At 65.3% G+C, this 111,962-nt stretch carries 102 protein-coding genes, 1 tRNA gene, 1 other RNA gene, 7 pseudogenes and 1 other annotated feature (1 of these 112 running past the window's edge); of the genes and pseudogenes, 65 read left to right on the forward strand and 46 right to left on the reverse strand.

The window, feature by feature from the left end:
- The first annotated feature begins 473 nt into the window (after window positions 1-473).
- From LRS09_RS22820 to LRS09_RS22860, 9 genes are all read left to right on the forward strand, one after another.
- On the forward strand, window positions 474-2,057 hold the full coding sequence (locus LRS09_RS22820) for an ABC transporter substrate-binding protein (RefSeq protein ID WP_257809269.1): 1,584 nt from the start codon (window positions 474-476) through the stop codon (window positions 2,055-2,057).
- A 119-nt stretch (window positions 2,058-2,176) separates the two neighbouring features.
- Window positions 2,177-3,157: an ABC transporter permease gene (locus LRS09_RS22825; protein WP_257809270.1), complete on the forward strand. Its 981-nt coding sequence runs from the start codon at window positions 2,177-2,179 to the stop codon at window positions 3,155-3,157.
- On the forward strand, window positions 3,157-4,083 hold the full coding sequence (locus tag LRS09_RS22830) for an ABC transporter permease (RefSeq protein ID WP_257809271.1): 927 nt from the start codon (window positions 3,157-3,159) through the stop codon (window positions 4,081-4,083). The genes LRS09_RS22825 and LRS09_RS22830 overlap by 1 nt, the downstream gene beginning before the upstream one ends.
- Entirely contained in the window at window positions 4,083-5,912 is a 1,830-nt protein-coding gene (locus LRS09_RS22835) for an ABC transporter ATP-binding protein (protein WP_257809272.1), read from the forward strand. The genes LRS09_RS22830 and LRS09_RS22835 overlap by 1 nt, the downstream gene beginning before the upstream one ends.
- Window positions 5,913-6,047: 135 nt before the next feature.
- Window positions 6,048-6,809: a DeoR/GlpR family DNA-binding transcription regulator gene (locus LRS09_RS22840; protein ID WP_257809273.1), complete on the forward strand. Its 762-nt coding sequence runs from the start codon at window positions 6,048-6,050 to the stop codon at window positions 6,807-6,809.
- On the forward strand, window positions 6,802-8,082 hold the full coding sequence (locus tag LRS09_RS22845; RefSeq protein WP_257809274.1) for a Zn-dependent hydrolase: 1,281 nt from the start codon (window positions 6,802-6,804) through the stop codon (window positions 8,080-8,082). The genes LRS09_RS22840 and LRS09_RS22845 overlap by 8 nt, the downstream gene beginning before the upstream one ends.
- Window positions 8,083-8,091: 9 nt before the next feature.
- The gene (locus LRS09_RS22850; RefSeq protein ID WP_257809275.1) at window positions 8,092-8,397 is read left to right on the forward strand and encodes a hypothetical protein; all 306 of its coding nucleotides are present in this window, start codon (window positions 8,092-8,094) and stop codon (window positions 8,395-8,397) included.
- A gap of 2 nt (window positions 8,398-8,399) precedes the next feature.
- On the forward strand, window positions 8,400-9,041 hold the full coding sequence (locus tag LRS09_RS22855; RefSeq protein ID WP_257809276.1) for a phosphotransferase family protein: 642 nt from the start codon (window positions 8,400-8,402) through the stop codon (window positions 9,039-9,041).
- 10 nt (window positions 9,042-9,051) lie between these two features.
- Window positions 9,052-9,993 (forward strand): choline kinase family protein, encoded by a 942-nt coding sequence (locus tag LRS09_RS22860; protein ID WP_257809277.1) that lies wholly within the window; start codon window positions 9,052-9,054, stop codon window positions 9,991-9,993.
- A 4-nt stretch (window positions 9,994-9,997) separates the two neighbouring features.
- Here the strand turns inward: LRS09_RS22860 and LRS09_RS22865 are convergent, their stop codons facing one another.
- The gene (locus LRS09_RS22865) at window positions 9,998-11,368 is read right to left on the reverse strand and encodes an amidase (RefSeq protein ID WP_257809278.1); all 1,371 of its coding nucleotides are present in this window, start codon (window positions 11,366-11,368) and stop codon (window positions 9,998-10,000) included.
- A 229-nt stretch (window positions 11,369-11,597) separates the two neighbouring features.
- Here LRS09_RS22865 and LRS09_RS22870 point away from each other — a divergent pair, with 229 nt between their 5' ends.
- Together LRS09_RS22870 and LRS09_RS22875 are read left to right on the forward strand one after the other, a co-directional pair.
- Window positions 11,598-12,581 carry a phosphotransferase family protein gene (locus tag LRS09_RS22870; protein ID WP_257809279.1) on the forward strand — a complete coding sequence of 328 codons (984 nt, stop codon included), beginning with the start codon at window positions 11,598-11,600 and terminating at the stop codon, window positions 12,579-12,581.
- Window positions 12,582-12,599: 18 nt separating this feature from the next.
- On the forward strand, window positions 12,600-13,511 hold the full coding sequence (locus LRS09_RS22875) for a choline kinase family protein (protein WP_257809280.1): 912 nt from the start codon (window positions 12,600-12,602) through the stop codon (window positions 13,509-13,511).
- A gap of 58 nt (window positions 13,512-13,569) precedes the next feature.
- Here LRS09_RS22875 and LRS09_RS22880 read toward each other — a convergent pair whose 3' ends face one another.
- Complete coding sequence (locus LRS09_RS22880) at window positions 13,570-13,854, reverse strand: helix-turn-helix transcriptional regulator (RefSeq protein ID WP_257809282.1); 285 nt, start codon at window positions 13,852-13,854, stop codon at window positions 13,570-13,572.
- Window positions 13,855-14,015: 161 nt separating this feature from the next.
- Here LRS09_RS22880 and LRS09_RS22885 point away from each other — a divergent pair, with 161 nt between their 5' ends.
- Together LRS09_RS22885 and LRS09_RS22890 are read left to right on the forward strand one after the other, a co-directional pair.
- The gene (locus LRS09_RS22885; RefSeq protein WP_257809283.1) at window positions 14,016-15,308 is read left to right on the forward strand and encodes an NAD(P)/FAD-dependent oxidoreductase; all 1,293 of its coding nucleotides are present in this window, start codon (window positions 14,016-14,018) and stop codon (window positions 15,306-15,308) included.
- 167 nt (window positions 15,309-15,475) lie between these two features.
- On the forward strand, window positions 15,476-16,177 hold the full coding sequence (locus tag LRS09_RS22890; RefSeq protein WP_257809284.1) for a response regulator transcription factor: 702 nt from the start codon (window positions 15,476-15,478) through the stop codon (window positions 16,175-16,177).
- A gap of 3 nt (window positions 16,178-16,180) precedes the next feature.
- On the opposite strand, the gene LRS09_RS22895 is transcribed toward LRS09_RS22890, so the two are convergent.
- Window positions 16,181-17,521 carry a hybrid sensor histidine kinase/response regulator gene (locus LRS09_RS22895; protein WP_257809285.1) on the reverse strand — a complete coding sequence of 447 codons (1,341 nt, stop codon included), beginning with the start codon at window positions 17,519-17,521 and terminating at the stop codon, window positions 16,181-16,183.
- On the reverse strand, window positions 17,521-18,648 hold the full coding sequence (locus tag LRS09_RS22900) for an FIST N-terminal domain-containing protein (protein WP_308240335.1): 1,128 nt from the start codon (window positions 18,646-18,648) through the stop codon (window positions 17,521-17,523). The genes LRS09_RS22895 and LRS09_RS22900 overlap by 1 nt, the downstream gene beginning before the upstream one ends.
- A gap of 301 nt (window positions 18,649-18,949) precedes the next feature.
- Between LRS09_RS22900 and LRS09_RS22905 the strand changes: the two genes are divergently transcribed.
- The 7 genes from LRS09_RS22905 (at window position 18,950) to LRS09_RS22935 (ending at window position 26,722) form a co-directional block, all read left to right on the forward strand.
- Window positions 18,950-19,444 (forward strand): (2Fe-2S)-binding protein, encoded by a 495-nt coding sequence (locus LRS09_RS22905; protein WP_257809286.1) that lies wholly within the window; start codon window positions 18,950-18,952, stop codon window positions 19,442-19,444.
- A gap of 103 nt (window positions 19,445-19,547) precedes the next feature.
- Window positions 19,548-21,902, forward strand: a complete 2,355-nt coding sequence (locus LRS09_RS22910; RefSeq protein ID WP_257809287.1) for a xanthine dehydrogenase family protein molybdopterin-binding subunit — start codon at window positions 19,548-19,550, stop codon at window positions 21,900-21,902.
- 10 nt (window positions 21,903-21,912) lie between these two features.
- Window positions 21,913-22,713, forward strand: coding sequence for a xanthine dehydrogenase family protein subunit M (locus LRS09_RS22915; protein ID WP_257809288.1), 801 nt, complete (start codon window positions 21,913-21,915; stop codon window positions 22,711-22,713).
- Window positions 22,714-22,985: 272 nt separating this feature from the next.
- Window positions 22,986-24,368: an MFS transporter gene (locus LRS09_RS22920; RefSeq protein ID WP_257809289.1), complete on the forward strand. Its 1,383-nt coding sequence runs from the start codon at window positions 22,986-22,988 to the stop codon at window positions 24,366-24,368.
- A 212-nt stretch (window positions 24,369-24,580) separates the two neighbouring features.
- Window positions 24,581-25,369 carry a L,D-transpeptidase gene (locus tag LRS09_RS22925; RefSeq protein ID WP_257809290.1) on the forward strand — a complete coding sequence of 263 codons (789 nt, stop codon included), beginning with the start codon at window positions 24,581-24,583 and terminating at the stop codon, window positions 25,367-25,369.
- A gap of 349 nt (window positions 25,370-25,718) precedes the next feature.
- Window positions 25,719-26,342, forward strand: coding sequence for a glycoside hydrolase family 19 protein (locus LRS09_RS22930; protein ID WP_257809291.1), 624 nt, complete (start codon window positions 25,719-25,721; stop codon window positions 26,340-26,342).
- A 14-nt stretch (window positions 26,343-26,356) separates the two neighbouring features.
- Window positions 26,357-26,722 (forward strand): hypothetical protein, encoded by a 366-nt coding sequence (locus tag LRS09_RS22935; RefSeq protein WP_257809293.1) that lies wholly within the window; start codon window positions 26,357-26,359, stop codon window positions 26,720-26,722.
- A gap of 216 nt (window positions 26,723-26,938) precedes the next feature.
- Here LRS09_RS22935 and LRS09_RS22940 read toward each other — a convergent pair whose 3' ends face one another.
- Window positions 26,939-27,787 carry an SDR family NAD(P)-dependent oxidoreductase gene (locus LRS09_RS22940; protein WP_257809294.1) on the reverse strand — a complete coding sequence of 283 codons (849 nt, stop codon included), beginning with the start codon at window positions 27,785-27,787 and terminating at the stop codon, window positions 26,939-26,941.
- 238 nt (window positions 27,788-28,025) lie between these two features.
- On the opposite strand from LRS09_RS22940, the gene LRS09_RS22945 reads away from it, so the two are divergent.
- Window positions 28,026-28,448, forward strand: coding sequence for a hypothetical protein (locus tag LRS09_RS22945; RefSeq protein ID WP_257809295.1), 423 nt, complete (start codon window positions 28,026-28,028; stop codon window positions 28,446-28,448).
- A 100-nt stretch (window positions 28,449-28,548) separates the two neighbouring features.
- Here LRS09_RS22945 and arr read toward each other — a convergent pair whose 3' ends face one another.
- The gene (arr, locus tag LRS09_RS22950) at window positions 28,549-28,965 is read right to left on the reverse strand and encodes an NAD(+)--rifampin ADP-ribosyltransferase (protein ID WP_257809296.1); all 417 of its coding nucleotides are present in this window, start codon (window positions 28,963-28,965) and stop codon (window positions 28,549-28,551) included.
- Between the two features lie 632 nt (window positions 28,966-29,597).
- Here arr and LRS09_RS22955 point away from each other — a divergent pair.
- A complete protein-coding gene (locus tag LRS09_RS22955) occupies window positions 29,598-29,960 on the forward strand; it encodes an endonuclease domain-containing protein (RefSeq protein ID WP_257809297.1) in 363 nt (120 codons plus the stop codon).
- Between the two features lie 192 nt (window positions 29,961-30,152).
- On the opposite strand, the pseudogene LRS09_RS22960 reads toward LRS09_RS22955, so the two are convergent.
- Window positions 30,153-30,455, reverse strand: a pseudogene (locus LRS09_RS22960) (transposase); the annotation flags it as partial.
- A gap of 137 nt (window positions 30,456-30,592) precedes the next feature.
- On the opposite strand from LRS09_RS22960, the pseudogene LRS09_RS22965 reads away from it, so the two are divergent.
- Window positions 30,593-31,877: pseudogene (locus tag LRS09_RS22965) on the forward strand (IS110 family transposase).
- Window positions 31,878-32,069: 192 nt separating this feature from the next.
- On the opposite strand, the pseudogene LRS09_RS22970 reads toward LRS09_RS22965, so the two are convergent.
- Window positions 32,070-32,893 (reverse strand): annotated as a pseudogene (locus LRS09_RS22970) (IS3 family transposase); the annotation flags it as partial.
- Between the two features lie 240 nt (window positions 32,894-33,133).
- Between LRS09_RS22970 and LRS09_RS22975 the strand changes: the two are divergent.
- A protein-coding gene (locus LRS09_RS22975) for an IS3 family transposase (protein WP_257804818.1) occupies window positions 33,134-34,365 on the forward strand; the annotation gives its coding sequence in 2 pieces (ribosomal slippage) (window positions 33,134-33,425 and window positions 33,425-34,365; 1,233 coding nt in all).
- Window positions 33,418-33,534: a sequence feature (AL1L pseudoknot), on the forward strand. (Overlaps the previous gene by 117 nt.)
- A gap of 196 nt (window positions 34,366-34,561) precedes the next feature.
- Here the strand turns inward: LRS09_RS22975 and LRS09_RS22980 are convergent.
- Both LRS09_RS22980 and LRS09_RS22985 read right to left on the reverse strand, forming a co-directional pair.
- Window positions 34,562-35,203, reverse strand: a complete 642-nt coding sequence (locus LRS09_RS22980; protein WP_257809298.1) for a pentapeptide repeat-containing protein — start codon at window positions 35,201-35,203, stop codon at window positions 34,562-34,564.
- 662 nt (window positions 35,204-35,865) lie between these two features.
- The gene (locus tag LRS09_RS22985) at window positions 35,866-38,604 is read right to left on the reverse strand and encodes an ATP-dependent helicase (protein ID WP_257809299.1); all 2,739 of its coding nucleotides are present in this window, start codon (window positions 38,602-38,604) and stop codon (window positions 35,866-35,868) included.
- Window positions 38,605-38,785: 181 nt separating this feature from the next.
- Here LRS09_RS22985 and LRS09_RS22990 point away from each other — a divergent pair, with 181 nt between their 5' ends.
- Genes LRS09_RS22990 through LRS09_RS23000 form a run of 3 tightly spaced genes read left to right on the forward strand, consistent with a single transcriptional unit; the run spans window position 38,786 to window position 41,378 of the window.
- Window positions 38,786-39,334 carry a Spy/CpxP family protein refolding chaperone gene (locus LRS09_RS22990; protein ID WP_257809300.1) on the forward strand — a complete coding sequence of 183 codons (549 nt, stop codon included), beginning with the start codon at window positions 38,786-38,788 and terminating at the stop codon, window positions 39,332-39,334.
- Between the two features lie 24 nt (window positions 39,335-39,358).
- Window positions 39,359-40,051: a response regulator gene (locus LRS09_RS22995; RefSeq protein ID WP_257809301.1), complete on the forward strand. Its 693-nt coding sequence runs from the start codon at window positions 39,359-39,361 to the stop codon at window positions 40,049-40,051.
- A gap of 1 nt (window position 40,052) precedes the next feature.
- On the forward strand, window positions 40,053-41,378 hold the full coding sequence (locus LRS09_RS23000) for a HAMP domain-containing sensor histidine kinase (RefSeq protein ID WP_257809302.1): 1,326 nt from the start codon (window positions 40,053-40,055) through the stop codon (window positions 41,376-41,378).
- A 42-nt stretch (window positions 41,379-41,420) separates the two neighbouring features.
- Here LRS09_RS23000 and LRS09_RS23005 read toward each other — a convergent pair whose 3' ends face one another.
- The gene (locus LRS09_RS23005) at window positions 41,421-41,738 is read right to left on the reverse strand and encodes a hypothetical protein (protein ID WP_257809303.1); all 318 of its coding nucleotides are present in this window, start codon (window positions 41,736-41,738) and stop codon (window positions 41,421-41,423) included.
- An 11-nt stretch (window positions 41,739-41,749) separates the two neighbouring features.
- Complete coding sequence (locus tag LRS09_RS23010; RefSeq protein ID WP_257809305.1) at window positions 41,750-42,136, reverse strand: hypothetical protein; 387 nt, start codon at window positions 42,134-42,136, stop codon at window positions 41,750-41,752.
- A 189-nt stretch (window positions 42,137-42,325) separates the two neighbouring features.
- Between LRS09_RS23010 and LRS09_RS23015 the strand changes: the two genes are divergently transcribed.
- Entirely contained in the window at window positions 42,326-42,613 is a 288-nt protein-coding gene (locus LRS09_RS23015; RefSeq protein ID WP_257809306.1) for a DUF2218 domain-containing protein, read from the forward strand.
- A gap of 84 nt (window positions 42,614-42,697) precedes the next feature.
- Here LRS09_RS23015 and LRS09_RS23020 read toward each other — a convergent pair whose 3' ends face one another.
- From LRS09_RS23020 to LRS09_RS23030, 3 genes are all read right to left on the reverse strand, one after another.
- Window positions 42,698-43,144, reverse strand: a complete 447-nt coding sequence (locus LRS09_RS23020) for a response regulator (protein ID WP_257809307.1) — start codon at window positions 43,142-43,144, stop codon at window positions 42,698-42,700.
- A gap of 7 nt (window positions 43,145-43,151) precedes the next feature.
- Window positions 43,152-44,276 carry a PAS domain-containing protein gene (locus LRS09_RS23025; protein ID WP_257809308.1) on the reverse strand — a complete coding sequence of 375 codons (1,125 nt, stop codon included), beginning with the start codon at window positions 44,274-44,276 and terminating at the stop codon, window positions 43,152-43,154.
- A 168-nt stretch (window positions 44,277-44,444) separates the two neighbouring features.
- Window positions 44,445-44,921 (reverse strand): thioesterase family protein, encoded by a 477-nt coding sequence (locus tag LRS09_RS23030; protein ID WP_257809309.1) that lies wholly within the window; start codon window positions 44,919-44,921, stop codon window positions 44,445-44,447.
- 116 nt (window positions 44,922-45,037) lie between these two features.
- Between LRS09_RS23030 and LRS09_RS23035 the strand changes: the two are divergent.
- Window positions 45,038-46,451: pseudogene (locus LRS09_RS23035) on the forward strand (FAD-binding oxidoreductase).
- A gap of 48 nt (window positions 46,452-46,499) precedes the next feature.
- A complete protein-coding gene (locus tag LRS09_RS23040) occupies window positions 46,500-50,543 on the forward strand; it encodes an AsmA family protein (protein WP_257809311.1) in 4,044 nt (1,347 codons plus the stop codon).
- Here the strand turns inward: LRS09_RS23040 and LRS09_RS23045 are convergent.
- The 8 genes from LRS09_RS23045 to ssrA form a co-directional block, all read right to left on the reverse strand.
- The gene (locus tag LRS09_RS23045) at window positions 50,518-51,636 is read right to left on the reverse strand and encodes an AI-2E family transporter (RefSeq protein ID WP_257809313.1); all 1,119 of its coding nucleotides are present in this window, start codon (window positions 51,634-51,636) and stop codon (window positions 50,518-50,520) included. The genes LRS09_RS23040 and LRS09_RS23045 overlap by 26 nt on opposite strands.
- Before the next feature lie 116 nt (window positions 51,637-51,752).
- Complete coding sequence (locus tag LRS09_RS23050; protein WP_257809314.1) at window positions 51,753-52,139, reverse strand: DUF302 domain-containing protein; 387 nt, start codon at window positions 52,137-52,139, stop codon at window positions 51,753-51,755.
- Between the two features lie 32 nt (window positions 52,140-52,171).
- Window positions 52,172-52,702: a Spy/CpxP family protein refolding chaperone gene (locus LRS09_RS23055; protein WP_257809317.1), complete on the reverse strand. Its 531-nt coding sequence runs from the start codon at window positions 52,700-52,702 to the stop codon at window positions 52,172-52,174.
- A 79-nt stretch (window positions 52,703-52,781) separates the two neighbouring features.
- A complete protein-coding gene (locus LRS09_RS23060) occupies window positions 52,782-53,024 on the reverse strand; it encodes a ribbon-helix-helix domain-containing protein (protein ID WP_257809320.1) in 243 nt (80 codons plus the stop codon).
- Window positions 53,021-53,218, reverse strand: a complete 198-nt coding sequence (locus LRS09_RS23065; RefSeq protein WP_257809322.1) for a DUF4169 family protein — start codon at window positions 53,216-53,218, stop codon at window positions 53,021-53,023. The genes LRS09_RS23060 and LRS09_RS23065 overlap by 4 nt, the downstream gene beginning before the upstream one ends.
- A gap of 8 nt (window positions 53,219-53,226) precedes the next feature.
- Window positions 53,227-53,793, reverse strand: a complete 567-nt coding sequence (locus LRS09_RS23070) for an SspB family protein (protein ID WP_257809323.1) — start codon at window positions 53,791-53,793, stop codon at window positions 53,227-53,229.
- 101 nt (window positions 53,794-53,894) lie between these two features.
- Complete coding sequence (locus LRS09_RS23075) at window positions 53,895-54,437, reverse strand: AAA family ATPase (RefSeq protein WP_257809324.1); 543 nt, start codon at window positions 54,435-54,437, stop codon at window positions 53,895-53,897.
- A 63-nt stretch (window positions 54,438-54,500) separates the two neighbouring features.
- Window positions 54,501-54,855: a transfer-messenger RNA gene (ssrA, locus tag LRS09_RS23080) on the reverse strand.
- A 92-nt stretch (window positions 54,856-54,947) separates the two neighbouring features.
- On the opposite strand from ssrA, the gene LRS09_RS23085 reads away from it, so the two are divergent.
- The 8 genes from LRS09_RS23085 (at window position 54,948) to LRS09_RS23120 (ending at window position 62,689) form a co-directional block, all read left to right on the forward strand.
- A complete protein-coding gene (locus LRS09_RS23085) occupies window positions 54,948-55,913 on the forward strand; it encodes a glycerophosphodiester phosphodiesterase family protein (RefSeq protein WP_257809325.1) in 966 nt (321 codons plus the stop codon).
- An 84-nt stretch (window positions 55,914-55,997) separates the two neighbouring features.
- Window positions 55,998-56,792 carry a thymidylate synthase gene (locus LRS09_RS23090; protein ID WP_257809326.1) on the forward strand — a complete coding sequence of 265 codons (795 nt, stop codon included), beginning with the start codon at window positions 55,998-56,000 and terminating at the stop codon, window positions 56,790-56,792.
- A 121-nt stretch (window positions 56,793-56,913) separates the two neighbouring features.
- A complete protein-coding gene (locus tag LRS09_RS23095) occupies window positions 56,914-57,918 on the forward strand; it encodes a DUF4424 domain-containing protein (protein ID WP_257809328.1) in 1,005 nt (334 codons plus the stop codon).
- A gap of 2 nt (window positions 57,919-57,920) precedes the next feature.
- Entirely contained in the window at window positions 57,921-58,433 is a 513-nt protein-coding gene (locus tag LRS09_RS23100; RefSeq protein WP_257809329.1) for a dihydrofolate reductase, read from the forward strand.
- A gap of 192 nt (window positions 58,434-58,625) precedes the next feature.
- Complete coding sequence (gene hflK, locus LRS09_RS23105) at window positions 58,626-59,717, forward strand: FtsH protease activity modulator HflK (RefSeq protein WP_257809331.1); 1,092 nt, start codon at window positions 58,626-58,628, stop codon at window positions 59,715-59,717.
- Window positions 59,717-60,658 (forward strand): protease modulator HflC, encoded by a 942-nt coding sequence (gene hflC / locus LRS09_RS23110; protein WP_257809332.1) that lies wholly within the window; start codon window positions 59,717-59,719, stop codon window positions 60,656-60,658. The genes hflK and hflC overlap by 1 nt, the downstream gene beginning before the upstream one ends.
- Window positions 60,659-60,667: 9 nt before the next feature.
- Window positions 60,668-60,853 (forward strand): DUF2065 domain-containing protein, encoded by a 186-nt coding sequence (locus tag LRS09_RS23115; RefSeq protein WP_257809333.1) that lies wholly within the window; start codon window positions 60,668-60,670, stop codon window positions 60,851-60,853.
- Between the two features lie 312 nt (window positions 60,854-61,165).
- Window positions 61,166-62,689, forward strand: a complete 1,524-nt coding sequence (locus LRS09_RS23120) for a DegQ family serine endoprotease (RefSeq protein WP_257809335.1) — start codon at window positions 61,166-61,168, stop codon at window positions 62,687-62,689.
- Between the two features lie 51 nt (window positions 62,690-62,740).
- Here the strand turns inward: LRS09_RS23120 and serB are convergent, their stop codons facing one another.
- Complete coding sequence (gene serB / locus LRS09_RS23125; RefSeq protein WP_257809336.1) at window positions 62,741-63,631, reverse strand: phosphoserine phosphatase SerB; 891 nt, start codon at window positions 63,629-63,631, stop codon at window positions 62,741-62,743.
- Here serB and miaA point away from each other — a divergent pair.
- Together miaA and LRS09_RS23135 are read left to right on the forward strand one after the other, a co-directional pair.
- Window positions 63,630-64,580, forward strand: coding sequence for a tRNA (adenosine(37)-N6)-dimethylallyltransferase MiaA (gene miaA / locus LRS09_RS23130; RefSeq protein ID WP_257810294.1), 951 nt, complete (start codon window positions 63,630-63,632; stop codon window positions 64,578-64,580). The two genes, serB and miaA, sit on opposite strands and share 2 nt — an antisense overlap.
- A 100-nt stretch (window positions 64,581-64,680) precedes the next feature.
- On the forward strand, window positions 64,681-65,472 hold the full coding sequence (locus tag LRS09_RS23135; RefSeq protein WP_257809337.1) for a GGDEF domain-containing protein: 792 nt from the start codon (window positions 64,681-64,683) through the stop codon (window positions 65,470-65,472).
- Between the two features lie 163 nt (window positions 65,473-65,635).
- Here the strand turns inward: LRS09_RS23135 and LRS09_RS23140 are convergent, their stop codons facing one another.
- Window positions 65,636-67,450, reverse strand: coding sequence for an ATP-binding protein (locus LRS09_RS23140; RefSeq protein WP_257809338.1), 1,815 nt, complete (start codon window positions 67,448-67,450; stop codon window positions 65,636-65,638).
- Window positions 67,451-67,621: 171 nt separating this feature from the next.
- Between LRS09_RS23140 and LRS09_RS23145 the strand changes: the two genes are divergently transcribed.
- Window positions 67,622-68,050 (forward strand): DUF1236 domain-containing protein, encoded by a 429-nt coding sequence (locus LRS09_RS23145; RefSeq protein ID WP_257809339.1) that lies wholly within the window; start codon window positions 67,622-67,624, stop codon window positions 68,048-68,050.
- Window positions 68,051-68,114: 64 nt separating this feature from the next.
- Here the strand turns inward: LRS09_RS23145 and LRS09_RS23150 are convergent, their stop codons facing one another.
- Window positions 68,115-69,914: an NAD(P)/FAD-dependent oxidoreductase gene (locus tag LRS09_RS23150; protein ID WP_257809340.1), complete on the reverse strand. Its 1,800-nt coding sequence runs from the start codon at window positions 69,912-69,914 to the stop codon at window positions 68,115-68,117.
- 381 nt (window positions 69,915-70,295) lie between these two features.
- On the opposite strand from LRS09_RS23150, the gene LRS09_RS23155 reads away from it, so the two are divergent.
- The 3 genes from LRS09_RS23155 to LRS09_RS23165 all read left to right on the forward strand — a co-directional run bounded on the left by LRS09_RS23155 (window position 70,296) and on the right by LRS09_RS23165 (window position 73,406).
- Window positions 70,296-72,083 (forward strand): acetolactate synthase 3 large subunit, encoded by a 1,788-nt coding sequence (locus LRS09_RS23155; protein ID WP_257809341.1) that lies wholly within the window; start codon window positions 70,296-70,298, stop codon window positions 72,081-72,083.
- A 55-nt stretch (window positions 72,084-72,138) separates the two neighbouring features.
- Window positions 72,139-72,711, forward strand: coding sequence for an acetolactate synthase small subunit (gene ilvN / locus LRS09_RS23160; RefSeq protein ID WP_257809342.1), 573 nt, complete (start codon window positions 72,139-72,141; stop codon window positions 72,709-72,711).
- A 101-nt stretch (window positions 72,712-72,812) separates the two neighbouring features.
- Window positions 72,813-73,406: a LysE family translocator gene (locus LRS09_RS23165; RefSeq protein WP_257809343.1), complete on the forward strand. Its 594-nt coding sequence runs from the start codon at window positions 72,813-72,815 to the stop codon at window positions 73,404-73,406.
- Window positions 73,407-73,409: 3 nt separating this feature from the next.
- On the opposite strand, the gene LRS09_RS23170 is transcribed toward LRS09_RS23165, so the two are convergent.
- From LRS09_RS23170 to LRS09_RS23180, 3 genes are read right to left on the reverse strand one after another with little or no spacing between them, the layout of a single operon-like run.
- On the reverse strand, window positions 73,410-73,805 hold the full coding sequence (locus LRS09_RS23170; RefSeq protein ID WP_257809344.1) for a hypothetical protein: 396 nt from the start codon (window positions 73,803-73,805) through the stop codon (window positions 73,410-73,412).
- Complete coding sequence (locus tag LRS09_RS23175) at window positions 73,802-74,107, reverse strand: hypothetical protein (protein WP_257809345.1); 306 nt, start codon at window positions 74,105-74,107, stop codon at window positions 73,802-73,804. The genes LRS09_RS23170 and LRS09_RS23175 overlap by 4 nt, the downstream gene beginning before the upstream one ends.
- Complete coding sequence (locus LRS09_RS23180; RefSeq protein WP_257809346.1) at window positions 74,064-74,693, reverse strand: hypothetical protein; 630 nt, start codon at window positions 74,691-74,693, stop codon at window positions 74,064-74,066. Before LRS09_RS23180 ends, LRS09_RS23175 begins: the two co-directional genes overlap by 44 nt.
- Window positions 74,694-74,857: 164 nt before the next feature.
- Here LRS09_RS23180 and LRS09_RS23185 point away from each other — a divergent pair, with 164 nt between their 5' ends.
- Both LRS09_RS23185 and LRS09_RS23190 read left to right on the forward strand, forming a co-directional pair.
- Window positions 74,858-75,985 carry an ATP-dependent RecD-like DNA helicase gene (locus tag LRS09_RS23185; protein ID WP_257809347.1) on the forward strand — a complete coding sequence of 376 codons (1,128 nt, stop codon included), beginning with the start codon at window positions 74,858-74,860 and terminating at the stop codon, window positions 75,983-75,985.
- An 83-nt stretch (window positions 75,986-76,068) separates the two neighbouring features.
- The gene (locus LRS09_RS23190) at window positions 76,069-76,944 is read left to right on the forward strand and encodes a S9 family peptidase (protein ID WP_257809348.1); all 876 of its coding nucleotides are present in this window, start codon (window positions 76,069-76,071) and stop codon (window positions 76,942-76,944) included.
- Between the two features lie 6 nt (window positions 76,945-76,950).
- Here the strand turns inward: LRS09_RS23190 and LRS09_RS23195 are convergent, their stop codons facing one another.
- Window positions 76,951-77,358, reverse strand: coding sequence for an STAS/SEC14 domain-containing protein (locus LRS09_RS23195; RefSeq protein WP_257809350.1), 408 nt, complete (start codon window positions 77,356-77,358; stop codon window positions 76,951-76,953).
- A 106-nt stretch (window positions 77,359-77,464) separates the two neighbouring features.
- Here LRS09_RS23195 and LRS09_RS23200 point away from each other — a divergent pair, with 106 nt between their 5' ends.
- Complete coding sequence (locus LRS09_RS23200) at window positions 77,465-78,205, forward strand: pyridoxine 5'-phosphate synthase (protein WP_257809351.1); 741 nt, start codon at window positions 77,465-77,467, stop codon at window positions 78,203-78,205.
- A 191-nt stretch (window positions 78,206-78,396) separates the two neighbouring features.
- Complete coding sequence (locus LRS09_RS23205) at window positions 78,397-80,241, forward strand: potassium transporter Kup (RefSeq protein WP_257810295.1); 1,845 nt, start codon at window positions 78,397-78,399, stop codon at window positions 80,239-80,241.
- Window positions 80,242-80,283: 42 nt separating this feature from the next.
- Here LRS09_RS23205 and LRS09_RS23210 read toward each other — a convergent pair whose 3' ends face one another.
- The gene (locus LRS09_RS23210; RefSeq protein ID WP_257809352.1) at window positions 80,284-81,171 is read right to left on the reverse strand and encodes an NmrA family NAD(P)-binding protein; all 888 of its coding nucleotides are present in this window, start codon (window positions 81,169-81,171) and stop codon (window positions 80,284-80,286) included.
- 113 nt (window positions 81,172-81,284) lie between these two features.
- On the opposite strand from LRS09_RS23210, the gene LRS09_RS23215 reads away from it, so the two are divergent.
- The 5 genes from LRS09_RS23215 to ilvC all read left to right on the forward strand — a co-directional run bounded on the left by LRS09_RS23215 (window position 81,285) and on the right by ilvC (window position 86,035).
- The gene (locus LRS09_RS23215; RefSeq protein ID WP_257809353.1) at window positions 81,285-81,695 is read left to right on the forward strand and encodes a helix-turn-helix domain-containing protein; all 411 of its coding nucleotides are present in this window, start codon (window positions 81,285-81,287) and stop codon (window positions 81,693-81,695) included.
- 6 nt (window positions 81,696-81,701) lie between these two features.
- Window positions 81,702-82,733: an aldehyde reductase gene (locus tag LRS09_RS23220; RefSeq protein WP_257809355.1), complete on the forward strand. Its 1,032-nt coding sequence runs from the start codon at window positions 81,702-81,704 to the stop codon at window positions 82,731-82,733.
- Between the two features lie 230 nt (window positions 82,734-82,963).
- Window positions 82,964-84,226, forward strand: a complete 1,263-nt coding sequence (locus LRS09_RS23225; RefSeq protein WP_257809356.1) for an NAD(P)/FAD-dependent oxidoreductase — start codon at window positions 82,964-82,966, stop codon at window positions 84,224-84,226.
- A gap of 103 nt (window positions 84,227-84,329) precedes the next feature.
- Complete coding sequence (locus LRS09_RS23230) at window positions 84,330-84,986, forward strand: TetR/AcrR family transcriptional regulator C-terminal domain-containing protein (RefSeq protein WP_257809357.1); 657 nt, start codon at window positions 84,330-84,332, stop codon at window positions 84,984-84,986.
- 29 nt (window positions 84,987-85,015) lie between these two features.
- Window positions 85,016-86,035 carry a ketol-acid reductoisomerase gene (gene ilvC, locus LRS09_RS23235; RefSeq protein WP_085465202.1) on the forward strand — a complete coding sequence of 340 codons (1,020 nt, stop codon included), beginning with the start codon at window positions 85,016-85,018 and terminating at the stop codon, window positions 86,033-86,035.
- A 96-nt stretch (window positions 86,036-86,131) separates the two neighbouring features.
- On the opposite strand, the gene LRS09_RS23240 is transcribed toward ilvC, so the two are convergent.
- Window positions 86,132-86,590: a hypothetical protein gene (locus tag LRS09_RS23240; RefSeq protein WP_257809360.1), complete on the reverse strand. Its 459-nt coding sequence runs from the start codon at window positions 86,588-86,590 to the stop codon at window positions 86,132-86,134.
- Window positions 86,591-86,770: 180 nt separating this feature from the next.
- Between LRS09_RS23240 and LRS09_RS23245 the strand changes: the two genes are divergently transcribed.
- Window positions 86,771-87,055 carry a PilZ domain-containing protein gene (locus tag LRS09_RS23245; RefSeq protein ID WP_257809362.1) on the forward strand — a complete coding sequence of 95 codons (285 nt, stop codon included), beginning with the start codon at window positions 86,771-86,773 and terminating at the stop codon, window positions 87,053-87,055.
- A gap of 45 nt (window positions 87,056-87,100) precedes the next feature.
- Here the strand turns inward: LRS09_RS23245 and LRS09_RS23250 are convergent, their stop codons facing one another.
- Together LRS09_RS23250 and LRS09_RS23255 are read right to left on the reverse strand one after the other, a co-directional pair.
- Window positions 87,101-87,394, reverse strand: coding sequence for a PilZ domain-containing protein (locus tag LRS09_RS23250; protein ID WP_257809364.1), 294 nt, complete (start codon window positions 87,392-87,394; stop codon window positions 87,101-87,103).
- Between the two features lie 99 nt (window positions 87,395-87,493).
- Entirely contained in the window at window positions 87,494-87,913 is a 420-nt protein-coding gene (locus LRS09_RS23255) for a BA14K family protein (RefSeq protein ID WP_257809365.1), read from the reverse strand.
- Between the two features lie 147 nt (window positions 87,914-88,060).
- Here LRS09_RS23255 and LRS09_RS23260 point away from each other — a divergent pair.
- Together LRS09_RS23260 and LRS09_RS23265 are read left to right on the forward strand one after the other, a co-directional pair.
- Window positions 88,061-89,178 (forward strand): annotated as a pseudogene (locus LRS09_RS23260) (endonuclease/exonuclease/phosphatase family protein).
- Window positions 89,175-89,888 (forward strand): NUDIX hydrolase, encoded by a 714-nt coding sequence (locus tag LRS09_RS23265; protein WP_257809366.1) that lies wholly within the window; start codon window positions 89,175-89,177, stop codon window positions 89,886-89,888. Before LRS09_RS23260 ends, LRS09_RS23265 begins: the two are co-directional and overlap by 4 nt.
- Window positions 89,889-89,896: 8 nt before the next feature.
- On the opposite strand, the gene LRS09_RS23270 is transcribed toward LRS09_RS23265, so the two are convergent.
- Genes LRS09_RS23270 through LRS09_RS23280 form a run of 3 tightly spaced genes read right to left on the reverse strand, consistent with a single transcriptional unit; the run spans window position 89,897 to window position 93,092 of the window.
- Entirely contained in the window at window positions 89,897-91,105 is a 1,209-nt protein-coding gene (locus LRS09_RS23270; protein ID WP_257809367.1) for an ABC transporter permease, read from the reverse strand.
- Between the two features lie 2 nt (window positions 91,106-91,107).
- The gene (locus LRS09_RS23275; protein WP_374684876.1) at window positions 91,108-91,809 is read right to left on the reverse strand and encodes an ABC transporter ATP-binding protein; all 702 of its coding nucleotides are present in this window, start codon (window positions 91,807-91,809) and stop codon (window positions 91,108-91,110) included.
- Window positions 91,810-91,811: 2 nt separating this feature from the next.
- On the reverse strand, window positions 91,812-93,092 hold the full coding sequence (locus LRS09_RS23280) for an efflux RND transporter periplasmic adaptor subunit (RefSeq protein ID WP_257809368.1): 1,281 nt from the start codon (window positions 93,090-93,092) through the stop codon (window positions 91,812-91,814).
- A 213-nt stretch (window positions 93,093-93,305) separates the two neighbouring features.
- On the opposite strand from LRS09_RS23280, the gene LRS09_RS23285 reads away from it, so the two are divergent.
- The 3 genes from LRS09_RS23285 to LRS09_RS23295 all read left to right on the forward strand — a co-directional run bounded on the left by LRS09_RS23285 (window position 93,306) and on the right by LRS09_RS23295 (window position 96,164).
- Complete coding sequence (locus tag LRS09_RS23285) at window positions 93,306-94,214, forward strand: PhzF family phenazine biosynthesis protein (protein WP_257809370.1); 909 nt, start codon at window positions 93,306-93,308, stop codon at window positions 94,212-94,214.
- A gap of 466 nt (window positions 94,215-94,680) precedes the next feature.
- A tRNA-Lys gene (locus LRS09_RS23290) sits at window positions 94,681-94,756 on the forward strand.
- Between the two features lie 181 nt (window positions 94,757-94,937).
- Window positions 94,938-96,164 (forward strand): MFS transporter, encoded by a 1,227-nt coding sequence (locus LRS09_RS23295; RefSeq protein WP_257809372.1) that lies wholly within the window; start codon window positions 94,938-94,940, stop codon window positions 96,162-96,164.
- Here the strand turns inward: LRS09_RS23295 and araD1 are convergent.
- The 4 genes and pseudogenes from araD1 to chvE form a co-directional block, all read right to left on the reverse strand.
- Window positions 96,161-97,151, reverse strand: a pseudogene (gene araD1, locus LRS09_RS23300) (AraD1 family protein). The gene LRS09_RS23295 and the pseudogene araD1 sit on opposite strands and share 4 nt — an antisense overlap.
- A 124-nt stretch (window positions 97,152-97,275) precedes the next feature.
- Window positions 97,276-98,532: a multiple monosaccharide ABC transporter permease gene (mmsB, locus tag LRS09_RS23305; RefSeq protein ID WP_257809373.1), complete on the reverse strand. Its 1,257-nt coding sequence runs from the start codon at window positions 98,530-98,532 to the stop codon at window positions 97,276-97,278.
- A complete protein-coding gene (gene mmsA / locus LRS09_RS23310; RefSeq protein WP_257809375.1) occupies window positions 98,532-100,064 on the reverse strand; it encodes a multiple monosaccharide ABC transporter ATP-binding protein in 1,533 nt (510 codons plus the stop codon). The genes mmsB and mmsA overlap by 1 nt, the downstream gene beginning before the upstream one ends.
- 156 nt (window positions 100,065-100,220) lie before the next feature.
- Window positions 100,221-101,288: a multiple monosaccharide ABC transporter substrate-binding protein gene (chvE, locus tag LRS09_RS23315; RefSeq protein ID WP_257809378.1), complete on the reverse strand. Its 1,068-nt coding sequence runs from the start codon at window positions 101,286-101,288 to the stop codon at window positions 100,221-100,223.
- 263 nt (window positions 101,289-101,551) lie between these two features.
- Here chvE and LRS09_RS23320 point away from each other — a divergent pair, with 263 nt between their 5' ends.
- The 3 genes from LRS09_RS23320 to LRS09_RS23330 all read left to right on the forward strand — a co-directional run bounded on the left by LRS09_RS23320 (window position 101,552) and on the right by LRS09_RS23330 (window position 103,267).
- On the forward strand, window positions 101,552-102,538 hold the full coding sequence (locus LRS09_RS23320; protein WP_257809379.1) for a LysR family transcriptional regulator: 987 nt from the start codon (window positions 101,552-101,554) through the stop codon (window positions 102,536-102,538).
- 154 nt (window positions 102,539-102,692) lie between these two features.
- A complete protein-coding gene (locus LRS09_RS23325) occupies window positions 102,693-103,061 on the forward strand; it encodes a hypothetical protein (protein ID WP_257809380.1) in 369 nt (122 codons plus the stop codon).
- A gap of 23 nt (window positions 103,062-103,084) precedes the next feature.
- Window positions 103,085-103,267 carry a hypothetical protein gene (locus LRS09_RS23330; RefSeq protein WP_257809389.1) on the forward strand — a complete coding sequence of 61 codons (183 nt, stop codon included), beginning with the start codon at window positions 103,085-103,087 and terminating at the stop codon, window positions 103,265-103,267.
- Window positions 103,268-103,313: 46 nt separating this feature from the next.
- Here the strand turns inward: LRS09_RS23330 and LRS09_RS23335 are convergent, their stop codons facing one another.
- A complete protein-coding gene (locus LRS09_RS23335) occupies window positions 103,314-105,338 on the reverse strand; it encodes a hybrid sensor histidine kinase/response regulator (protein WP_257810297.1) in 2,025 nt (674 codons plus the stop codon).
- Window positions 105,339-105,440: 102 nt separating this feature from the next.
- Window positions 105,441-106,178 carry a response regulator gene (locus LRS09_RS23340; protein ID WP_257809391.1) on the reverse strand — a complete coding sequence of 246 codons (738 nt, stop codon included), beginning with the start codon at window positions 106,176-106,178 and terminating at the stop codon, window positions 105,441-105,443.
- Window positions 106,179-106,267: 89 nt separating this feature from the next.
- Between LRS09_RS23340 and LRS09_RS23345 the strand changes: the two genes are divergently transcribed.
- On the forward strand, window positions 106,268-106,945 hold the full coding sequence (locus LRS09_RS23345; RefSeq protein ID WP_257809393.1) for a response regulator transcription factor: 678 nt from the start codon (window positions 106,268-106,270) through the stop codon (window positions 106,943-106,945).
- Between the two features lie 63 nt (window positions 106,946-107,008).
- On the opposite strand, the gene LRS09_RS23350 is transcribed toward LRS09_RS23345, so the two are convergent.
- The gene (locus tag LRS09_RS23350; protein WP_257809395.1) at window positions 107,009-107,176 is read right to left on the reverse strand and encodes a hypothetical protein; all 168 of its coding nucleotides are present in this window, start codon (window positions 107,174-107,176) and stop codon (window positions 107,009-107,011) included.
- A gap of 318 nt (window positions 107,177-107,494) precedes the next feature.
- Between LRS09_RS23350 and LRS09_RS23355 the strand changes: the two are divergent.
- A pseudogene (locus LRS09_RS23355) lies at window positions 107,495-107,958 on the forward strand (L,D-transpeptidase).
- Window positions 107,959-108,051: 93 nt separating this feature from the next.
- On the opposite strand, the gene LRS09_RS23360 reads toward LRS09_RS23355, so the two are convergent.
- Window positions 108,052-108,987, reverse strand: coding sequence for a helix-turn-helix domain-containing protein (locus LRS09_RS23360; RefSeq protein ID WP_257809396.1), 936 nt, complete (start codon window positions 108,985-108,987; stop codon window positions 108,052-108,054).
- Between the two features lie 149 nt (window positions 108,988-109,136).
- On the opposite strand from LRS09_RS23360, the gene LRS09_RS23365 reads away from it, so the two are divergent.
- Window positions 109,137-110,030, forward strand: coding sequence for an alpha/beta hydrolase (locus tag LRS09_RS23365; protein ID WP_257809398.1), 894 nt, complete (start codon window positions 109,137-109,139; stop codon window positions 110,028-110,030).
- A 23-nt stretch (window positions 110,031-110,053) separates the two neighbouring features.
- Here the strand turns inward: LRS09_RS23365 and LRS09_RS23370 are convergent, their stop codons facing one another.
- Window positions 110,054-111,962, reverse strand: the 3' portion of a protein-coding gene (locus LRS09_RS23370) for an FAD-dependent oxidoreductase (RefSeq protein ID WP_257809400.1). Its footprint extends 542 nt past the window's final position; 1,909 of the gene's 2,451 nt are visible here — the last part of the coding sequence; its start codon lies off the right edge, out of view; it ends in the stop codon at window positions 110,054-110,056.

Genomic DNA, 111,962 nt, shown 5'->3' on the forward strand with positions numbered 1-111,962 from the left:
ATGTCGAAAAGTCCACCATTCTCTCACGTTCGGCACAGATCGAAGCGCCATCGGGCCAAGCGCCGAAGGCGCAAGTGAACCATGCGGCAAGCGGGCCGCACGGATGTGGCGATCAGCGTCGCAAGATGTGGTTTGTTGGTTTTCAAAACTACAGCGCCGGGTTGTGAATTCGCCAGAAACGATCTCGGCGCACGTCATTATCACGAAAACGTGAAGAGAAAAGATTTGTGCCTAAATGTGGTGCAGAAGGCCGAAATAGCGCAGATATCTTGGGTTTTCGTTCTAAGACGCGTTCTTCAGGCTTTGCGTGGAGACCATAGAGGTCATTTCCTGGGCAGAATTATCTGCCAGTCCGAAGGTAAGACGGCCCAACGTGCCTTTCCCTTGCGGATTTGGGATTGTCAACATTGTGCTTCTCATTAAGCTCCTCATCCGCGTGAGCCGCATGGCCATTAAAAACAATGGGGAACAGCATGAGCGAAGCATCGAGACGCGATTTCCTGAAAGGGGCGGCGGCGCTCGGCGCCGGCGCCGGGCTGATGTCAATCAATCCCAACTTCTTCGTGTCGCCAGCAGCGGCGCAAGAAGGAAAGACCCTGGTCTTCCTGTCTGCCGAGAACATCACCGGCAACTGGGACACGACCGCCCACACGACGTTGTCGCAGGGCAACATCCAGGGATTTGTGATGGGCTATCTCACGCGCACGCCGATGCGGGTCGAGAACCCCGACGAAGTGATCTACGAACTTGCGACCAGCCTGAAGCTCATCGATCCGAACACGCTCGAGATCAAGCTGCGTGAGGGCATCAAGTTCCACGACGGCAAGCCGTTCAAGGCCGAGGACGTCAAGGCGACGTTCGAATACGGTTCGCGTCCTGATCGTCCGGCGCAGTGGTATCCTGGCCCGACCGAGACGCTGACGATCACAACGCCCGACGACTACACGGTGATTGTGGACACCTCAAAGGGTGGCTATCCGGCGCACCTCTTCATGTTCCTTGCCGCCTACCTTCCGATCCTTTCCGCGAACGACGTCGCTGGCGGCCCGACCGGCCCGCTGTCGCAGCGCCTCAACGGCACGGGCCCGTTCAAGTTCGTCGGCCAAAAGGGCAACAGCACCGTCATGGAGGCCAATCCGGACTATTTCCTCGGTGCGCCGAAGATCCCGGGCATCAACTTCAACTTCGTCGGCGACTCCACGACCCGCATGCTGTCGCTCATGAACGGTCAGGCGACCATCGTCGAGCGCCTCGAGCCGGAGCAGGTGGCGACCGTCCAGGCGAATGAGAAGATCGCGATCAGCAGCGTTGTGTCTGTCGAGAACAAGTATCTCTGGTTCCGCTGCTCCAAGCCGCCCTTCGACAACCCGCTGGTTCGCATGGCCGCTTGCCATGCCATCGATCGCGAGCAGATCCTCGCCGTCCTTGGCGATGCCGGCTATCCGTCGAACAACTACGTGTCGCCAGTGAAGTTCGCCTATGTCGACCTGGAGAACTACCCGAAATACGATCCTGAAAAGTGCCAGGCGCTCCTGGCGGAGGCCGGTTTCCCGAAGGGCGAGGGGCTGCCGGAACTCGAATACATCACCTCGACCGGCTTCTATCCGAAGACGAAGGAATATGGCGAGGTGCTCACCGCCATGTTGCAGGAGCAGGGCTTCCCCGTGACGCTCTCCGTCCTGGAGGTGGCTGCGTGGAACGAGCGCCTCTACGATCGTCCGGGCGGTGGTCCCGGCCATATGGTCGATTGCGGCTGGTCGACCGGTTCGCCGGAGCCGGACCTTGTCCTGCGCACACATTTCCACTCTTCGTCGAAGCGTATCACCGGCGTCGTCGATGCCGAGATCGACGCCTCGCTCGACAAGGAGCGCAGTGCGCCGACGCTGGAGGAGCGCAAGGCGATCCTGCAGACCGAGACGATGCCGTTGCTCGCCTCGAAGGTGCCGGCGCTGTCCCTGTTCACCTCGGTGATGATCCACGCGATGGATAAGTCGCTGACAGGCATGTTCATCTATCCCGACGGATCGATGGACGCGTCAAAGGGCGTCTTCGCCTGACCTTAATCGGCCGGGTTCGTTTGAATCCGGCCCCGACTGGGCAGGGCATCACCTTGCCCGTCCGCCTGTAAGGCTGCGGCGCCGCTTCTGGCGCCGCTACCGACGCGGAAGGAAATGGCATGTTCATCCTGAGTTTCCTCGTTCGACGTCTGCTCCAGGGCGCGTTGATCATCTTCCTGGTGACGCTGCTCATCTTCACGCTGTTGCGCGTGGTCCCGGGCGATCCGGTGCGCATGATGGCCGGCGGCATGGCGCCCGAGGCGCTGATTGAGCAGATCGCCACCGAGATGGGCCTGCGCGATCCGATCCTCGTGCAGTTCGGCCGCTACATGGGCAACGTGATCCAGGGCGATCTCGGCCAGTCCTTCGTCCGACCGGCAAGCGGCGCGGCAACGGGCGGCTCGGGCTTTGCCGATGCCTCGCGAAGCGACCGTGCCGAGGTATTGACGCTGATCGGCGACACCCTGCCGATGACGCTGCAACTGGCGGCGCTGTCCGTGTTCTTCGCGCTGGTGTTTTCACTGCTGGTCGGGATACCGGGGGGACTGGCGCCCAACCGATGGCCCGACCGCGTCGCGTTCTACATCTCGTCGATCTTCATCTCGCTGCCCAATTTCTGGCTGGGCATCGTGCTGGCGCTGCTGTTCTCGGTGAAGCTCGGCTGGCTCCCGGCGATCGGCTATCAGGGCTTCGCCTATACGATCCTGCCCGCGCTCGTGTTGGCGGTCGAACTGGCCCCGGTGCTCATCCGCAACCTGACCGGATCGCTAGCCGCAGTCATGCAGAGCCCCTTCATTTCGGTCGGCCGCGTGAGAGGGCTGGGGCGCCAGCGCATCATCTACGGCCACGCCCTTCGGAATGCCTCCGTGCCGCTGCTCAATCTGCTGGGCATCCAGATCAGCGGCCTGCTCGGCGGCGTGCTGATCGTCGAGTTCATTTTCGACTATCCCGGCCTTGGCCTGCTCACGGTCAACGCCGTCATGCAGCGCGACTTTCCGCTCATCCAGGGGATCGCGATCGTGACCAGCGCCATCTTCGTCATCATCAATATCGTGGTCGATCTCCTCGCCACCATGATCGATCCGAGACTGGAATACTGATGAGCGTTGCAGAGACTGAAATCCCGATTGCCGCGCCCAGCCAGGCCGCACAGGGCCGGGCCACGTCCGTGTCGCGCCGCATTTGGCGCGCTGCCTTCGCCTCGATCGAGTTCCGCATCGGCCTCGTCCTGTTTGTCATCCTGGTTGCCGCCGCACTCTTCTATCCGACGCTTTCGGGCATCGATCCGACCAAGATGAACGTCGCCGGCCGGCTTCAGGCGCCCTGGTTCGCTGGAGACAAATGGAACTGGGCCGCCCCGTTGGGCACCGATCAGATCGGCCGCGACATGCTGGTGCGCAGTCTCGTCGGCCTGCGCTACTCGCTGCTGATAGGCTTCTCGACCGTTGTGCTGATGCTTGCGGTCGGCTGCTCGATCGGCATTGTCGCCGGCTACTACGGCGGCAAGATCGATCTGGTCCTGATGCGCATCACCGACGCCCAGCTGTCGATCCCGATGATCATCCTTGCCATCACCGTGCTCGGCGTGTCGCGGCCGACCATTCCGGCGATCATCCTGGTGCTCGGCCTGTCGAGTTGGCCCGTCTATGCCCGCGTCACCCGCAGCGTGGTGCTGACCGAGCGCAAGCAGGAATATGTGCGGGCCGCACAGGTCAGCGGCGCCTCCGATTTCCGCATCATGGCACTGCTTCTTGCGCCGCTCATCCTGCCGCCGGTCATCTTCATCTCGGTGCTCGACGTGGCGCGCATGATGATCTTCGAGTCCATCCTTGGCTTCATCGGGCTCGGTGTGCAGCCCCCCACGCCGACATTCGGCAACATCATCGCCGACGGGCGAAAATACCTGCTCAACGCGTGGTGGATCGCCACCATGCCCGGCGTCTTCCTGTGCCTGACGCTGACCAGCGTGAACCTTATGGGTGCTTCGCTGGAGCGTGCCCGAAATCGCGTCTACGGAGGCGTCTGATGAATGCCACTCCCGTACTGTCCGTCCGCGATCTTGGTGTTCAGCTGCGAACCGAAGACGGTAGCCGCTCGGTCATCTCCGACGTGAGTTTCGATCTCGCGCCGCGTCAGATCGTCGGCATCATCGGCGCCAGCGGCTCAGGCAAGACCGTTCTGTCGAAGGCGCTGGTCAACTGGATCGACCCGCCTCTAGCCATCACCTCCGGTTCGGTGACCTTCCGCAACCAGAACATCCTTGAACTGCCAGCGGGGCGCATGCGCGCGCTGCGAAGAGAGATAGCCTATGTTGGCGCCAACCCGATGGGCGCCCTGGATCCGACGCTGCCGGTCGGGGCGCAGATCGTCGAGAAAATCCGCGCAACCGTGCCCGAGCTTGGCGTTGCCGAGGCGCGGCAACGCGTCATCGACCTGCTTGGTGCAGTGCGCATTCCCTCGCCCGGGCAGCGTTTCCATGAATATCCGTCGCAGTTCAGCGGCGGCATGATGCAACGCGCGCTGATCGTCGATGCGCTTGCCACCAACCCTGCCTTCCTGGTCGCCGACAATGTCACACAGCCCCTGGACGTGACGGTCGCCGCGCAGGTTATGCGCCTGATGCGCGAACTGACCGAGCGCTTCGACACGGCGGTCGTCTTCGTGTCTTCGTCGCTGCCGATCCTCAGCGAATCCGCGGACCAGATCCTGGTCCTGGCCGACGGACGCATCGTCGAGCATCAGGAGCCGAAGCAGCTCGCGGCGGCGCCGCAGCATCGCTACACGGCGCAGCTGATTTCCGAGATACCGCAGATCTGGACGGACAAGGCGCCCAGGGTCGAGAGTACGCCGCGAAACGGCGATCCCGTGATCAGTATTCAGGACGCGACACGGACCTACCGCGTGCGCAAGCGCGGCACCTTTGCCAGCTACAGCGACGTGCGCGCGGTGCGTAACGTCACCTTCGACGTATTCCCGGGCGAGAGCTTCGGCATCGTCGGCGAATCCGGATGCGGAAAGTCCACGCTGATGCGCCTGCTCAGCCGGCTGGAGTCGCCGGACAGCGGCAAGGTGATCTGCGACGGGCAGGATATCGGGCGCCTCGGGCGTGCCGAGATGCTGAAGTTCCGCCGCAACTTCCAGCTTGTCCTCCAGGACCCGTTCAACTCGCTGCCGCCGCGCACCGCGATCGGCGCGATCATCGAAGGGCCGCTGAAGGTGCATGGGATGCGCGATGCGAAGAAGCGGCGCGAAAGGGTGTTGAGCGTCATGGCCGAAGTCGGCCTGCCGGCCTCGCTTTACGATGAGTTGCCGCTGGGTCTGAGCGCCGGCCAGCGCCAGCGCGTCAATGTCGCCCGCGCGATGGTGCTGGAACCGAAGGTCCTCGTCATGGACGAAACCCTTTCGGCTCTCGATCAGACGGAGCAGTTCAAGCTGCTCAAGCTGTTTTCCGAGCTGCAGGCCAGACACGGCCTTACCTACATCTTCATCTCTCACGACATGGCCATGGTGCGCCGGGTCTGCAACCGCGTTGCGGTCATGTATCTCGGCGAGGTGGTCGAGATAGCCGACAACACCAAGCTGTTCTTCGACCCGGGTCATCCCTACACGAAGGCGCTCCTGAGCGCGATCCCGACGCTGGAGGAGCGCCGCTACAAGCCCGAGGACTGCCTGCTTGAGGGCGAGCCGCCAAGCCCGATCGACCTGCCGCCGGGCTGCAGCTTTGCCAGCCGGTGCCCAAAGGCGTTCGAACGCTGCCAGGCCGAGAGCCCGCAATTGACGGCCGACGGCAAGGCCGGACTGGCCGCGTGCTTTCTCGTGCCCAGCTATCCCGCCAAGGCAAGAGCAGCCGCTTGAGCCCATGCCTGCCGTTGTCGCGACCATGCCTGTATACGTCGGCCATCGACCGGAAGACGGAGACTCGACTGTGCATCTGGAGGGCGCAAGGACGGCGCTTCGGGGGGTAATCATAGCCGGGATTGGAGTGTTGGCATGATCGAGGCGGAGGAACGTCTAGACCATATGCGCGCGCTGCTGGACCGGCATGGCCGTGTGCATGTAAGCGATCTGGCGACCCACTTCCATGTGAGCAAGGAAACGGTTCGGCGCGACTTGAAGCAACTCGAACTCGCCGGCGAGGCGCGCTGCGTCTACGGCGGTGCGGTGAAGCCGACGCGCGACGGTGACGAGCCGATCGCCGACCGGATGCGCGTCAACGGGCGGGAAAAGGCCCGGATCGGTGCCGAGGCTGCCAAGCTTCTGCGGCGTGACATCAAGATATTCGTCGATGCCGGCACGACGACGCTGGCATTCGCCCGTCATTTGAAGGACTGGCCCGACATTGCCGTCTACACCAACTCGCTCGATATCGTGGAACTGCTCTGCGGCTTCGGGGCGCGGAACGTCACGGCGGTCGGCGGTCAGGTGTCGCCGCGTTACAGGGCGTTCATGGGGTCCGACCCACTGCTTTTCGTGGCGAACCATCTCTTCGACATCGCCTTCGTCAGCATCGTCGCGGTCGACTACGAACTCGGCTTCATGGACCTCGGCGCCGATGAAGCCCACCTGCGGCGCCAGCTGCGCAAGCATTCGCGCCAGTGCGTCATGCTGGCGGACAGCAGCAAGTTCGGACGGCAGGGTTCGATCCGAACCTACGACCTCGCCGATGTCGACGTGCTGGTCACCGATGCGCCGGTCCGACCCGACTTCGCCGCCAAACTCGATAAGGCCAACGTGAAGGTGCATTATGCTTGAATCCGTGCGGAAAACCGCTGCTCGTCCCGTGGTGGATGGCGAAGCGCATAACAGGCTTATGCAGGAGGTGTCGGCCTTCGGTGGCGGGCCGGACGGCGCGATGACCCGCCTGACGCTGTCGAAGGAAGATGGACAGGCGCGCGACTGGCTTGCCGAGTGGATGCGAAAGGCTGGCCTTCGCGTCGAGGTCGACGCAATCGGCAACATGTATGGCTTCCTCGATTGGGCAGGGCCCGATGCGCCTGCGATCATGACCGGCTCCCACATCGACAGTCAGCCGAACGGCGGTCGCTTCGACGGCGCCTATGGCGTGATCGCTGCCTGCAGTGCGGTGGAGGCGATCCAGAAGGCTGTGGCGGAGACCGGGGTTCGGCCGAAGGCAAACTTCATCATCGTCAACTGGACCAACGAGGAAGGCGCGCGCTTCCAGCCCAGCTTGTTGGGCAGCGGCGTCAATTCGGGCGAACACACGCTCGAATTCGCGTTGAGCCGTAAGGATGGCAATGGCGTCAGCGTTGCCGAGGCCCTAAGGGCGATCGGCTATGACGGCAGCTATGGCAAGGTCATTCCCGATGCGCTGATCGAACTGCATATCGAGGGCGGCCCAACTCTTGAGAAATCGGGAAAGCGATTTGCCGCCATCGACCGGTACTGGGGGGCCACCAAATATCGCGTCGCCTTCGTCGGGCGTCAGGCCCATACCGGGCCGACTCCCATGGCGGAGCGCCGCGACGCGTTGCTGGGCGCGGCTTACCTCATCGCCGACATTCGGGCGATTGCCGACGAGGCCGGCGTCGAGCTGCACACATCTGTTGGCCGGCTGGAAGTCTATCCGAATTCACCCAACGTGGTCCCGGCGGAGGCGGTGCTCTCGATCGAACTGCGCTCGGCCGATCCGCAGATACTTGAAGCGGCCGAGGAGAAGCTGAAAGCGCGCATCGCGACCGCGGCCGGGCGGGCCGGGATACAGGCGGAGATTCGTCAGATCGATCGCCGCAAGGCCGGCGCGCTCGACGCCGGACTGTACAAGCTCGCCGAGGAGGTCGCGGCCGCTTTTGGCGAGGAGACAGCATGGCTGGACTCGATCGGCGGGCACGACTCGATCAGCATGGCGGCCGTCACCAAGGCCATTGTCATCAATGTGCCAAGTGTCGGCGGGGTCATCCACCATCCGAACGAGTTCACCACGCCGGAGGACCGGGTCTTCGGTGTCGAGGTTCTGACGGCAATGCTGTGGCGCTTCTGCGTCGATGGCAACGTGCTTGAAGTCTGAGGGACAGGCATGAACGCCGTCCCGGCAAAGCAGCAGCTCGAACCGGTCTTTGCCCAAGTCGAGGCATGGCGGGGACGAATGCTGGATCTGCGCCCCGCTGCACCCGGCCTTGTGTCGCCATCGCATCGTGGAGTCGACAGCGAACGCTTCCTGCTCTCCGTCGATGGCGCCAGGCCGGAGCACCTGGTGAAGATCATCCATCCGGAGCACGCGACCTTCGTCGCGCTCGACCAGGTTCTCGCCGCGGCGCGTTCGGCGGCCGATCTCGGCTGCGGCCCACGGATCGTCGCTGCGGATCCTGCTCTTGGACGATGATCATGGACCATCTCGGCGAAGGGTGGCGCACCGGCTGTATGGACGACCTGCGCGACCTCGACGTGATGACGCGGGTCCTGGAACTCAAGGCGCGGATCCATGCCGGACCTGCCATGATCGCGACATGGAGCATATTCGATCGCCTGCGCACATTCGATGATGCCAGGCGCCAGGCCGGCGTCGAGGGACCGGACGACCTGTGGTGGATGCTCGATGCCGTCGCTGATATCGAGCAGGCGATCGATGCGGCGGGCATCGATGTGCGGCCAAGCCATGGCGACGGTCTTGCCTCGAACATCATGCTTGGCCCGGATGGCGCTGTGATGCTCGTGGACTTCGACGAGGCGCGCAACACCGACCCGTTCTACGAGATTGGCTGCCTGCTGAACGAGGCCTTTGCCTTCGATGACGAGATGGCACCCGCGCTCGAGCAATTCGAAGGCTCGTTTCGGCCGCAGACGCTCTCCCGTTGCCGGCTCTATGGCATCGCCGACGACCTCACCTGGGCAATATGGGCGCTGACGATGGACGCGACGTCGACACGCGGCGGAGTGGAATTTCTGAAATACGCGAACTGGCGCCTGCTGCGCTGCCGTCAGGCGCTGCTGCATCCGGATCTCGAACTTAAGCTGCGGACACTGTGAGGCGGATCGGATGGTGACGAAACGTCTGGGCGAAGCCGAAACCGCGGCCGAGCGCGAGATCGAAACTGCGCTTGCACAAGTTGCTGCTTGGAAAGGTGATGACCTGCGCTACGCTCCGGTGCACGGAGGCATCAGCAACTCGAACTGGCGTATCTGGGTAGGCGATTCCTCGCGCAGTTACTTCGTCAAGATGCCAGGCCACGGCACCGAGATGTTCATCGATCGCAAGGCCGCCGCACAGGCCAGCAAACGCGCGGAGAAGCTGGGCATCGGCCCCACGACATACGATCATCTCGAAGATCGGGATATCGAGATTGCCGACTTCATCGAAGGCCGCCGGCCGTGCACCAATCGCGACTTCCTGGAGCGTGACGCACGAGCGGCTGCGGTCGGCCTCTACCGCATCTTCAACAATTCCGGCCATCTCGATCTGACCAAGACAATTTTCGACATGATCGACGAGCATGTTGAGCAGGTACGGGAACTGGGCGGTGCCTTTCCGGCCGATTTTGCCTGGTTGCATAAACAATACAGGCTGGCGCGTGCGGCACTTGAGGCATCCGGCATCGATCTCGTGCCCTGCTTCAACGATCCCATGCCGGGCAATTTTCTGATCGCCGACGACCGGTCGATCATGCTCATCGACTACGAATATGCGTCCAACAACGACCGCTGCTACGATCTCGGTATCTGGTGCGGCGAGATGTTCTTTACCGATGCGATCGAAAACGAGGTGCTTGAAGAATATTTTGGCTCGGTCAGCCCGCAGATGAAGGCCCGCCTGATCGTCCATCGTGCGCTGGCCGACATAAAATGGTCGACCTGGGCAATGGTGCAGCGCGTCGTCTCCTCGCTCGATTTCGATTTCTACAAATACGGCGCCTGGAAGCACATGCGCGCGAGATCGGTGATGCACGATCCGCGCTGGGTCGATTACCTGCGCGCTGTCTGACCGCTCATATATCCGGGAACCGGTAGTCGAAGCCGCGCAGCGTCTCGAAATATGCGGCCAGGCCAAGGATCGCCTCGTCACGCCCCTTCGCAGCGATGATCTGCAGGCCGACCGGCAGTCCGCTCCGGGTAAAGCCGCAGCAAATCGACGCCGCAGGCCAGCCGACCTGGTTCACCATCGCCGTGAAATTGACGTGCACCGTAGGCCGGTCAAGGTTCGGACCCGTCACATCGGCGTCAAAGCCGGCCATCGGCAAGACCGGAGCCAGCACGAAGTCGTAAGCCGACAGTCCGGCCGCATATTGCGCCTTCGCCTTCTCCATGTTGGTGGCGGATTGCAGGTAGTCCTTGGCCGAAACCGCATCGCCGAAATCGCAATAGCGGCCGATGAAATCGATCGTCTCCACGCGTTTCTCCGGCGCCAGTTCGTCGCGTTCCATCGCCGCGCGAACGGAGAAGAGGCGGTCGAAATCTCTCGAAACGTCGAAGTCGATCGGGGGCGCGATGTTTGAGAGCGATGCACCTTGCGCGGCGATGAGCCGGGCCGCGTCTTCGACGATCTGCGCCACCTCATCCTCGACCTTCGGGCCGTAGCCCATGTCGAGAAGCAGACCGAGCCGCAAGCCCTCGGGCGAAAGCGGTGACACCGACGATGTCGTCGGGCCGCCGGGCTCGCTGGTGCGAACATCCGGCCGGCTGACTACCGAAAGCAGCAGTGCGGCATCGGCAACGGTGCGGGTGAGGGGGCCGGCGACGCGCAGGCTGCTGACCGGCGTGTGCGGCACCAGACCGGTCGTTGGCTTGTGGCCGAACAGTCCGCATTGTGCCGCGGGCAGACGGATCGAGCCGCCGAGATCCGAGCCGATCGTGAGCGAACCTACCCCGGCTGCCACTGCGGCCGCCGCACCGCTGGAGGAGCCGCCGGTGTTTTTCGATCTGTCCCAAGGATTACGGGTGACTCCATGGGCCGAGCTGACACCCGAGGCCAGAAGCCCGAAATCGGGCATCGTCGACTTGCCGAAGATGATCGCACCGGCATCCTTCAGCCGCGCGGTCGGCGGCGCGTCGTGATCCGACACCGTCCCGATGCGCGCCTTGGTGCCGCGCCAGTATTTCCAGCCCTCGGCCGCGACGCTGTCCTTGATCGTGACCGGTATTCCATCGAGTGGCCCGGCCGGCTCGCCTTTGGACCAGCGCGCTTCGGATGCTCGTGCCTGGTCCATCGCGGCCTCGCCCCTGACCTCGAAGAGCGCGTTGATAAGGGGATTGACGGCCTCGTTTCGCTCAAGCGTCGAGCGCATAGCTTCGACGGGGGAAAGAGTCCGGCTGCGGTAGGCATCGAGCAACTCGACAGCAGACAGTTTCCAGGCGCTCATTCGACCTCTCCATGTTCAATTTCAGGGCACGTCTGCCGTTGCGACAAGGCAGTTGAATGCTTGTGCGGCAATCGTTGCGACTGCAGCCTGAAATTACGTTCGCTTTCTGCTTTAAGTCCTTGACCAAGCTTGGATATTTTGGGAGAAATTTGCGGACAACGCAAACAAAAAAGCCGACGGGAATAGCTTTAAAGGCCGTGATTTCGACATAAGCGCACGTGGGGACGTCGTGGCAGATAATTTCGGATCCACCGAGGCGCGGCTGGCGCGCGCCATGGCAAATACCTCGCAGTTTTCGGGTGCGACGGTGCTGTCCGCGACGACCATTCCGGCGATTGCGATGCCGATGCATATGGGGCTCGACGCCGTCTCCTGTCTGGTCGCCGGTGCGGACGGCACGCCGCTCGCCTTCGCCAAGACCTTTCGCGACGGCGCGCTCGATCCCTTTACTTTCGAGGGCGCCGCGGAGGCTGCGCGGAGAGCGGGCGCCATCGGAATTGGCCCAACTCTCCTGGGTCACGACGTCGCCGAACGCGTCCTGTTTCTTACGCCAGCCGTTCCGGACTGGCATATGGTCCTGGCGCGCGAGGCTCAGCGCAAGGACACCAAGGCGGCAATTGCGGCTGCAAAGAAGCTTTGGCACAGCCAGCCATTGCTTGGTGTCGACTTGTCAGTCTTCGATCTGGCGAGAATCTTTACTGAAAAGCTGAAGCCGCACATCGAGGAGGGGGCCGCCGATCCGCTTCCGTTCAAGGGCAGCATCCCCTTCGCGGCCATGTGTGACTGGATCGAGCATATCGAGGTGGCATTCAGGGCCGCCGGCAGCGACCGTGTGCCGATCCATGGCGAGAACACGGTGTCGAACATCCTGGCGAATGAACGCGGCGAGGTTCTGCTTGTCGATTTCGACCGCGCGGTCGACGCCGACCCGCTCTTCGATCTCGGCGGTCTGATGCACGACCTGTGCCGCGAGGATCGCGAGCGGATGGAACTCGTCGAGATGTATGCCGGACGGCCTGACGAACGCATCCTTGCGCGCATGAAGCTTTACAGCCTGGTCGACGATTTCGTCTGGGGCTGCTGGGCGCTGCTGTCCGAGCTCGACGGCAGGCGAGGCGGGCCGGAATACTACAAATATGGCAACAACCGCTTCGTGCGCCTCGGCTTTCATCTGCAGATTTTCGACGTTCCGAACCTTCTCCTCAAGATCTAGCGCAGGGAGACGATCCAGATGAGCACGATCGCCATCGAAGCTGCCATCGCCAAGGTCGATTTCCTCGCGGGCCAGCCGCTCAGGGTGGAGCGCATAGCCGCCGGGATCACCAATCTAAACTGGCGACTGACCCATGCGGACAATGGCGAGGTCTTCTTTCTGAAGATCCATGGGCCCGGCACGGAGAGCTTCATCGATCGCAAGGTGGCGCACGAAGCCGCTCTCAAGGTTGGTTCGACCGGTGTCGGGCCCCAACTGTTGTTTTACGATCCGGTCGACGGGATCGAGATCTACGAATACCTGCATGGCTTCAAGAGCTGCAGCGTTCGCGACACGCAGCACCCGACAATTCGCGAGAACATCATTCGCGCCTACAAGCAGGTGCATTCCACCCAGCAGCTTGCGATCGCGAAGGATGGGTTCGCGCAACTGGACCAGCACCTGGCGCGGCTGCGCACGATGGGCGCGGAGTTTCCCCATGACTTCGAACACATGCTGTGGCAGCGCGAGCGGGCGGAGCGCGCCGTGCGCGCCTCGGGAATCGACTATGTCGCCTGCTTCAACGACGGCTATGTGTCGAACTACATGTTCGACGATCGTCTCGACGTGAAGATCATCGACTGGGAATATGCTGCCAACAACGATCCCTACTGGGACCTCACGATGTTCAGTTGGGAGAACTTCTTCTATGACCCCAAGAACCGTCGCGAGGTGATCGAGATATATGAGGGGCACTATCGCGAGGACATTGCCGCGCGCCTGCATCTCTATACCGGCGTGGCGAGTGTCGTCTGGGGCCTATGGGCGACATATCAGAGCATGACATCGTCGATCCCGTTCGATTTCGGCAAGTATGCCGATCTCATCTTTGCCCGCGGGCGCCTGGCAATGCTGATGCCTGAATGGGACATCGCACTGTCCTCGGTGTAGCAGACGGCGGCCACCGAAGGTCCGGGGTTCAATCCCCCGCCGAGGGCACCAGAACGTCTCATTCGGGCGGACAGAACGCGGCGTGGAGCGCTTCAACCACGGTCAGCACTTCCGGGCGGGTGACCCGGTAGAACACCGTCGTGCCGACGCGGCGCGCCTCGACAAGGCCGTCGGCGCGCAGGCGCATCAACTGCTGCGACATCGGCACCTGTTCGATCCCGAGTTGGTCGCGCAGCTCGGCGACGGTGCGTTCGTCTCGTCCGAGAGCGCATAAAATCAGCAGCCGCTGCGGGTGAGACAGGCTCCTCAGCAGGTCCGCCGCCTGTCCGGAAGCCGGGATCATTCTTTCTACATTCATAACATTGAATTTATGATATTTGAATGTTAGACGCAATCCGGGCCGGTTGCCGCAAGGGAGAGGCGCGAAGCCGGAATTGCGCAAGATCAAGGAACACGCCGCGGAAGTCGTCAACAAGAATACAGGCGGCAAGTTGGAAGAAATCGATGTCACATATCGTCGTTCTCGGCGCCGGGCTGGGCGGAACCATAATGGCATATGAGATGCGGGAGAAGCTGCGTCCCGGCGACAGCCTCTCGGTGATCAATCTCGGCGCGACCTATTCCTTCGTTCCGTCAAACCCCTGGGTCGCGGTCGGCTGGCGCGACCGGGAGGACATTTCGGTCGATCTTACGAAGGTGTTTGCCCGGCGCGGCATCGCGCTTCGCCCCGAAGGGGCCCGCAAGGTCCATCCGAAGGAGAACCGCGTCGAGCTGAATGACGGATCGTTCGTCGACTACGATTACCTGATCATCGCCACGGGTCCGGAACTCGCCTTCGACGAGGTGCCCGGCCTCGGTCCGGCGGGATTCACCCAGTCGGTCTGCCACATAGATCATGCGCTCGCGGCGAAGCCGAAATTCGACCAGCTGCTGAAGAAGCCCGGACCGATCGTGGTCGGCGCGGTCCAGGGCGCGTCCTGCTACGGTCCCGCCTACGAATTCGCCTTCATTCTCGACACCGCCCTGCGCCGGGCGAAGATGCGTGACCAGGTGCCAATGACCTTCGTCACGCCCGAGCCCTATGTCGGCCATCTCGGCCTCGATGGGGTCGGCGACACCAAGTCGCTGCTGGAAAGCGCCATGCGCGAGCGGCATATCAAGTGGATCACCAACGCCAGGGTGACGTCGGTCGACGAAGGGCTGATGCATGTCGAGGAGGTGAACGAGGACGCCACGGTCAAGGCCAAGCACGATCTGCCCTTCGCCTATTCGATGATGCTGCCCGCCTTCCGCGGCGTCTCCGCGGTCGCCGGCGTCGAGGGGCTGGTCAATCCGCGTGGCTTCGTCACGATCGACAAGCACCAGCGCAATGCCGCCTATCCGAATGTCTTTTCGATCGGCGTCTGCGTCGCCATCCCGCCGGTCGGAAAGACGCCGCTGCCGGTGGGCGTGCCGAAGACCGGTTTCATGATCGAGTCGATGGTCACCGCCACTGCGGAAAACATCTCTTCTCTTCTGCGCGGTGAGGAGCCGAAAGCGGTCGCCACGTGGAACGCGGTCTGTCTGGCCGACTTCGGCGACGAGGGCATCGCCTTCGTCGCGCAGCCGCAGATCCCGCCTCGCAACGTCAACTGGTCTTCGCAGGGCAAGTGGGTCCATGCCGCGAAGGTGGGCTTCGAGAAGTATTTCCTGCACAAGGTGAGGCAGGGCAAGAGCGAGACGTTCTACGAGGGCCTGGCGCTCGACATGCTCGGCATCAAGAAGCTCAAGGCCATCCATATCGAGCCGGCCGAGTAAGCCGGTCTTCGCAGGTTGGTGCGGCACCTGGCGGCGCGGCGTTGCGGCCGCGCTGTGATTCCGCCGGTTTGTATTTCCGTCGTTTGCACTATTTGACAGTTGCGACGAGGCGGTGCCGGGTCGACACTGCAGCAAACCGGTGGTCCGGGTGCCAAGGGGTGACGACGATGGAAACCCGTCCGATATTCGCGACCGACACGACGGCGCGCTTCCTGATCATCGACGACCATCCGCTGTTTCGCGAGGCGCTGCACAGCGCGGTGAGCATGGCCTATCCCAAGGTGGAGACGATCGAGGCGACGACGGTCGCCGAGGCGCTCGATACGCTGAAGAGCGGCGAGCCGTTCGACCTGGCGTTGCTCGATCTCAATATTCCGGGCGTGCAGGGGTTCGACGGACTGCTGCAGATCAGAACCAGCCATCCGCGCCTGCCGGTCGTCATCGTCTCCGGTCACGAGGACAGCCGCATCATCTCGCAGGCGCTGTCCTACGGCGCGGCGGGCTTCATCCCCAAATCCAGCCGCAAGGCGGATCTTGCCTCGGCGATCCGCGACGTGATGGAGGGCGCAGTCTATGTGCCGCAGTCCTATCAGCCGCAGCCGGGTGCGGCGCGCGACGAGGACCGGTCCGACCTGATCCGCCGGCTGGCGACGCTGACGCCGCAGCAGATGCGGGTTCTCAACATGCTGCGTCAGGGCCTGCTCAACAAGCAAATCGCCTACGAGCTGCAGGTCGGCGAAACGACGGTCAAGGCGCATGTCTCGGAGATCCTGCGCAAGCTGCACGTCTACAGCCGCACGCAGGCGGTGATCGAAGTGTCGCGCCTCGACCAGGCGGAGCTGTTCCGCGACGCGGACACCTGTATCTGAGACCTACGCCAGAAGGTGCGCCATCAGCGCGCGCAATTCCGCCGGCTTGACCGGCTTGTGCATCAGCTCGATGCCGGAGCGGCGCGCTTCCGAGGCCAGCATGCCCGACGGGTCGGCGGTGACGAGGAGTGCCGGGATCGAGCGCGCGGCCTTGATCCGCAGGTGGCGGATGGTCTGCGAGCCGAGGTCGCCGTGGTCGAGGTGCTGGTCGGCGATGATGAGGTCGGGCCGCCATCCGTCGTCGAGGCAGCCGAGCGCGCCGTTGCGGTTGGACGCCACCTTCACCTCGCAGCTCCAGCGCGACAGCAGCGCAGCCATCGCTTCGCGCACCGACTGGTCGTTCTCGACCACAAGCACCCTTGTGCCGTAGAGCCCGTAGCCGCGGGGAGGGGCGGGCGGTGCGTCAGCGCGGCCGTTGCGGTAGGGCATCGTCGAGACCGGGGCGAGGATGTGGAAGACGGTTCCCCTGCCGAGCCGCGAGGTGAACGAGATTTCATGCGAAAGCGCGTTCACCAGCCTGCGCACGATCGACAGGCCGAGGCCGAGGCCGGCGCCCATGCCGGCGCGGTCACCCTCGAGCGCGTTCGCCCCGCGGTGGAACTCCTCGTAGACGGCCTCGTGCTGGTCAGGCGGAATGCCGGTGCCGGTGTCGACCACGTTCACCAGCACGCGGTTGCCGCGCCGTCTCGCGCCGACGAGCACGCCGCCTTCCTCGGTGTAGCGCAGCGCGTTGGAGATGACGTTTTGCAGGATGCGGCGGAACATCGACCTGTCGGTGCGGATGACGGCGTCGGTCGGGCGGAAGCGCAGGTCGAGGCCGCGCTTGGCCGCAACGGGACTGAAGTCCGATTCGAGCGACTGGAACAGCGGCTGCAAGGCCACGTCGCCGATCTCGGCACGCACCACGCCGGCGTCGAGCTTCGATATGTCGAGGAGGGTGCGAAGGAGATCGTCCATCGTCTCCAGCGCCCGCTCGACCTGCGCCACCAACTCCTTGCCCTCGGTGGTGGTCTGCAGCTCCGACAGCGCGGAGACCGACAGGTGGGCGGCGTTGAGCGGCTGGAGCACGTCGTGGCTGGCGGCGGCGAGGAAGCGCGTCTTGGAGAAGTTGGCGCGCTCGGCGTTCTCCTTTGCTGCGACGAGGTCGATGTTGGACTGCTCCAGCCTGCGCAGCGCGCCGCGCAGCTCCTCCGTGTGCTGGCGCACGCGGCCTTCGAGGTTGATCGCGGTCTGGAACAGCGAGAAGGCATTGCCCTGCTGGTCCATCGAGCGTTCGACGCGGCTGATCAGCGCCTGGTTGATGCGCCTGAGCCGCTCGACGTCGTCGATTCCGGAAATGCTCATCACTCGGCCGCGAGCCTGTGTCCGAAGGCGATGCCGGTGAAAGTCTGGTTGAGATGCATCGAGCGGTACTGCTCGCCATAGGTGCCGAAGCCGATGACGTTGTTGGTGCGGTAGAGCTCCGACATCTCGCGGAAGACCTGACGGTTGCGGGCATCGAGGCGGCGAAGCGCGCAGTCGAAGCCGAGCACCATGTCGATGCCGCCGAGGCGCTCGCCGACGTGCCGCAGCGCCTCGCGCGTCGATTCGACCATGCCCGTGGGCTGGGCGATGGTCAGCACGATGCCGTCGTCGATCGCGCAGAAGAAGGTGAGGGACCCGTCGGCATTCACCTTCTGGATCGAACGGCAGTAATATTCGCCGCCGACGCGCACCACGACCGGATGTGACGCGAAGCTCATCGGCGACAGCGAGCCGGCGTCGATGCCGATGGCCGCGGCGAACTCGTCGGCCGCGCCAGCCGCGTTGAACTCCTTGACGATCCGCCTGTCGGGGTCGGATGCGGTCACCACCAGCTTTTCGCCGGTGGGCACGAAGTTCTCCGACTTGAAGACGTGGAAGGGCAGGTCCGTGGCCACCAGTGCCACGATCGCGCAGTCATGCGCAACGACCCCATTCAGGATCAGCGTCGTGGTCTCGAACTTCATGTCGTCGCCGGCCGAGCCGCCGATCAGCGGGATGTTGTCCAGTCCCCAGTGCAGCGCCGAGGTGACGGCCTCCTCGGCGAACGACATGCCGTCGATGAAGCAGAGCGCGAAGGCGTCGAGGCGCCGGGCGAATTCCTCGCGCTCGCGCCGCACGCGCTTCAGCATCTCGACCTGGACGGTAATGTCGCTCATGCCCGCAGTTGCGAGGTCGCGGACCATGATGGCCTCGACGCTGAAGGAGGCGGCCGGCAGTAGGATCGCCACCGCCTGGCCCTCTTCCAGGCCTTCCGGTGTGATCTCGCCCGCGGTCGAACAGGCCGCATAGGACAGCCACGGCGCGTGGCGCCTCAGCGCCGCGGCGAGCTGGTCCGGATCGATCAGGGCCTGGGAGAAGAAGATCAGCGCGAAGGCGGCACCCATCGCGTGGGCCTCGCCGCCAATATCGCGCGCAAACAGGTCGACCTCAGGGGAGTCGGTCGACAACGCGACGACTCCGCAGCCGTAATGTGTTCTCGACAGAGCCAGCGGCGTTCCTCCCGAAGAAGCCTTGTTCGCTCGAATGTCGTGTCCGTTGCCGGATCGGCAGCCATCATATTCGACACAATCGGCGGGCTTGGCAATGGCGCGATTGCCGGGCTCTGACCGAAAGTACAATATACGCATACCGGGTCGGATAGCATTGTCGCCCATGTGATTTGGAAGGCGCAGAACGGGCTTCGACCGTCGCTCTCCAATCCGGCCGGCACGGGGAGGTTTCGTGGCGGCTCGTCCAAAGGGAGGTTTCATGTCTGACGTTTCGCTGGTCGTGAACGGCCGAAAAGTGTCTGGCAGCGTCGAGGATCGTACGCTGCTCGTTCATTTCCTGCGCGAGCATCTGGGGCTCACGGGCACCCATGTCGGCTGCGACACGTCGCAGTGCGGCGCCTGCGTCGTCCATGTCGACGGCAAGGCGGTGAAGTCGTGCACGATGCTTGCGGCGCAGGCGTCCGGGTCCGAGGTGGTCACGATCGAGGGTCTTGCCAACGGCGCCGAGCTGCATCCGGTGCAGGCGGCGTTCAAGGAGCATCACGGCCTGCAATGCGGCTTCTGCACGCCCGGCATGATCATGGCGGCGACCGATATGATCCGCCGCCACCCGGAGGGCCTCGACGAGGCCACCGTGCGCGCCGAGCTCGAGGGCAATATCTGCCGCTGCACGGGATACCACAACATCGTCAAGGCGGTGCTCGCAGCATCGAAGACGATGTCGAAGGGCAAGGGCAAGGCGAAGGCCGCTTAGGTTGATGGTGAAGAGCGAATGGTGACTGGTCGACTGCCCCGAGGCCTCGACCGCGCCATTCACGATTTTCCATTCACCATTCACCGACTGAGGGAGGATTCTGATGGGTATCGAAGGCATCGGCGCACGCGTTGCGCGTAAGGAAGACCGCCGGTTCATCACCGGCGCGGGCCGCTATGTCGACGACATGGTGGTGCCCGGCATGAAGCACGCCGCATTCGTGCGCAGCCCGCATGCACATGCCGAGATCAAGAAGATCGACGTCAGGAAGGCCAAGGCGATGCCGGGCGTGATCGACGTGCTGGTCGGCAGGGAACTGAAGGCCGACGGCATCGGCAACCTGATCTGCGGCTGGATGGTCCATTCGAAGGACGGTACGCCGATGAAGATGGGCGCCTGGTCGCCGCTGGCGGTGGACCGCGTGCGCTACGTCGGCGACGCGGTCGCGATCGTCGTGGCCGACACCAAGGGCCAGGCCCGCGACGCGGCCGAGGCGGTCGAAGTGACCTACAAGGAACTGAAGTCGGTGACGGCGGCAGTCGACGCGCTGAAGAAGGGCGCGCCGCAGCTTCACCCCGAGGCCGACGGTAACCTGATCTACGATTGGGAGATCGGCGACGCGAAGGCGACGGACGAGGCCCTGTCCAAGGCGGCGCATATCACCAGGATGCACATCGTTAACAACCGGCTCGTGCCGAACGCGATGGAGCCGCGCGCCGCTCTCGGCCACTATGACCGCGCCGAGGACCACTATACCTGCTGGACGACCTCGCAGAACCCGCATGTCGCGCGGCTGGTGATGAGCGCGTTCTACAATGTCGCTCCCGAGAACAAGCTGCGGGTCATCGCGCCGGATGTCGGCGGCGGGTTCGGCTCGAAGATCTTCATCTACCCGGAGGAGATCGTCTGCCTGTGGGCGTCGAAGAAGACCAACGTTCCAGTCAAATGGGTGGCGGACCGCACCGAGAGCTTCCTGACCGACGCACACGGCCGCGACCACGTGTCCGAAGTGCAGATGGCCTTCGACAAGGACAACCGGATGATCGGCCTCAAGGTCGACACCATCGCCAATTTCGGCGCCTACATGTCCCTGTTCTCGTCGTCGGTGCCGACTTACCTCTACGCCACGCTGCTGTCTGGGCAGTACAACATCCCGGCCATCCATGCGAACGTCCGCGCCGTGTATACGAACACCGCGCCGGTCGACGCCTATCGCGGGGCAGGGCGGCCCGAGGCGACCTATCTGCTCGAGCGCACGGTGGAGACCGCGGCGCGCGAACTGGGCGTCTCGCCGGCCGAGCTGCGCCGCAAGAACTTCATCACCTCGTTCCCGCACCAGACGCCGGTGATCATGTGCTACGACGCGGGCGACTACGCAGCCTCGCTCGAGGCGGCGATGAAGGCGGCCGACTATGCCGGCTTCGAAAAGCGCCGCGCAGAGGCCGCGAAGAAGGGCAAGCTGCGCGGCATCGGCATGTCGAACTATATCGAGGCCTGCGGCATCGCGCCGTCGGCCGCGGTGGGCTCGCTCGGCGCAGGCGTGGGCCTGTGGGAATCGGCCGAGGTGCGCGTCAACGCCGTCGGCACCGTCGAAATCCTGACCGGCTCGCACAGCCACGGACAGGGCCACGAGACGACCTTCGCCCAGCTCGTGTCCGACCGCTTCGGCCTGCCGATCGAGCAGGTCTCGGTGGTGCACGGCGACACCGACAAGGTGCAGATGGGTATGGGCACTTACGGCTCACGCTCCGGCGCGGTCGGCATGTCGGCCATCGTCAAGGCGCTCGACAAGGTCGAGAAGAAGGCGAAGAAGATCGCCGCCCACCTGATGGAGGCCGACGAGGGCGACATCGTCATCGAGAACGGTGTCGCCAAGGTGGCCGGCACCGACAAGAACGTGCCGTGGTTCCAGGTGGCGCTCGCCGCCTACACCGCGCACAACCTGCCGGGCGGCATGGAGCCGGGCCTGAAGGAGGGCGCGTTCTACGACCCGTCCAACTTCACCTTCCCCGCGGGCTGCTACATCTGCGAGGTCGAGATCGACCCCGAGACGGGCGTGACTGACATCGTCCAGTTCGTCGCGGCCGACGATTTCGGCAACATCATCAACCCGATGATCGTCGAGGGCCAGGTTCACGGCGGCATTGCGCAGGGCGTCGGCCAGGCGCTGCTGGAAGGTGCCTATTACGACGGTGCCTCGGGCCAGCTCGTCACGGCGAGCTACATGGACTACACCATGCCGCGCGCCGACGACCTGCCGTCCTTCCAGGTGTCGACCTCGAACACGCCGTGCCCGGGCAATCCGCTCGGCATCAAGGGCTGCGGCGAGGCCGGCGCGATCGGCTCGCCGCCGGCGGTGATCAACGCGATCACCGATGCGATCGGCACCAACGACCTGACCATGCCGGCGACGCCCCAGAAAGTGTGGGCGGCGATCCGCGCGGCCAAGAAGCACTGAGGACACGACCATGTATTCACTCAACTATCACCGCGCCTCCTCCGTCGCCGACGCCGTGAAGCAGCAGAAGAAGGGCGAGGACGCGAAATACGTCTCGGGCGGCATGACGCTGATCCCGGCAATGAAGTCACGGCTGGCGGCCCCGTCCGACCTCGTCGACCTGACCCACATCACCGACATCAAGGGCATCAAGGTGTCGGGCAAGACGGTCACGATCGGTGCGGCCACCACCCATGCCGAGGTGGCGACCGACGCGAAGCTGAAGGCGGTGTGCCCGGCGCTCAGCTTCCTCGCCAGCCATATCGGCGACCCGCATGTGCGTCACCGCGGCACGATCGGCGGCTCGATCGCCAACAACGACCCGGCTGCCGACTATCCGGCCGCGATGCTGGCGCTGGGCGCCACCATCATCACCAACAAGCGCGAGGTGCCGGCTGACAAGTTCTTCACCGGCCTGTTCGAGACCGCGCTGAAGGACGGCGAGATCGTCACCGGCGTCTCCTTCACCGCGCCTGCCAAGGCGGGCTACGAGAAGTTCCGCAACCCGGCCTCGCGCTATGCGATCGTCGGCGTGTTCGTGGCCAAGGGCAAGGACGGCGTGCGCGTGGCGGTGACGGGCGCTGGAGACGACGGCGTCTTCCGCGCCAAGGGCATGGAGGCGGCGCTCGCCAAATCCTTCGATCCCGCCGCGCTTGATGGGCTGGCGATCCCGGCGTCGAGCCTGATGTCGGACATGCATGCGTCGGCCGAATATCGCTCGAGCCTGGTCACCGTGATGGCCAAGCGCGCGGTGGCCAAGGCGAACGGGTAGCGGCTTTCCTCCCGCGACGTGCAAGGGGGCCGCTCGGCCCCCTTGTGCTTTTGGAAGACAGAGCTTCCGGAGCCACTGGACCAAGCATATCCTCCGCGCCCCCCTTTCCCAGGCTGGTGTAGCGCCCTATCCTGAACACGACTGGCCGGCTGCGCCCGACGACGCGGAGGCTGTTTTTCCTTCCGCGCTCTCGGCATCGGCGCCCGCCGGACCTCGCGACGGAACGGGCGGCCGCGGAGCTTTCCGCGGGCGGTGGAATCCGGAGCAAGCCCTTGGACGCACGAGTGGAGACAGCGCAGGCCGCCGACGGCCTTGAGGCGCCGAGGCGCTACTGGGCCTGGACCGCGGTGCTGCTGACCATCACGCTGGCCGTGCTCGACAGCACCATCGCCAACGTCGCGCTGCCGACCATCTCGGCCGACCTGAACACCAGCCCGGCGGTGACGATCTGGATCGTCAACGGCTACCAGCTCGCCATCGTCGTATCGCTTCTGCCCTTCGCCTCGCTCGGCGAGATTTACGGCTACCGCCGCGTCCAGTTCGCCGGCGTGGTGGTGTTCACGCTCGGCTCGCTCGCCTGCTGCTTCGCCGGCACGCTGGCGGAGCTGACGACCGCGCGGGTGGTGCAGGGCTTCGGCGCGTCCGCCATGATGAGCGTCAACGCGGCGCTGCTGCGCTACACCGTGCCGAGCGCGAAGTTCGGATCGGCGATCGGCCTGAACGCCATCGTGGTGGCTGCCGCCGCGACGCTGGGGCCGACGCTGGCGGGCTTTGTGCTGACCTTCGCCAGCTGGCCGTGGCTCTTCGCCATCAACGTGCCGCTGGGCATCGCCGGCGCGCTGATCGGCTTCTTCAGCCTGCCGGACAGCGACCGCACCTCGCGCCCCTTCGACTGGCTGAGCGCGCTGCTGTGCGCCGGGACCATCGCGCTGGCGATCCTGGTAATCGACAGTGTCGGCCACGAGCTGCCGCTCGCGCTGGTGGCGGCCGAGGCCGTCGCGCTGGTGGCGCTCGGCATCCTGCTGGTGCGGCGCGAACTCGGCACGACCGACCCTCTCGTGCCGCTCGACCTGTTGCGGCTGCCGGTGTTCAGCCTGTCGATCGCGACCTCGATCGTTTCCTTCATGGCACAGATGCTCGCCTTCGTGTCGCTGCCGTTCGTGCTGCAGTCGACCTTCGGCTTCTCGCCGCATGAGGTGGGCCTTCTGATGATGCCCTGGCCGCTGGCGCTCGCCGTGTCGGCGCCGGTGGCCGGCCGGCTGTCGGACCGCTATTCGCCGGCGATCCTCGGTGGCATTGGGCTCGTGCTGCTCGCGGGCGGGCTCGCGGCTCTTGCACTGCTGCCCGAAAGGCCCGCGGCACTGGACATCGCCTGGCGCATGGCGCTGTGCGGCGTCGGCTTCGGCATGTTCCAGTCGCCCAACAACAAGGTGCTGATCGGCGCAGCACCCCGTCGGCGCTCGGGCGCGGCGAGCGGCATGCTCTCAACCGCGCGGCTCGCCGGGCAGACGGTGGGCGCGGCGTTCGTCGGGCTGATGATGGCGCAGATCGGGATTTCCGGCGCTACGCTGGCGCTGGCGGTGGCGTCGGGGCTGGCGCTGCTGGCGGCGGTCGTGTCGCTGTCGCGGCTCGGCGCGTTCAAGGCGGCGGGGTGAGCGTCCGGTTCGCGTCGCGAATTCGTCATGCCGGTGGCATGACGAAAGGGCTCGAACGGGCGGGAGCTGCCGCAGGCAGCGGGCCCCGCCCCGGGGGGCGGTCGGTGATCGGCCATTCAACGCCGCCTTGTTCCTGCCGATTTCGGAATCTGTTATCGTTACGTAAGGTCGCCGGCGCGCGGCGCGGCGAGATGATGGGTCGAGGGGGAACGATGGCAGATTTTCCGCTTGTTTCGGAGCGCATGAACCGGCGCGCCTTCCTGGGCGCGGCGGCGGCGGGGGCGGCAGGTCTGTCGCCGACGCTGCAGGCGATAGCGCAGACGGCGCCGGAGCGGAAGCAGCCGGCGGGACCCCCCGACTTCGGCAGCCCGGCGCAGATGTATGCCGCTCGCGTCGACGCCGGCCACAGCCTGCCGGCGATCCCGGTGGAAAAGCTCAACAAGCGTTTCATCCGCCAGGTCGTCATCGACCCGACCTTCGAGAAGCCGGGCACGATCGTCGTCGATACCTCGACGCACTTCCTCTATTTCGTGCTGCCGGACCGCAAGGCGATCCGCTACGGCGTCAGCCTCGGCAAGGCGGGCTTCGACTGGACCGGCACGGCGACCGTCCAGTTCAAGAAGGCCTGGCCGGTGTGGACGCCGCCGCCCGAGATGATCAAGCGCCGTCCGGAACTGGCCAAATATGCCAACGGCATGCCGCCCGGCCCGCAGAGCCCGCTGGGCGCCAGGGCGCTCTATCTGTTCAAGAACGGCCAGGACACGATGTATCGCCTGCACGGCTCGCCCGAATGGGACTCGATCGGCAAGAACGCTTCCTCGGGCTGCGTGCGCTTCATCAACCAGGACATCATCGACCTGTTCGCCCGCGTCAGCGGTCCGACGACGGTGCATGTGCGGCACTCGATGTATCTCGGCGCGAACGCCGGCGGCGCGGGTTCGGCGAAACCCACGACCGAGGCGATCGATTCCGGTGTCCCGGAGGGCGCGGAGGCGTTGTAGGGAAGCGCTTCCTTCTCCCCGTTCACGGGGAGGTGCCCGAAGGGCGGATGAGGGGCATAGCGAGCTTCGAAAGCTGGCGCCGCCCCTCACTGTCCTGCCGCGCGAGATCGTCTATCGCAGCGTTTCTGCGGAAGAATGCGGGATCGTTCCTGAGGGTTCGCCTTTCCCATAAGAAGGACCGTTGCTTTCAGTAGGTATCGCGCCGTGGGATCGCCGCAGCCAGCAGGCCTTGAGGATATCGTGGCGGGGTCTGGCTCACGCGTCCATGCAATCTTAAGTTAATCTATTTGCACGTTACTCGCATGAAGAGTATAATATTCGCTACGCGTGGCATTGCGGGGGCGAGCGAATGGCTATCAACCGACAGTTCTTCTTCGATCAGACCCGGGCGACCCTGTTCGACGGGGCATTCAAGCAGGCCCAGGTCGACGGCCTGACCGCGATCCTCGACAAATGGGAGAAAGAAAGCCCCAACGCGGACGATCGCTGGCTGGCGTACATGCTGGGCACGGTTCACCACGAGTCGGGGCGGACGATGCAACCGGTGCGCGAGACCTTCGCAAACTCCGACGCAAAGGCGATCTCGATCCTCAACAAGGCGTTCGGCGCGGGGAAACTCACATGGGTGAAGAAGCCCTATTGGGTCCTGGACTCGGAAGGGAAGTCCTGGCTCGGGCGAGGGCTTGTCCAACTGACGCACAAGACAAACTACGAGAAGCTGAGCAAAGCCATCGGCGTGAACCTTGTCCAGGATCCGACGCTTGCGATGGACCTGGACGTAGCGCTGAAGATCATGTTCGTGGGCATGCGCGACGGCCTCTTCACGGGTATCGGCCTCCCGGACCGCTTTTCCAAGACCGTCGAGAGGTGGCGGGAGGCGCGCCAGATCATCAACGGCCTCGAGCGTGCCGATCTCGTCGCCTCCTACGGCAAGGCTTACTACGCCGCCATCAGCTATACGGTCGGACCGTGAGGCGCGGGATCGTCATGGCCGGAATTGCCGTGGCCGCCAGCGGGGCCGCGACGGCGCGCGATCTTCCCGATGGGCTTTCCTGCCGCGCGCAGGTGGTCTTCCACTGCGGGTCAGGCTGCGAGGACAACACCATGCCGGCCGACCTGTCGCTCGACCTGAAGGGCGGGACCGGCAGCTTCTGCCGCGGCAGCGGCTGCGTGGAGGGCGCCCTGTCGGTTCTGCCCCTGGAGGGACAGCACGACCGGGAACGCTACATCGTATTCAAGCTCGCCGGGTCGGCGCCGACAGTGTTCTCCGTGTCGGGCGTCGTGCTGCCCGATGGAAAGAACTTCGCCGCAACTTCGGATGAGATCGGAGACATGGCCGGGAACTGCGAATAGGGGCGGACGGCGCGCGTCATGGCGGTCGCGCAGCATCTTCCCTGGTGACCGGAGGTCAGCGGGGATCCACTGACCGCCGGAATCCCGGCGCGAGAAGGGCCAATCGCCAACAGGAACGGATACCGGGTCGCCTCCGGCGCCGGTATGACGGAAGGCGGGTGGAGGCGCCAACCTCAAAGTCGCCTGACCGGAGAGACAGTGGGTAGACTGTGCGGCCTATTCCTTCATGAAGCGGTCGAACGCGTCCTTGAAGTCCGGGTGCCAGCGTGAGAGGGCAGGGCGGTTCTCGATGATGTCGCCGATCGCCCAGGCCATGCGGCGCTCGTCCATCGCGCGGGTGACGTCGTTGTCGGGGCACAGGATGTAGAAGTCCCCGCGCGCCAGGCTTTCCAGCATGAAGTCGACCACCTGCTCGCCCGTCCAGGCGCCGGCCGGCTTGGTCGTTGCGCCCTGCGTGATGCCGGTGAAGGTGAAGCCGGGGATCAGGAGATGGGCGCTGAGACGGTCGCCCACCTCCTCGCGCAGCGCATGCTGTAGGCCCTCGGTAAAGGTTCTGAGCGCCGTTTTCGAGACGTTGTAGGCGAGATTGCCGGGCGGCGTGGTGATGCCCTGCTTCGAGCCGGTGTTGACGATCATGCCGGGTTTTGCCGAGGCGATCATGCGCGGCGCGAACGCCTGGACGCCATGGACGACGCCCCAGAAGTTGACGTCGATCAGCGTGCGCCATGCCGCGAGATTCTCCCACGGCTGGCCTGGATTGGCGCCGATGCCGGCATTGTTCATCAAGAGAGAAACCTCGCCGAATGCATCGTAGGCGAGGTCGGACAGGGCCACGAGGTCGGCCGGGTTGGCGACATCGACCGTCGCCCCGCGAATGGCCGCGGCCCCGCGCGGGGCAAGTGCCGACACGGCTTCCACCGCCGCGGCGGCATTGGCGCGGTCGGCCAGCACGACATTCATGCCGCGCGCCGCGAAGGCTTTCGCGGCGGCGAGCCCAATGCCGCTGGCGGCACCCGTGATGGCGGCAGTGCGGTCGGCGGCGAAGATGTCGGAGGCCTTGGGCATGGGGAACTCCTTGGCGAGAGGGGATGTCCGGCGTGGGATCATAGGCAGGAGGAGCCGGGCCGCAAGCCGTATCGCCTGAGGCGGGACAAGGCAGGCAAACGGGAAGCAGGTGACTGTGAGGTCATGTCATATCGCGTGCTGTTGCGTCGGGGCGTGTCGCTCGACATCGGGCGGCTACAGGCGCCGGCCATTGTCGCCGGATGGTGTATCGGTCGATCGCGAGGAGGCTTGGGGTGGGATGAAACGGCTGCCGGTGTTCGCATTGCTCGGGCCGCTGTCGTGCTGGCTGCTCGTCGTCGCTGGCGCGTGGATCGTCTTCGGGGGCGGGCCTTTGGACGAGGGCGGGCAGATGTTCGTCGGCGGGCTGTTCGGCACGTTCGGCGTGATCCTGCCCTTCATGCTGGCGCTCGCCTGGGTGGACGGTCGGCTGTCCCGCGTCCGCTGGCGCATCCCGGCGGTGGCGCTCGTCGCCTTCGTCGTGTCGGTGGCGGTGTTCTTCGAACTGACGCGGGAGAGCGGGTCGGCGGAAAACTGGGGGTATTTCCGGCAAGTACTGGTGGATGATGGGACTGGTGCTCGCCCTGCCGGCGGCGCTGTGTGCGTGGGTGGCGGGATTGTATGCCCCGGCCACGCCGCGATGACTTATGACCGCAGGCCATAAGCGCGGCGCGATCTATATCGGCGTCACTGGCAGTCTGGCCCGGCGTATCCCGGGCCACAAGGAAGGGCGGAGGCGCCGCCTGAGGCCCAGACAGCGCGCGTCAGTCGATGATCTCGCCGCCGCCCTCGGCCTTCATGCGGGCGAGGCCCTCCTTCATCTGGCGAAGCCGCTCGGGCGGGTGGCCCTGCCATTTCGTCACCTCGGCGACGATGCGCAGCGGCTCGCGCGAGCGGTAGGACATGGTCGGATTGCCGGGGAACTTCTTGTCCGTCAGGTTGGGATCGTCCTCGACCGGCCCGGTCGGCTCCACGACATAGATCCGCTCCGGCCGGTCTCCGGCCGCGAGTTCTGCGCCCCAGACCGCGGCGTCCAGCGTCGCCGAAAAATACACCCAGGACAGCGGCCCGGCTTCGGTGAAGTTCGATCCGTGGCCGACGACGATGAAGCCTCCCGGCTCCAGATCGGCCTTGGTGCCGTGGAAGAACGACTGCGCGAACATGCTGGGCGTGGCTGACATCGGTGCTCCGCTCGTTGAAATGAATCGAGCCGCCCGATGGCAGGCGGGCGGCTGGTTTGACGATGGGGAAGGGTGCAGATAGGCGGGGTGGGGGGTATTTCAAGGGGGCGGGCGCGTGGGAAGGGCGCAATCTCTCCCCTTGAGGGAGAGAAAGCAATTTCAACATCTTAGCCGCAGGCTAAGTGTTAGAAATTGCAAGTGAGGGGGGCGGGGCGTATCAGTTGGGCGGCCCTCCGCTATGGCTGCGGGCGTTCGCGCCCTTTGGAAGTCCGCTGGACCTTCGCCGCCGGCGGACCGGGCGCTCACCCCCTCTCTTGCGAAATCTAGCACTTAGCTTCGCTAAGACGCTGATTTCGCTTTCTCCCCCTCAAGGGGGGAGATCGAGGCGCGGCGGCTGAGCGCTTCTCTCTCCCCTTGAGGGAGAGAAAGCAATTTCAACATCTTAGCCAAAGGCTAAGTGTTAGAAATCGCAAGTGAGGGGGCAGTTCCCGGCGCACCGGCGTCTCACCCCCCTCTCTTGCAAATTCTAAGGACTTGGCTTCGCCAAGCCCAAGAATTTGCTTTCTCCCCCTCCAGGGGGGAGATAGACGCGCTCCGCCGCCTTCGGTAGTTTTCCACCGGGGGAGCGGGACATGGGGCAGCGGGTTCCCAGGCGGCATCTGGAGTTCGCGCGGCAGATGCGCGCCGAACCGACCAAGGCCGAGAACATCCTGTGGCAGGCGGTGCGCAACCGCCGGCTCGAAGGGCTGAAGTTCAAGCGGCAGCAGACCATTGCCGGCGTCATCGTCGATTTCGTCTGCTTCGAGGCAAGGCTGATCGTCGAGATGGACGGCGGCCAGCATTCCGGCTCGACGCGCGACGCGGTGCGGGACGACCGCTTTGCGGCGGCCGGCTATCTCACACTGCGGTTCTGGAACGACGAGGTCGAGCGCAACATCGATGGCGTGTGCCATACGATCCTGGCGGAGGCGCTGCCGAGAAGACGCGACGTCTGAGCGCCTATCTCCCCCTTGAGGGGGAGAGAGCGAAATCAGCATCTTAGCGAAGCTAAGTGCTAGATTTCGCAAGAGAGGGGGCGGGGGTGTGGCTGCCGCCCTCCGCTATGGCTGCGGGTGTTCGCGTCCTTTGGAAGGTCCACCGGACCTTCGCCTTCAGTGGACCTGACGTTGCCCCCGATCAGCCCTCATTCATAACTGGACTCTGTTCTCCTTGTGGTCCGATCTGGACCGGTTTGCAAACTCGTTCGGGGTGAGGCCACGCAGGCTCGTGTGTGGCCGGTGCTCGTTGTAGTCGATCCTCCACTCTTCAATGATGCGGCGTGCCGCTGCCATGCCGCGGAACAGGTGCTCGTTGAGGCATTCGTCGCGCAAGCGGCCGTTCAGGCTTTCGACGAAGCCGTTCTGGGTCGGCTTGCCCGGCGCGATGTAGTGCCACTCGACGCGGTTGTCCTCCTGCCACTGCAGGATCGCCCGCGACGTCAGCTCGGTGCCGTAGCACGTCGGGAAGAAGATTGTTTGGGAAGGCTATGGCCTCCTGCGCAGCCTTCAAAATAGCGCAGCAGGTGGCCATAGCCGGGTCTCGGGTCTCTACAGTGGTTTTGCGAACCACACCGTAAAGGAGACCGGCCATGACCATCGCCAACACTATCCCCGTTTCGCCCCTTCTTGTAGCCATCGACATTTCCAAACACCGGCATGAGGTGCTGATCGCGGTTCCCGGTAAAGCGCGCCGGCGCCGATTGGCGATCCGGAACAGCCTCGAGGATTTCGAGCGACTGATCGCGGTTCTTCGCCAGTATGGCTTGCCGGTCCGGATCGGATTCGAGGCGACGGGCAATTATCATCGGGCACTCGCGCATCATCTGGGCGCAGCCGGTTTCGAGCTGAAGCTGATCTCCTCGGTTGCCCTCGCTCGGACGCGGGAAGCCCTTCACAACAGCTGGGACAAGAACGACCCAAAGGACGCCCAGGTCATCCTGCGCATGCTGGAGATCGGCGCGGTCCAGTTTTTCCACGATCCGCTGATCGCGGGCACGAACGACATTCAGGAGCTTTCCAAGACGCACGAGATCATCTCGCGCTCCAAGACCGAACTCTGGCACCGGATCCTGACCCACTACCTGCCGCTGTATTTCCCTGAAGCCGAGCGGTTCCATCGCAGCGCACGCAGCGACTGGTTCCTGGCCTTTTTGGAACAGTTCCCGTCGCCGCACATGATCTCGGCAATGACGAAGGAGGCCTTCATTGATGCCGCCTGGAACGTCGTCGGCCGGAAGGTTTCCAAAACGCTCCTGCTTTCAGATATTTACGAGTCTGCCAAAGACTCTGTCGGCTTACCTGTAGCAGCAGAGTCCGATGCCTTGCGGATGTTCCGGCTGGTCCTCGCCGAGGGTCGCGGCTTGGTGCGCCAGCGCGATGAGGTCGAGAACCGCGCTGTGGAACTGCTGTCCGACCATCCCGACTACCAGCTACTGGTCACCGTTCCGGGCATTGGGCCGATCAACGCCCTGACCATTCTCGCCGAAGCCGGCGATCTGCGCCGTTTCGGGCATCATCGCCAGTTCCTAAAGTTCTGCGGCATGGATCTCGCCACCGTGCAATCAGGCATGTTCCGAGGACAGAGCAAGATCTCAAAATATGGCAACGCCCGGCTTCGACGGACCTTCTGGATGGCAGGGCAAACCGCAGTGCTACACCGAACCAACAGCTTCCGCGATAGGTTCGAGCGCTACATAGCCAAGGATCGGCACAACGCTCACCTGCGTCGCAAAGCCTATACCGCAATCGCAGCCAAGATGGCGCGTACGTACACGCCGTGATCAAACACGGCGAACCCTATCGTCCCTTCTTCGAGGGGGCGAGCCCAGGCGGAAGAACCCTTTTCTGACAAGGGCCGTGGAGGCAGTTCGCTGACCTCGTAGATAATGTTCAGGTCTTCCGCTTGGGATTCAGGATCTCGTCTTAAGGACGGTGAGAGCCGCCATCGTGCGTACTCTGTGTTTGCTATGGGAGAGACCGCTTCTTGACGGCGGAGCCCGCCTGGGCAACTTTATCAGGGTATCTGATCGCTCAGATGCCCCGTGACCTGACGCCCGATACCGCCAATTCTTCCCAACATAGGACGTTGTCGGAGACGATCATCAGCGGTCGGCCGCGCGTCTCGACGATGGCGTCCAGTTCCCGCGCCACCCGCATGCCCGACAGTGACGTGTCGACCACGAGTGCCAGGCACTCCCGAGTGAAGTCGTCGACCACCACCAGGACGCGGAAGCGTCTGCCATCGGCGAGCATGTCGGATACGAAGTCCAGGCTCCATCGTTGGTTTGCTCCCTGCGGCAGCGTCATCGGCGCCCGCGTGCCCAGCGCCCGCTTGCGGCCGCCGCGCTTCTTCACCGTCAGCCGCTCCTCCCGGTATAGCCGGAACAGCTTCTTGTGGTTCAGTTCGATGCCCTCGCGCCGCAGAAGGATGAGCAGCCGCCGATAGCCGAACCGACGCCGCTCAAGCGCCAGCTCTTTCAGCCGCGCCCGCACCGCGGCATCGTCCGGTCGCCGCGACGCATAGCGATAGGTCTTCGGGTCGAGCCCGACCAGACTGCAGGCACGCCGCTGCGAGTAGCACTTCTCTTCGATCGCCCAGGCCACGAAGCGCTTCCTTGTCCTGGGCGTCAGAACTTTCCCAGTGCTTCCTTCAGCGTCGCGACGTCCAGCATAGATTCCGCTAGTAGCTTCTTCAGCCGCCGGTTCTCGTCCTCGAGGCTCCTCAGCCGCCGGGCGTCCGACACTTCCATGCCGCCATAGCGATTACGCCAGTTGTAGAAGGTCGCCTCCGAGATCCCGTGTTTGCGGCACAGCTCTGCCGTCGGGATTCCCGCCTGGTGCTCCTTCAGCACGCCGATGATCTGGTCTTCCGTGAACCGGCTTCTCTTCATCTCCGTCTCCTTTCGACGGAGTCCAGTTCAAACCGAGGGCATTCCAGGGGGCAACGTCAGACCGGGCACCCCCTCTCTCTTGGATTTTCTACGACTTAGCCTCCGCACCCCTGCGGGCTGCTCCAGCTAAGACCGTGAAAATCCATTCTCCCCTCCAGGGGGGAGATAGAGGGCGACCGTTTGCGCGAGCTGAACCGCGCCGGGTTGATCGGAGGCTCCAATCCTTGAGAAGGTGGAGCCATGACAAGCAAGACAACGAACAGGTTTTCTCCCGAGGTCCGTGCCCGCGCGGTGCGGCTGGTTCTGGATCACGAAGGCGAGCACACCTCGCGGTGGGCGGCGGTGTCGTCGATCGCCGCCAAGATCGGCTGCACGGCGCAGACGTTGCATGAGTGGGTGAAGAAGGCCGAGCGCGATAGCGGCGTTCGCGCCGGTGTGCCTACGGATGTGGCGACGAAGCTCAAGGCTCTGGAACGCGAGAACCGCGAGCTTCGGCAAGCCAACGAGATCCTGCGCAAGGCGAGCGCGTATTTTGCCCAGGCGGAGCTCGACCGCCGGTTCAGGCCATGATCGCGTTCATCGACGATCATCGTGGGGCGCATGGGGTCGAGCCGATCTGCAAGGTGCTGCCGATTGCCCCGTCGACCTACCATGACCGTGTCGCCAAGCGCGTCGATCCCTCCCGGCTGTCGGTTCGGGCAAGACGGGATGCAGCCTTGAAGGATGAGGTTCGCCGCGTGTTCGAGGCTAACTTCCGCGTCTACGGCGTTCGCAAGGTCTGGCGCCAGTTGCAGCGCGAGGGCTTCGATGTTGCCCGCTGCACGGTTGCCCGCCTGATGAAGGCCATGGGTCTCGAAGGCATCATCCGCGGCAAGCCGCTCCGCACCACGGTGAGCGACAAGGCCGCACCTTGTCCGCTCGATCACGTCAATCGCCAGTTCCATGCCCCGGCACCGAACATGCTGTGGGTCTCCGACTTCACCTACGTCGCGACCTGGACCGGCTTCGTCTATGTCGCCTTTGTCATCGACACTTATGCGAGAAGGATCGTCGGCTGGCGGGTGAGCCGGACGGCGCATGCGAGCTTCGTCCTGGACGCTCTGGAACAGGCTCTCCACGATCGGCGGCCAATCCATCGCGGTGGGCTCGTGCACCATAGTGATAGAGGCAGCCAATACGTCAGCATTCGATACACCGAGCGCCTGGCGGAAGCCGGCGTCGAGCCGTCGGTCGGCAGCGTCGGCGACAGCTATGACAACGCTCTCGCCGAAACCATCAACGGTCTCTACAAGGCCGAGGTGATCCACCGACGCGGACCATGGCGCTCATTCGAGGCAGTCGAGTTCGCGACGTTGGAATGGGTGGACTGGTTCAACAATCGCCGGCTGCTGGAGCCCATCGGCAACATCCCGCCGGCGGAAGCCGAGGAACGCTACTACGCCATGCTGGTAGAACCAGCCATGGCCGCGTGACTCAAACGAAACGGCCTCCGGAAAACCCGGCGCGGTTCAAGCCTGCGAGCGGTAGTGCCTTGCGCGGAAATAAAGTAAACTGTCTCCTGAGGTGCCGCTTGCGCCGCCGCGCCGCGTCAATGTTTAGGCATGGATCCTAGCGTCTGCGCTCCGCTTCGCTTCCGCTCTGCCCCAGAATGAGGGAAGAGGCCCCCTTTCAGAATGCAAATGGCAGGTACCTGCGCGCTGAAACTCCAGATTTTCCAATTTCCCTGATCGATTGATAATATCTCTGCCTATCAAGTGGATATGTCTGCTTCGATGCAAGCTGCGCTATGCGTATTCGCTTTGTGTTGTATGATTCATCACCCTCGAGGATTATGCTTCTTACTTTTCGGGCGAACGTAACATGATATATACTTGCGTCTGACGCCAATATCATATCGATAACCGGAACAATGATCTTTGTCGGATTGGCCGTTGACAAAAGCGCGAGAGAGGCAATCCTAGCGTAATACCTTCCTGAAATAATGGCGAGAGTTGCAAGCATAGATTCAACTTCGTTGAATTGCTCTCGGCCGGAGAATTCGAAAAAGGTAGCACGCTTTAGGCTTATTTCGTTGAAAATGGCGCCGGAGAACTTCGATCCACTTAGAACTGAGAATGAAAAATCAAAGTTCCTCAAATCTTGATGGCGGAAGTCAGAGTTCCTTAGGTCAGCGTACATGAAATCTCGTTCAGGCTCTAGATCAACGAGTTTGACCAATTCAAGAAATTTTGTTGAGCGTGATTTTCTTAGTTTTTCTAGAGTTAACGGTAGGTCGTCGGCCTTCGATGGCTTCAAAGACAATTCTTTCATTCGCTATTTTCCTTCTGACTAGAAGAGAAAATATATTGAGGTATCTCTGTTCGCGCACATTAGAAAACCGGCTAGGAGAAGTGAAAACGCCGTAGCGAGGAATCTTCACCACAGCTTCGAGCGGGTTACTCATGATTCCATACACTTTGCATAGCTGGGTTGCTACTAGCAGAGGCCCAGAGAGAAATGATGCTCCCGGGCTAGTTGTGAATGCCCACTTTGGAGTTCTCTCACTCCCTGTTGCTAGTGCTGAATATTGACTCATAGAGAACGTTCGCTTCTCCATGAGGCTCTCAGTCTGATTGCGCCGTTTGCTTTTTTCCGACTTGAGCGCGACGGTGGTAGGGTTCGACAGAGCGAGAGCGACTGCCGCCTCTGATGAGCGCTCACCGACTTTACCGGCGGTAATCTCGAAATTGACATCTACGCTCATATTAGGGGTGTGATTTGCGAACCATGTTTCTGGTGGCGAATGTGCGCCTTGGATATTGAGTTCAAGAAAAAAGCTCCTCAGAAGAATTCTAACCGAGAACGGCCCAATAGAATATTCGTCTTCAGAGCAATTGCACCAAGCGAATAACGATTGGCCGTCATCGTTTGATGATCGAAATTCAAGCGATACGTTTACGAGGTTAGAGTGGTGACTATTCAATTCTCTCTCCTCACACCTCACTTACAAACCCGTCCAGCACCCTCTTCTGCCCCGCCTTGTCAAAGTCGATCGTCAGCTTGTTCCCGTCGATCGCGGCAATGTTCCCATTCCCGAACTTCTGATGAAACACCCGATCCCCGACATGGAACTTTGATGGTTCCGTCGCCACCGACTTTGCCACCAGTTCGCCTTCGATGGTGCGGCCTTTGATCGAGCCGCGGCCAGCGCCGTAGCCGGAGTCGGTTTCGCCGTAGCCGATGCGTTCGACGGCGTGGCCGGAGCGGGTGCCCCAGTTGCGGTCGGTGGCCTCGGTGCGGTTCTGTTGCGCGCGGGCCCAGCCGGGAGTGGCGTAGGTGTTGGAAAAGGCGCCGGAGCCGCCGGTGTCGCGACCGGCCGAACCGCCACCGACCTGGTCGCCGCGAGCGCCGACCGAGTCGAAGCGGGAGGCGCCGTAGGGGTTTTGCCGGCCGGCGAAGCCGCCCCCCTGATGTCCGCCGCGGCCCGACGCAAAGCCGCCACCGCCATAGGGGGCCGAGTAGCCGCCGTAGGAGTTGCCGGCATCCGCAACCTCGACATGGGCTTCCGGCAGCTCATCGAGGAAGCGCGACGGGATGGTGGACTGCCACAGGCCGTGGATGCGGCGGTTGGAGACGAACCAGATGTGCAGGTTCTTCTTGGCGCGGGTGAGCCCGACATAGGCCAGCCGCCGCTCCTCTTCCAGGCCGGTGCGGCCGCCTTCGTCCAGCGCGCGCTGGTGGGGGAAGAGGCCTTCCTCCCATCCGGGCAGGAAGACGGTCTCGAATTCGAGGCCCTTGGCGGAGTGCAGCGTCATGATCGAGACGGCGTCTAATTCGGCGTTCTGCTCGGCATCCATGACGAGCGCGACATGCTCCAGGAAGGAGCGCAGCGACTCGTAGTCCTCCATCGAGCGGATGAGTTCCTTCAGGTTTTCGAGCCGGCCGGGCGCCTCGGCCGACTTGTCGGCCTTCCACATATCGATATAGCCGCTCTCCTCCAGAATCTGCTCGGCGAGCTCGGTGTGGGCGGTGGTCTCGATCGCCTCCTGCCAGCGGCCGAAATTGGCGACGACCTCGCGCAGCGCTGCACGCGGTTTCGGCTTCATCTCGTCGCTCTCGGCGAGCTTGCCTGCGGCTTCCAGCATCGGGACGCGCAAGGCGCGCGCGGTGTCGTGGATCTGGCGCACCGCGCCTTCGCCCAGCCCCCGCTTGGGCACGTTGACGATGCGCTCGAAGGCGAGGTCGTCCGCTCCTTGAGCCACCACGCGGAAATAGGCCATCGCGTCGCGGATCTCCTGGCGCTCGTAGAAGCGCGGGCCGCCGATGACGCGGTAGTTGAGGCCGAGCGTGACGAAGCGGTCCTCGAACTCCCGCATCTGGAAGGAGGCGCGGACGAGGATGGCCATGTCGTTCAAGGCGTGGCCACGGCGCTGCGCCTGCTCGATCTCCTCGCCGATGGCGCGGGCCTCTTCCTCGGAATCCCAGGCGGCGTGGACCTGGACTTTTGCGTCCTCGGGGTCGGCATGGTCTGTGAACAGCGTCTTGCCGAGCCGGCCCTCGTTGTGGGCGATGAGATGCGAGGCGGCCCCCAGGATGTGGGCGGTGGAGCGGTAATTGCGCTCCAGCCGGATGATGGTGGCGCCGGGGAAATCCTTGTCGAAGCGCAGGATGTTGTCGACCTCGGCGCCGCGCCAGCCGTAGATGGACTGGTCGTCGTCGCCGACGCAGCAAATGTTGACGGTGGGCCTTTCCTTCTCCCCGTTCACGGGGAGAAGGTGGTCCGCAGGACCGGATGAGGGGCTGGCGCCAAGCTCGGCAAGGTTTGCGCCGCCCCTCATCTGCCTGCCGGCATCTTCTCCCCGTGAACGGGGAGAAGAACGCTCTCCGCCTGACCGCTGTGCCAGGAGTCTGAGCCACATGTGCTGCGCGGTGTTGGTGTCCTGGTATTCGTCGACGAGGATGTATTTGAAGCGGCGGTGGTAGTCGGCGAGCACGTCCGGATGGTCGCGGAAGATGCGGATGGGGTGGAGGAGGAGGTCGCCGAAGTCGCAGGCGTTGAGGCTCTTCAGCCGGTCCTGGTAGGCGGCGTAGAGTTCGCGGCCCTTGCCGTTGGCAAACGCACGCGCGTCGCCTTCGGGGATGTCCTTCGGCGCCAGACCCTTGTTCTTCCAGCCGTCGATCATCTGCGCGAACTGGCGGGCCGGCCAGCGCTTGTCGTCGAGGTTTTCCGCCTGGATCAGCTGCTTCAGCAGGCGGATGACGTCGTCGGTGTCCAGAATGGTGAAGCCGGATTTGAGGCCGGCGAGCTCGGCGTGGCGGCGGAGAATCTTGACGCCGATCGAGTGGAACGTGCCGAGCCAGGGCATGCCTTCGGCCGAGCCTTCGCCGATCAGCACCGCGATGCGCTGCTTCATCTCGCGCGCGGCCTTGTTGGTGAAGGTGACGGCGAGAATCTGCGACGGAAAGGCGAGCCCCAGCGACAGGATGTGGGCGATGCGGGTGGTGAGCACGCGCGTCTTGCCGGTGCCCGCACCCGCGAGGACCAGCACGGGGCCCTCGGTGGTCTCGACGGCGAGCCGCTGCTCCAGGTTCAGGCCCTGGAGATAGGCGGGCTCGGCCGCGTGGCCGCCGCGCGCGGCCATGGCGCGGGCCGCAAGCCCGCCGGGCGCGCGCTGCGGGGCACTTCGCGCGGCGTCGAAGAAGGGCATGTCGTCGTCAGGGTAGTCCACCATTTGTTCCGAATGTAGTGATTCGGGACCGAAAGGCCAGAACAGGGGCGCATGAGGCCTCGCGACGCACGCGCGGCGCCACTTTACACTTCTTTACATTCGCCGCGAACGGCGGAAATGTCCCGACCCTAATGTGCCCCCATACCAGCAGGGTCGCTGGACGAGATCCAAGAGGAGCACGAAGATGAGCAACCAGGACAATTCGAAGGCGAGCTATGAAGGCCCGGTGATCGACCATGATCCGAACGAGCCGAAGCGCAGCGGGCCGTCCGGCCTGACCTTCGTCGTCGGTGTCGGCCTCGCGGCGCTGATCGCGATCGGCGCGGGCGCTGCGATCGCGCAGGGGATCGGAAAGGGGCCGGGCGGATTCGGCGGCCACATGGGCATGCGCTTCGCCGAGCATCGCTTCGAGAGGATCATGGACGAGATCGACGCCACCGACGAGCAGCAGGACAAGATCTGGGCGATCGTCGACCGGACGCGCGCCGAGATGCGGCCGATGGGCCGCGAGTTCCGCGGCATGCGCGAGGAGGTGGCGACGCTGCTTTCGGCGCCGACCATTGACAAGGCGGCGGTCGAGGCGCTGCGCGTCAAGCGTATCGCCGAGGTGGACGAGGCCTCGAAGAAGGCGGTGGCCGCCATCGTCGAGGCGGCCGAGGTGCTGACGCCCGAGCAGCGCGCCAAGCTTGCCGCGGAAATGAAGGACATGCATGAGGGTCGCGGCCGCTGGTGAGCGACCGGGACGAGAGGATGAGACATGGCGGACGAGGTTTTGATCGTCGACGATGATGCGCGCCTCGCCGCCATGCTTTGCGAATATCTGTCTGCGAACGGGTTTTCCGTCGCGACCGCGGGCAGCGGCCGCGCGGGCGTCGAGGCTCTGCGGCGGCGAACTCCGGCCGCGGTGATCCTCGACGTCATGCTGCCGGACATCGACGGCTTCGAGGCCTGCCGGCAGATCCGCGCCTTCTCCGACGTGCCGATACTGATGCTGACGGCGAAGGGCGAGGAGACGGACCGGATCGTCGGGCTGGAGCTGGGCGCGGACGACTACCTGCCGAAGCCGTTCAACCCTCGCGAGCTTCTGGCGCGGCTGAAGGCGATCTTGCGCCGCCGCTCGGCGCCCGAGGATCGTCGCATCATGCGCTTCGGCCGGCTGGAGATCGATCCGGGCTCGCGTGCCGTGCGCATCGACGGGGCGGACCGGCCGCTGACCAGCCACCAGTTCGACCTGCTGGTGGCGCTGGCTGAGAATGCCGGCCGCACGCTGTCGCGCGAGCAGCTGATGGACAGGGTGAAGGGCGAGGAGCTGGAGGCGTTCGACCGTTCGATCGACGTGCACGTCTCGCGCATCCGCGCCGCGATCGAGACCGACCCGAAGAACCCGCGCCGGCTGATCACGGTGCGCGGCGCCGGCTATGTCTTCGCGCGCTACCAGGACGACGCATGAGATGAGGATCTTCCGAATCCTGCGCGGTCGTCTCTTCGTCCGGATTTATCTCACGGTGCTGTTGTCGCTGGCGGCCGTCGCGGTAGCGAGCGGGCTCTATTGGGTGTCCGCGATCGACCGCGAGGAAGTGGGCTGGGCGCAGCGCCGCGACCGGTTTATCGCCGAGATGCTGCCGACCGGCGAGGACCCCGTGCTGACGCAGGCGACGGTCGAGCGGTTCGCCAGGGCCTTCCACGCCGACATCGCGCTCTATTCCGCAGACCGCCGACTGCTCGCCGCGGCCGGCGACCAGCTTCCGCCGCCGCCGCGCCGGGGGTGGTTCGACAACAAGGATGAGGACGACGATGACGACGGCGGCTGGTTCGACGAGCGCGAGCGCAAGAAGCCATTCGTGATCGACCTGCCGGACGGGCGGGCGCTGGTGGCGCGCATCGATGCGCCGTGGGATGGACCGAAGCGCGGCGCGCTCGGCTATCTGGCGTTGATTGCGGCGGTGATCGCGCTTGTGGCCTATCCGTTCGTGCGGCAATTGACGCGGCGGCTCGAGAGCCTGCGCGCCGGCGTGGAGGCTTTCGGCAAGGGCGACCTTGTCACACGCGTGCCGGTCAAGGGCAGGGACGAGGTTGCGGCCGTGGCGAAAAGCTTCAATGCGGCGGCCGAGCGGATCGAGCGGCTGGTCGGTGCGCACCGCGCGCTTTTGGCGAATGCCAGCCACGAACTGAGGTCGCCGGTGACGCGGCTGAGGATGGCGATGGACCTCTATGAGAACCCGCAGGATGGGATCTCGATGGACGGGCGGGCGCGCGACGAGATGCTGCGCAATCTCGGCGAGATCGACCAACTGGTGGATGAGATCCTGCTCGCCAGCCGCCTCGACCATGTGAAGGGCCTGGAGCGGGCGGAGCCGCTCGATCTGTTCGCGCTGGTCGCGGAGGAATGCGCCCGGCACGGCATCGAGGCGACGGGCGCGCCGGCCGAGGTGAAAGGCGACGCGCGGCTTCTGACGCGGCTGACGCGCAACCTTGTGGTCAATGCGCTGCGGCACGGGCGCCCGCCGGTCGAGGTCGAGGTGAGGGCGCAGGGAACGCGCGTGCAACTCACCGTCCGCGATCATGGCGACGGCTTGCCGACGGGCGAGGAGACGCGGGTCTTCGAGCCGTTCTACCGCCCGGCGGGGCGCAGCGAGGCGGCCGGCGGCTGGGGACTGGGCCTCGCGCTGGTGCGCCAGATCGCGGAACACCATGGCGGCTCGGTTAGCGTAACGAATGCCGAAAGCGGCGGGGCGCGCTTCGTGGTCGACCTGCCGGCCGCAGTGACGCGAAGGTAATGACGAAGACGCCCGCGGCACGAACGGGCCGCGGGCTCCTCCTCAGAGCGTGTCGATCCTGACGATCCGGCAGGCGTCGGCGTCGTTCTCCAGCGTCAGCTTGACGCTTGCGCCCTTGAGCGTGCCGAACACCACCATCCGGTTGTTGGCGACCTGCTCGACCCGGCCTTGCCGGATGCCTTGGGCTGCCGCCAGGCTGAGAGACGCGTAACGCGTGCACCACTCAGCCTGGCGGTCCCGACCGCCGGCGCCGCCCAGGCCGCCGGCCGTCTGTGCGATGGCCACCGTGGCCGTGGCGCCTGCCGCGACGAGCGCCAGGGTGGCGAGGCCTCTCCAACGCTTGCGTCGCGTGCGCGCCATGGCGGCAATCCTCAGAGATAGTTGAAGGAGCGGACGGCGCAGTTGTCGCTGTGGCGATACATCGTCACCTTGACCGGCTTGCCCTTGTGGCTGCCGCGCACCGAGATGCGGTTCTCGGAGACGCCGGAGACGTAGCGCTTCTTCACGCCCATCGACGCGGCGCGGCCGAGAGCGTCACCCTTCGAGCAGTAGCCGCCGTCATAATAGGCGTAGTTGCCGTGATAGCCGTGGCCGTGGCCGATGCCCACACCGACGCCGACGCCGATACCCACGCCGCCGATGCCGACACCGACGCCAGGGGCGAACCAGATCGAGTCGGCCTTGGCCGGGGCAAGCGAGCCGGCGAGCGCGGCAATCGCGATCGAAGCGGCGGCGAGGGAGGTCTTGAGAGAAGTCATTGGGAAGTCCTTTCGAAACTTTGTTGCTGATGGACTGCCTTATCTGGCAACAATGTTTCGCGATCTTGCCGCTGCGGACGCCGTTGCGTTTCAGGAGCGTCACGTCGATGTTGCAGGGCCTCACGCAACAGTGAACGTGCGCGGGAAGGGCTGGATCGCTATCTAGCGCGCGAAGACAAGGAGAAGACTATGGCGAGATCGACTGTCCTCGTGCCCACCGAACATGCCTCGAAATATCTACAGCAGCTCTGCAAGCATTGGACGCACCGTCTCGACGTAACGTTCGATGCGCAGCACGGCACGGTGAAGTTCGAGGGCTCCGTGGCGACGCTGGACGCCAGGGATAGCGGGCTCGAAGTCGCCGTCGAGGCAACCGACGCTGCAACGCTCGAGAGGATCAAGGGCGCGGTGTCATCGCATCTCGACCGCTTCGCGTTTCGTGAGGCGCCGCTCAAGTTCGATTGGGTTGATGGGTGACTTGTCCCATCTGACAGAGACCGCCAGCAATCTTGCGATTGCTTTCGATTCGCCGGCGCTGTGCTCGCTCGGCTCAATCCCGTCCTATTCGGACCACATCGAACGGTATTCCGGCGAGAGCGTGAACCCTACAGGGAGCGTCGAGACCGGGGGTGGGCGCCGCACTCCTTCGTGCAGATAGCGTAATGCCGCCTGAAGGCCGTGCATCGTATATGGCTTGGCGATCACACCTACGGCGCCGGCGAAGTTGTCCGGAATGCGCTTTGGATTGGCGGTCATGAAAACCACCATCGAACTCTTCTTCTCGCCGATGTACTGAGCCACATCGACACCGGTCGGGCCGTCAGTCAGGTGAACGTCGACGAAGGCGACGTCTGCCTCCAAGCCATCCACCATCTTGCGCGCCTGTGCGGAGGAGGTGGCCCATCCGACGACGGTGTGGCCTGCATCCTCAACGAGCGCCTCAAGTTCCATCGCAAGCAACGCTTCGTCCTCGACGATCAACACCTTCAGAGGATCATAGTGGGTCATAACGAGGCTATTCCTTGGGTGTCGGGATAGACACGAGTACGCGCGTGCCCGGCGCGCCGTCGCGCCATTCGATTGTTGCGTCAAGCTGACGGGCGAGGGATCGGACGAGCTTCATCCCGAAGTTCGCGTCGGCCGACGCCGTCATTCCTCTGCCGTTATCCGAGATACCGATGGTGTAGTGGTCACCACGATCCTCGATCTCGGTGCGAATGACATTTTCTTCGCTTCCTTCGCGTTGATGGAAGGCGTGCTTCAGCGCATTCGTCACGAGTTCGTTGACCATCAATGCAACCGGCGTCGCCAGTTGAGCAGGAATAACGATCTTATCGAGCGCGAACTGAGTCTGGATGTCGTTCCGGCCGGAGGAGGCAACGAGATCGGTGACAAGATCGCGCGCGAAATCGGAAATGTCGAAGCCGCGAACGTCGTCTGACTGGTATAGCCGGCGATGAACAGTGCTGACCGCCTCGATGCGCTCCAGCATATTGGCGAGGGACCGACGGATCTTTTCGTCCGGGATCGAACGTGACTGCATGACGATCAGTGACGAGATCATCTGCAGATTGTTCTTCACCCGGTGATCAACCTCGTGGACCAGCATCTTCTGGGCATCGAGTGCGGCCTGGAGTTCGGCTTGTCGCTCGCGTACGGCGCGCTCGAAGCGTTCCTTGTCTGCAACGAGGGCGTGCTCCGACTCCTTGCGGTCCGTCACATCAAGCTGGGATGCGAAGAAGAACTGTAGTTCGCCGTCCTCGTTGGAGACGGGGCTGACAAACAGTGCATTCCAAAACTGGGTACCGTCGCGTTTGTAGTTGAGAATATCAACGGCGATATCGCTGCGCGTGGCAATGGCGGTGCGGATCTTCTCAATTGCGAGCGGGTCGGTCTCAGGCCCCTGCAGAAAGCGGCAGTTTCGCCCGAGCACTTCTTCGCGATCATATCCGGTGAGCCTCAAGAAGGCGTCGTTCGCGAAGACAATCGGGTTGTCGAACTGGCGCGGATCGGTGATGAGCATCGGCATGCGCGTGGCGCGGATGGCCGCTGCGAAGGGGTCGCCCTTGCCGTGCTCCGCGTGGAGGCTGTCGGTCATGCGCCACGCATCGACCGCTTCCTTGGTCGGTTTCGTGTCCATACAATTCTATCTCTCAATCGTCGGTGTCGGCGGATTAACGGCGAGGATGGGCAAAAGGTTCAAACGCCGCCGATCCGCCACGGAACGACCGGATGTGCGAGAGATACGAATCTAAGCTGCTATCTGGCCCTCTCCGCTAAGACCTGAGGGCGGAGGCGTTCGGGTGGATCATTTCCGCTTGATGCCGATCGAGCGGCCGGCGCGCTCCGGCATGGGCAGGCTCTCATGCGCGGCGCGCATGGCCTTCACCTTGTCGAAGACGTCGGGCGGGAAGGGGGCGACCTTCGGACCCGACATGTCGATGTGGAGCGTCAGCGTTTCCGACGTGGCGGCGAGCCAGCCGTCGATGTGGTGGAGTTCCTGATAGGAGCGCAGCCGCTTCTCGTCGTGGTCGAGGAGATGGAAGGTCGCGCGCACAGCGTCGCCGAGATGCAGCTCGCGGACGTAGCAGATATGCGCCTCGGCCGTGTAGACGGTGAGCTTGCGCTCCCTCGCATAGGCCGGCCCCATGCCCAGCAGCTCGAAGGCATCGTCCGAGCACTTGTCGAACAGGACGTTGTAATAGGCCATGTTGAGATGGCCGTTGTAGTCGATCCAGTCCTTCTGAATGTCCATGACCTTGGAGACGAAGGGGGCGGCGATCATAGTTCCTCCGGAAGGGTGGTTGCAGGCTGGAATGGCCGGTTCTAAAAGCCGAGGCACTCTACAGTCGCAACGGGCATTCACAAGGGCCGTCCAGCGGTCCAGACCGGGAGGAACGCATGGCTCTGGCCGATCTCGTCGCCGTGACGCGCAACGAGGAGGGGATCGCGACAGTGGTCGGCATCCTCAAGCAGCGCTTCGGCGAGCGCTTCCAGACCAATGCCGACGTGCGCGCGGTGCACAGCCACACCACGACCTACATCCCGGCGCAGCTGCCCGACGGCGTGGCCTTTCCGGACAGCCAGGAGGAGGTCGAGGAGATCGTGCGCGCCTGCGCGGCGCACCGGGTGCCGGTGATCCCGTTCGGCATCGGCTCCTCGCTCGAGGGCCATGTGAACGCGCCGGGTGGCGGCATCTCGATAGACACGTCGCGGATGAACCGCATCCTCGCGGTGCATGCCGATGATCTCGACTGCACGGTGGAAGCCGGCGTGACGCGGGAACAGCTGAACAGCTATCTGCGCGACACCGGCTTGTTCTTCCCGATCGATCCCGGCGCCAATGCGACGCTGGGCGGTATGGCAGCGACGCGCGCCTCCGGCACCAACGCGGTGCGGTACCTCACGATGCGCGAGAACGTGCTGTCGGTGACGGCGGTGATGGCCGACGGTCGCTCGATCACCACGGCGAGCCGCGCGAAGAAGAGCTCGGCCGGCTACGATCTGACCCGGCTGCTGGTGGGCTCGGAGGGGCACGCTCGGCGTCATCACCTCGCTGACCTTGAAGCTGCAGGGCATCCCGCAGGCGATTTCCGGCGGGGTGTGCCCGTTCCCGAGCCTCGAGGCCGCCTGCCGCGCTGTCATCGCGACAATCCAGATGGGCATCCCGGTGGCGCGGATCGAACTGGTCAACGCGCTGCAGATGCGGGCGATGATCAACTATTCGAAGCTCGACTATCCGGAGAGCCCGTGCCTGTTCGTCGAGTTCCACGGCTCGGAGGCGGGCGTGGTGGAGCAGGCGGAGCTGTTCGGCGAGATCACGGCCGAATATGGCGGCGGGCCGTTTCTGTGGACCAAGGTGGCCGAGGAGAGGGCGAAGCTGTGGAAGGCCAGGCACGAGGCCTACTGGTCGTCGCTGACGCTGCGGCCGGGGGCGAAGGGCCTGTCGACCGACGTCTGCGTGCCGATCTCGCGACTGGCCGACTGCATCGCCGAGACCGAGGCGGACATCGCCGAGATGGGGCTGATCGCGCCGATCGTCGGTCATGCCGGCGACGGCAATTTCCACGTGCTGGTGCTGCTCGACCCGGACGTGCCGGCGGAGATCGAGAAGACGGAGGAATTCGTCGGCCGGCTCAACCGGCGGGCGATCAGCATGGAGGGCACCTGCACGGGCGAGCACGGCGTCGGCCAGGGCAAGATGGGATTCCTCAGGCTCGAGCATGGCGACGGCGTCGATTACATGCGCATGATCAAGCAGGCGCTCGACCCGCAGGACATCATGAATCCGGGCAAGATCATTCCCTTGTCCTGAACGGAATGAGCGGGACCGCCACTTTATCGACAGACTGCACCTGTTAGATTGGGCGTCCTCGAACGGCGGAGCGGGACACTGGCGAGACTGTTTGTCATCTTCGGCGGGCTTGTCGTCCTCGTGCTGACGGCTGCGCTGGTCGGCCCCTATTTCGTCGACTGGACGAGCTATCGCGGCGATTTCGAGCGCGAGGCGAGCCGCATCCTCGGCCGCGAGGTCAAGGTGGCGGGCAGCGCCACCGCGCGCATCCTGCCGTTCCCCTCCGTGACTTTCACCGACGTGCGCGTTGCCGGCACAGGGTCCGAGCCGGCGCTGACGGCGGAGCGGTTCTCGATGGACGCGGAGCTTGCGCCGTTCCTGCGCGGCGAGGTGCTGATCTTCGACATGCGGCTGGAGCGGCCGAAGGCCGTGATCCATGTCGGCAATGACGGCGCGGTCGACTGGGCGATGCGGCCGAACACGCCCTTCGATCCCGGCAATGTCACGATCGAGAAGCTGACGGTGACGGAAGGCTCCGTGCGCATCGAGCACGCCGCGAGCGGGCGCACTCATACGCTCTCCGAGATCAACACCGATGTCGCGGCGACCACGCTTGCCGGCCCCTGGCGGCTGACCGGCTCGATGCGACTCGACGGGGCGCTGACCGATTTCGACCTGTCGACCGGCCGTGTCGAGGAAAATGGCGGCATGCGGGTCAGGGTGCGCGCCAAGCCGCGGCGCTATCCGTTCTCGGTCGAGACGGACGGCATGGCCCGGCTCGACCTCGGCGCGCCGAAATACCAGGCTAGCTTCAAGCTGTCGGCCTACGACGCCGAGCCGTCGTTGCGCGGCGTGGACGGCGCGACCTTCGCGCTCAACGGCACGGCGGATGCCTCGAAGGGACCGCCGGACTATCGCATGAGCGGAAAGCTGGAGCTCGACCACAGGCGGCTGGCGGCGAGCGAATTCCTGTTCGAGACCGGGCCGCTCGCCGATCCGTATACGGCGGAAGGCAAGGCCGACATCGATCTCGGCGGCGAGCCGCGCTTCTCGGTCGAGGCGACCGGGGCACAGTTCCGCTTCGACGACCGCATCGGCGAGGAGGCGGGCGGCGGCGTGACGCTGGAGCGCCGGATCGCGGCGCTGAAATCCTTCGTCGTGGCGCTGCCGAAGCCGTCGATCCCGGGCTCCGTCGAGGTGAACCTGCCGGCGGTGGTGGCCGGCGACACGACTTTCCGCGACGTGCGCCTTTCCGCCGAGCCGGCCGAGGGCGGCTGGAAGGTCGCAGACTTCGCCGTCTCGATGCCCGGCCGCGCGACGCTGGAGGCGGACGGATTCGTGGCGACGAGCGAAGAGGATGCGCGCTTTGCCGGCAATATGGTGCTGGCGGTCGGCCAGCCGTCGGGCTTCGCCTCCTGGCTGTCGAAGGATGTCGACGACGCGATCAGGCGGCTGCCGCGCGCGGGCTTCTCGGCAAAGGTCGATCTCGCCAGCGGCCGGCAGGTCTTCGACCGGCTGCAGTTGCAGCTCGGCGACGCCCGTTTCGGCGGCAGGCTGGAGAGCAACACGCCCGCCGACGCCAATCCATCGCTCCTGCTGTCGCTCGATGGCGGCGCGCTCGACGTCGAGGGGCTCGCCGCCTTCGCCTCGCTGTTCGTGACCGATGCCGGCCAGACGCGGATCGAGGGGCGCGACCTCGACCTCAAGGTCTCGGCCGGACCGGTGAGCGCCGGTGGCTTGACCGCCGGGCGGCTGGAGACGGCGTTTCGGCTCAAGGACGGCAAGCTCGACATAGACAGGCTGACCCTGACCGACGTGTCGGGCGCCAATGTCAGCGCCACCGGCACGATCGACGGGTTCCCGGCGGCTCCGTCCGGCAGTCTCGACGCGGCGATCATCTCGGACGATCTGGCGCCACTCGTCGCCGAACTGGGTGCGCGCTATCCCGACAACCGCGTCGCGGCCGAGTTTGCCCGGCGCTTCTCAGGCCTGTCCGGGCTCGGCCGCGATGCGCGCATCAACCTGGTCGCCAACGCCACCGCGACGGGCGGCACGCCGCATTACGCGTTCAGTGCCGGCGGGACGATGGGCGGCGGCGACTTCACGCTGGCCTATTCCGCGACCGGATCGCCCTTCGCGCCCGAGACGCTGGATGTCGCGCTGACCGCCAGCAACGAGGACGGCGCGGCACTGCTTACGCTCTACGGCGTGCCGACGCTGCCGCTGGTGGGCGCGGGACCGGCGACGACCGAGCTGACGCTGAAGGGCGCGCCGGCCAAGGGGCTGGAGACGCACGGCACGCTGACCGGCGACACCGCGACCGCGCGCTTCGACGGCACGGTGACCGTGCTAGCCGACGCGGTGACGGCGAGCGGCAAGGCCAGGATCGAGGGTGCCGACCTGGAGCCGTGGCTGGGCGCCGCGGGCGTGACGCTGCCGGGCCTGGGCCTCGGAATGCCGGCCGAGCTTTCCGCCGACCTGACGCTGTCGCCACAGGATCTGAAGATCGCAAAACTGGACGGATCGATCGGCGAGGTCGCGCTGTCGGGCGACCTGACGGCGACGCTGGCCGACGGCGTGCCGCATCTGGCGGGCGCGATGACCACGGATTTCCTGCCGCTCGACTATGCACTGGCGCTGGTGCTGGGCGAGGGGACGCTGCAGGGCGACGACTACGGCTGGGCGAGCGCGGCCTTCCCGCCGCGCGCCGACGCGCCGTTTAGCGCCGAGCTGGAGCTTAAGGCCGGCGCGGTGGGCTGGGGCACAGAGACGGTGGCCACGGCTGCGGCGATGCAGGCGCGGCTCACCCGCGAGGGCCTCTCGGTGGCCAACCTGTCGGCGGATGTCGACGATGGCAAACTCGCCGGCCTGTTCGACGTCAAGAACAATGACGGCACCGGCGTCGTGACCGGTCAGGCGACGCTGTCGGGGCTGGATATCGCGACGCTTCCGGGTGCGACCGCGCTGTCGGGCAGGGCGAACCTGTCCGCGAGCCTCAACGGCAGCGGCAAGTCAATGGAAGCGCTGGTTGCCTCGCTCTCCGGCACAGGTACCGCGGCGCTGTCAGACCTTACCATACGCGGCATCAACCCGGGCGCGCTGCCGGCGCTGATCGCGGAGGCCGACCGCGTCGGCCGCGACATAAAGGAAGCGGCGGTGGCGGCGTTCGCGCCGGCGATCGCGGGCGAGGGCAGCTTCACGGGAGGGGCGGCGGAACTGTCCTTCACGGTCGCGGGCGGCGTGCTGCGCACCTCGCCGGTGGCGTTTGCCGACGGGTCGACGCGGCTGACGGGCGAGCTTCGCGCAGATATTCCGGCCTGGGCCTTCGAGACCAAGGGCGAGATCGCCTACGATCCGGGCAATGAGGCTCTCGTCGGCTCGCAGCCCTCGCTCAACTTCACCGCGGCCGGCGCCCCGGAGGAGGCGCAGCTTGTCTTCGACACGCAGCCGATGGCGCAATTCCTCACCCAGCGCGCGCTGGAGATCGAGCAGGCGCGTGTGGAGGCGATGCAGGCTCTTCTCCTCGAAAAGCAGCGGCTGCGGCGCGAAGTGCGCTATTACGCGGCGGTGCAGGAGCAGCGCGCGGAGCGCCTGCGGCTGGAGGAAGAGGCGCGGCTGAAAGCCGAGGAGGAAGCCCGCCGGAAGGCGGAGGAAGAAGCGAAGGCTCGCGCGGAAGAAGAGGCGCGCATCAGGGCGGAGGAAGAGGCGAAGCGGAAGGCCGAGGAAGAGGCCAAGGCCAGGGCCGATGCCGAGGCGAAGCGCCAGGCGGACGAGGCCGCACGTCTCGAGGCGGAAGCGGCCGCGAAGGCAGAGCGGGAGGCGCAGGCTAAGGCCGAGGAGGAGCGCCGCGCCCGACTGGACGCGGATGCAAAGCTTAAAGCGGCGCAGGATGCGCAGGCGGCGGAGGCAGAAGCGCGCCGGCAGACGCAAGGCGAGGCTGCGGCGCCGGCTCTCGCGAAGCCTGATCCGCTCGTCGACATGGCCGGACGGCCTGAGGTCAACGGCGAGGCGCCCCGCCCGCGGGCCATCGTGCCGAGCGATCCGCCACCCGCGCCGCGGCAGGACGGCTTCACGCTCGACCGCCTGCTCAAGACCCTCGGCGGCGGGGGCTGACGGCCGCTTCGGCCGTCTCTAGGGGAGTGGGCTGCTCCAGGTCCGGAAGCGGCGTGTCGTTCAGCCGGGCCGACCAGATCTCCATTATCAGCATCGTCACCGTCACCGCGAGCGGGCCGAGGATAAAGCCCGGCGCGCCGAACAGGGTGAGGCCGCCGATCATCGAGATGAAGGCGGGCACGGTGTGCAGCCTCAGCCGGTTGCCGACGAGGATCGGCCGCAGGATGTTGTCGATGCTGCCGACGACGACCGCGCCCCAGAGTGCCAGGACGACCGCCTTGCCCCAGCTTCCGTCGAGCGCGAGAATGAGCGAGGCCGGAATCCATACCACGAAGGCGCCGAGCACCGGGATAACCGACAGGAGCCCCATGACGAGGCCCCACAGCAGCGGCGCGGGCAGGCCGAGCGCCCAGAACATCAGCCCGCCAAGTGTTCCCTGCACGGCGGCGACGGCGAGCGTGCCGTAGACGGTGGCGTGGACCGTGTCGAACACCCGCCGGAAGAGGCGGTCGTCCTCGGCCGGGGTCAGAGGCAGCCATGAGCGGATGATCGCCTTCGCGGCGTGTCTGTCCCTGAGGAAGTAGAACAGCAGGTAGAAGGTGAGCGCCACTTCCACCACCTGCAGCACCGAGCCGCGTACGAAGGTGGCGCCGATATTGCTGAGCCAGGTGGCAAGGCTCGCCGCCAGCGCCGGCAGGTCGAGCTGGTGCTCGATCCAGGCCCCGATGGGCGCGAGCCGCGGATAGGAATCGAGCATGGTCCTGAGCTCGCCCGCGACGACCCGCCGCTGCAGCGACGTCGCGCCCGTGGCCGCCTCGCTCATGAGCCGCTCGATCACGAAGACGGCCGGCACCGCGACGACGATGACGAGGATTGCCACCGAGATCAGCGCGGCGACGGTGGGATTGCCGATGCGCCGCTCGATCCGGGCATGCGCGGGCACGAAGAGGATCGCAAGCGCCAGCGCCCAGGTGATCGCGCCGACGAACGGCCAGATCATGAGGATGCAGAGCGCGGCGCCGGCGATCGCGGTCGCGGCAAGCACGATCGGGCCGAGGCGGCCACCGGGCGGCACTTCGGGCTTGGCGTTCAAGGCGGCATCCTCGCAGGTGGATCGGGCGGCAAGGGAACATGTTTTGCCCGCCGGCGGCAACCCGCATCCAGGGGTGGGCGCAACCGGCACCGACCAGTTGCGCGGCTCCTCTGCCGTCAGAGCCCCTCGACCACCTGTTTCAAAAGCTGGCGCACCTCTCCGGCGGTCGAACCAAGGGATGGATTGTCGATCGCCTGCATCGACGCGACGGGATCGACCGCCGAGACCTCGATCCGCCCATCGCCGACGTGCTGCAGGACGACATTGCAGGGCAGCATGGCGCCGATCTTGTCTTCTGCTTGCAGAGCCTTGTAGGCGAAGGACGGATTGCAGGCGCCGAGGATGATATAGGGCCTGAAGTCGACGTTGAGCTTCCTCTTTAGGGTCGCACGAACGTCGATCGTCGTCAGCACGCCGAAGCCCTTCGCGGCAAGCGCCGCCGTGACATGCTCGATCGCCTGATCCATGCTCACGTCGACCGTCTTGCTGAAATGATAGCTCATCCGTCTCTCCTTCGCGGGCTCGCCGCGCCGCCTCAGAACGCGCCGCAATCGCCGCCGATGAGGTCGTCGGCAATCGCCTTCTGCTCCGGCGTCAGCACGGCATAGAGACCTTCGGTGGCGGGCTTCAGCGCCTTCATCGATTCCAGCATCGCCTCCATCGCGGCGATCCGGGCGTCCATCCGCTCGACGGCGCTGCCGGCGCGCATCTTGTCGACCATGGTCAGGTGCATGCCCTGCATGACATCGACCCGGTCGCCGACCGCGGCGGCATAGGCATCCCACGCCGGCTTCTGCGCTTCGGTGACGTTCAGTTCGCCTTTGAGATAGGCGAGGCGGCCTTCGACCATCGCGCCCATGCGCGGCTGCCGTCCCATCATGCCGCCGAACCAGCCGCGATCGCCCCAGCCGCCCGGCCCCCTCCAGCCATGGCCCATCATGCCGACCGTGGGGCATCCGCCGCCCATCATGCCCATCGTGCCGTCCGGGGATTGCGCGAGCGTCGGTGACAGGGAAGCCGCGCCGGTCGCGATGGCGAGCGCGGCAGTGATCAGGAACCGTGACATGGGATCAATCCTTTCGGGCCGGTTCAGCCGGCAACGTCGGGATCATTGGCGCGGCGCGGGTCGGCGGCACTGATTTGGATCAATCCGCATCCGAATCCCGTCCGGTCGATCCCGCTTTCGCCTGCTTCAGCGCGTGGACGCGCAGGGCGGAGGACAGGTTGGTGTCGCGCTGGCGCGCCGCATCCACCTCGGCCACCAGCGCGGCGAAGCTGATGCCGCGGGCGGACGCGATCTCTTCGAGCGCGTCGAAGAATTCCTGCTCGACCGAAAAGGAGGTGCGGTGGCCGCGGATCGACACGGAGCGCTTGCGCACCGCGCTCATCGCTGCCCGTCGACGTCCGGCTTGTCGAGGCGGTGGCCGTCGAGGAGGTTCTTGTCGCGCTCGCGGTCGGACTTCTGCGCCACCTTCTCGGCCTTGCTGCGGCCGTGGAGCGCGCGGTTGGCGGCGGCGGCCGCGTCATGCTCGGCGCGTGCCTTACGCTTGCGGGCGAGGCGAAGGTTGACGACCTCGCCCATGGTGGCGGCTACTTCTTGCGGAAGGCGTCGAGCGAGACCACGTCCGCGCTTTTGCCTTCGCCCTCGGCAGGCTTGTCGTCGCCGGCCGGCGCCTTTTCGAGCGCGGGCTCCGGCTTCTTGGCCGCCGGCTTTGGCGCGGCGCGGGGGGCGGGCTGCGGCTTCGGCGCTTCTGACTTCGGCAGCGCCGTCACATCGCCCCCGGTGGCGACCGGCTCGTCGGTGCGCACGTCAAATTCGAGTTCGAAATTGACCGACGGATCGTAGAAGCCGCGCACGGCGGCAAACGGCACTTCGAGCTTCTCCGGCACGTCGGAGAAGGACAGGCCAACCTCGAAGCCGGTGTCGGTGACCTTGAGGTCCCAGCTCGGGTACTGGAGGACGATCGTCATCTGCTCCGGATAGCGCTCCTTCAGCCGCGTGGAGACGCGGACGCCGGGCGCGCCGGTCAGGAAGGTGATGAAGAAGTGGTGGTTGCCGGGCAGGCCGGTCCGCTGCACTTCCTGCAGCACCTTGCGCATGACGCCGCGCAGGGCTTCCTGCGCGAGGATGTCATAGCGGATGTGGTCTTCGGCCATCAGCCGTCATTCCCCGATTCAATTCCGGCACCTTTAATGAAGCGCCCGCCGGACGTAAACGGGATATGAGGCTTGCGACCACGAAGCAAGGCGTTGCGCGGTCACGTTGCGCGGAGCCGGGCGAGGATGAAGTCGACGCGGCGCTCCACCGTGCCCGTTGGGACCTCGCACAGCTCGTAGCCGAAGCCGGCATAGGTTTGCCGCATCGTTTCGCAGGTGGCCCTTGCTTCCGCGGGGGATTGCCGGCGTTCCGCATCCGCATGGAAGATGTCGGCCCAGAAGGGCAGGACGAACACGCGCGGCGCGTAGCGGACCGTCTCGGCCGCCCGGGTCACATGGCCGGGGACATCGAGGCCGGAAAGGCAGAGATAGCCGGCGACGTCCGGCACGCCGCGGTCGAACCAGACCGGGCCCGCGGTCGAGGCGGCTTCGCCGTGCGAGCGCAGCTCCCAGCCGAGCATAAGTTCGGCGAAGAGGGCCCGGTCGGCCCAGGGCAATGCCTGGCCGCCGATGGCGAGCTGCTGGCGGATGACGGCGCGGCCCGCCTCCGGCATGACCGGGAAGCCGCGCCGGGCGAACGCGTCGAGCAGCGTGGTCTTGCCGGCGCCGGGGCCGCCGGTGACGACGTGGAATCGATCTGACATGAAAAGCTCCGCCGCCGACGACAAAATCGCGCGGACGTATCGAAATTGCAGGATAGGAGGGAAGGTGGAGGTTTCTGTTGCCAGTACCTCCGAACCCCGCCTGAAGGTGCTAACCCACAGGGCTTGATTCGAGACTATCGCACTGCTTACGCAGCGAGACGTGCCTCAGCATAGTTGTCGTTGGCAACTATAGGTTTGACCCGATAACGGCGGTATCATGCCGGGCAAAAGCGCGATCTTTACACCCTCGTCGATCCTATTTCGCCCCCATCAGAAGATGCCGTGGCCGGCAGCTTGTGGTGGAGGCGCCGGGGTACCGCCCCCGGGTCCGAATGGCTTATTTCATCGGCCGTTTATCACCATAGCCGGACAAGCCGGCACGCCGAATATAGGAAGGGCGGAGGCGAAAGGGAAGGGCGTTCCGATCCAGGTTTCTGTGGAGAGTCCTGAGGCGCCACATTCGCGCCGCGCCGTGCTTCTAGCCGTGCGGCTTTCCGGAGGACCCGCCCGATGCGCTTTCTCGTCGGCCTGCTGATATTGGCTCTGATCGCTCTCTATATCGGGAACGCGTCGTGGCGCGCGGCCGTGCCGCAGGACAATGTCAGGCTGATCGCGCATCGCGGCGTCCACCAGACGTTCAACCGCGACAACCTCGAAAACGATACGTGCACGGCCGAGCGGATGGATCCGCCGACGCACGAATTCCTCGAGAACACGATCCCGTCGATGAAGGCGGCCTTCGCGGCCGGCGCCGACATCGTCGAGCTGGACGTGCACCCCACAACGGACGGCCGCTTCGCCGTGCTGCACGACTGGACGGTCGATTGCCGCACCGAGGGCAAGGGCGTGACGCGCGAGCATAGCCTCGCCGCGCTCAAGGCGCTCGACATCGGCTATGGCTATACCGCCGACGGCGGCAGGACGTTTCCGTTCCGGGGCAAGGGCGTCGGCCTGATGCCGTCGCTGGAGGAGGTGTTCGAGGCGGTTCCGGAGGGGCGCTTCCTTGTCAACTTCAAGAGCAAGGAGGAGCGGGAAGGGCGCATGCTTGCGGACCTGACCGCGCCGCGCCCGGCGTGGAGGGATGCAGTGTGGGGCGTCTATGGCGGCGATCCGCCGACCCGGATGGCCGCTGAGCTGATGCCGCAAGCGAAGAGCTGGACGCGGCGCGGCCTGGTCGACTGCCTCGGCCGCTATATCGCGCTCGGCTGGAGCGGATACATGCCGCAGGCCTGCCGCGATACCACGGTGATGCTGCCCGTCAACGTCGCGCCCTGGCTGTGGGGATGGCCGAACCTGTTCCAAGAGCGGATGCGCGAAGCCGGCACCGACATCATCCTGTTGGGTCCGTATTCGTCGGGCGACATGGGCACGGCGGGTATCGACACGGCCGATGAGGTCGGGCGTATTCCGGTGCCGTTCGACGGCTATGTCTGGACGAACCGGATCGAGGCGATCGGCCCTATGCTGCGGCGGTGACGCCGTGCTGGGGAAAGCCGAGGATCGGACGTGCCTCCGGCGCCGCCTTGCTGTAGAATGGCGCGACAAGAATCGGCGGTCCTCATGAAGCAGTATCTCGACCTTCTCAGCCATGTCCTCGACAACGGCCTCGACCGCGGCGACCGCACCGGCACCGGCACGCGCGGCGTGTTCGGCTACCAGATGCGTTTCGACCTCGAGGACGGCTTTCCGGTCACGACGACCAAGAAGCTGCACCTGAAGTCGATCATCCACGAGCTGTTGTGGTTCCTGAAGGGCGAGACCAACATAGGCTACCTGCGCCAAAACGGCGTGACGATCTGGGACGAATGGGCCGACGAGAACGGCGACCTCGGCCCGGTCTACGGCGCGCAGTGGCGGTCGTGGCCAGATGGCAAGGGCGGCACGATCGACCAGATCGCCAATGTGGTCCAGCAGATCCGCAACAACCCGAATTCGCGCCGGCTGATCGTCTCTGCCTGGAACCCGGCCGAGGTGGATGAGATGGCGCTGCCGCCGTGCCACTGCCTGTTCCAGTTCTATGTGTCCGAGGGCAAGCTCTCCTGCCAGCTCTACCAGCGCTCGGCCGACATCTTCCTCGGCGTGCCGTTCAACATCGCCTCCTATGCGCTGCTGACGATGATGGTGGCGCAGGTGACGGGGCTGAAGCCCGGCGAATTCGTGCATACGCTGGGCGACGCGCACATCTACCAGAACCATTTCATGCAGGCGCGGCTGCAGCTCACCCGCACGCCGAAGCCGCTGCCGAGGATGTGGATCAATCCGGAGGTGAAGGACCTGTTCTCCTTCAGCTACGAGGATTTCCGGCTGGAGGGTTACGAGGCGGAGCCGAGCATCAAGGCGCCGATCGCGGTGTAGCGGTTCGCGGCGGTGTTTCCGCGCGGAAACCTGCATGCTCCGTCGCGAAAGCGAAGCGTCTGTCGGCGAAGCGATTTCCGGTCTATCGTCGCTTCGGACCCAACCATCGGGACACATATCCATGCGCAAGCTTCTCGCCGCCGCTTTCCTGTCCACCTGGCTTCCGGCGTTCGCCCTCGCCAACGATACCAGCGCGCATTTCGCGGCGGGCGGGCTGATCTTCGTCCGCACCGATTCGGTGTCGATGGAGAGCGAGGATCTCTACATCTCGCCGAGCGAGGTGCGCGTCGCCTACAAGTTCCGCAACATTTCGGACGTCGACGTGGAGAGCGTGGTGGCATTCCCGATGCCGGACATCACCGCCGATCCGCATTCGGAAGTGTCGATTCCGGACATGGCGTCGGACAATTTCCTCGACTTCACCGTGACGGTCGACGGCAAGCCGATCGAGCCGACGCTCGACCAGCGCGTCTTCGCGGCCGAGGTCGACGTCACCGACGAGCTCAAGGCGGCCGGCATTCCGCTGTTTCCCTATGGCGACGCGGCCGAGCAGGCGCTGTCCAAGATGGCGCAGGACAAGCTGGACGACTGGGTGTCGCGCGGCATCGTGATGATAGACACCTATGACGTCGGCGAGGGGATGAAGGACCACTACGTTCCGTCCTGGACGCTGAAGTCGACCTACTGGTGGAAGATGAGCTTCCCGAAGGGGCAGGAGATCGACGTGCGCCACAGCTACAAGCCAAGCGTCGGCGGGACGGTCGGGCTGACCTTCGTGACCGACGGTGCGGTCCAGGGCGAGCAGCGCGACCTCTACCGGCAGAAATACTGCATGGACGCTGCCTTTGAGAAGGCGGTGCAGAAGGCAGTCCACGCGGCGGAGGAGAACGTCACGCCCTATGTCGAGAACTGGATCTCCTACGTGCTGACGACGGGCGGCAACTGGGCGACCAATATCGGCACGTTCAAGCTCACCATCGACAAGGGCAAGCCGGACTCGCTTGTCTCGTTCTGCGGCGAGGGCGTCAAGAAGACCGGCCCGACCACTTTCGAGATGACCGCCGAGGATTTCTATCCCGAGAAGGACATCGAGATCCTGATCCTCGACAAGCCGGCGGCTCAGTAGGCATGGACGTCGTCATCCACGCGGCCGTTGCCGAGAACGGCGTGATTGGCGCCGACGGCGGCCTGCCGTGGCGGTTGTCGAGCGATCTGAAGCGCTTCAAGGCCGGCACGATGGGCCGGCCGGTGATCATGGGTCGCAAAACGTTCGAGGGGATCGGCAAGCCGCTACCGGGCCGCCTGAACATCGTCGTCACGCGCGACCGCAGCTGGGCGCACGAGGGTGTCGAGACGGCGGGCTCGCTGGACGAGGCGATACGCCTGGCGACGGTGCGCGCGCGCTGCATGACCGGCGTCGACGAGATCGCGGTGATCGGCGGCGGCGAGATCTACGCCCAGGCGATGCCGCTCGCCGACCGGCTGCACATCACCCACGTGCTCGCCGAGCCCGCCGGAGATACGCGTTTTCCGGCGATCGATGCCGCTTTGTGGACGGCGAAAGCCTGTGAGGATGTTCCCGCCGGAGAGCGCGACAGCCATGCGACGCGTTATTGCGTCTACGAGCGCAAACCGGGGTGAACGAGGGCGGGAAACTGCCCGTCCGGTCCGTTGTATTAACTTCGCAATCGCTTTTAGCGAAGTGTCGCACCGGAAATCCGCCGTAATTGGCCGGCTCGCGTTGAAAGCCCGGCACCGCATCCCTATAACCGTGCCAACAGAACTAGCTGCGGAACCAACCGCCGCGCGTGGTTTCGCAACAAGAGGAATTTCATGCCCTGGAACAATCAGAGCGGTGGCGGCGGCGGCCCGTGGGGTGGCGGCGGTAACGGCGGAGGCCCGTGGGGCCAGGGTCCGCGCGGACCCGGAGGACCACAGAACACACCGCCTGACCTCGAAGAGATCATCCGACGCGGCCAGGACCGCCTGAAGAACGCGCTTCCGGGCGGCGGCGGCTTCAATCCGGCCTTCGTCGCACTGGGCATCGCCGCGCTGGTGGCGCTCTGGGGCTTCCAGTCGATCTATACCGTCCAGCCCGACGAGGTGGCCGTCGAGCTCCGCTTCGGCAAGCCGAAGGAAGAGCTGTCGCGGCCGGGCCTGCATTTCCACTGGTGGCCGATCGAGACGGTCGAGATCGCCAAGACGGCCGAGCGGCTGGTGAACATCGGCGAGGACCGCGGCAACAACGCCTCCGGCCTGATGCTCTCGGGCGACCAGAACATCGTCAACGTCAAGTTCTCGGTTGCATACCAGGTGGCCGATCCGCGCCAGTTCCTGTTCAACGTGGCCGAGCCCGAGGAAATGGTGCGCCAGGTGGCCGAGAGCGCGATGCGCGAGGCCGTCGGCCGCCGCCCGGCGCAGGACATCTTCCGCGACGACCGCCAGGGCATCGCGGATTCCGTGCGCACCATCATCCAGGCGACGCTCGACCAGTATCAGTCCGGCCTGGTGGTCAACGCGATCTCGATCGAGGACGCCGCACCGCCGCGCGAAGTGGCCGACGCGTTCGACGAGGTGCAGCGCGCCGAACAGGACGAGGACCGCTTCGTCGAGGAATCGAACCAGTATTCCAACCAGAAGCTCGGCCAGGCGCGCGGTGAGGCTGCGCAGGTCCGCGAAGAGGCCGCCGCCTACAAGAACCGTGTCGTCCAGGAGGCCGAGGGTGAGGCGCAGCGCTTCATCTCCGTCTACGACGAATATGCCAAGGCTCCCGACGTGACGCGCAAGCGCCTCTTCCTCGAGACGATGGAGAAGGTCTATGGCGGCGCGAACAAGGTGATCGTCGAGCAGGGCAGCGGCCAGGGCGTCGTGCCCTATCTGCCGTTGCCCGAACTGCAGCGCCGCGCGGCCGGAGGAAACAACTGATGGCCAACCGTCTCACGGCAATCGCGGTCGCAGCCGTCATTCTGCTGCTCATCGCATTCTCTTCCTTCTTCATCGTCAACGAGCGCCAGCAGGCGATCGTGCTGCGCTTCGGCGAGATCGTCGACGTCAAGCGGGAGCCGGGCATCTACTTCAAGGCGCCGTTCGGCTTCCTCGACGCCGACACAGTGCAGATCATCGACGACCGCCTGCTGCGCTTCGACCTCGACGACATCCGCGTCCAGGTCTCGGGCGGCAAGTTCTACGAAGTCGACGCCTTCGTCGCGTTCCGCATCCAGGACCCGAGGGTGTTCCGTCAGGCCGTGTCCGGCGACGTGCAACTGGCCGAGCAGCGGCTGCGCACGCGTCTCGACGCGGCGCTGCGCCGGGTCTACGGCCTGCGCGGCTTCGAATCGGCGCTCTCGGAAGAGCGCGCCTCGATGATGCGCGAGGTACGCGACCAACTTCGTCCCGACGCCACATCGCTCGGCCTCGCGATCGAGGACGTGCGCATCCGCCGCACCGACCTCACCCAGGAAGTCTCGCAGCAGACCTACGACCGCATGAAGGCCGAGCGTCTCGCCGAGGCGGAGCGGCTGAGGGCGCGCGGCCGAGAGGCGGCGCAGCGCATCCGTGCCCGCGCCGATCGCGAGGTGGTCGAGATCGTCGCCGAGGCCAACAAGGAGTCCGAGATCCTGCGAGGCGAGGGCGAAGCCCAGCGCAACGGGATCTTCGCCGACGCCTTCCAGCGCGACCCGGCCTTCTTCGAGTTCTACCGCTCGATGGCGGCCTATTCGGCAGCGCTGCAGAATTCCGGCACGACGATGGTGCTGTCGCCGGATTCGGAGTTCTTCAAATATTTCCAGGACTCGACCGGCGGTCCCGCCGCCCCGGCGCCCGCGCCGGGCGCCGCGAGCGCCACCCCCGCGCCGGCCGCCCAGTAAGCGGCCGACGTGCAGGATTTCCTGGCAGCTGTCGGGCTTGTGCTCGTCATCGAAGGCCTCCTTTACGGAGGCTTTCCTGCTTTGGCGAAGCGGATGGCCGCGGAGGCCACACAGGCGCCGGAGAATCTGCTACGGATCACCGGTCTTCTCGCGATCGCTGCCGGTGTCTTCATCGTCTGGCTGGTGCGCGGATAACGCAGGATTTACGGCAAGCGGGCGGCTTCGCCGCCGCGGACAGGTGACCGGGCCGCAAACGCGCCGTATTTCTTGCGGACAACATGCCTGAGAGACTGTTTGGAAATTCTACTCTGGCGGCCATCTGATGGCGTTTTCTGCGCTTCCGGTGCTCACGGACCCAAATGTCCGCTCCGCTCCGGTTCTCGAAACCACCACCAGCTGACTCGCCGGAGCGAATTTCGAAACAGCCTCTTATTTCTCATCGACGACATGCCGGCCCGCCGCCGGTCCGACCCTTGCCCCGAACGGAAGCCCACGGAAGGCACCCAGATGAACGCAGCCACCTCTTTCGTCCGCATCCGTCGCGCCGTCGGCGCCTCGCTGATGGCGGGCGCCCTCGGCCTCGCAGCACTTCCGGCCGCGGTGGCGCCCGCCGGAGCGCAGCAGCTTGCCGTCCAGCCGCAGGGCCCGGCATCGGTTGCCGACCTCGCCGAGCGGCTGCTCGAATCGGTCGTGAACATCTCGACCTCGCAGACGGTGGCAGGCAGCGACGAGCCGGGCGTGAAGCCGCCGGAACTGCCCGAGGGGTCGCCGTTCCAGGACTTCTTCGACGACTATTTCAAGAACCGGCGCGGCGAGGGCGGCGGCAGCCAGAAGGTGCAGTCGCTCGGCTCCGGCTTCGTGCTCGATGCCGAGGCCGGCATCATCGTGACCAACAACCACGTGATCGCCGATGCCGACGAGATTGAGGTGAACTTCTCCGACGGCTCGAAGCTCAAGGCGACGCTGAAGGGCCGCGACACCAAGACCGACCTCGCGGTGCTGGAGGTCGACCCGAAGCTGAAGAAGCTCAAGGCCGTGAGCTTCGGCGATTCCGACAAGGTGCGCGTCGGCGACTGGGTGATGGCGATCGGCAATCCGTTCGGTCTCGGCGGCACGGTCACCGTCGGCATCGTTTCGGCGCGCAACCGCGACATCAATGCCGGCCCCTATGACGACTTCATCCAGACCGACGCCGCGATCAACCGCGGCAATTCGGGCGGGCCGCTGTTCAACATGCAGGGCGAAGTCATCGGCATCAACACCGCGATCATCTCGCCGTCGGGCGGCTCGATCGGCATCGGCTTCTCGATTCCCGCGAAGATGGCGTCGGGCGTGGTGAGCCAGCTGCGTGAATTCGGCCAGACCTCGCGCGGCTGGCTCGGCGTGCGCATCCAGGAAGTGTCGGACGAGATCGCCGAGAGCCTCGGCATGGACAGCGCCAAGGGCGCGCTGGTTTCCGGCGTGATCAAGGGCGGGCCGGTCGACAACGGCTCGGTGCAGGCCGGTGACGTGATCGTGAAGTTCGACGGACGCGACATCAAGGCGATGAACGACCTGCCGCGCGCCGTGGCCGAAAGCCCGGTCGGCAAGACGGTCGAGATCGTCATCGTCCGGGAGGGCAAGGAGCAGACCGTCCAGGTAACGCTCGGACGGCTCGAGGACGGCGAGAAGCTCGCATCGAACGACGAGAGCGCCGGCAAGCTGGAGCAGGGCGAGGACGCCCCCGTGTCCACCGCGAGCGTGCTCGGCATGACGGTGGGCGAGCTGGACGACCAGCTGCGTGCCCAGTTCGGCATTTCGGAGGACGTGACCGGCGTGGTCGTGACCGAAGTGAGCCCGAACTCGCCGGCGGCCGAGAAGGGCGTGGTGGCGGGCGACGTGATCGCCGAGATCGCGCAGGAATCGGTATCGACGCCGAAGGACGTGCTAGACCGAATCAACGCGCTGAAGGGCCAGGGCCGCAAGAGCGCGCTTTTGATGCTCGCCTCCAAATCGGGCGAGCTGCGCTTCGTGCCGGTGCCGATGAACTGAGTGGGACGCTTTTCAGACGTATAGGGGGCGGCTTCGGCCGCCCTTTTTGTTTCAGTCGCGGAAATCGGAGTGGCGGTAGCCTTGCAGGTAGAGCAGGGCGGTGAGGTCGCCGTGGTCGATGCGGATCTTCGCCTGCGCGGCGACCGCGGGCTTGGCGTGCAACGCGACGCCGGTGCCAGCCAGCCGCAGCATGTCGAGATCGTTCGCTCCGTCGCCGACGGCGATGGCCTCGGCCGGCGTGATGCCGAGGCGCGCCGAGATCGACGTCAGCGCCTCGGCCTTGGCCGCGCGGCCGAGGATCGGCTCCGCGACGGTGCCGGCGAGCTTGCCGTCCGCTTCGTGCAGGATGTTGGCGATGTTCTCATCAAAGCCGATCATCGCGGCGACCGGGCCGGTGAACACCGTGAAACCGCCGGAGACGAGCGCGGTCCAGGCGCCGTGGGCGCGCATGGTGCGCACCAGAGCCTTGCCGCCCGAGGCGAGGGTGATGCGCTTTTCGATCACGTCGCCGACGACGCTCGACGGCAGGCCCTTCAGGAGCGCGACGCGCTCGCGCAGCGCCGGCTCGAAGGCGATCTCGCCGTTCATCGAACGCGCTGTGATGGCCGCGACATGGTCTTTCAAGCCGACGAGGTCGGCGAGCTCGTCGATGCATTCCTGGTCGATCATGGTGGAATCCATGTCGGCAATCAGAAGTTGCTTGCGGCGATTGTGCACGTCCTGCACCGCGATATCCGCGCCGGCGCCGGACAGGGCGCTTGCGAGGGCGGCGGTTGCATCGGCGGCGGAAAGGTCCTCGGGAAGCAGGATGTCGCAGGCGATGCCCTCCGCCAGCCAGTCGGCCGCGCTTGCGCCGACGGCGCGGCAGGCGCTATTCGCGAGGTCGGCGGTGAGCGCGGGCCGCGAGGGATGCGAGATCAAGGTGGCAACGAGAGAGGTCATGGAGGATTCCGGCGCGGCGGGCGGCGGACTGCCGCTCAGGGGCGCGGTCCTGATAGCGGGACCGACGGCGAGCGGCAAGTCGGCTCTGGCGCTTGAGGTGGCGCGGCGGATTGGCGGCGCGATCGTCAATGCGGATTCGATGCAGGTCTATGACGTGCTGCGGGTGCTGACCGCGCGGCCGGATGCGGCGGACCTGAGCGCAGCTCCCCATCACCTCTATGGCCATGTCGACCCCGCGACGCTCTATTCGACAGGGGAATGGACCCGCGACGTCGAGCGGCTCGCCGCGAGGGGCGGGCTGGGGGGACGCCGGCCGATTTTCGTGGGCGGGACCGGGCTTTATTTCCGAGCGCTGCTCGGTGGCCTGTCGGAAATGCCGCAGATTCCGCCCGCAATCAGGGAAGGCTGGCGCGAGCGCCTGGTGCGCGAAGGGGCCGCGCGGCTGCACGAGATCCTGGCGGAGCGGGATGCCGAGGCCGCGGCGGGCCTGCGCCCGACGGACGGCCAGCGGATCGCCCGCGCGCTGGAAGTTCTTGACGCGTCGGGTCGTTCGATCCGGCACTGGCAGTCGCGGACGGCGGCGCCGCTTGTCGATCCGGGCAGCGCCACACGCATCGTGCTCGACATCGACCGGGCGCTGCTGCACCGCCGGATCGATGCCCGGGTCAAGCGGATGGTTGAGGAGGGCGCGGTGGAGGAGGTGCGGCGTCTGCGCGCGCTCAAGCTCGATCCAGCCCTGCCGGCAATGAAGGCGATTGGCGTGCCGGAGTTCGCCGAGGTGCTGGACGGGGCGCGCGGGCTGGCCGACGCGATTTCGCGGGTCCAGGCCGCGACGCGGCAATATGCCAAGCGACAGCTCACCTGGTTCCGCAACCAATTGGGGCCCGAATGGAGGCGGCTCGCGGCCGTCGAGGGCGACCATTTTCTGGCTGATCTTGAAGCAGGATAAAGCTTTGTTGACCTAAGGGCCGTATTCAAGTGGAGGTTGTGACGTTAGCTGTTGCGATCATCCGGGTTTGAATTAGAAGGGGCGGCAACCTGGGGGGATGATGCGCTTCCACAAATCGGAATCGGCGTTCTTCGTGTTCATCGTGCTGGTGCTCGCCGCCGGCGCATGCCTTGCATACGCCTATTCCGTGCTCGGCTATACCGGTGAATCGCGGGACCCGGCGGAACTGGCCGGCAATCTGAACCTGCTTGGCCAGATGATCTTCGGTACCGGCATGCTGCTCGCGACGGCGAGCATCTTCGGCGTGTTCTTCATCTATCCGCTGATCCGCAAGCAGGTGCGCGAAGAGGGCAAGCTGAGGGCGATGACCGAATCGCTCAGCGCCCGCTCCGAGACGCTGGAGCATGCGGCGCTGACGGACGGTCTGACGGGCATGCAGAACCGGCGCTATTTCGACGATGCGCTGCGCGAATATCTCGGCGAGTTCCGCCGCATCGGCAAGCCGGTGGGGCTGTTGATCCTCGACCTCGACCATTTCAAGACGGTCAACGACACGCACGGCCACGACGTCGGCGACGAGGTGCTGCGGGTCGTGGCCGGGTGCCTGCGCGAATTCACCCGCTATCACGACGTCGTCGCGCGGCTGGGCGGCGAGGAATTCGCCGTCGTTGCCCCCAACATGGACACCGACATGCTGATCAAGCTCGCCGAGCGCATCCGCAAGGCGATCGCGGCGCTGACAGTGAACACCGGCAACATCCGGCTCAGGGTGACGACAAGCGTCGGCATCGCGATCTGGGACGGCAAGGAGAGCGCCGAACAGTTCTACCGCCGGGCGGACCGCATGCTCTACGAGGCAAAGCGGCTGGGGCGGAACAGGGTCTGTGCGTGAAGTGAGGCAGTAGGCAGTAGGCAATAGGCAATAGGGGTTGTCGCCGCGCTACGGCTGGACGATCCTCCTACTGCCTACTGCCTACTGCCTACTGCCTACTGCCTACTGCCTACTGCCTACTGCCTACTGCCTACTGCCTACTGCCTACTGCCTACTGCCTTGCCTACCCGAACAGCCTCCCGTCCGGCCGCCGCTCCTGGCGGATCGGCTCGTCGACATAGGGCGAGAGCCTGGCAAGGCTCGGGCGCTGTTCGGGGCCGCCGGCGGCCGGCGCGGCGGGGACATTTGCGTTGGACCAGACCTCGTCGCTGAAGCCGTCGCGTCCGCCGCTGCGCATGCGCTCGACGATCGTGTTGAGATCGATGTCCTGCACCATTTCATCCTGCGTGTGGTCGCGCACGGCCGAGCCGGGGATGTAGCGGCGGTCGAGGACCTCGAACTTCATCCGCATCGTCGCCGCGACGCCGTCGCCGAAGGCGATGCATTCGCGCTGGCCCATCGAGGACAGGAAGGCGAGCGCCGAGGCGGAGGCATCCGAGATCGCGGAGCGAATGATCGCCTGGTCCTGCTCGTTCGGCAGGCGCATGGCGAAGACGGTCGAGCATTGCGAGAAGATGGTCGGGTCGAGTTCGCCCGGGCGCTGCGTGACGATGCCGAGGTAGCAGCCATATTTGCGGCCTTCCTTGGCGATGCGCGCCAGCGCGTGGCGGGTTGGCGCAAAGCCCATGCGCGGATCGACCGGCATGTAACGGTGCGCTTCCTCGCACAGCAACAGCAGCTCGATCTGGCCGTCGCCCCACAGCGTCAGGTCGAAGGCGAGCCGTGCGAGCACGGAGCAGACCGCGTTGACCACCTCGGAAGGCATGCCCGCCATCTGGAAGCAGGTCACCGGCTTGCCTTGCGTCGGGATGCGAAAGATTAGGCCGATCGCGGCGGTAATATTGTCTTCGATGATGCGGGAGCCGAACATGAAGCGGAAGCGCGGGTCGCGCGTGCCGGCGTCGAGGCGCTGCCGCAGGGCGCGGTAGACCGGCCTGAGATCCTTGCTGTCGAGCATGCCCATGCGGTCGTCAAGGATGCGCATCAGGTCGGCCATGCGGTAGGGCACCGGCGTGTCGGCCGTGATGCCGCCGGGCTCGGAAGCGCGGCGCAGCGACACGTTCCCGGCGCCGCGGTGCTCGTGCTTCGCCGCCGGGATCAGCTCGCGCAGGAGCTCGACCTCCTCAACGATCGGGTCGCGGCCGAGATAGAGCACCTCGACGAGTTCCTCGAGGCGGAACATCCAGAACGGCAGGTCCAGCGTCTCGGAATCGAGCGTGGTCGACACGTCGGGAAAGGCGCTGGCGAACTCGTTGTGCGGATCGAGGATCAGGACGCGCAGGTTCGGCCGCGCCTCGATCGCCTTGTGCAGCAGCAGCGACACCGCGCTCGACTTGCCGACGCCCGTCGAGCCGACGACGGCGAAGTGGCGGTTGAGCGTGCGTCCCATTGCGACGTTCGCCGAGATGCTCTCGTCCTGCGAAAGATTGCCGACCGGGACCGCGTCATTGCCGCCGATCTCGTAGATCGCGGCAAGGTCGCGCTGGCGGATACGGTGCGCGATGGCGCCGATGTGCGGATACTTCGCGATGCCGCGGTCGAAGACCGGGGGAGCACCGTCCTGACCGTCGCGCACCTCGCCGATCAGGTCGACATGCACCAGCATGCGGTTGTCGGCCTCTTCGTACCAGGGCCCGTCGACATGGACGTCGTGGACGAGGCCGACGGTGCGGGTGTTCGGCAGGCTGATCGAGATGAACTTGCCGACCGACCACTGGCCGGCCTCCTGGCTCTTGTTGCCGGCAGCGGTGGTGGCGATGGTCGCATGCGCGCCGTCGCACTGGATGACGTGGCCGAGGATACGGGCGGCCTCCTGCGCCGCGTCGCGCACCGGCAGCGCATTCCGCTCGGTCAAGTCGCCCTCGTGTTCCTTGAACATCGCTCGTCTCCGGCCCCAACGGCGATGTCTAGCGCGTCGCGGTTAAGGCGGCGTGTGACGGAATGGTTGACGCCCGATTGACGCGCCCGTTCGCATTCGAGCGATCACATTTCGGAACCCTGCTGCCATGCGGGCGTTCTGCAGGCGGTTCAACAAACGAGGAGAGAACCGATGATGAAGAAGCTTATCGTTGCCACGGCCTTCGCGGGCGCCCTTGCAACCACTGCCATGGCCCAGGAGCCGCCGTCGCAGACTACGCCCGAGGTCGAGAACCAGAAGTTCGAGACCGGCGCGGGCGCAGTCACCGGCGCAGCCGCAGGCGCGGTCGTAGGCGGACCCGTGGGTGCGGTGGTCGGTGGTGTGGCAGGCGCCGCGATCGGAGCCGCCGCCTCGGTGCCGGAGCCGGCTCGCGAGTATGTCATCGCAAATCCGGTGGAGCCGGTGGTGATCGAAGAGAGGGTTGCCGTCGGGACCGTCATTCCCCAGACGGTCGTGATCCACGAGATCCCGGACTCGCCTGAATTCGGCTACGTCTATGTCGACAGCGGGCCGGTGGTCGTAAAGAAGCAGACCCGCGAGGTCGTGTATATCAACGGCTAATCCGGAACCTATGAGATGCGGCGCGAAAGGCTCCTTCGACAGGAGCCTTTCGTTTTTTCGCGGCCTAGCGCAGGTGATGCACCCTCTGCAGCCCGTAGACCGGCGTCGGGATGCCTTCCATGCGGGCCTTGAGCTGCAGTGCCAGAAACTGCGAGTAGTGGCGTGACTGGTGCAGGTTGCCGCCGTGGAACCAGAGTGCTTCCTGCTGCGTCGGCTTCCACATGTTGCGCTGCTCGCCTTCCCAGGGGCCGGGGTCTTTGGTGGTGGCAGAGCCGAGACCCCAGCATTTTCCCACCTTGTCGGCGACCTCCTGCGAGATCAGGTCGGCCGCCCAGCCGTTCATCGAGCCGTAGCCGGTGGCGTAGACGATGACATCCGCGGGGATCTTCGTGCCGTCCTCCAGGACGACCGCGTCTTCCGTGATCTCGGCGACCTGGCCACTCTTCAGCTTGATCTCGCCGTCGATGATCAGTTGCGAGGCGCCGATGTCGATGTAGTAGCCCGAGCCACGGCGCAGATACTTCATGAACAGGCCTGAGCCGTCGTCGCCCCAGTCGAGCTTGAAGCCGGCCTTCTCCAGACCCTTGTAGAACTCCGCGTCGCGCTCCTTCATCTGCTGATAGAGCGGGATCTGGAACTCGTGCAGGATCTTATAGGGGAGGGAGGCGAAAATCAGGTCGGCCTTGGCTGTGGTGATGCCCGACCGCACCGCCTGCTCGGAATAGAGTGCGCCGAGGCCGATCTCCATCAGCGTGTCGGACCGCACGATGTGGGTGGAGGAGCGCTGCACCATCGTCACGTCGACGCCGGCCTCCCAGAGTGCCGCGCAGATGTCGTGGGCGGAATTGTTGGAGCCGATCACGACCACCTTCTTGCCTTTATAGGCGTCGGGTCCGGGATGCCTAGACGAATGGTGCTGTTCGCCCTTGAATGTCTCCATGCCCTTGAATTTCGGGATGTTCGGCTTGGCGGACATGCCGGTGGCGAGCACGAGCTGTTTCGGGCGCAGTGTGATGTCCTTGCCGTTACGGGTGACGACGACGGTCCATTCCTTCTTCTTCTCGTCGTAGGAGGCGCTCTTGGCCTCGGTCGAGGTCCAGTAGCTGAGCTCCATCACCTTGGCGTACATTTCGAGCCAGTCGCCGATCTTGTCCTTGGGCGAGAAGATCGGCCAGTTCTTCGGGAAGTCGATGTAGGGGAGATGGTCGTACCAGACCGGATCGTGCAGGCAGAGGGATTTGTAGCGCTTGCGCCATGAATCGCCGGGGCGCTCGTTCTTCTCCACGATGATCGTCGGGACGCCGAGCTGCCTGAGCCGGGCGCCGAGCGCGATGCCGCCCTGGCCCCCGCCGATGATGAGGCAATAGGGCTGGCGGGTGTAGCCGAGCTCGGCGGCCTCGGCCTCGCGCTCCTCCTTCCAGGTCGGGCGGTTTCTCGCAGCCCCGTGCTTCGCGCCCAGCGGCCGGTCGAAGCCGGCGGGTTCCTCGAACCCCTTCAATTCGACCATCGTCGTCAGCAGCGTCCAGATCAGGCCGTTCCTGACGCGGATCTGGCCAAAGCCGCGCGCGACCTTCGTCTCGAACTGGATCCAGCCCTCGAGCAGGCCGTCGGTTTCGGTCGCATCCTCGCCGTCGGCGATCCGCCAGCCGGAGGGACCGGTGAGCGCAAGCTGGCTCTCCAGCATGTCGCGTACCTGGTCGCGGCCTTCCATGGTCTTGATGTTCCAGGTGAAGGCGACGAGGTCGCGCCAGTAGCAATCTTCCTGAAAGCAGGCGACTGCCGCCTCGATGTCGCCGGACGACAGGGCGCCGCCAAACCTGTCCAGAAGATCGGCGAGCCGCTTGTTGGGTGCCTTGTCGAGCATATGCATCTCCTCCCTGAGAACGCGTAGATCTTCCGTCCGCGCCTCCCAGGCGGACGGCGATAGGAGTATGCGGGCGGCGGCAGGGGGCGTCACGCCGTACTAAAGACAGTCGCCGCATCAAACGTTTAGCGCCTCCTGGCGCACGCCGGCAGATGCGCGGGAATTGCAGTTGACGCCGCGGGATGCGCGCACTATGGTCCCGCGCCATGAAGACGGTTCTCATTCTCGTAGTAGGAAGGCGCATGGGCAAGGCGGTGTAACCGCCGGGCGAGAGCACCCCATGCGCCAGACAGGCTCCCTTCCGGGGGCCTTTTTTATTGCCTTCGATACCGATAAACGACCCACGCGCCGCATGAGGCGGCAAAGAGACGGAAGACGACGATGAACAAGGCGACGCAGGAAACCGGCCGGCGGGAGATGACGGGCGCGGAGATGGTGGTCCAGGCGCTGAAGGACAATGGCGTCGAGCACATCTTCGGCTATCCGGGCGGCGCGGTCCTTCCGATCTATGACGAGCTCTTCCAGCAGGACGCGGTCCAGCACATCCTGGTGCGCCACGAGCAGGGCGCAGGCCATGCCGCCGAGGGATATGCGCGCTCGACCGGCAAGCCCGGCGTGATGCTGGTTACCTCCGGCCCGGGCGCGACCAATGCGGTGACGCCGCTGCAGGACGCGCTGATGGATTCCATTCCGCTCGTCTGCATCACCGGCCAGGTGCCGACCACCCTGATCGGCTCCGACGCTTTCCAGGAATGCGACACGGTGGGCATCACCCGGCCCTGCACCAAGCACAACTGGCTGGTGAAGGACGTGAACGAGCTGGCCGGGATCCTGCACGAGGCCTTCCATGTCGCGACGACCGGTCGCCCGGGTCCGGTTGTGGTCGACGTGCCGAAGGACGTGCAGTTCGCGAAAGGCATCTATACGCCGCCGCAGACCGCGCCGCGCACGTCCTATCAGCCGAAGCTGCAGGGCGACCTGGAGAAGATTAAGGCCGCGGTCGCGCTGATGGCAGGCGCCAAGCAGCCGATCATCTATTCGGGCGGCGGCGTGATCAATTCGGGTCCGGAAGCGAGCCATCTGCTGCGCGAACTGGTCGACCTGACCGGCTTCCCGATCACCTCGACGCTGATGGGGCTGGGCGCCTATCCGGCCTCGGGCAAGAACTGGCTCGGCATGCTCGGCATGCATGGCTCGTATGAGGCCAACATGGCCATGCACGACTGCGACGTGATGCTGTGCATCGGCGCGCGCTTCGACGACCGCATCACCGGCCGGCTGAACGCGTTTTCGCCGAACTCGCGCAAGATCCACATCGACATCGATCCGTCGTCGATCAACAAGAACGTGCCGGCGGACATCGGCATCCTGGGCGATGTCGGTCGCGTGCTGGAGGACATGGTGCGGCTGTGGCGGGCGACCGCCAGGACGGACAAGAAGGAGCTCTATCCCTGGTGGGAGCAGATCGCCCGCTGGCGCGCGCGCGACAGTTTCGCGTTCAAGAACAGCAATGACGTGATCATGCCGCAATATGCGATCCAGCGGCTCTACGAGCTGACCAAGGGCCGCGACACCTACATCACGACCGAAGTCGGCCAGCACCAGATGTGGGCGGCGCAGCACTTCCACTTCGACAAGCCGAACCGCTGGATGACGTCGGGCGGGCTCGGCACGATGGGCTACGGCCTGCCGGCCGCGCTCGGCGTGCAGATCGCGCACCCCGACGCACTGGTGATCGACATCGCCGGCGACGCCTCGGTGCAGATGACGATGCAGGAGATGTCGACTGCGGTGCAGCACAACGCGCCGATCAAGATCTTCATCCTGAACAACCACTACATGGGCATGGTGCGCCAGTGGCAGCAGCTGCTGCATGGCAACCGCATGTCGCACTCCTACACCGAGGCGATGCCCGACTTCGTGCTGATGGCGAAGGCCTTCGGCGCGCACGGCATCCGCTGCGAGAAGCCGGGCGACCTCGACGACGCGATCAAGGAGATGATCGATGTGAAGCAGCCCGTGCTGTTCGACTGCTGTGTCGCCAACCTCGCCAACTGCTTCCCGATGATCCCCTCCGGCAAGGCGCATAACGAGATGCTCCTGCCCGACGAGGCGACGGACGAGGCGGTTGCGAATGCCATCGATGCGAAGGGCAGGGAGCTGGTGTGATAACCAGCTTCCACCGCCGACCCGACCAGACCGTAGCAAATTCGAGTAGCCAGACATGAACGCCCAGCTTCAGCCCACCGGCTCCGCCTACTTCATCGCCAAGGACACCGCGCTGCCGGAGAGCCATACGCTGTCCGTCCTCGTTGACAACGAGCCGGGCGTGCTCGCCCGCGTCATCGGCCTGTTCTCGGGCCGTGCCTACAACATCGACAGCCTGACCGTGTCGGAGACCGAACACGAGCAGCACCTCTCGCGCATCACCATCCAGACGCGCGGAACGCCGCATGTGCTGGAGCAGATCAAGCACCAGCTTGAGCGCATCGTGCCGGTGCACCGGGTGGTCGACCTGACGGTGGTGGCGCGCGAGCGCGGCCAGGAGCGGCCGCTGGAGCGTGAGCTGGCGCTGGTGAAGGTGGCGGGCAAGGGCGAGGAGCGGGTCGAGGCGCTGCGGCTGGCCGAAGCCTTCCATGCCAAGGTGTCGGACGCGACCACCGAGCATTTCATCTTCGAGATCACCGGCAAGAGCACGAAGATCGACCAGTTCATCGCGATCATGAAGCCGCTCGGCCTGATCGAGATTTGCCGCACCGGCATCGCCGCGATGAACCGCGGACCGGAGGGGATGTGACCCCCTCCGTTTGACCTAGCCGCGGGACGGTGCCGGATCAGGGAGGTTGCGCCAATAAATGTCAGCATTGCTGACATAATAACTATGCCAGGAAACGCCCCATGTCCGCCGACCTGTTCCTCGCGCTCATCGTCTTTGCCTTCGTCACCTCGATCACGCCGGGCCCGAACAATTTCATGCTGCTGGCCTCGGGCGTGAACTTCGGCTTCTGGCGCACCCTTCCGCACATGTGCGGCATCGGAGTCGGCTTCTTCACGCTGCTGCTCGGCGTGGGGCTCGGGCTCGGCGCGATGCTGACCGCATATCCGCAGCTTCACCTCGCGCTGAAGGTGGCGGGCGGCGCCTATCTCCTCTACCTCGCCTGGAAGATCGCCATGTCGCGGTCGCTCAGCGAGAAGGAGGGCGGCACGCGTCCGATGACTTTCCTGGAGGCGGCCGCGTTCCAGTGGGTCAACCCGAAGGCCTGGGTGATGGCGGTGACGGCGATGGCTGTCTACACGGACCCGGCGCGTCCGTTCCTGACGATGCTGCTCGTCGCGACCGCCTTCGCGCTGGTCAATTTCCCGAGCGTCTCGTGCTGGGCCGGCTTCGGTGTCGCCCTGCGCGGCTTCCTCGCCGACCCGGTGCGGCTGAAGTGGTTCAACATCGCGATGGGCGTGCTGCTGGCGGCAACGCTGGTGCCGATGCTGCGGTAAGGCTCACTCTGCCGCGGGGTTGTTCAGGATCATGTTCTCCTGGACGAACTCGGAACCCATCTTTTGCTTGATCTCGTCCATCGCCGGACGAGGAATGATCGCGACCGAGCTATCGGGATTGAAGGTAAAAGCCGAATCCCGCTGTGCCGGATCAATTGTTGCAGAGAAATTCTGCCCCGGCAGCAGGATTGAACCGGGCTGAGCGGTGTCAGGAACGAACGGCTTCCAGATGACGGTTCCGGAGGTTCCGAACGGTCTTGCCCGGTTCATGACGGTCCCGGCGGCATCACGGTAGCCGTCTGAATATCCGGTCTGATATCCTGCTCGATAACTTGCTTCGTCCGCATGGGCCCCGCTGAGCGAAACGGCCAGGAACACATAGGATAGTATCTGTCTCATTGCTCAGACCTCACCTTTTCCAGATCACGCTGCATCCGTTGCCGGAACTCTTCGCTGGCCATGTGGTTCTGAAGCTGCGACCCCTCGGCAACGATCGCGGCATTTCCAAAGATCGGATTGTCTCTCGTGTCGATCATGGTGATGCTACGCCAGGCCACGAAGGCGACCAGCGCCACACCGAGGCCGGCAACCAGCACCCCGGGCGAGGCGGTGTTGATCAGCCAGCGGAATTCCTTCCAGTTTGCCTCCGCGCGGGTTTCACGACTGTCGACGCGGGCAAGCACGAAAATGGCGCCGAGCATGGCGAGGATCATCCCGGCCGTCACAGAGAGGAACTGCGTATAAGCTCTCATGAACAGCGCTGACCGAGCGATTGTTGCGCATGTTGAGCGCCTCATTCTCGACCGCGAGCTCGTAGAGTCGCTCCGTCGCGCTCGCGTGCATCATCAAGGGCTGAAACGCGATGGCGGGCTCGTGCGCACGCCCCGTCCTGAACAACTCGTTGATGAAGTATGCGTTGGCGAACAGGATGAGCAGCAAGGCGGCGGCGCAGAGGATGCCGAACCATTTGACGGTCGAAACCTTGAAATCGAAGTCGCGCGGGTCAGCGGGGTGGGCATCTATGACGGTCTGAAATTCGTCACGGATCGCGGCGCGCAACCGGTCATCAAGTGTCTCCGTGTCCGGTGCAGGCGTGGAAGCATCCTGAAGGACTGCGGGATTGTCTATCGGCCGGCCGGGCTCCGTAGTCGGTGGTTGTGTCGCCGCGATGTCGCCGTTCGGGTTCGATTGTCGATCATCCGCGGCCGTGTCTGACGCAGCCGGGGGATTTTCCTCGTCGCCCGCCGCAGCCGCAGCGCTCGCGGCACTTGTCTTTCCAGCGATCATCGAGGCCCCCAGCCCGAGAGAGTTGTTCCAAAATCATTCTAGCAGAGTATGCAAATCTATAACTCAAAGTTGTATTAGTCAATCGAACTCTCTTAACGTGTATTCCGCTTCGTAGATTCTTGCCGCCCTTGCCGACCGAACCCGAATCCTGTCAGTCGGACGGCATGGACCTCTCTCCCCAACAGGATGCCGCGCTGGTGGCGGTCGGGCGGTGGCTGCAGTCGGGCAGGCCGCAGGTGTTCCGGCTGTTTGGCTATGCCGGCACGGGCAAGACGACGCTTGCGCGCTATTTCGCCGAGCACGTCGAAGGCCAGGTGCAGTTCGCCGCCTTCACCGGCAAGGCGGCGCAGGTGCTGCGTTCCAAGGGCGCGACCAATGCGCGGACGATCCATTCGCTGATCTACCGACCGAAGGGCGAGGAAGCGGTGGAGGACGAGACGACCGGCAAGACCTCGATGTCGCCGACCTTCTCGCTCAACCGCCAGAGCCCGATCGCCAAGGCCAAGCTCGTCATCATCGACGAATGCTCGATGGTCGACGAGCAACTGGGGCGCGATCTCCTGTCCTTCGGCACGCCGGTGCTGGTGCTGGGCGACCCGGCGCAGCTGCCGCCGATCTCGGGCGGCGGCTTCTTCACCGAGCACGAGCCGGATCATCTGCTGACCGAAATCCACCGCCAGGCGCAGGACAATCCGATCATTCGCCTCGCGCTCGACGTGCGTGAGGGACGCGAGTTCATGCATGGCGACTACGGCAGCGCGCAAGTGATCGGCAAGGACCAGGTGACGCAGGACCTGGTGCTCGAGGCGGACCAGGTGCTGGTCGGCACCAACCGCACGCGGCGGCGCTATAATGCGCGGCTGCGCGAGCTGAAGGGCTTCAGCGCCGACTATCCGCAGGCGGGCGACAAGCTGGTGTGCCTGCGCAACGATCCGGCCAAGGGCCTGCTCAACGGCTCACTGTGGAAGGTGATGACCTCGTCGCGCGAGACCGTGAAGCCGGGCATCAACCTGCTCGTCTCGCCGGAGGAGGACGATCCAGATCGGGGCGTGGCCAAGATCAAGCTGCTCAAGGCCGCGTTCGAAAGCCCGGAAGAGGAAATTCCCTGGCAGCAGAAGAAGCGCTTCGACGACTTCGACTACGGCTATGCGCTGACCGTGCACAAGGCGCAGGGCTCGCAGTGGGACAATGTCGTGCTGTTCGACGAGAGTTGGGCCTTTAAAGAGACGCGCCAGCGCTGGCTCTACACGGCGATCACGCGGGCGGCGAAGCGGCTCACGGTGGTGCGCTAGGCTGGCAATTTCGCGTGGGCCGCTTTTCGGCGATCCCGCTCCATATTAGTGTGAAGGATCGGTCGAACTTCGAGGAGTTGGAAATGAGAGTCATCGTCGCCACCCTGTTCGCTTCCATCGCCACATCTGGCGCACTTGCTGCAGAAAAGGTCGTCGAGTTCCCGGTCGACGGTCAGCGGGTGATCGGCACGTTGAACACTCCGGACGGCGTGGAAAACCCGCCGATCGTTCTGCTCTTGCACGGCTTCACAGGTTCGCGAAACGAACTCGAGATACCTGCCGTCAAGGAGGGTATCTTCGCCCGCGCCGCACGAATGTGGGCGGAAAAGGGCTTTGCCAGCCTGAGAATCGATTTCCGTGGCTCAGGCGAGAGCGAAGGTGACTTCGCCGACACGACGCTGGACGGCCAGATCGCGGATGGACTTGCCGCGCTCGACTATCTCGCCGGTCTGCCCGAGGTGGACGCCGACAAGATGTCGCTGGTGGGCTGGAGCATGGGAGGCGCGGTGGGTTCGGCGGTTGCCGCTCGCACCCGCCACGACCTGGACGCGGTCGCCCTGTGGGCGCCCGGCACGAATATGGGATCGGCGATGACCTTCGTGGTTGGACCCGATACGATGAAAAAAGGCTTCGCGGCGGGCGGCGAGGCGGTCGAGGCGACGTTGCCCTGGGGCGCGAAGGTGTCGCTCAAGGGTCCGTTCTTCCAGAGCCTCTACGCCGTCGATCCGGTGGCCGATATCTCGAAGTATGAAGGCCCGCTGCTTGTGGCCGTCGGCACCAAGGACGATGTCGTATTCCCCCAGCCTGCGGCCGGGCAGGTGCTGCTCGACTATCACGACGGAGACGAAGAGCTGATCGTCTGGCCGATGGACCACGTCTTCAACGCATTCACCAACGCGGAAACGGTCGACAAGCTCATCGCCGCGACCGGCGACTTCATCGCGAAACATGCTGATTGATCCGACCTAGGATTCGGTTGAGATCTCCCTGGCGCCCAGCCAGCGCCAGGCTTCGGATTCGTCGGCTGCATCGAAATAGCGAAGCTCCACAGGCACGTCCTTCGCGAAGAAGCCGCCGAGGCTCGCCGTCCAGTCGGGTCCGCCCACTACGGCGCAGCGCCGCACATGCTGCTCGGCGTGCCTGCGGCCTTCGGCGACCGTGTCGGGGTCGATCTCACCCCAATCCGCCCCTTCATACTGTGTAGCACGCACCAGCACGTCGACACGGTCGTGCAGCGCATAGGCACCCTCAAGCAGGCCGAACAGGTTTTCGGCGTCGGCAGATGTCGCCTGACCGGTAATCTCGATGGCGAAGACCTGCGGATTGTCGGTCTCGAGGCGGTGGACAGCCGGGACGGGGTCAAGCGGATGCATGGTCGCACTTTCGGATGCGGCGCTGCGACTGGAACACTCGAATGGGCCTGTCTGTTCCGCCGAAAGGCTTTATAAGGCGGCGTCGAATTTGCGATGTGGACCTGCCATGCCGGCCAAGCTTTCCGTCAACCTCAATGCCATCGCCATGCTGCGCAACCGGCGCGACCTGCCGTGGCCGAGCGTTACCGGGCTCGGGCGCATCGCGCTCGCCGCCGGCGCGCATGGGCTGACGGTGCATCCGCGCCCGGACGAGCGGCACATCCGCTTCTCGGACCTCGCGCCTATCCGGGCGCTGATCGACGACGAGTTCCCGCAGGCGGAGTTCAACATCGAGGGCTATCCAAGCGAGGATTTCCTCGAACTGGTGGAAAAGCACCAGCCGGAACAGGTGACGCTGGTGCCGGACGATCCGTCGCAGGCGACCTCCGACCACGGCTGGGACTTCGTCGGCAAGGGCGAGATGCTGAAACCGATCGTGGCGCGGCTGAAGAAGGGCGGCATGCGCGTGTCGTTGTTTTCGGATGCGGACCCGGCGCAGGTGACGGCCGCGAAGGCGACCGGGGCGGACCGCATCGAGCTTTATACCGGCCCGTATGGCGGTTCATACGACGATCTGGAGAAGGCCGGCAAGTATCTGGAAATGCTTGGAAAGACGGCTGACGTGGCTCTCGCCGCCGGACTCGGAGTCAATGGCGGGCACGACCTGACCGTGGCCAACCTGCCGGCGCTGGCGAAGCGGATTCCGCGGCTGGCGGAGGTGTCGATCGGGCACGGGCTGACGGCGGATGCGCTGGAATACGGCATGGCGCAAACGGTGAAGCGGTTTCTTGCCTCTTGCGGCTGGTGACCCGCGCGCCATCTCTCCACAGGCGGGCGTTCTGTTCGAACGCGGCCATTGATGCTGCGATGCAACAGGAGTAAAAGCCCCGCCGCTCCCAAGGAGGGGCTGTCATGGTTGTTGCGAATGACGAGGGCGGCGTGAAGCCGTCCCATGGCGGCCCTGCCGCTGCGGATGCAGCCCCTCAGGTCGATCACGGAATGCTCGCGCTCACGCTGGGGGCGCTGGGCGTGGTCTATGGCGACATCGGCACGAGCCCGATCTATGCCTTCCGCGAGGCGTTGGTCGCCTCGTCCGGCGGCAATGTCGCCGAGCGCGAGGACATCCTCGGCGTCCTGTCGCTGATCATCTGGGCGCTGACGATCATCGTCACGATCAAATACATCCTGTTCGTGCTGCGCGCCGACAACAAGGGCGAGGGCGGAACGCTGTCGCTGATGGCGCTGGCGCGCGGCGCCTTCGCCCACCGGCCGCGCTGGATATTGCTGCTCGGCATGCTGGGCGCGTCGCTGTTCTACGGCGACGCCGTGATCACGCCGGCCATCTCGGTCCTGTCTGCCGTCGAGGGCCTGAATGTCGTGACGCCGACCTTCGAGCCCTATGTCGTGCCGCTGACGCTGGTGATCCTGGCGGGGGTGTTCGCCGTGCAGCGGTTCGGTACCGCGAGCGTGGCGTCGGTGTTCGGCCCGGTCACCGCGCTGTGGTTTCTGTCGATCGGGGTGTCGGGCGTGGTCCACATCGTCGACGACCCCGAAATCCTGCTCGCCATCAACCCGGTCTACATCGTCTATTTTCTCGTCAACTCGCCCGAAGTGGCGTTCGTGACGATCGGAGCGATCTTCCTGGCCGTGACCGGGGCCGAGGCGCTCTATGCCGACCTCGGCCATTTTGGCCGCCGGCCGATCGTGCTGGCATGGCTGGCCATCGTCTTCCCGTGCCTGCTCCTGAACTATGTCGGGCAGGGCGCCTTCGTCTTGTCGCATGGCGGCATTGTCGGCCATCCGTTCTTCGAGATGAATGCCGGCTGGGCGCTTCTGCCGATGGTAGCGCTGGCGACCGCCGCGACCGTCATCGCCAGCCAGGCGGTGATCTCGGGGGCGTTCTCGCTGACGCGGCAGGCGGTGCAGCTCAACCTGCTACCGCGGCTGGAGATCCTGCACACGTCCGAAACCCAGTCGGGCCAGATCTACATGCCGCGTGTCAACATGCTGCTCGGCATCGTGGTATTCATGCTGGTGATCGGCTTCCAGGAGTCGACCAACCTCGCCGCCGCCTACGGCATTTCCGTCACCGGCAACATGCTGATGACGACGCTGCTGCTGGCGGTGGTGATGCTTAAGATCTGGCGCTGGCCGGTCGCGGTGATCGTGCTGTTGATCGGCCTGTTTGCGATCATCGACATCGGCTTCTTCGTCTCGAACATCGTCAAGGTCTTCGACGGCGGGTGGGCGTCGCTCGCTGTCGCCTTCACTATGGTGGCGATCATCTCCACCTGGATGCGCGGCAGCCGCTACCTGTTCGAGAAGACACGCAAGAACGAGATGCCGCTCGGCTTCCTGACCGAGCAGCTGGCGAAGAAGAAACCGCAGCTGGTGCCGGGCACGGCCGTCTTCCTGACCGGCGACCCGCTGAGTGCTCCGACGGCGCTGCTGCACAGCCTGAAGCACTACAAGGTGCTGCACGAGCAGAACGTCATCCTGTCGGTGGTGACTGCGCAGCAGCCGAAGGTGCCGGACGAAGAGCGGGCGCGCATCGAGAAGCTGAACGACCTCTTCATGCGCGTGACGCTGACATTCGGCTACATGGAGCAGCCGAACATCCCACGCGCCCTGGCGATCTGCCGGAAGAAGGGTTGGAAGTTCGACATCATGACGACCTCGTTCTTCCTGTCGCGGCGCTCGCTCAAGGCCTCGCCGACGTCGGGCATGCCGCTCTGGCAGGACAAGCTGTTCATCGCTTTGGCAAAGAGCGCCGCCGACGCGACGGAATATTTCCAGATTCCCACCGGCCGCGTGGTCGAGATCGGGACGCAGGTCGCGATCTGAGGAACGCCGGCGACGCCGGCGTTCCTGCGCTGTCCGATAGTGTCAGCCGGCGAACGCTGCCTTATTGGCGGTGAGGAACTCGCGCAGCGTCTGCAGCTTGCGGCCGGAGAGCTTCGCGGTATCGCCGGTGACGGTGCCGAGGCCGCCGGTGCGGGTCGCCGTGTCGAAGGAGACCAGGGTCGGGATGATCGCCTCCGGGACGCCCGCCGCCTTCATGCCGCCTGCAAGCTGTTCGTCGGTTAGGTGCACGACCTGGAGCGGCTTGCCCGTGATCTCCGAGGCGAGCGCCGCAATCTGGTCGTTGGTGAAGGCCTCATCGCCGGTGAGCGTGTAGGTGGCGCTGCCGGCCGGCGGGTTGGCGAGTGCGCCGGCGATCGCGGCTGCGATGTCGTCACGCGCGACGTAGGAGGTCTTGCCGTCGGCGGCGGAGGTGTACCACTGACCGGACTTGAGCGCGTTGGGCAGGCTCATGAACAGGTTTTCGAGATACCAGCTGTCGCGGAAGAGTAGATAGGGGATGCCGGTGGCCTTGATCGCCTCCTCGGTTCCGAGATGGTCGGGCGCGAAGCTGACCCTCGAGGTCTCGGGCACGGGAAGCGAGGTGTACGCAAGACGCGCAACGCCGGCCTTCTTCGCGGCGGCGACGGCGGCCTTGTGCTGGCGCAGGCGTGTGCCGGCACCGTCGAGCGCGTCGGTCGAAACGATCAGCACCGTGCCGACGCCGGCGAAGGCCTTTTCGAGGCCGGCTGCATCGTCGAAATCGACTTTGCGCAACGCGACGCCCTTGGCGGCGAGGGCGGACAGCTTGTCGGTATTGCGCGTGCCGGCGATGATGCGCGACGGCGCGACGCCCTGGCTGTCGAGAAGATGAGTGATGACGGCCTGGCCGAGATGGCCGGAAGCGCCGGTGACGAGGATCGTGTCAGACATTGATTGCTCCTGTGAAACATGCTCTCTTTTCGAGACCAGCTCTAAATTGTATATTATGGATGCTGCGTAAAGAAGGCAGTTTGAACTACCCTGGTTACCTGGAAGGAACCGCCATGGATGCCCGCATCGCCTCCGCCCGCCAAAGGATCGAGATCTATCGCGCCGGTGTCGCCACGGGCGGGCTCGCTAACTGTCCGATCCGCAACGTTGTGCAGAACATCTTCGGCAAGTGGAGTTCGCTGCTGCTGATGGCGCTGGCCGAGAAGCCGTATCGCTTCGGCGAGCTGCGCCGGCTGGTGCCGGACATCTCGCAGCGGATGCTGACCGAGACACTGCGCGACCTGCAGCGCGACGGCTATGTGCATCGCGAGGTGTTTCCCACCAAGCCGCCCAGCGTCGAATACAGCCTGACCGACCTCGGCCGGTCGATGTACGACTCGCTTCACCATCTGCTGATGTGGGCGGAGAACAACTTCGAACACGTGCGCGACGCGCGCCAGAAATTCGACGCCGAAGATGCGTGAGGCACGATGAGCGGGCTTGTCCTCGTTACCGGCGGCTCCGGCTTCATCGGCGCGCATTGCATCGTCAGGCTGATCGCGGCGGGATACCGCGTGCGCACCACGGTGCGCTCGCTGGCGCGCGAGGCGGACGTCCGGGAGATGCTGAAGGAGGGCGGCTGCGAGGCGGGCGACCGCCTGAGCTTTGCCGAGGCTGATCTTATGCGCGATGCGGGATGGCTCGAGGCGGCGGCAGGCTGCGACTACGTGTTGCATGTTGCCTCGCCTCTGCCCGTCGCCCAGCCCAACGACGCGGACGAGCTGGTGCGGCCCGCGCGCGACGGAGCGCTCCGGGTGCTGCGGGCAGCGCGCGACGCCGGCGTGAAGCGCGTGGTGATGACCTCGTCTTTCGCGGCGATCGGTTACGGCAACACGCCATCGGGCGGCGTCTACACGGAGAAGGACTGGACCGACACCGACAAGCCGATTGGCGCCTATGTGAAGTCTAAGGCGCTGGCCGAACGCGCCGCCTGGGATTTCCTTGCGCGGGAAGGCAACGGGCTGGAACTGGCGACGGTCAATCCGGTGGTCGTCTTGGGGCCGGTGCTGGGAAGGGACTATTCCGCCTCGGTCGTCCTCATCGAGACGCTGCTCAAGGGCGGTGCGCCGGCGGTACCGAAGCTGATGTTCGGCGTCGTGGACGTGCGGGACGTGGCCGACCTCCACCTCCTGGCGATGACGCGGCCGGAGGCGAAGGGCGAGCGCTTCCTCGCGGTGGCGGGCGATTTCCTCAGCGTCCGGGAGATCGCGCTGGCGCTGAAGGCCGGCATGGGCCCCGCGGCGGCGAAAGTGCCGACGTGGGTGGCCCCCAACTGGGTCATCCGGCTTGGCGCGCTGTTCAGCCCGACATTGAGGACGGTCGCGGGTCCCGAACTCGGCAGGGAGAAGAACGCGTCGGCCGCCAAGGCCCGGCAGATGCTGGGCTGGTCGCCGCGTTCGCCGCAGGAGGCGATCGTCGCCACGGGCGAGAGCCTGGTGCGGCTGGGGCTGGTCAAGGCGTGAGATTCGGGCCGTTCTTCCCTCATGAAGCCCCTTCATCCAGCCGCTTCGCGGCCACCTTCTCCCCGAGGGGAGAAGGGGAGCGCCGCCGATGACCTCCTCTCCCCTTGGGGAGAGGGTGGCGAGGCGAAGCCGCGCCGGGTGAGGGGCTTCCAGAATCAGTGTGCTGCGCGCCGATGTCCGGTTGATTTGGCGGCCGGCAGCGCCGATGGTCGCCGCCGAAAGGGCAGGGCATGGCACACATTCATCGGATCGCGATCGTGGGCGCAGGGCCGGCGGGGCTCGCCGCGGCACTTCTGCTTGCGCGTGACGGGCACCAGGTCGAGATTCTGGAACGCTACGAGGCGCCGAAGCCGCTGGGGTCGGGCCTGATCCTGCAGCCGACGGGCTTGTGCGTGCTGTCCTCGCTCGGCCTGATGCCCGCGATGCTGGCGCAGGGCGCGCGGATCGAGCGGCTTTACGGGGCCGACGCCAGCACCGGCCGCATGCCCGTTCTGGACGTGCGCTACGACGCACTGCCGGGCGGCCGCTTCGGCCTCGCCGTCCATCGCGCGGCGCTCTTCAACGTGTTGCACGACGCCGTCGTCGCGGCAGGTATTCCGATCCGCACCTCGACCGAGGCGACGACGATCGAGGTCTCGTCGCTGGGCGCGACGCTGTTCGGCGACAAGGGCGGGTCGCTCGGCACCTGGGATCTGGTGGTCGATGCGAGTGGATCGAAATCGCGGCTCAAGGCCTCGTCCTACAGGCCGGCCGAGCCGAAACCGCTCGCCTATGGCGCGTTCTGGGCCTCGCTCGGCTGGCATGGCGACGGCTTCGACCGCAATGCGCTGCAGCAGCGCTACGACCGGGCGCGGGTGATGATCGGCGTGCTGCCGATCGGCCGCATCGCGCCGGCCGGCGACGAGATGGCCGCCTTCTTCTGGAGCCTGAAGCCGGCGCAGGCGGACGAGGTAAAGGCGCGCGGAATCAACGCCTGGAAGGACGAGGTGGCCCGGCACTGGCCGCAGTGCGCGCCCTATCTCGGGCAGATCGCCTCCTTCGACGAGCTGACGCTCGCGCGCTACGGCCACCACACGCTGAAGACGCCGGCCGGGCGGAACCTTGCCGTCATCGGCGACGCGGCGCATTCGACCAGCCCGCAGCTGGGGCAGGGCGCCAACATGGCGCTGCTGGATGCGGCCGCGCTCGCGCATGCGCTGCGCGCCTATTCCGACATTCCAAACGCGCTGTCCGCCTATGCGGCGACGCGGCGCTTCCATGTCAGGCTGTTCCAGGCGCTGTCGTATTTCCTGACGCCATTCTACCAGTCGGACTCCGTCCTTGTGCCCTATCTCCGCGACACGCTGGTCTCGACCGTGGCCAAGGTGCCGCCGGCGCCGCGCATCCTGGCGCTGATGGTGTCCGGCATGCTGGCGCGTCCGCTCGCCTCGACGGGCCTGATCGAGGCCGACTGGGCCAAGTTTTCGGCGGCCGGCGAGCCGCGGCTGGGCTGACGCGCGGGGAGTGCCCATTCCGGCGATTTGCCGCTTGCTTCGGCTGCGCCGATGGATTATCGGGTCCGAACCGTAACGTTCGTTACGCCTTCGGAGCGTGTGCTTGAACCTTTCAACCGTCCAGTCCGGCGCAGAGCCGACGCCGCGCCAGCGCGAGGTGCTGGACGTCGTGCTCGCGCTGCTCGTGGAGGACGGCGACAAGGTGACGATGAGCGCGGTGTCGCGCCGCGCCTCCTGCTCCAAGGAAACCCTCTACAAATGGTTCGGTGACCGCGACGGGCTGCTGACGGCCACCGTGCGCTGGCAGGCGTCGAAGGTGAGGGCGGGCAACTGGGACCGGCAGCGCCTCGATGCAGCCGCCCTTGCCGAGAGCCTCGAGGATTTCGCGGCAAACTGGCTGACCGTGATCTCGTCGCAGACCTCGATCGCGCTGAACCGGGTCGCGGTGGCGCATGCCGGCTCCGGCAAGAGCGATCTCGGCCGCATCGTGCTGGAGAACGGCCGCTTCGCCATCGGCGAGCGGCTGAAGCCGTTGCTAGAAGCGGCGCGCGAGGCGGGACTTCTCGCCTTCGACGACACGGAGAGCGCTTTCCGCACCTTCTTCGGCTTGCTCGGGCGCGACGTGCAGATCAGGCTGCTGCTCGGCGACAGGCTCGTCCTGACCAAATCGGAGATCGCGCGCGACGCGGCGCGGACGGTCGAACAGTTTCTCACCCTCTTCGGCACGGGTCGCCCCGCGCCGCAGTCCACAACCAACTGACAGCGCAACCAACGGGAAGGAACGTATCCATGCGTGTCTATTACGATCGCGACGCCGATCTCAATCTGATCAAGGGCAAGAAAGTGGCCGTCATCGGCTACGGCTCGCAGGGCCGCGCGCATGCGCTGAACCTGAAGGATTCCGGCGTGAAGGACATCGCCATCGGCCTGAAGGCCGGCTCGCCGACCGCAAAGAAGGTCGAGGCCGACGGGCTGAAGGTGATGACCGTCGCCGAGGCCGCCAAGTGGGCCGACCTGATGATGATGGCGACGCCGGACGAGCTGCAGGCCGACATCTACAAGAACGAAATCGCCCCCAACATCCGTGACGGCGCCGCGATTGCCTTCGCGCACGGCCTGAATGTGCATTTCGGCCTGATCGAGCCGAAGTCGACGATCGACGTGGTGATGATCGCGCCGAAGGGCCCCGGCCACACGGTGCGCGGCGAATACCAGAAGGGCGGCGGCGTGCCGTGCCTGGTCGCGGTCAACCAGGACCCGTCGGGCAATGCGCTTGACCTCGCGCTCTCCTACGCCTGCGGCGTCGGCGGCGGCCGCTCGGGCATCATCGAGACCAACTTCCGCGAGGAATGCGAGACCGACCTGTTCGGCGAGCAGGTCGTGCTGTGCGGCGGCCTGGTGGAGCTGATCCGCGCCGGCTTCGAGACGCTGGTCGAGGGCGGCTATGCGCCGGAGATGGCCTATTTCGAGTGCCTGCACGAGGTGAAGCTGATCGTCGACCTGATCTACGAGGGCGGCATCGCCAACATGAACTACTCGATCTCGAACACAGCCGAGTGGGGCGAATACGTCTCGGGCCCGCGCATCATCACCGCCGAGACCAAGGCCGAGATGAAGCGCGTGCTGACCGACATCCAGACCGGCCGCTTCACCTCGGAGTGGATGCAGGAGTATCGCTCCGGCATGGCCCGCTTCAAGGCGACCCGCCGCCTGAACGACGAGCACCCGATCGAAGAGGTCGGCTCCAAGCTGCGCGCGATGATGCCGTGGATCTCGAAGAACAAGCTGGTCGACAAGGCGCGGAACTAAGACCTGCACGCCTGCCCGGATCGTCTCTCGGGCTATGAATCGGAAAGGGCGCCAATCGGCGCCCTTTTCACGTCTGGCTGCCGGCTGTGGGCAGCGCTACTGGTAGCTGTCCTTGACGTAGACCCCGATGAATGTCGCGATGCAGGCGAGGCCGCCGGGATCGTCGAAGGGGCGCCTGATCTGGCCGCGGATCGTCACGATTTCCGTGGCTGCCGTTATCGCGGTGATTGCCGGAGCGTAGCTGACGATGCGGATTTGCGATTCGGCCGTCGTCGGCCGCAAATAGGGATCGCCCCAGCCGACACCGCCCGTTTTGACGGTGCGGAACGTCGCGTCGAAGTTTGCGCCGTACAGGCCATGTCCCCGCGAATTGCCCGGCCACACCCAGGACAGGCCGGCGACGGGAGAGTTCGATCCGACGATCGGATGGAACGACGAGTCGGCGAAATCCTTCACACGGACGTTGCGACACTGCGACGTGACCGCCGTGAACTTGATCTTGCCCGAAAAGACAATCTCCGCGCTGGCGCTGTTCGCCCCGGCGGCGAGCAGCATTGCCGAAAATATCGTTCGCCGCAGCATCTCGACCTCCACAAAACACGCCCGCCCGCGGGCATTTGACCTTTGCATGCAAGGGTTATCGATCGGCAAACCGCCATGGAGGCGGCTGTGCCATGACGACACATCTTCGCTGGTCCGGCACTTGCTACTCGTCCTCCGGAAGGAGGACCGGCCATGACCCATGCACTCTCTTACGTTTCAGACGACACCGAGGAAAGACGCCTTGTCCAGCGCCGTCGCGCCTACAAGGGCATTGTCATCAGCTTCAACGGCGGCACCAGCACCTTCGAGGGCGTGGCGCGCAACCTTTCGGAGACGGGCGCACGGCTCTCGTTCTGTGAAACCTTTGCGATCCCGCCTGAGTTCCTCGTCAGATTAGGCGGCGACATGGCGTGGCGGCCGGCGGTCGTGCGGTGGCGGTCGATGACCGACATGGGTGTGGCGTTCCACAGGCCCTGAGCCGCATTCGACTGCAGATGAAGCAGGCGGCTTTTGCCGGCCGGCTCAGCCGTAATGCCAGTGCGGCTTCGGCTCGGTGCCGCCGAAGCGCACGCCGACTCGCTCGCCCGCGCGCCAGACGAGCGTCGCCCTGTAGGCGACGCCGTCGACCGGGACGTAAAGCAGGAATTCCTCCGGCACGCGCGAGTCCATCGCGACGCGTAGCTCCGCGCCGGCCTTGTTCATGTTGCGCACCATGCAGGCGACTTCGGAATTGTTGATGCCGGTAAGGATCGACGCGCCCTTGAGCACGCGCTGGCGGTGCTCCCTGCGGCTCTCGGCTTCTGCCGGAATGGCCATCCTCGTCTCCCCGGCATGCTCGTCGGCCTGCCAAACAGGTATACGCCGGAGAGTAGACCCGGCAGCTTAACGGCTGCTTAACTCTTGCGGCAGGCCGGTTCAGAACGGCGAGACGCAGGGCCGGCGCGATCCGTCGAAGGGCTGGAAGGTGTTGTCGGACGCACGGTAGGAGCGGTAGCGCGTCGAGCACCATTCGGCATGGCTGGACGCCTCGCCGAGCCGGCTTGTCCCGCCGATCGCCGGGTTGCCGCCGACGCGGCGCTGGCCGGAATAGCGCGGGGTTGGGACGTCGAAATAGTTGTCGTAGTAGCGGCGGTGGGCCGGGCGGTTCTGGTAGTTGCCCGGTGCGCAGTTGACGACGGTGCGGCAGCCGTCCTGCGGGCGGACCACGACGCCGGTGTCGAAGCCCGACCCGTAGGGCGGGGTATTGCCGCTGATGACCGGACTGGGGATCACGACGTAGTTGTCGGCCGCGGCCGGCGCCCAGCCAGCCAGGATCGCGAACAGCGAAAGTGCCACGACTACGCTGCGGGCTGGGCGGGCGATGCACGGGTCCATGCCTCGAATATAGTGCAGCGCAGCCGGGTCGTCATTGGCATCGCGGCGATTTCGAACCAGACCCGGCGGCCTTGTGTTTCGCGCGGCGTGCGGGCAAACGTTCTGCCCATGTCGCTTCGCCTTGCCACGTTCAATGTCGAGAACCTGATGAGCAGGTTCGATTTCTCCGGCTTCCGGAACGAATTGTGGAAGGACCGCACGCTCGCCCTCTTCGAGATCAAGACCGAGGCCGAATACCAATCGCTGGAGCGCGCGCGTGCGATCGCGCACACCGACGATACCCGCCAGCTCAGCGCGCTGGCGATCGCGGCGACGCGGGCGGACATCATCGTCATGCAGGAGGTCGACAACCTCGAGGCGCTGAAGGCGTTCGAATATGGCTATTTGTTCAAGATGATCGGCGAGGGCTATCGCAACAAATATTCGAGCACTGGCAACGATACGCGCGGCATCGACGTCGCGGTGATGATGCGGCCGGAGACGGCCGACGGCGAGCCGATCGAGTTCGTGCGCATGACGAGCCACGCGCATGTGACCTTCGACGAACTCGGCCTGTGGGATCCGCTGCTGGCGCAGGTCGGCATCGAGCGCCACGAGCGCATTTTCCGGCGCGACTGCCTGGAGATAGACGTGCGGATCGGCGGCCGGCCGCTGACCATCTATGGTGTCCATTTCAAGTCGATGGGAAGCCCCCGCAACGGCCAGGATGGCCGTACTCGACCATGCCGCTGAGGATCGCCGAGGCGCGTGCCGTGCGGGCGATCATCGAGCAGCGGTTCGGCCGCGATCATGTCGGGTCGAAGCGCTGGGCGATCTGCGGTGACATGAACGACTATGCCGAGCGCGTCGTGATTGGCGGCGACCAGTGGTCCGGCTTCACCTTCCAGCCGGTGAAGGAGGAGCATTCGGCCCTGGACGTGCTGACGGGGGACGGCTTCGCCTTCAACCCGATGTCGCTGCGGCCCGAGCTCGACCGCTGGACTCTGTTCCATACCCGGGGGCCGCAGGAGCGGCATCTGTGCCAGCTCGACTACATCCTGCTGTCTCCGGCGCTGCAGCGCGAGAACCCGCGCGCAGTGCCCGACGTGATCAGGAATGGCCAGCCGTGGCGCACGCCGTTCCCGCCCGGCCTTGAGGTCGAGCGCTTCCCGCGCGCGGGCTGGGACCGGCCGAAGGCGTCCGATCATTGCCCTGTCGTGATCCCGCTGCATATCTCAGCCGCATGAGCTTCGATATACCCCGCAACCGCATCCTGCCGATCGCCGAGGCCGACCTTGTGGTCGATCCCGCGCCGCATCCCTACGAGCTTGCCCATCGCGAGGCGATCGTCGCGAACTGGGACTTGGAAAAGGCCGAGAAGCCGGCGCTTTTCAACGGCAAGGTGATGCTCTTCTCGTCCATCCGCTGGGCGGACGAGCGGCTGGACGCGCGTTGCCACACGACGAACTATGCCACCTTCATGCACTGGCGCAGGATGCGGCCCGACACAAGCGCCGAGCATCTGTTCGCGCATGCGATGCCGGTCTCATCCGACGGCGCGCTGATTGCGATCCGCATGGCCGGGCACACGGTCAATGCCGGGCGGGTCTATTTCGCAGCCGGCTCGCTGGAGCCTGAGGACATCAAGGGTGACCGGATCGATCTCGCGGCGAACATGGCCCGCGAGGTCCGCGAGGAGACGGGGCTCGACCTTGGCGCCGCACGCGCCGAGGCGGGCTATCACGGCTGGTCGTCGGACAGCGGCACCGTGCTGGTGCGGCGCTATTTTCTCGACCTGCCGGCGGGGGAGATCGTCGCCCGCATCCGCGCCCACATCGCCTCGGAAGCGGAATCCGAGATCGAGGACGCGGTGATCATCCAGAGGACGGCCGAGCAGCCCTCAGGCCTGATGCCGCACATGCGGCCGCTGGTCGACTGGCATTTCCGCATGGCCTGAGGCCGCGCCTATTCGTGCCTCAACGCGTCGATCGGATCGAGCCGCGCCGCGCGCAGCGCGGGGAAGAAGCCGAACACCATGCCGATCGCGCCCGAGAAGCCGACGGCGAGCGCGATCACCGGGATGCTGGGGCTGAAGGGGACGCTCATCGTTGACGAGGCGATGCCCGCGAGCGCCATGCCGATGGCGATGCCGATCAGTCCGCCCAGCAGCGACAGCACCGTCGCCTCGACCATGAACTGGATCAGGATGTCGCGCTCCTGCGCGCCGATGGCCAACCGGATACCGATCTCGCGCGTCCGCTCGGTGACGGAGACGAGCATGATGTTCATGATGCCGATGCCGCCGACGAGCAGGCTGACGCCCGCCACCGCGCCGAGCATGCCGGTCATCACCGTCGTTGCGCTCGCCATGGTCTCGGCGACCTGCGTCATGTCGCGCACGGAGAAATCGTCCTCCTTGTCGGCGGTGACGCGGCGGGTCTCGCGCAGGATATCCTCCACCTTCTCCTGCAACTCGGACATCACAGCGCCTTCCGCGCCGGCGACGTAGATCGTCTCGACATCGCGATTTCCCGCGATGCGGCGCTGGAAGGTGCTGAGAGGCATCAGCACCGTGGCGTCCTGGTCCTGGCCGAAGCCCGAAAAACCCTTTGATTCGAGCACACCGATGATCGTGCACGACATGCGCCCGACGCGGATCGCCAGCCCGTCCGGATCGCCGCCGCCGAAGAGCTGGGTGCGCACGGTCTGGCCGACGAGGCAGACATTGGAATTGCCGCGTATCTCCTGCTCGGTGAATTCGCGGCCGAGCACGACATTCCAGTCGCGGGCGGCGAAATAGGCGGTGTCGGAGCCGGTCACCAGAACCGACAGGCTGTCGGTGCCGGAGATAATGCGCACCTGCTTCTGCGAGGCGGCCGAGACGGCGCGGGCCTCCGGCACGCCTTCGATGATCGCCTGCACGTCCTTGTCGCGCAGCTCCTTGGCCTGGATGCGCGGCCCGCCGGGCTGGGGCGGCCCGCCGGCGCGCACGACCAGCAGGTTAGAGCCGAGCTTGGAGATGTCGGCCTTCACCTTCTCGGTGGTGCCGGAGCCGATGGTGATCATCGCGATGACGGCCGCGACGCCGATGACGATGCCGAGCAGTGTCAGCACCGAGCGCAGCACATTGCGGCGGATCGACAGGAGCGCGAGGCGGACGGTTTCCCAGATCATCGTCAGGCCGCCTCCAGGTTGAGCTCGTCGGAGGCGATGTGGCCGTCCACGAAGGTCAGGATGCGCCCGGCATGCGCCGCGATGTCCGCCTCATGCGTGACCATGGCGATGGTGAGCCCTTGGTCACGGTTGAGGCCGGTCAGCAGCTCCATGATCTCGTGGCTGCGCGCGGTGTCGAGATTGCCGGTCGGCTCGTCGGCGACGAGCAGGGTAGGGTTGGTCACGATGGCGCGCGCGATCGCGACGCGCTGCTGCTGGCCGCCGGAAAGCTCGGCGGGCGTGTGGCCCTCGCGTCCGGCCAGCCCGACCTTGGAAAGCGCTTCCAGCGCAAGGCGCCGGCGCTCGCGCGATGGCACGCCGCGATAGATCAGCGGCAGCTCGACGTTTTCCACCGCCGTGGTGCGGGCGAGCAGGTTATAGCCCTGGAAGACGAAGCCGATGTAGAGGTTGCGCAAGAGCGCGCGCCGAGACCTGTCAAGCCCGCCGGCATCGACATCCATGAACAAGTAGCGGCCACGCGTCGGCGTATCGAGGCAGCCGATGATGTTCATCGCGGTCGACTTGCCGGACCCTGACGGCCCCATGATCGCGACGAATTCGCCGGTCTCGATCGTGAGGTCCACGCCCGCGAGTGCGTCGACGCGGGCCTCGCCGGAGCCGTAGGTCTTCCAGACCTGTTCGAAAGTGACGAGCGGCTGCGTCACGCTCAGGACCTCCGCTGCCTGGTCGACACAATCACCTGGTCGCCTTCCTCGAGGCCGGAGAGAATCTCCGTCTTGCGGCCGTCGGTCGAGCCCGTCCGGACCCGCACCTCGGTCGGAGCACCGTCGCGCAGGACATAGAGCGTGCGGCTGCCGTCGGCCGGCTGCGCGGTCTGGGGCGCGCGGCTGCGCGGCGGGCGCGGCATGAACATGGTCTGGAGATTGAAGCCGCGCGAGGCCTCGACCGCCGGCGGGCGGAAGCGAAACGCCTCGGAGGGCACGGTGAGGACGTCCTTTGCCTCCCTGGTGACGACCGAGACCGTGGCTGTCATGCCCGGCCGCAGGATCAGGTCGTCATTGGCGACGGCGAGCTTCGCCTCGTAGGTGACGACGCCATCGGTGGTGACGGAGGCATAGGCGAGGTCGCTGATCCCCGCGTCGAAGGTGCGGCCGGGAAAGGCATCGACGGTGAAACTCGCCTTCTGGCCCTTCTCGACTGTGCCGATGTCGGCCTCGTCGATCGCGGCCTCGAGCTCCATGTGGGCGAGGTCGGCGGCGATGACGAACAGGACCGGCGCCGACAGCGACGAGGCGACCGTCTGGCCGGGATCGACGTCACGCGTCAGCACGACGCCGTCGATCGGCGCGTAGATGGTGCTCTGCGCCAGGTCGGCCTGCTGCAGCTTGAGATCCGCCTCGGCGATCGAGAGGTTGGCCTGCGCCGAGGATACCGCGCTCGCAGCACGGTCGCGCGCCGCGGTTGCCGTTTCCAGCGCCTGGTCGGCCACCATGCCTCGCTGCGACAGGCTGAGCGTGCGGTCGTAGGTCAGCTCGGTCTCCTTCAGCGTCACGCGCGCGTCCTCGACCTTGGCGCGCGCCGCTTCCACGGAAGCCTCGGCGCGCTCGACCTGGGCGACGCGGCGGGTGGTGTCGAGCGTCAGCAGCACATCGCCCTTCGCGACCGTCTGGTTCTCGCTCACCTCGACCGTGCGCACGACGCCGGACAGTTCGCTCGACACATCGACCTGGGTGACCGGCTGGAGCGTGCCGGTGGCGGTGATCGTGGTGGTGATGTCGCCGCGTTCCGCCGCAGCCGTGACGTAGACCGGCGCCGTGGACGAGGTGGACGACGACCAGTACCACCAGCCGCCCGCCGCGACGGCGGCGAGAACCAGCGCAATGAACAGCCAGCGCCCGAGCCTGCGCGGCGCCTTTCTGTCGAGCGCCAGGGACGCGGCGACCTGCGGTGTCTGGTCCGCCTTGGCGCGGCTGACGATCTGATCCATGTCGGGCGCTCTTCCTGCTTTTTCGATGCGTCCCAATGTCTGTCTTTGTATGTCTTTACGACACAGATCAGCTTTGACCGCGGCCAATACAAATTAAATCTCGTTCATATTGCCCTGCCGCCGGGCGGCAAAGCGCGCGATTGTTTCTGTGCACAGCCATTGAGGCGAGGGGCGGGCGCGCGCTATGGCTTCGCCGGGATCAGGGAGACCATCATGGCCGCACGCCGCTACCTCTTGCTCAATGTCTTCGCCGGCACGGCGCTGGAAGGCAATCCGCTCGCCGTGGTGCTCGACGCCGAGGGGCTGGACACGGCGCGCATGCAGGCGATCACCCGCGAGTTCAACCTGTCGGAGACGGTCTTTGTTCTGCCGCCCGAGAATGGCGCGCATGCGGCGCGGATCCGGATCTTCTGCCCGGAATACGAGATGCCCTTCGCCGGGCATCCGACGGTCGGCACGGCGGTGGCGCTCTGGCACGAGCGCGGCCATGGCGACGGCGAGATCCTCGTGCTGGAGGAGAATATAGGCCCGGTGCGCTGCATCGTCAGTGCCGGGGAGGGCGCAACCTTCGCCGAGTTCGACGTGCCGCAACTGTCCGCCGCAATGCCGTTCGCGGCCGATTCGGCACGGATCGCGGCCGCGCTCGGGCTCGACGCTTCGGAGATCGGCTTCGACTCGCATGTGCCCGGCGCCTGGTCTGCAGGCGTGCCCTATGTGACGGTTCCGGTGAAAGGACTCGATGCGATCGGGCGCGTGCGCTTCGATCCGCACGCCTGGAGCGCATTCGCGCCGGCCAAGGGCAACGACGCCAGGGCATCGGCCTACGTCTATTGCCGTGAGACCATCCTGCCCGGCAGTTCCTTCCACGCCCGCATGTTCGTTGCCGCGAGCCCCTCCTATGAGGACCCGGCGACGGGCTCGGCGGCGGCCGCCTTCGTCGGAACCTTCGTCGCCAACGAGCGGCCGGCCGACGGCAGCCACGAGATCCGTATCGAACAGGGCATGGAGATGGGACGGCCCTCGCGCATCCGCCTCGAGATCGACGTCGAGGACAGCAAGGCCGCCGCCGCGCGCATCGGCGGTGATGCGGTCGTCGTCGGGCGAGGGGAGATTTACGTATAGCCGTCGCAGCGGCGGGCGCCTTTGTGCCGATCCGCCGTGCGAATGCAGATGGGAACTCCTGCGGCTCGCAACTGTTTCCGTCGCACAAGAGGTGTACCATGCGAGACGGCAAGACTGCCTATGAACACGGGGCGCGGAAGCTGAAGTCTGCGACCGGATCCGATCCGAACGACGCGTTCTCCCGGGAGACGGCGGAGAATCGCAAGCCGCCGCTCGGGATGGGACTCGTGGAGAGAGGCGACGAAAACCTTACGCCGCCGAAGGGGAACAAGTGCGCTCAGGGCGAACCGCCGCGCGTGCAGACGCTGCGGCGGTCCTGACCACAGGCCGGCGCAGCGGAAGCGGTCGGGACGCCATTCTGACAGGCTTTCGCGGTCCGGCAAAATTCACGTCTGGGCGGGGTGGACACCCGGGGTCCGGTTCGCTATAGAGCCGCACCTGACGCGGTTGCCGCGTCATCTGGCCCGGGTGCGTAGCTCAGTTGGTAGAGCAGCTGACTCTTAATCAGCGGGTCACAGGTTCGATCCCTGTCGCACCCACCAGCCAAATCTGGAAAGTTCCAAAGCTTCCTGCCTATCGCTTCTATATGATGCCGGGATGCGTCTGGCTGCCTCCTGGCGTGGTAGCTGGGGGCGCTGTGGCGCTGCCGTCGACGGGTGCGGTCGACCACTCTGCGCCGAGTTGGCCGGACGACTGTGAGTCGCCTGGCGGGAGGAGTGGTCGATGGACGAGGTGGGGCGAATCGATCGCTATGCGCCGGACGGAGCCTATGCGTGGCTCAGGCTCGGCATTTCGCTGGCGCTCGCCACGATCGGCGGCGTCGGCATGTGGGCGATCGTGGTGGTGCTGCCGGCGGCGCAGGCCGAGTTCGGCGCGGGCAGGGGCGAGGCCTCGCTTGCTTACACTGCCACCATGCTCGGCTTCGCGCTCGGCAATGTCGTGGTCGGGCGCCTGATCGACCGGGTGGGTTTCATGTGGCCGGCGCTGGTGTCGGCGGCCCTTTCCGGCGCAGGCTTCATCCTCGCTTCCTACGCGCCGTCGATCGGCACGCTGGCGCTGGCGCAAGGGCTGCTGATCGGCGCGGGATCGTCCGCGACCTTCGGGCCGCTGATCGCCGACATCTCGCACTGGTTCGACCGGCGGCGCGGCATCGCGGTCGCCGTCGCGGCCTGCGGCAACTACCTCGCCGGCGCGCTCTGGCCGATGGCGATGCAGCCGCTGCTGGCGGCGCAGGGCTGGCGCGAGACCTATCTCATCATCGGCATCGTCTGCCTGGTGACGATGCTGCCGCTCGCCGCGATGCTCGGCCGGCGGCCGGCGCACCATTCGGCCGTGGGCGCGGCGGGCGATGCCCGGGTCAAGGACATCGGCCTGTCGCCCGGCGCGATCCAGGCGCTGCTCGTGGTGGCGGGGCTCGCGTGCTGCGTGGCCATGTCGATGCCGCAGGTCCACATCGTCGCCTATTGCGCCGACCTCGGCTACGGCGTAGCGCGGGGTGCGGAGATGCTGTCGCTGATGCTGGCGGCCGGCATCATCAGCCGGCTCGCTTCCGGCTTCCTCGCCGACCGGATCGGCGGCGTCCCGACACTGCTGATCGGCTCCGTACTGCAGGGCCTGTCGCTCTTGTTCTACATCCCGTTCGACGGGCTCGGCTCGCTCTATGTCGTCTCGGCGATGTTCGGCCTGGCGCAGGGCGGCATCGTGCCGAGCTATGCGATCATCGTGCGCGAATACATGCCGGCGCGCGAGGCGGGGCAGAGGGTCGGCATAGTCATCATGGCAACCATCCTCGGCATGGCGCTGGGTGGCTGGATGTCGGGCTTCATCTACGACCAGACGGGATCCTATGCCGCCGCGTTCCTGAACGGCATTGCCTGGAACCTGCTCAATGTCAGCGTGATGGCGCTGCTGCTCTGGCGCTCGACGCGCGGCGGGCGGGTCGCGATCTAGAGGGCGCGTACCTTTACCTTTGCCGGCTTTTCGATAGCGAGCGGATTGCGCAAGGGCAGGCCGAAGCCGTCGGCTTCGATTTCGAACACGTCGCCGGCGCCGGTGCGGATGCCGTCGGCGAAGGAGAGTGTCGCGGTGCCGAACATGTGCACATGCACGTCGCCCGGCTGGCGGAACAGCCCGTATTTGAAGTGGTGGTGCTCGAGATCTCGCAATCGTGTGGGACATGTTGTCCTCGCCCGACAGGAACGGCTTTTCCCAGATCGTCACCCCTTTGCGCCGGATGCGCGAGCGGCCGCGCACGTCGGCGGGCAGGGGGCCGACCAGGATCTCGGGGCCGAAAGCAGCGTTCCGGAGCTTCGAATGGGCGAGGTAGAGATAGTTGACGCGCTCGGTGACATGGTCGGAGAACTCGTTGGCAAGTGCGAAGCCGACGCGGAACGGGGTGCCGTCGTCGCCGATGACATAGATACCCGCGATCTCGGGTTCCTCGCCGGCATCCTCGGCAAAGGCCGGGGACAGGAGTGCCGCGCCGGGGGCTGCCACCATCGTGCCGTTGCCCTTGTAGAACCATTCCGGCTGGACGCCGGGCCCGCCATTCACCGGCTTGCCGCCCTCGATCCCCATGCGGAACATCTTCATCGAATCCGTCAGCGCCTCGTCGCCGACACCCAGTTTCTTGTGCATCGCATCGCGCGCGGCGGCCGAGCCGAGATGGGTGAGGCCAGTGCCGGTGAGATGCAGATGCGCGGGATCGGGATGGTGGATCGGTGGACGCATGCGGCCCTGCCGGTAGGCGAGTTCGAGGTCGACATCGGCGCCGAGCCCGCGCTGGAGAACGAGTTCGCCAAGCCCCTTGTTGGTGCGCGCGGCTTCAAGCGCCAGCGCATAGACGGACGCCGCGCCTTCGACAGCGCGGACTCGCTGCTCGTGGCGCGCCAGCACCCGGATCCGTCCCGTCTCGTCGACGATCTGCGACAGAAGCATGTCTCGTTCCTTCCAATACGCCGGCCTTGCGGCAAACCTCCGCCATGCGTGGGTGCCCGAGGCACTCCCGCAAGACCCGGCGGCAATGATATGTGCGAGGCTGTTTCCCTTGTTTCCCGGAACCTTATGCCTTCTTCTTGTTGTAGAGATCGAAGGCAACGGCGCCGAGCAGCACCAGGCCTTTGATGACCTGCTGCCAGTCGATGTTGATGCCCATGATGCCCATTCCGTTGTTCATCACGCCCATGATGAAGGCGCCGATGACCGCACCCGCCACCTCGCCGACGCCGCCCATGGCCGAGGCGCCGCCGACGAAGACGGCCGCGATGACGTCGAGCTCCATGCCGGCGCCTGCCTTGGGCGTCGCTTGGTTGAGCCGGGCGGCGTAGATCAGGCCGGCGAGCGCGGCCAGCATGCCCATGATGACGAAGATGTAGAAGGTGAGCCGTTCGGTCTTGATGCCCGAGAGCGCGGCCGCCTTGACGTTGCCGCCCATGGCGAAGATGCGGCGACCGAAAGTCATCCGCTTGGTGATGAACACGAACAGCGCGATCAGGATGCCCATCACGATGAGAACGTTGGGCAGGCCGCGATAGGATGCGAACTTGTACATCAGGAACAGGATGATGCCGCCGATTACCAGGTTCTTGACCACGAACAGACCGAACGGCTCGGCCTCGTAGCCGTGGCTCTCGCGGTTGCGGCGACTTTTGAGCGCGAAATAGAGCATCGCGGCAACGATCAGCACGCCGATGACCAGCGTCGTCGAATGCAGCACCCAGCCGGAGTTCGGGATCGGCCGGCCCGAGGCGTTAAGCGTCGGCTCGGTCAGCACCAGCGGGCCGATGATGTCGGGAATGAAACCGGCGCTGAGAAGCTGGAACTCGGGCGGGAAGGGTCCGACGGAGCGGCCGCCGAGCAGCCAGAGCAGCAGGCCCTTGAAGACCAGCATGCCGGCCAGCGTCACGATGAAGGCGGGGATCTTCATATAGGCGATGAAGTAGCCCTGCGCCCCGCCGATGACCGCGCCGACGGCGATGCAGGCGATCGCGCCCAGCAACGGGTTCCAGCCGTAGTCGACCATGAGCACGGCCGCGACGGCGCCGACGAACCCGGCGACGGAACCCACCGACAGGTCGATATGGCCGGCGACGATGACCAGCAGCATGCCGAGCGCCATTACGACGATATAGGAGTTCTGCAGGACGATATTGGTCAGGTTGACCGGGTAGAACAGCACGCCGTTGGTCATGACCTGGAAGAAGATCATGATGGCGATGAGCGCGATGACCAGGCCATACTGGCGCAGGTTCTCCTTCAGCGCCATCTGCGCTGTGGCGCGCGCCGTGTTGGCGATGGGTGCGGACGTTTCCGTGCTCATCAGGCTGCCCTTTCCTCCCCACGGACGATCGCCCGCATGATCTTTTCCTGGCTTGCGTCGGCCGCCGCCATTTCCCCGACGATGCGGCCTTCGTTCAAGACGTAGATGCGGTCGCAGATGCCGAGCAGTTCCGGCATCTCGGAGGAGATGACCAGGATGCCTTTGCCTTCCTCGGCGAGCTTGTTGATGATCGTGTAGATCTCGTATTTCGCGCCGACATCGATGCCGCGGGTCGGCTCATCGAGGATCAGCACGTCGGGATCGGAGAACAGCCACTTCGACAGGACGACCTTCTGCTGGTTGCCGCCCGAGAGGTTGCCGGCGATCTGGTAGACGCTGGACGAACGGATATTGGTCTTGCGCCGGTATTCGTTGGCCACTTTCAGCTCTTCCATGTCGTCGATGACGCCGCCGCTCGAGACGCCCGGCAGGTTGGCGATGGTGACGTTGTGCTTGATGTGGTCGATCAGGTTGAGGCCGTAGGTCTTGCGGTCCTCCGTCGCGTAGGCGAGGCCGGCATCGACCGCGCGGCCGACCGTCGAGGTGTCCGCCGGCTTGCCGTGCATGAGAACCTCGCCTGTGATCTTCGTGCCGTAGGTGCGGCCGAAGACGCTCATGGCGAATTCGGTGCGCCCGGCGCCCATGAGGCCGGCGATGCCGACGACCTCGCCCTTACAGACGCTGAGGCTGATGTTCTTGATGACCTGACGGTCCGGGTGGAGCGGGTGGTAGACGCTCCAGTTGCGCACCTCGAAGATGGTCTCGCCGATCTTCGGCGTGCGCGTAGGGTAGCGGTTCTCCAGTGAGCGGCCCACCATCGAGGTGACGATGCGGTCCTCGGTGATGTCGGCCTTGTCCATCGTCTCGATCGACAGCCCGTCGCGGATGACGGTGATCTGGTCGGCGATGCGTTTGATCTCGTTCAGCTTGTGGCTGATCATGATCGAGGTCAGGCCCTGCGCCTTGAACTCCAGCAACAGGTCGAGGAGCGCCTGGCTGTCCTTCTCGGACAGCGACGCGGTCGGCTCGTCGAGAATCAGGAGCTTGACGTCCTTGGCGAGAGCCTTGGCGATCTCGACGAGCTGCTGCTTGCCGGTGCCGATGTTGGTGATAAGCGTGTTGGGGTCTTCGCGCAGGCCGACCTTGCGCAAGAGCTCCGAGGCCCGGCGCTCGGCCTTGTTCCAGTCGATGATGCCGAACTTCGCCTGCTCGTTGCCGAGGAAGAGGTTCTCGGTGATCGACAGGAGGGGAACAAGCGCCAGCTCCTGGTGGATGATGACGATGCCTTCGCGCTCGGAATCGTGGATGCCGTTGAAGCGGCATTCCTTGCCTTCGTAGAAGATCTCGCCCGAATAGCTGCCGAACGGATAGACGCCGGAGAGGACCTTCATCAGCGTCGACTTGCCGGCGCCGTTCTCGCCGCAGATGGCATGGATGTCGCCGCGCCGGACCTTGAGATTGACGTTCTCCAGCGCCTTCACGCCCGGGAAGGTCTTGGTGATGCCGCGCATCTCGAGGATGTAATCGTCCATCATTCTCCTCCTGTCCTTCGCCCCGTTGACGGGGAGAAGGTGACCCGAAGGGCCGGATGAGGGCGGGAGCTTCCCATCGAAGGTTGGCGCTGCTCCTCATCTGCCTGCCGGCATCTTCTCCCCGTATACGGGGAGAAGAACTCACTCAGCCGGCGCTTACTTCAGGTCTTCGGCCTTGATGTAGCCCGACTTGACCACGATCTCCTCGTAGTTCGACTTGTCGACCGACACCGGCACAAGCAGGTAGGACGGGACGACCTTGACGCCGTTGTCATAGGTCTTGGTGTCGTTGATCTCCGGCTCCTTGCCGGCGAGCACGTCGTCGACCAGCTTGGCGGTCACCTTGGCGAGTTCGCGGGTGTCCTTGAACACCGTCGAATACTGTTCGCCGGCGATGATCGCCTTGATCGACGGGGTCTCGGCGTCCTGGCCCGAGATGATCGGCCAGGGCTGGTCGGCGGTGCCGTAGCCGACGCCGCGCAGCGACGAGATGATGCCGCGGGACAGACCGTCATAGGGGGCGAGAACCGCGTCGACGCGGCTGCCGTCGGAGTAGTTGGCGGACAGGATGTTGTCCATGCGGGCCTGCGCGACGGCGGCGTCCCAGCGCAGCGTGCCGACCTTCTCCATGCCCATCTGGCCAGACTTGACGACCAGGTCGCCCTTGTCGATCAGCGGCTGCAGCACGCTCATGGCGCCGTCGTAGAAGAAGAAGGCGTTGTTGTCGTCCGGCGAACCGCCGAACAGCTCGATGTTGAAGGGGCCCTTGTTCTCGGGATAGCCGAGGCCCTTGAGGATCGACTCGGCCTGCAGGACGCCAACCTTGAAGTTGTCGAAGGTGGTGTAGTAGTCGACATTGCCGCTCTGGCGGATGAGGCGGTCATAAGCGACGACCTTGGCGCCGCCGTCATGCGCCTTCTGCAGCACGTCCGACAGCGTGGTGCCGTCGATCGAGGCGATGATCAGCACCTTGGCGCCCTTGGTCACCATGTTCTCGATCTGCGCGAGCTGGTTCGGGATGTCGTCCTCGGCATATTGCAGGTCGACGGTGTAGCCATTGCCTTCGAGCGCGGCCTTCAGGCTGTCGCCGTCGCTGATCCAGCGCAGCGACGACTTGGTCGGCATGGCGATGCCGACGAGGCCCTTTTCCTGGGAAAAGGCCTGCGGGGCCATGGCCAGGATGGAGACGGCAGCCGCCGCCACGATTGTCTTCAGGAATTTCACGTCGTTCCTCCCTTTGGAGTGGTGTCGGGGCTGCCGGCAGAGGCTGCATCGGTGTCTGGACGGCAGGGCGAATGGGGGCGCGGCGCATGCCGCGATTGGCGGAGCGCGGCCTGAAAGCTCCTCCCTTCGCCCGACGTCTCTTTATCGATGATCGCCGGGACCGCGCTGGATGACGAACGTGTCGGTGAAAGATATAACTGTCAAATGCAAAGACGGGCGATTGGTATATCAAGCCCGGTATGTATTGCCGCGGAGGGAACAGGATGTCGGATCGTCAGGGATGGACCAATCCGGCCTGGGCGGGACAGCGCGACGGCGACGGCGAAACGCTGGCGCGCGGTGGCCTGAAGGTCGGCCACCTGCGCATGGTCGCCGCACTCGATGAACATGGCCAGGTGAGTGCGGCTGCCTCCGTGCTCAACATCTCGCAGCCGGCTGCATCGCGCATGATCGCCGAGATCGAGGCGCTCGTCGGCGCGCCGATCTGCGAGAGGCTGCCGCGCGGCGTGGCGCTGACGCCCTACGGAACGGCCCTGGCGCGGCGTGCGAGATCGGTGCTGCTCGAACTGCGCGAGGTCGACCGCGAGATCGCCGACCTGCGCAGCGGCAAAGGCGGCTCGGTCTATCTCGGCGCGGTGACGGCGCCCGCCATCGACCTCGTCATCCCGGCGATCAAGATCGTGCGCGAGACCTATCCGAAGGTCGAGATCAACATGCAGGTCGAGACCAGCGCCGTGCTCGCCAAGGAACTGCTCGCCTCGCGGCACGATTTCATCGTCGCCCGCATTCCTGACGACCTCAATCCGCGTCTCTTCGAAGCGCGCGTGATCGGCGTCGAGAAGGCCTGCCTTATCGTGCGGCGCGGCCATCCGCTGCTTGGCCACGGCGCGGTGCGGCTGGATGAGCTGCACAAGTTCGACTGGGTGTTGCAGCCGGGCGGCTCGCTGCTGCGGCGCACGCTGGAGGGCATCTTCGTTTCGCATGACGCGCCGCTGCCCGACCGCGTCCTGAACACCTCCTCCTTGCTGCTGACGCTGGTGATGGTGGCGCAGTCGGATGCGATCGCGGCGGTGTCGATCGAGGTGGCCAATTTCCTGCGTGGCAGGGGTGACCTCGACGGCTCGGTCGAAATCCTGCCGACGGAGTTCGAAATCGTCGTCCAGCCCTATAGCCTGATCACGGTTCGCAGCCGCTCGCTCTCGCCGGCGGCGCAGATCCTCTACGACCAGATCCGGAACCAGCTCCGGTAAGCAAGTTTCGTTCTCGCGTCGAAACGAGCAATAAACGAAAGAAATTCGAAACAGCCTCGTTACAAAGAGGTTAACGCTGCGGCACTGCGGAGATACGGCTATTCCCTACAAGGCGCGTCATCAGGGAACCACTTCAAACGAAAGACCCAACGCCATGTCCGCTCTCGCCGCCCCCGCCGCCCGCCGCTCCGTTCTCGCCGCGCTTCCGCGCATCGCCGTGCGCACCCGCACCTCGGAAAACCAGATGGCGATGTTCTCCGTCGTCTCCGTCGGCGCGATCGCCTTCATGATGCTCCTGCCGTCTCCGCGCGCCGCCTTCGCCGCAGTCGAGCCCGAGACGCCGGCTATCCAGGTCGTCGTGACGACCGAAAAGGCGCCGCGCCTCGTCGTCGCGACTGAAACCGACAAGGCCTGCGCCGGCCAGGCCTGGGGCTCCGAGACGCTCGACTGCATCCTGGCGATCGCCAAGGACAGCGGCATCAAGCGCACCATCCGCCTCGCGGATGCGGACATCCGCCACTGAGACGACACCGACAGGAGACGAGCATGCACATCGCCCGCCGCAATCCGCATGTCAGCCGCACCTGCTCCAGGCATTTCTCGCAGGAGACGGTCTGGCTCCGCCTGAGGACGAAGGAATGGGATTTCTTCGTCGCCGACGAGGTGGAGGCCTTCGCGGTCATCGCGCGGCACGATGTGCTCGACGTCGAGGCGATGAGGCAGCGCTGAGAGCCACCATTGGCCGCCAGCCGAATTTCGACACGGTCCCGAGCGGTCAGCTCTGCTCCGCGCCGATCTGGTCCGTGACGGCTGCGAGCGCGCCTCGCACGTCGAGGGTCGAGAAGGGTTTTTCCATCAGGAGCGGCCTGAGCTTCGGCGCGATCTCCTCGAACTCCGCCCGCGCGCCGAGGCTGTCGCCGGTCACGAGCACGAAGCGGCGCGCGAGATGCGGCCGCTTCTGCGTCAGTTCACGGTAGATCTCGAGCCCGCTCGCGCCAGGCATGCGAAGGTCCGAAAAGACGATGTCGATTTCCATGTCGAGCCGGTCGACGCCCTCGCGCGCTTCGGTCCATCCAGTATGAATGACGGATTTTATGCCCATCAGTTCCAGGATGTCGGCGAGCGACGCAGCGACGTCCGGCTCGTCGTCGATGATGAGCGCCGTGCGGAGATTGGTGGACTTCGGCGCAGCACCCGCGATCTCGCCGAGCGAGCGGGATACCAGCGGAAGCTCAACCACGAAACGCGCACCGCCGGTGTCGCTTTCTTCGTACCAGACCTTGCCGTTGTGGCGCTCGACGATCGACTTGGAGATCGACAGGCCGATGCCGGTGCCGACGCCCACCGGCTTGGTGGTGAAGTAGGATTCGAAGATACGGTCGCGGATCTCCTTCGGAATGCCGGGGCCGTTGTCCTCGACCGTGAAGCGGGCAAGCCCGGACGGCGTGCGCTCGGTGCGGACCTTGATGCGCCGCTCCCCGTTAACGGAGGCCAGAGCGTGCTGGCTGTTGACGAGGAAGTTCGCCGCCACCTGGGTCAGGTGGTCGGCGTCGCCGATCACGGGGAGGGCAGCAGGCGAGAACGACGTCTCGACGACGATGCCGGAAGACCGTGCACCATAGGCGCTGATCTCCAGCGCGGAGCGGATCACCTGGTTGAGGTCGGTCTCGGCTTGCGCGGTCGGATGCAGCCGCACCATGCCGAGGAAGCTCTTGACGATGCGACCGCAGCGCTCGGCGGCGGCGCGCACCTTCTCCGCGCGCGTCTTTGTCGAGGCGTCCGGCGCGAATTCGTGCAGCAGCGTCGATTGCGCGACCACAACCGCGAGCGGATTGTTCAGCTCGTGCGAGACGCCGGCGAGCAGCGAACCCATCGCCGCCATCTTCTCGTTCTGGTGCAGCCGTTCGCGCTGGCGGTTGATCTCTTCCTCGGCGCGGCGCCGCTCGCGCAGGTCGCGCACCGCGCCGATGAACAGCTTGCGCCCGGCCGCGTTTACCTCGGAGATGGTGAGCTCGACCGGGAAGATCTCGCCCTTGGCGTTGGTGCCGTTCATCTCGAAGCGCTTGCCGATCATCCGGCCGGCATCGCTCTCGAGATAGGAGCGCAGGCCGTTGATCAGCATGGGCCGGTATTCGAGCGGGATCAGCGTCGTGACGATGTTGCGGCCGAGTACGTCGTGCTTCTTCCAGCCGAACATACGCTCGGCGGCCGGGTTGAATTCGATGATGCCGCCGCTCTCATCGATGATCACCATGCCGTCGAGGGCAGCGTTGAGCATCGTGGTGCGGAAGGTCTCGGCGATGTGCGCCTCGGTCTGCGAGCGTTCGATCGCGTCGCCGATGATCAGCGCCACCATGCTGAGCGCGGAGTGCTCTTCGTCGGTCCAGTTGCGCTCTGTGACGCAGTCGTTGACGGCGAGCGTGCCCCACACATAGCCATGCGCGAAGACGGGATAGGATATGAACGACTTGATCCGCTGGCGTTCGAAATCCTCGCGCAGGAAGCCGCTCAGCTCGCGGGTGTGGCCGGCGAAGACGATGCCACGCCGGGCCTCCTCGGACAGCTGCTGCAGCAGCGGATCGGATTCGATCATCGACTTGACGATGGTGGTCGGCCGGCCTTCCGGCCCGAGTATGGTCCGGTCGATCCAGTAGGAGAAGATCGTCTGGGAAAAGCCCTGGCCGGAGATGTCGCGCATGCGAAACAGCACCGAACGATGGCAGCCGAACGCCATGCCGAGAATGGCGAGTGCGTCGTCGATTTCTTGCTGCCAGTCGATCGACTGGCGCAGGCGCCGCATGAGGTCCGCCACCACCACCGTGAGCCCGCGCGACTGGTACTCCTGCCGGGCTTGGGAGATGTCTTCGATGGCGGCCAGAGTAATGTCCCGCACGCAGCCTCCCTAGGCGGTCTTTCCGGCATCGGACAGCGAGAAGATGTAACCTTCGCCGCGTACGGTGCGCAAGAAACGGGGATTGGACGGATCCGCCTCGATCTTCTTGCGCAGGCGCATGATGCGGATGTCGAGGGCGCGCGAATCGTCGGCCTCCTCGACAAGCCCGATCGCCTCGGCGATCGCGGAGCGGCTGAGCAGGCGGTTGGCGCGGGTGAGGAAGACCTCCAAAACGTCGAACTCGCTCTTGGCCATTTCGACCATGCCGCCGCTCGGTCCCGTCACCATGCGGCCGTCGAGGTCGGCCGAGAAGCCGCCGAAGGTAACGACGCGGCGGGCGGGGCGCAGCGGGCCGTCGTCGTCCGACACCGTCCCGGTGGGCGCTGGCACGCGCCGCAGGACGGAGCGCACGCGGGCGAGAAGCTCGCGCAGCTCGTAGGGCTTGACGATGTAGTCGTCCGCGCCGAGCTCGAGGCCGACGATGCGATCGATCGAGGTGCCGGAGGCAGTGGCGAAGATGATGCCGACCGGCATCTTGGAACGCAGCCAGCGGCCGAGCGAGAGTCCGTCCTCGCCGGGCATCGAGATGTCGAGGATCGCCAGGTGGAAGGTCTGCTCCCGGGCGATCTCGCGCATCGCTGCGGCGTCGCCGACAGCCGTCACGTCATAGCCGCTCGCCGTCAGATATTCCGCGACCGCATCGCGAAGATCCGGCTCGTCGTCCACCACAACGATTTTCGATCGCACGGCGCTGTCTTCCCTGCTGGTTCCGGAAAGCAGATTGGGTGTAAACATGATGCCCGAGTCTCTCTTTATCTCTTTTTTTCGGAAGGTCCATGTCCGCCAGAGCGGTGATTGCGGTTGTCTCGGCGAGCAAGGAGACAGGAGTCCAGCTCGGCGAATATTTGCGCCGTCGCGGACACGACGTGACGATGGCGCATGAAATCTGGTCGGCGCGGCCGCTTTTCGCCGGCAAACCGGATCTCGCGGTCATCGACCTGCAGCTTCCCGGTGGGTCCGGCCTCGACCTCCTGCGCGACTATGGCGGGGAGGAGGGGCCGTCCTTCGTCCTGGTCTCGACCGGGCCGGCGCTGATCGAAAAGGTGCTCGCGCTCGAGCTCGGCGCTGCCGACGTCATCGAGGCGCCGTTCAACCTGCGCGAGGCGGCGACCCGAATCGGCGGCATCCTGACCCGGCGCGGCTTTCCCGCACCCGACCTGCTGCCGCTCGAGAACTCCACCGTCGACCTGCGGGCCGCACTCGTCATGCACCATTCCGGCGAGGAGGAGCAGCTCTCCGCCGGCCAGGTGGCCATGCTGAAGCTGTTCGCCGCTCGTCCGCATACCGTCATCAACCGCGACGACATCATCGCGGCGGCCCCGGCCGAGAGCTACGACGCCTTCGACCGGTCGATCGATTCCCGCATCGTGCGCCTGCGCCGCAAGCTCGATTCCGAGGCGATCGTCACCGTGCGGGGGGCCGGATACCGGTTCGATCCGCCGAAAGGCGCATAGAAGCGCGAAGCGGGTGTTGCCCGCAGAGCGCTTTCCAACCGATCTGCCTGCCCCGGGTTGCACCTAGCGGACCGCCGTCGTCATCGCGGATGCGATCTCGACTGTCGGGGCTGCGAGCGCCTGCGCGCCGGCGTGGTCTTTCATGAGGACGGCGCCGACGGCCACGAGGCCGAGTGCCGCCTGTCCGTAGAGCAGCCCGATCAGGACCGTCGATCCGAGTTTCGAACGCATCAGCGCTTCTCCTCAAGGCCCGGCAGCGCGTGCCGCGCCAGGGCCGTTGTCTTTCATGGTCGCAGGATGCTCGGGTCGTGTATCGAGACTGTGCCGCTCGAAATCGCCGTTTGTTGCCATAAGTTGCTGGGAATCCGCGAATTTCGTGCGGCGGGACAGAAAGCTGCCGGATCGCGGCGGCGACGTTTCTAAAATGTCCGAAACGGAAACCAATTCGAAACAAAGATGAACGCGGTGTGAAATTCGCGGGATACACAGCCGCTGCAAATTCCCTCCATCCAAGCGCAGCAGACGCTAACAAGACAGATGGAGGCTCCAATGACCGCTCTTACCGCCCGTTTCATCAACATTGCCGCGATCGCGGCCACCGGCTTCGGCCTGATGCTCGCCGCCGGCAACGCCCCGGCCGCGGCTTCGGTTTCGAACGAGGTCGTCGCCCGCGTGCAGATCTCCACCCAGACCATGCAGGTCAGCGTCGGCGGCCGCCCTACCTATGAATGGAAGGTCTCGACCGCAGGGAAGGGCTACGTGACCCCGACCGGGTCGTGGAAGCCATGCGGATGCATGAGATGTGGTATTCGAAGAAATACGACAACGCGCCGATGCCGCATTCGGTGTTCTTCACCGGCGGCTATGCGGTGCACGCGACCCCGCATGTGAAGAACCTCGGCCGCCCGGCCTCGCATGGCTGTATCCGGCTGCACCCGACCAATGCCGAGGCGTTCTACACCCTGGTCAAGACGTTCGGGCAGCAGAACACCCGCATCGTCATCGTCCAGTAATTTCCCGAGCGCAGCGCCGTCGTTCCCTCGACGCGACCGCTTTGCCCCGGCAGGAGGCTGACCTCCGCCTGCCGGGGCTTAGTCCGTTTGCGGCTACTCGCGCCGGCTGGAGCGGTAGGCGCTGGGCGAATGGCCGAACGCGGCGCTGAACGCGCGGCTGGCGTGAGCCGCGTCGGAAAAACCCCAGCCGAGCGCGATGTCCGTGATCGAGCGGTGCGAGAGCCGCGGGTCGGCGAGGTCGCGCCGCATGGCGTCGAGCCGGCGCGAGCGGATATGCGTGGCGACGGTACCGCCGCTGCCCGACCAGAGCATGTGCAGGTAGCGCGGCGAGATGCCGAACCGGGCGGCGATGCGCGACGGCGTGAGCTCGGGGTCGTCAAGGTTCTCCTCGATATGCCGCAGGAGACGCCCGAAGAGGTCGCCGCCGGCGGGAGAGGGGGCGACGGGGTCGAGCATCCGGCCGAGCAGGTCGACAAGGATGTCGGCGGCGAGCGGCGCGTGGCCGGCGGGAATGTCGGCAGCCACTTTCGAGAGGGATGCCAGGTGGCCAGCCGCCAGCGCGCCGAGGCCGCCGCGGCTTTCGAGCTGCGTCGCCCCGCGCGGCTCGGCGGAGGCGGCGCGGGCAAGCCGTTCGCGCGGCACGATGAGCGTGACCTTGTGCAGCGCGTTGACGATCTCGAAGCGGATCGGCCGGGAACTGTCCCACAGGAGCATGTCGCCGGGGCCGAGCGTGGCGACGACGTCTCCCTGACGCACGCGCTCGCGGCCGGAGAGGACGAGGAGGAGGCCGAAATGATCGCCTTCGGTACGACGGATGTCCGGCGCCTCGCGGAAGCCCGACAGCGGCGCGCTGCGGCACTCGACAATGGTGCAGCCGCCCAGCCCATGCCATTCGAGCCGGCAGTCGTGCGGCGCACGGTCTGGCAGGTCGAGCGACCAGGGCAGGTGGACGTCGCTCAGCATGGCGCGCGTCGCCTCCGCGCGCAGCGCCTGCGGCACGTCGGTGGACCTCCAGGTGCCGCCCGTCATCATGATCCTCCAGCGCCATCCTCCGAGGCGCGGGCGAAGATTATCGCACAACCACTTCCCTGTCGAACAAACCGCTTCCCTCCCATGCAAGCGCGGCCCGCGCCGGCGCGGCATCAAGACGGTCTCGAAACCTGTCACGGGAGGACGGCATGCGACGCGACATCGAATTCAGAACTGAGGACGGCATAATCCTGCGGGGCTGGCACTACCAGGCGAAGGGAGTGGAGGGGCCGGCGCCGACCGTCGTCATGGCGCATGGCTTCACCGCCACGCGCGAAATCTTCCTCGACAGCTTCGCCGAGGTGTTTTCGGCGGCGGGGTTGGGCGTCATCGTCTACGACCACCGCAATTTCGGCGTCAGCGACGGCACGCCGCGCGGCCATGCCGATCCGTGGGCGCAGATCAATGGCTATCGTGACGCGATCACCTGGGCGCAGACCCAGGCCGATGTCGACCCGAACCGGATCGGCGTGTGGGGATCGAGCTATGCCGGCGGTCATGTGCTGGTGGTCGCGGCACTCGACCGGCGGGTGAAGTGCGTCGTCGCGCAGGTGCCGCTCACCTGGGGCTTCGAGACGGCGCGGCGGCTGATCCGCGGTGACCATTGGGCTGGACTGCGCGCCGCCTTCGATGGCGACCGCGCCGCACGCGCCCGCGGCGAGGCGGGCGCGATGATGCCGGTCACGGCGCCGGAGGGCGAGCCCTGCGCGCTGCCGACGGCCGACACCTACGAGTTCTTCATGCGCTTCGCGAAGGAGCACGAGACCAACTGGAAGAACGAGGTGACGCTGCACTCGATCGAAATGTTCACCGAATACGAGCCTGCGACCTACATCGCCCGCATCGCACCGACGCCGCTGATGGTCGTGGTGGCGTCGGGCGACCATCTGACGCCGTTCGACATGACCGCACGGGCCTATGAGCAGGCACTGGAGCCGAAGAAGCTGGTCATACTGCCGGGCGGGCATTTCGAAGCCTATACGGGCGAGCCGTTCAAGATCTCGTCGGCGGCGCAGCGCGACTGGTTCAAGCAGCACCTGTAAGAGGAGAGGTTCGGGCGAGTAAGTTACATCCTCACCCGCTCGGCCTTCGGGTCGTACATCGGCTTGAGCGACGCCTCGGCGGCGAAGCGCTCGCCGGCGATCTCGATCTCGTAGGACGAGGCGAGCACGTCGGCCTCGCTTTCGCCCGGGCAGGGGACATAGCCCATTCCGATCGCGCCACCGAGGAAATGGCCGTAATTGCCGGACGTGACGGTGCCGACGATCTTCCCGTCGCGCACCAACGCTTCGTTGTGGAAGAGGAGGGGGGCGGGATCCTTCAGCCGGAATTGCGCGAGCCGGCGCACTAGGCCGGCTTCCTTTTTCCTGAGCACCGCGTCGCGGCCGATGAACTCGCCCTTGGCAGTCTTCACCGCGAAGCCGAGGCCGGCCTCGAGTACATGGTCCTCGTCGGTGATGTCGTGGCCGAAATGGCGGAAGGCCTTTTCGATGCGGCACGAATCGAGCGCGTGCAGGCCGCACAGCTTTAGGTCGAGGTCAGCACCAGCGTCCTCGATCGCCTCGAAGACATGCGCTGCCTGGTCGGTGGAAACGTAAAGCTCCCAGCCGAGTTCGCCGACATAGGTGACGCGGTGGGCGCGGGCGAGGCCCATGCCGATCTCGATCTCCTGCCAGGTGCCGAAGGGATTTGTTCCGTTGGAGAAGTCGTTCGGGCTTATCTTTTGGATCAGTTCGCGGGACTTCGGGCCCATCAGGCAGAGCACGCTTTCGGCGGCGGTGACGTCGGTGATGACGGCGAAGTCGTCGGCGACATGTTTGCGCAGCCAGGCGAGGTCGCGCTGCAAAGTGGCGCCCGGAACGACGAGGAAGAACGCAGTCTCCGACAGACGCGAGACGGTGAGGTCGCTCTCGACGCCGCCGCGGGCGTTGAGCATCTGGGTGTAGACGATACGGCCGACGGGCACGTCCATATCGTTGGCGCAGACGCGCTGCAGGAAGGACAGTGCGTCCCGGCCCTCGACGCGGATCTTGCCGAAGGAGGTCATGTCGAACAGGCCGACGCCGCTGCGCACCGCCATGTGCTCGGCTCGGCTGTTGTCGAACCAGTTCTGCCGTTGCCACGAATAGCGGTAGTCGCGTTCCTGGCCTTCTCTTGCGAACCAGTTGGCGCGCTCCCAGCCGGCGACCTCGCCGAACACAGCGCCGCGCGCCTTGAGATGCTCGTGCAGCGGCGAGCGACGGATGCCGCGGGCAGAGGACATCTGGCGGAAGGGGAAATGGTCGGCATAGAGCAGTCCGAGCGTCTCGGTGACGCGGGCGCGCAGATAGGTGCGGTTCTTCTGGAACGGCTGCATCCGGCGGATGTCGACTTCCCACAGGTCGAAGGGTGCCTCGCCGTCATTGATCCACTGCGCCAGCGCCATGCCGGCGCCGCCGGACGAGACGATGCCGATCGAGTTGTAGCCGGCCGCCACCCAGTAGCCGGACAGTTCCGGCGCCTCGCCGAGATAGTAGCGGTCGTCCGGGGTGAAACTCTCGGGACCGTTGAAGAAGGTGTGGATGCCCGCCGTCTCCAGCATCGGCATGCGGTTGACGCCCATTTCGAGGATCGGGGCGAAATGGTCCATGTCCTCGGGCAACTGGTCGAAGCAGAAATCGTCGCGGATGCGCTGGCCGGCCGGCGGCCACGGCTTTGCAACCGGCTCGAAGGCGCCGAGCATCATCTTGCCGGCGTCCTCCTTGTAATAGGCGCACTCGTCGGGAACCCGCAGCACAGGCAGGCGGGTGAGGCCGGGGATTGCTTCGGTGACCAGATAAAAATGCTCGCAGGCGTGTAGCGGGATCGAGACGCCGTTCTGCTGACCCAGGTCGCGCGCCCACATGCCGACGCAGTTGACGACGACATCCGCCTCAATTGTGCCTGCCTCGCCGTCCTTCGTCCAAGACACGCCGGTGACGCGGCCGTCCCTGGCG

Source organism: Mesorhizobium sp. J428 (assembly GCF_024699925.1).
In the GTDB taxonomy this organism is placed as follows: domain Bacteria; phylum Pseudomonadota; class Alphaproteobacteria; order Rhizobiales; family Rhizobiaceae; genus Mesorhizobium_A.

Coding starts and splice junctions, on each gene's coding strand:
- LRS09_RS22915 (WP_257809288.1), top strand. CDS start 21,913: ATGTATTCACTCAACTATCACCGCGCCTCCTCCGTCGCCGACGCCGTG.
- LRS09_RS23025 (WP_257809308.1), bottom strand. CDS start 44,276: ATGGACACGAAACCGACCAAGGAAGCGGTCGATGCGTGGCGCATGACC.
- LRS09_RS23170 (WP_257809344.1), bottom strand. CDS start 73,805: ATGAGACAGATACTATCCTATGTGTTCCTGGCCGTTTCGCTCAGCGGG.
- LRS09_RS22995 (WP_257809301.1), top strand. CDS start 39,359: ATGGCGGACGAGGTTTTGATCGTCGACGATGATGCGCGCCTCGCCGCC.
- LRS09_RS23015 (WP_257809306.1), top strand. CDS start 42,326: ATGGCGAGATCGACTGTCCTCGTGCCCACCGAACATGCCTCGAAATAT.
- LRS09_RS23150 (WP_257809340.1), bottom strand. CDS start 69,914: ATGCTCGACAAGGCACCCAACAAGCGGCTCGCCGATCTTCTGGACAGG.
- LRS09_RS23200 (WP_257809351.1), top strand. CDS start 77,465: ATGCCGGCCAAGCTTTCCGTCAACCTCAATGCCATCGCCATGCTGCGC.
- LRS09_RS23145 (WP_257809339.1), top strand. CDS start 67,622: ATGATGAAGAAGCTTATCGTTGCCACGGCCTTCGCGGGCGCCCTTGCA.
- LRS09_RS23075 (WP_257809324.1), bottom strand. CDS start 54,437: ATGTCAGATCGATTCCACGTCGTCACCGGCGGCCCCGGCGCCGGCAAG.
- LRS09_RS23085 (WP_257809325.1), top strand. CDS start 54,948: ATGCGCTTTCTCGTCGGCCTGCTGATATTGGCTCTGATCGCTCTCTAT.
- LRS09_RS23095 (WP_257809328.1), top strand. CDS start 56,914: ATGCGCAAGCTTCTCGCCGCCGCTTTCCTGTCCACCTGGCTTCCGGCG.
- ilvC (WP_085465202.1), top strand. CDS start 85,016: ATGCGTGTCTATTACGATCGCGACGCCGATCTCAATCTGATCAAGGGC.
- LRS09_RS22940 (WP_257809294.1), bottom strand. CDS start 27,787: ATGCCCAAGGCCTCCGACATCTTCGCCGCCGACCGCACTGCCGCCATC.
- mmsA (WP_257809375.1), bottom strand. CDS start 100,064: ATGGACGATTACATCCTCGAGATGCGCGGCATCACCAAGACCTTCCCG.
- LRS09_RS23050 (WP_257809314.1), bottom strand. CDS start 52,139: ATGAGCTATCATTTCAGCAAGACGGTCGACGTGAGCATGGATCAGGCG.
- hflC (WP_257809332.1), top strand. CDS start 59,717: ATGGCCAACCGTCTCACGGCAATCGCGGTCGCAGCCGTCATTCTGCTG.
- LRS09_RS23165 (WP_257809343.1), top strand. CDS start 72,813: ATGTCCGCCGACCTGTTCCTCGCGCTCATCGTCTTTGCCTTCGTCACC.
- LRS09_RS22880 (WP_257809282.1), bottom strand. CDS start 13,854: ATGATCCCGGCTTCCGGACAGGCGGCGGACCTGCTGAGGAGCCTGTCT.
- LRS09_RS23090 (WP_257809326.1), top strand. CDS start 55,998: ATGAAGCAGTATCTCGACCTTCTCAGCCATGTCCTCGACAACGGCCTC.
- LRS09_RS23335 (WP_257810297.1), bottom strand. CDS start 105,338: ATGCGGCGCCTGCGCCAGTCGATCGACTGGCAGCAAGAAATCGACGAC.
- LRS09_RS23000 (WP_257809302.1), top strand. CDS start 40,053: ATGAGGATCTTCCGAATCCTGCGCGGTCGTCTCTTCGTCCGGATTTAT.
- LRS09_RS23240 (WP_257809360.1), bottom strand. CDS start 86,590: ATGCTGCTCGCCGCCGGGGCGAACAGCGCCAGCGCGGAGATTGTCTTT.
- LRS09_RS22980 (WP_257809298.1), bottom strand. CDS start 35,203: ATGAAAGAATTGTCTTTGAAGCCATCGAAGGCCGACGACCTACCGTTA.
- LRS09_RS22935 (WP_257809293.1), top strand. CDS start 26,357: ATGGCCGGAATTGCCGTGGCCGCCAGCGGGGCCGCGACGGCGCGCGAT.
- LRS09_RS23265 (WP_257809366.1), top strand. CDS start 89,175: ATGAGCTTCGATATACCCCGCAACCGCATCCTGCCGATCGCCGAGGCC.
- LRS09_RS23295 (WP_257809372.1), top strand. CDS start 94,938: ATGGACGAGGTGGGGCGAATCGATCGCTATGCGCCGGACGGAGCCTAT.
- LRS09_RS22830 (WP_257809271.1), top strand. CDS start 3,157: ATGAGCGTTGCAGAGACTGAAATCCCGATTGCCGCGCCCAGCCAGGCC.
- LRS09_RS23175 (WP_257809345.1), bottom strand. CDS start 74,107: ATGCTCGGCGCCATTTTCGTGCTTGCCCGCGTCGACAGTCGTGAAACC.
- arr (WP_257809296.1), bottom strand. CDS start 28,965: ATGTCAGCCACGCCCAGCATGTTCGCGCAGTCGTTCTTCCACGGCACC.
- LRS09_RS22925 (WP_257809290.1), top strand. CDS start 24,581: ATGGCAGATTTTCCGCTTGTTTCGGAGCGCATGAACCGGCGCGCCTTC.
- LRS09_RS23205 (WP_257810295.1), top strand. CDS start 78,397: ATGCTCGCGCTCACGCTGGGGGCGCTGGGCGTGGTCTATGGCGACATC.
- LRS09_RS22860 (WP_257809277.1), top strand. CDS start 9,052: ATGGTGACGAAACGTCTGGGCGAAGCCGAAACCGCGGCCGAGCGCGAG.
- LRS09_RS22905 (WP_257809286.1), top strand. CDS start 18,950: ATGTCTGACGTTTCGCTGGTCGTGAACGGCCGAAAAGTGTCTGGCAGC.
- LRS09_RS23250 (WP_257809364.1), bottom strand. CDS start 87,394: ATGGCCATTCCGGCAGAAGCCGAGAGCCGCAGGGAGCACCGCCAGCGC.
- LRS09_RS23245 (WP_257809362.1), top strand. CDS start 86,771: ATGACCCATGCACTCTCTTACGTTTCAGACGACACCGAGGAAAGACGC.
- LRS09_RS23365 (WP_257809398.1), top strand. CDS start 109,137: ATGCGACGCGACATCGAATTCAGAACTGAGGACGGCATAATCCTGCGG.
- ilvN (WP_257809342.1), top strand. CDS start 72,139: ATGAACGCCCAGCTTCAGCCCACCGGCTCCGCCTACTTCATCGCCAAG.
- LRS09_RS23190 (WP_257809348.1), top strand. CDS start 76,069: ATGAGAGTCATCGTCGCCACCCTGTTCGCTTCCATCGCCACATCTGGC.
- LRS09_RS22840 (WP_257809273.1), top strand. CDS start 6,048: ATGATCGAGGCGGAGGAACGTCTAGACCATATGCGCGCGCTGCTGGAC.
- LRS09_RS22955 (WP_257809297.1), top strand. CDS start 29,598: ATGGGGCAGCGGGTTCCCAGGCGGCATCTGGAGTTCGCGCGGCAGATG.
- LRS09_RS23330 (WP_257809389.1), top strand. CDS start 103,085: ATGCACATCGCCCGCCGCAATCCGCATGTCAGCCGCACCTGCTCCAGG.
- LRS09_RS23225 (WP_257809356.1), top strand. CDS start 82,964: ATGGCACACATTCATCGGATCGCGATCGTGGGCGCAGGGCCGGCGGGG.
- LRS09_RS23010 (WP_257809305.1), bottom strand. CDS start 42,136: ATGACTTCTCTCAAGACCTCCCTCGCCGCCGCTTCGATCGCGATTGCC.
- LRS09_RS22990 (WP_257809300.1), top strand. CDS start 38,786: ATGAGCAACCAGGACAATTCGAAGGCGAGCTATGAAGGCCCGGTGATC.
- miaA (WP_257810294.1), top strand. CDS start 63,630: ATGGAGGATTCCGGCGCGGCGGGCGGCGGACTGCCGCTCAGGGGCGCG.
- LRS09_RS23360 (WP_257809396.1), bottom strand. CDS start 108,987: ATGACGGGCGGCACCTGGAGGTCCACCGACGTGCCGCAGGCGCTGCGC.
- LRS09_RS23350 (WP_257809395.1), bottom strand. CDS start 107,176: ATGCGTTCGAAACTCGGATCGACGGTCCTGATCGGGCTGCTCTACGGA.
- LRS09_RS23325 (WP_257809380.1), top strand. CDS start 102,693: ATGTCCGCTCTCGCCGCCCCCGCCGCCCGCCGCTCCGTTCTCGCCGCG.
- LRS09_RS23065 (WP_257809322.1), bottom strand. CDS start 53,218: ATGGGCGAGGTCGTCAACCTTCGCCTCGCCCGCAAGCGTAAGGCACGC.
- LRS09_RS22835 (WP_257809272.1), top strand. CDS start 4,083: ATGAATGCCACTCCCGTACTGTCCGTCCGCGATCTTGGTGTTCAGCTG.
- LRS09_RS22895 (WP_257809285.1), bottom strand. CDS start 17,521: ATGAGCATTTCCGGAATCGACGACGTCGAGCGGCTCAGGCGCATCAAC.
- LRS09_RS23060 (WP_257809320.1), bottom strand. CDS start 53,024: ATGAGCGCGGTGCGCAAGCGCTCCGTGTCGATCCGCGGCCACCGCACC.
- LRS09_RS22910 (WP_257809287.1), top strand. CDS start 19,548: ATGGGTATCGAAGGCATCGGCGCACGCGTTGCGCGTAAGGAAGACCGC.
- LRS09_RS23030 (WP_257809309.1), bottom strand. CDS start 44,921: ATGATCGCCGCCCCCTTCGTCTCCAAGGTCATGGACATTCAGAAGGAC.
- serB (WP_257809336.1), bottom strand. CDS start 63,631: ATGACCTCTCTCGTTGCCACCTTGATCTCGCATCCCTCGCGGCCCGCG.
- LRS09_RS22885 (WP_257809283.1), top strand. CDS start 14,016: ATGTCACATATCGTCGTTCTCGGCGCCGGGCTGGGCGGAACCATAATG.
- LRS09_RS22825 (WP_257809270.1), top strand. CDS start 2,177: ATGTTCATCCTGAGTTTCCTCGTTCGACGTCTGCTCCAGGGCGCGTTG.
- LRS09_RS23005 (WP_257809303.1), bottom strand. CDS start 41,738: ATGGCGCGCACGCGACGCAAGCGTTGGAGAGGCCTCGCCACCCTGGCG.
- LRS09_RS23070 (WP_257809323.1), bottom strand. CDS start 53,793: ATGGCCGAAGACCACATCCGCTATGACATCCTCGCGCAGGAAGCCCTG.
- LRS09_RS23220 (WP_257809355.1), top strand. CDS start 81,702: ATGAGCGGGCTTGTCCTCGTTACCGGCGGCTCCGGCTTCATCGGCGCG.
- LRS09_RS22850 (WP_257809275.1), top strand. CDS start 8,092: ATGAACGCCGTCCCGGCAAAGCAGCAGCTCGAACCGGTCTTTGCCCAA.
- LRS09_RS22875 (WP_257809280.1), top strand. CDS start 12,600: ATGAGCACGATCGCCATCGAAGCTGCCATCGCCAAGGTCGATTTCCTC.
- hflK (WP_257809331.1), top strand. CDS start 58,626: ATGCCCTGGAACAATCAGAGCGGTGGCGGCGGCGGCCCGTGGGGTGGC.
- LRS09_RS23215 (WP_257809353.1), top strand. CDS start 81,285: ATGGATGCCCGCATCGCCTCCGCCCGCCAAAGGATCGAGATCTATCGC.
- LRS09_RS23135 (WP_257809337.1), top strand. CDS start 64,681: ATGCGCTTCCACAAATCGGAATCGGCGTTCTTCGTGTTCATCGTGCTG.
- LRS09_RS23100 (WP_257809329.1), top strand. CDS start 57,921: ATGGACGTCGTCATCCACGCGGCCGTTGCCGAGAACGGCGTGATTGGC.
- LRS09_RS22890 (WP_257809284.1), top strand. CDS start 15,476: ATGGAAACCCGTCCGATATTCGCGACCGACACGACGGCGCGCTTCCTG.
- LRS09_RS23320 (WP_257809379.1), top strand. CDS start 101,552: ATGTCGGATCGTCAGGGATGGACCAATCCGGCCTGGGCGGGACAGCGC.
- LRS09_RS22985 (WP_257809299.1), bottom strand. CDS start 38,604: ATGGTGGACTACCCTGACGACGACATGCCCTTCTTCGACGCCGCGCGA.
- LRS09_RS23285 (WP_257809370.1), top strand. CDS start 93,306: ATGGCCGCACGCCGCTACCTCTTGCTCAATGTCTTCGCCGGCACGGCG.
- LRS09_RS23155 (WP_257809341.1), top strand. CDS start 70,296: ATGAACAAGGCGACGCAGGAAACCGGCCGGCGGGAGATGACGGGCGCG.
- LRS09_RS23140 (WP_257809338.1), bottom strand. CDS start 67,450: ATGTTCAAGGAACACGAGGGCGACTTGACCGAGCGGAATGCGCTGCCG.
- LRS09_RS23185 (WP_257809347.1), top strand. CDS start 74,858: ATGGACCTCTCTCCCCAACAGGATGCCGCGCTGGTGGCGGTCGGGCGG.
- LRS09_RS23120 (WP_257809335.1), top strand. CDS start 61,166: ATGAACGCAGCCACCTCTTTCGTCCGCATCCGTCGCGCCGTCGGCGCC.
- mmsB (WP_257809373.1), bottom strand. CDS start 98,532: ATGAGCACGGAAACGTCCGCACCCATCGCCAACACGGCGCGCGCCACA.
- LRS09_RS22820 (WP_257809269.1), top strand. CDS start 474: ATGAGCGAAGCATCGAGACGCGATTTCCTGAAAGGGGCGGCGGCGCTC.
- LRS09_RS22865 (WP_257809278.1), bottom strand. CDS start 11,368: ATGAGCGCCTGGAAACTGTCTGCTGTCGAGTTGCTCGATGCCTACCGC.
- LRS09_RS23345 (WP_257809393.1), top strand. CDS start 106,268: ATGTCCGCCAGAGCGGTGATTGCGGTTGTCTCGGCGAGCAAGGAGACA.
- LRS09_RS23280 (WP_257809368.1), bottom strand. CDS start 93,092: ATGGATCAGATCGTCAGCCGCGCCAAGGCGGACCAGACACCGCAGGTC.
- LRS09_RS23180 (WP_257809346.1), bottom strand. CDS start 74,693: ATGATCGCTGGAAAGACAAGTGCCGCGAGCGCTGCGGCTGCGGCGGGC.
- LRS09_RS22930 (WP_257809291.1), top strand. CDS start 25,719: ATGGCTATCAACCGACAGTTCTTCTTCGATCAGACCCGGGCGACCCTG.
- LRS09_RS23055 (WP_257809317.1), bottom strand. CDS start 52,702: ATGTCACGGTTCCTGATCACTGCCGCGCTCGCCATCGCGACCGGCGCG.
- LRS09_RS22945 (WP_257809295.1), top strand. CDS start 28,026: ATGAAACGGCTGCCGGTGTTCGCATTGCTCGGGCCGCTGTCGTGCTGG.
- LRS09_RS22855 (WP_257809276.1), top strand. CDS start 8,400: ATGGACCATCTCGGCGAAGGGTGGCGCACCGGCTGTATGGACGACCTG.
- LRS09_RS23020 (WP_257809307.1), bottom strand. CDS start 43,144: ATGACCCACTATGATCCTCTGAAGGTGTTGATCGTCGAGGACGAAGCG.
- LRS09_RS23195 (WP_257809350.1), bottom strand. CDS start 77,358: ATGCATCCGCTTGACCCCGTCCCGGCTGTCCACCGCCTCGAGACCGAC.
- LRS09_RS23210 (WP_257809352.1), bottom strand. CDS start 81,171: ATGTCTGACACGATCCTCGTCACCGGCGCTTCCGGCCATCTCGGCCAG.
- LRS09_RS22845 (WP_257809274.1), top strand. CDS start 6,802: ATGCTTGAATCCGTGCGGAAAACCGCTGCTCGTCCCGTGGTGGATGGC.
- LRS09_RS23270 (WP_257809367.1), bottom strand. CDS start 91,105: ATGATCTGGGAAACCGTCCGCCTCGCGCTCCTGTCGATCCGCCGCAAT.